This is a genomic window from Xanthomonas hortorum pv. pelargonii (assembly GCF_024499015.1).
Lineage (GTDB): Bacteria > Pseudomonadota > Gammaproteobacteria > Xanthomonadales > Xanthomonadaceae > Xanthomonas > Xanthomonas hortorum_B.
The window spans coordinates 863,532-978,874 of the sequence record NZ_CP098604.1 but is presented as its reverse complement, the minus strand read 5'-3'; the positions used below and the strand labels follow the sequence as shown (position 1 = coordinate 978,874).

Sequence of the window (115,343 nt, the reverse complement as noted above, 5' to 3'; positions counted from 1 at the left end):
GCTGGAATTTCTGCCCGAGCGCGATGCCTGGCAGGTGCGCAAATGCCGCGGTGGGCAGGTCCCCTCGCAGCCGTTGCGGCTGGCGCATTGAGGCGCGCGCATGTTGTGGGCCTGCCTATTGCTGCCGCAGCTGGCGCTGGACGCTGTCCTTCGGCGTCTGGAAGAGCCGCACGCGCCGTTGGTGCTGGTCGAAGGGCCGGCGCAGTTGCGCAGCCTGCATTCGGTCAACGCAGCGGCGTCTGCCGCCGGTCTGAAAGCCGGCATGCGGCTGTCGGCGGCGCATGCGTTGATGGCCAATGTGCGCACCATCGATTACGAGGCGCAGGCTGAGGCGCGCACGCAGCGGTTTCTCGCAGCGTGGGCGTATCGGCATAGTTCGTTGGTGAGCCAGCAATGGTCGCGCGCCATCGTGCTGGAAGCCGGCGCCAGTTTTCGGCTGTTCGGTCCCTGGCCACGTTTCGAGCGGCGCCTGCGCGATGAACTGCAGGCCTTGGGCTTCCAGCACCGGCTTGCATTGGCACCTACACCGCGCGCCGCGCGCGTGCTGGCCGGCTTGCGCGACGGCATGGTGGTGACGCAGTTGCCGGCTTTGCACAGCACGCTCGACAAGGTGCCGGTACGTCGTGCCGCCTTGCCCGGCGATGTCGGCGAGCGCCTGCAGCACATGGGCGTGCGTACGCTGGCTGCGGTGCGTGCATTGCCGCGCGATGGGCTGCGCCGGCGTTTCGGTGCAGGACTACTCGATCACCTAGACCGCCTCTACGGCCAGGTCGACGACCCCTTGGAGTGTTACGCACCGCCAGATCATTTCGACCAGCGTGTGGAACTGGGCTACGAGGTGGAAATGCATCCGGCGCTGCTGTTCCCGCTGCGCCGTTTGATCGGCGATCTGTGCACGTATCTGTCCATCCGCGATGGCGGCGTGCAACGGTTTTTGCTGCGGCTGGAACACGAACAAGGCGCCACCGATGTCGAGATCGGCCTGCTGACGCCGGAGCGTGCGCCCACGCTGTTGTTCGAGCTTGCACGCAACCGGCTGGAGCGGGTGGAGATCCCGCGGCCGGTGGTGGCGATGCGCTTGCTGGCGCGGCAGCTGCCACCGTTCGTGCCGGCCATGCGCGATCTGTTCGATCAACGCGCGCAGCAATCGGTGGAATGGCCGCAGCTGCGCGAGCGCCTGCGCGCGCGGCTGGGCGATGAGGCGGTGTATCGCGTGCTGCCGGCCGACGACCCGCGCCCGGAACGCGCCTGGCGTCGCGCCATCGGCGATACGGAGCGCGAAACCGATGCACCCCCGCGCCCGCCGCGCCCCACCTGGTTGTTGCCGCAGCCGGTGCCCTTGCACGATGCGCAGTTGCGCATCGTCTCCGGTCCTGAGCGATTGGAAAGCGGCTGGTGGGACGACGACGAAGCACGTCGCGACTATTACGTCGTAGAAACTGCGCGCGGCCGACGTGGTTGGGCATTCGCCGCACCCGGCCGTGTGGATGGCTGGATGTTGCATGGGTGGTTCGCATGATCCGCCCCATGCCCCTGCGCCAACCGAGCACTGCTTGTCCGGGTGGTCATTGCAGCGGTGCCGCAAGCACCCGATGCCCCGCAGGGAAAGAGCATCTGCAACGAGGCGATCTGCGGCTCACTGGAAAGACGGTGTGGTGGCAGCGCGATATTGAAGATGTGCGCCCATGAGCTGGGATGACGCCGTCGACGGTGTTGACCGCGACACCCCGGCGGGCGCATGCCACGCGCCTGGAACGTGGCAGCACGATTGCGCGCGGCTAACGACGACATCACCCATGCGGTGGTGACCGATGGTCTGCCCAAGTATGCCGAATTGCATTGCCTGTCGGATTTTTCGTTCCTGCGTGGTGCTTCCAGTGCCGAGCAGTTGTTCGCACGCGCGCAGCACTGCGGTTACAGCGCACTGGCCATTACCGACGAATGCTCGCTGGCCGGCATCGTGCGTGGGCTGGAAGCTTCGCGCGCTACCGGCGTGCGCTTGATCGTCGGCAGCGAATTCACCCTGGTCGATGGCACCCGCTTTGTGCTGCTGGTGGAAAACGCGCACGGCTATCCGCAGTTGTGCGCGCTGATCACCACCGCACGGCGTGCGGCAAGCAAGGGTGCGTATCGGTTGGGGCGCGCCGAGGTGGAGGCGCAGTTTCGCGATGTCGCACCCGGCGTGTTCGCGGTGTGGCTGCCCGGCGCGCAGCCGCAGGCCGAGCAGGGTGCCTGGTTGCAGCACGTCTTCGCAGAGCGTGCATTTCTGGCGGTGGAACTGCATCGTGAGCAGGACGATGCGGCGCGATTGCTCGCCTTGCAGGCGATGGCGCAGCAACTGGGCATGACCGCCTTGGCCAGCGGCGATGTGCATATGGCGCAGCGGCGCGAGCGCATCGTGCAGGACACCTTGACCGCCATCCGCCACAGCTTGCCGCTGGCCGAATGCGGCGCGCACCTGTTCCGCAACGGCGAGCGCCATCTGCGCACGCGCAGGGCCCTGGGCAACATCTATCCGGATGCGCTGTTGCAGGCCACGGTGGACCTGGCACAGCGCTGCACCTTCGATATTTCCAAGCTTGAGTACACCTATCCCAAAGAGCTGGTGCCGCAAGGGCATACGCCGGCGAGTTATCTGCGCCAGCTCACCGAAACCGGCATGCGTGAGCGGTGGCCGGATGGTGTGTCCGCCAAGGTACGCGCCGACATCGAAAAGGAATTGGCGCTGATCGCCCACAAAAACTACGAAGCATTCTTTCTCACCGTGCAAGATGTGGTGCGCTTCGCACGTGATCAGCACATCCTGTGCCAGGGCCGTGGGTCTTCGGCCAATTCGGCGGTGTGTTATGCGCTGGGTATCACCGCAGTCAATCCGGATGAAACCCGTTTGCTGATGGCAAGGTTTCTCTCCGAAAAACGCGACGAACCACCGGATATCGATGTCGATTTCGAGCACGAACGGCGCGAGGAAGTGCTGCAATACGTCTACAGCAAATACGGTCGCGAACGCGCTGCGCTGGCAGCGACAGTGATCTGCTATCGCGGCAAAAGCGCAGTGCGCGACGTGGCCAAGGCCTTCGGTCTGCCACCGGACCAGATCGCGCTGTTGGCCAATTGCTATGGCTGGGGCAATGGCGAAACGCCCATGGAGCAGCGCATCGAAGAAGCCGGATTCGATCTGGCCAATCCACTGATCAACAAGATTCTTGCGGTAACCGAACACCTGCGCGATCACCCGCGGCATCTGTCCCAGCATGTCGGCGGATTCGTCATCTCCGACGAACCCTTGTCGCAGTTGGTGCCGGTGGAAAACGCGGCAATGGCCGATCGCACCATCATCCAGTGGGACAAGGACGATCTGGAAACCATGAAGCTGCTCAAGGTCGATTGCCTGGCGCTGGGCATGCTCACCTGCATCCGCAAGACATTGGAGTTGGTGCGCGGCCATCGCGGGCGCGATTACACCATCGCCACGCTGCCAGGCGACGACAAGCCGACCTACAAGATGATCCAGCGCGCCGACACGGTGGGCGTATTCCAGATCGAATCGCGCGCCCAGATGGCGATGCTGCCGCGGCTCAAACCCGCAGTGTTCTACGACCTGGTGATCGAAGTGGCGATCGTGCGACCTGGCCCGATTCAGGGCGATATGGTGCATCCATATCTGCGCCGGCGGCAGGGACGCGAGGAAGTGAACTATCCATCGCCGGAGGTGGAAGACATCCTCAAGCCAACACTGGGTGTGCCGTTGTTTCAGGAGCAGGTGATGGAGCTGCTGATGCATGCCGCCGAATACACAGAGAGCGAAGCGGACAATCTGCGCCGTTCAATGGCAGCGTGGCGCCGTGGCGGTGACATGGAGCAGCACCGCACGCGCGTGCGCGAACGCATGCAGAACAGAGGCTACGCCTCCACCTTCATCGACCAGATCTTCGAACAGATCAAAGGCTTCGGCTCCTACGGCTTCCCGCAAAGCCACGCCGCCTCGTTCGCCAAACTTGTCTACGCCAGCTGCTGGCTCAAACGCCACGAACCTGCAGCCTTCGCCTGCGGCTTGCTCAATGCGCAGCCGATGGGCTTCTATTCGGCCAGCCAGATCGTGCAGGACGCGCGACGCGGCAGTCCTGAGCGTGCGCGCGTGGAGGTGTTGCCGGTGGATGTGCTGCATAGCGTCTGGGACAACACGCTGGTCGGTGGCCGGCCATGGTGTAGCGACGAAGACCCTGGCGAACAACCGGCGATCCGTCTGGGCATGCGTCAGGTCGCTGGATTATCGGAAGTGGTGGCAAAGCGCATTGTCGCCGCACGTGCGCAGCATGCCTTCGCCGACATCGGCGATCTGTGCCTGCGCGCCGCACTCGATGAGAAGGCACGCCTGGCATTGGCCGAAGCCGGCGCCTTGCAAGGCATGGTGGGCAACCGTAACGCCGCGCGCTGGGCGATGGCCGGCGTGGAAGCGCGTCGGCCGCTGCTGCCTGGTAGCCCCGAAGAACGCCCGGTGGAATTTGAAGCGCCGCGCGCAGGCGAAGAGATCCTGGCCGATTACCGTTCGGTCGGCCTGAGTCTGCGCCAGCACCCGATGGCGCTGCTGCGCCCGCAGATGCATCAGCGACGCATCCTGGGCCTGCGTGAACTACAAGGCCGCCGTCATGGCAGCGGTGTGCATGTCGCCGGCCTGGTCACCCAGCGCCAGCGCCCGGCCACTGCCAAGGGCACCATCTTCGTCACCCTGGAAGACGAACACGGCATGATCAACGTCATCGTCTGGTCGCACCTGGCGCCACGCCGCCGCCGCGCACTGCTGGAATCGCGCCTGCTGGCGGTGCGTGGCCGCTGGGAACGCGTGGATGGCGTGGATGGCGTGGAGCATCTCATCGCCGGCGATCTGTACGACCTCAGCGAGCTGCTCGGCGAAATGCAGCTGCCCTCGCGCGATTTTCATTGAGTATTTGCCGGCAAAATCGACCAACACCGGCATCGCATTGCGGTCACGATTCCAGACCAGGTCTATCGGCATCCATCATCTGCAGTTGTCGCCGTCCTCGACCACATTGCCCAGCTGCCAGCATCGCCGCATGGCGCTGTGTTCGCTGTGGCGTTGCAGTGTTCCATGCGCGACGCGCAGCGCCCTGCGCAGGCGCGCAAAATCCAATGGCGCTGTGGCTTGGCGCCCAGCGATGGCGATGGCGTGGTCACGCCAGGGCATGCAGCGGCCTAGTGACTTTCAAGCGGCCTGTACGACACCATGGCGGGCGCAGTTGCGCTGACCCATTTCTTTCCCACGAGGCGATCATGAAGTTGGAGGTTTTGTTTGACCAGTTGCATACCTTGCCCACGGTGCCAAAGGTGGCGCAGGACCTGATTCGTCAGTTCGATGATCCGAACACCAACATCGATGTGTTGGCGCACACCATCGAGCGCGATCCGGTGATCGCCGCCAAGGTGTTGCGGCTGGCCAATTCGGCGCGCTTCCATGGCCTGCGCGATTCCACCAGCGTCGAAGACGCGGCCATGCGGTTGGGTTTCAACACGCTGCGCACGTTGGTGCTGGCCTCGTCGATGACCGGTGCGTTTCATGCCGGCCCCAGTTTCGATCTCAACGCCTTCTGGCGGCACAGTTTCGGCGTGGCCGGCATCTGCCGCTTGCTGGCGCGCCAGCATGGGCTCGATCCGGAAACCGCGTTTACCTGCGGCATGATGCACAACATCGGCGAGTTGCTGATCCAGTCCGGCGCGCCGGAATACGCCAGCCGCATCAATCACGACACTTCCTCTGCCGGTCATGCGGCCGAAGAAACCCTGCAGTTGGGGTTTGGTTACCCGGAAGTGGGCGCCGAGCTGGTGCGTCGCTGGCAGTTGCCTGCGGTGATCCAGCAAGCCATCGCCTATCAGGTCCGCCCGGCCGCCGCACCGGAAGGCGCGTTGATGCCGCTGCTGCTTGCCCAGGCCGTGCATGTGTCTGACGCACTGCGCGCGCACGACGGCGACATCCCGGCGGCACTGGAATCGGCGCGCGGGCCACTGATGGACACGGTGGATCTGGACGCGTTGTTCGCCGAGCTGCCGGAGGTGATTGAGGCCGACCGCGCGTTCGCCGAGTTGTTGCACTGATATCGATCAACAAGGGCGGTGCGGATGTGCCGCCGGGTCATTCCAGACGTCGCGGTTCGAACGCACAGTCCTTCGTACTCTGTGTGCAGGAGTAGAACGCATCCTGCGTTGGTGCTGGCGGTTTTTGATCGAGCTGCCAGCGCGAGGGGCGTTTGGGGACGACGATCAGGTTGCGCTGCTGATTCGGTGTGCTTCGGTCGAAGTAAGCCAGATCCACTTGCTTGTGGTTACGCAATTCATAGGTGCAATTGACCAGCGCACCCTCCGATTCGGATTCTGTTTTGGATTTGCCCGGCTGCTTGCCGTAGAACAATACCGAGGATAGCTTGATCGGTACACCCTGATCGGGCTGCTTCGTGCTGACCCAATCGCCTCTTCCATAAGCAACGCTTCCAGCAGGAAACTCGACATCGGCGACCGCTCGGTAGTGGGCTGCGTCGTAGTGGACCGCGCCAGGTTCCGGGCATTTTGCGCTTTGCGGAGAATGGTCTTGGCCGAATGCAGTGGATGGCTGCAGCGACAGCATCAGCATGCCGGAGAAAAGAACGGTGCTTAGCGAATGTTTCACGATGGAAGCCTTGCGGTAGGAGGTGCGTGTCAGGAACGAGAGGGAGTCGCGATGCTCATCGCGTCGGGCCGAAGCAACCGGGCCGGAGAATGCTGCTGCCATAGACGCACGGCGTTGGCGCGATTGTAGTGATCGCTGCGACATGACGCTCTTTCAAGGCGAACCGATGTCGACGCAGGCGTATCCATGCCGTAGTAAGCGCGCTGTGCAGGTCGTTCCCAGCGTGGGGCGGCGCTGCCAGCAGCAGGCCCGTGCACTCCACCGCCACAGCACGCACACTGTCACGCCGCGACGCAGCTGGACGGAACCGCGCACAGGCGCTAGCGTGGTCCGGATTTTTTGCCACAGGGGAACTGCTCATGAGTGATGACGCGCAACCGCGCCAGCTCACCTTTCGTGCCGTCGTGTTGTCCATCGTGTTGGCGGTGGTGCTTTCGGCCGCCAATGCCTATCTGGGCCTGTTTGCCGGCCTGACCATCGCCACCGCGATCCCGGCAGCGGTCGTCTCGATGGGCGTGCTGCGCTTGCTCGGCGGCGGCACCATTCTGGAAAACAACATCGTCCAGACCGGTGCCTCGGCGGGGTCGTCGATCGCGGCCGGGGTGATCTTCACCATCCCCGCGCTGGTGATCATGGGCTATTGGCCGGACTTCAAATACTGGTGGGTGCTCGGCATCGCCGGCATGGGCGGGTTGCTCGGGGTGCTGTTCTCGGTGCCGTTGCGGCGCTCGATGATCGTCGAAGACCCGCTGCCGTTCCCCGAAGGCAAGGCCGCGGCCGAAGTGCTCAAGGCCGGTGCAAACCCCGGTCCGGGTCTGAAGATCCTGGCCATCTCCGGTGCCATCGGCGCGCTGGTCAAGCTGGCGGCGGCCAGCGGCCTGCGGGTGATCCCGGATACCTGGGCGCAGGCCACATATCTGGGCAGCAGCCGGCTGGTGGGGTATCTGGGCACCAACCTGTCGCCGGCGCTGCTGGGCGTGGGGTACATCGTCGGCTTGAATGTCGGCATCGTGGTGTTGTCCGGCGCCATCCTGTCCTGGCATATCGCCATCCCGCTGTATCAGCAGTTCTTCATGGGCTCGGATCCGGCATTGGCGCAGAGCCTGATCGATGCACCGGCGGCCGACGCGGCATTCGCCATCTGGGGCGCGAAGATCCGTTATCTCGGTGTCGGCGCGATGTTGATCGGTGGAGTGTGGACGCTGTTCTCGCTGCGCAAATCGTTGTTGTCCGGGGTCAAGAGCGGTTTTGCCGCCGCGCGCAAGAGCGGTGGCGGTGTGGTCGCCGAGACCGAGCGCGACCTGCCGATGAAGTGGATGCTGGTGGCGCTGGTGCTGTGCACCTTGCCGCTGCTGGGCCTGTATCAGGCGATCGTGCAGCAATGGCACGTGTCGATCCCGATGACCATCATCATGATCGTGGCCGGCTTTCTGTTCGTGTCGGTGTCCGGGTATCTGGCCGGGTTGATCGGCTCGTCCAACAATCCGGTGTCCGGCATCACCATCTCCACCATCCTATTCGCCTCGGCGGTGCTGGTGCTGCTGCTCGGCAAGGACGGCCTGGTGCCGGCCGGCATCGGCGGCGCGCCGCTGGGCGCGGTGGCGGCGATCATGATCGGTGCGGTGGTGTGCTGCGCGGCGGCGGTGGGCGGCGACAATTTGCAGGATCTCAAAGCCGGTTATCTGGTCGGCGCCACGCCATGGAAGCAGCAGCTGATGCTCGGTATCGGTGCGTTCTCCTGCGCGCTGATCATGGCGCCGGTGCTGAACCTGTTGGCGCAGGCGTACGGTATCGGCCCGGCCACCCCGCAGCATCCCAACTCGCTCGCTGCACCGCAGGCCACGCTGATGGCCTCGGTCGCCAAGGGCTTGTTCGGCGGCGAGCTGCCGTGGGCGATGATCGCCATCGGTGCCGGCGTAGGCGCGGCGATCATCGCGCTGGACGAATGGCTGAAGAAAACCGGCAAGCGCTTCCGCGTGCCGGTGCTGGCCGCGGCGATCGGTATCTATCTGCCGTTGGAACTGATGGTGCCGATCTTCATCGGTGGCCTGATCGCGCACCTGGTGGAACGCTTCCACAAGATCCGCGCCGACGACGAAGACGGCCGCGACCGCGTGCATCGCCCAGGCGTGCTGTTCGCCGCCGGCCTGATCACCGGCGAAGCGCTGATGGGGATCGCCATTGCGGTGCCGATCGTGCTGTCCAGCCGCGCCGATGTGCTGGCGTTGCCGGCCGCCTTGCAGCTCAACCAGTGGTTCGGCCTGGCGATCCTGGCTCTGGTCGGCTGGCTGCTGTATCGCGTCGGCAAGCACGGCGAACAGAGCGCCTGAGCGTGATGCAGCATTGAGGCATGCGCTTGCACGCCTCATCCCGACGGACACGCATCGCTGGATGCGTGTCCGTTTTTCGTTGTGGCGTTGCGATCCAGTGCCGCTGCGCCGCACGCGCGGCGAGATGCGCCGCTTCGGTCTTCCGTCGTCTTTGCGTTGGCTTTACGCGCTACACAGGCGCCATGCATAGCGACTTTATGCCGCTGCTCCGTATCGTGCCGTCTCCCGCACGAATGGTGCGCCACGGCTACTGCATGCCACGATCTATCCCGATGACACCCCGCGACGCAGGTTCTCGCACCGCGTCACGCTGCGATGGATGTCAGTGAAAGTGTTACTCACATCACGCTGTGCAACATCGGCTTGCGGTTGCGGTCGCTTTTGTCATGGTTGGCCCCTACGGGCCTGCAGACGCCTATAAGATCGATTGGCAGGACGTCGCCCGTCGGCGGCCATGCAGTCGTTCTACCTCCACGTGCATTTCCCCCTCCCTAACGCTGACCGTTCACACGATCTGTCCAGCGTCTTGCCATGGAACCACTGCAATGCTGACTGCTATCTCCAAGCGCTCCACCCGCGCACAACGCGCACCGTTGCTGGCCATCGCACTGACCGGCGTGCTGTGCAGCCTGGCGCTGCAGGCACAGGCACAAGACGCCACCGAGGCGGCGCTGTGTACCGATCGCCCGACCAAGGCCAATTCCACCTGCACCGTGCCCACCGGCGCCTGGCAGCTGGAAACCGACATTGGCAGCTACACCCGCGATAGCCAGCCCGGCACGCGCATCGAAACCTCCTATTTCACCAATCCCACGCTCAAGTACGGCGTCAGCGACCGCATCGATCTGCAGCTCAACTGGGCGCCGCAGCTGCAGGTCAAGACCACCGATCGCGCTACCGGTGCACGCAGCAGCCTGAGTGGCGGCGGCGATATCTTTCTACGGATGAAGGCGCGTTTCTACGAAAGCGACACCGCCAGCGTGGCGTTGCTGCCGTTCGTCAAGGCACCGACTGCGCGTACCGGCCTGGGCAACGACGAGTGGGAAGGCGGCGTCGCATTGCCGATCAATTTCGTGTTGCCCAATAGTTTCTCGCTGACCCTCGGGCCGGAGGTGGATTGGCTGGCCGACAGCGATGGAAGCGGCAACCATGTCGCCATCGTCAATGCGATCAACCTGGCGCATCCGCTCACCGCGAAGTTGTCGATGGCGGTGGAAGTGTGGTCCTCGATCAATCGCGACCCCGCCGAAACCATCGAACAGTATTCGGCCGACATCGCGGCTGCGTATCTGATCAACCCGCTGTTGCAACTGGATGTGGGCGCCAACTTCGGCCTCAACGACCGCACCCCGGACGCGCAGGTGTATGTGGGGATGTCGCACCGCTTCTGATGTATTGAAGCGGAGTATCACTGCGCTATAAAAACCGCGTGGGTAGCAGCGGGGCGATAAGACATTATGTGGTGCCGGTTGACCGGCGCCACATTGGCTGCGCGCTGCACGCACAGTACGATCGACGACCAGCCGCCTGCATCTTCTGCGCAGTTTGCAAGCTGCGCCCTGGCCGATGGCACGCCGATGCGGCCGCAAGATTTGCTTCAATGCAGCACGTTCTACGTTACACGTGTCGCAAGCTGCGCATTTTTCCAGCTGCCCCGGCGTGCACACACGGCCACACAGGCAGACCCAACCGCAAGCCTTTGCGCGCTCGCTACGGCAACGCCTACCATCGACGTTTTGCCGTTGCGGGAACTCTCGATGAAGCTTCGTTACGCCGTGCTGCCCCTGTGTCTGTTGACCGCCTTGCCAAGTCTTGCTGCCGCGCGCGGTTTCGATGTGCGCGACATGGTGGCGTTGGACCGTGTGTCCGCACCCACGCTCAGCCCCGATGGCAGCGTGCTGGTATTTGCCAAGCGGCAGGCCAAGAGCAGCAACGGCAAGCCGGCCACCGGCCTGTGGATGCGCAATCTGCGGACCCGCGATGCAGCGCCGCCCAAGCGGCTGACTCCGGAAGGCTGGAACGTCAACAGCCCGGCGCTGTCGCCGGATGGCAAGACCGTGTATTTCCTCAGCAGCAGATCCGGCACCCAGCAGCTGTACGCGCAACCGCTGACCGGCGGCACCCCGCAGCAACTCACCGCGTTTGCGGTGGACGTGGACAGCTACAGGCTCTCGCCCGATGGCAAGCGCATTGCCTTCAGTGCCGGCGTGTTCCAGGACTGCGGCTCGGATCTGGGCTGCACCAAGACCAAGCTCGCCAGCGTCAAGAACGCCAAGGCCAGCGGCGTGGTGTACGACCAGTTGTTCGTGCGGCATTGGGACACCTGGAACGACGGCCGCCGCAACACGCTGTTCGTCGCAGACCTGCCTGCCGCCGGCGCCAAAGCGGTGATCGGTGCCTCGGCGATCAGCGCCACGCTGGCCGGCGATGCGCCGTCCAAGCCGTTCGGCGGCAATGACGATTACACCTGGTCGCCCGATGGCAGCAGCGTGGTGGCCAGCGTGCGCGTGCCGCAGCCGCATGGCCCCGAGGCGAGCAAGAATGCAAAGGCCGTTGCCAAGCCCACCGGCAACGACGAGCCGTGGCAGACCAACTTCGATCTGTATCGGCTGGATGCGGCCGGCAAGTCCGCACCGGTCAATCTGACCGCGTCCAACCCGGCCTGGGATGCCGGCCCGGTGTTCAGCAGCGATGGCAAGACGCTGTACTACCGCGCGATGAAACGCCCCGGTTTCGAGGCCGACCGCTTCGGCCTGATCGCGATGGATGTCGCCAGCGGCAAGACCCGCGAGATCGCGCCCAAATGGGACCGCTCGGCCGGCGAGATCGTGTTGAGCGATGACGGCACCAGCCTCTACACCAGCGCCGATGACCTCGGCGAGCACCCATTGTTCAAGATCGATATTGCCAGCGGCGATGCGACCAGGCTGGTAGGCGAGGGCAGCGTGCATGCGCCGACGCTGGCCGGCAACACGTTGGCGTTTACACGCAATTCGTTGGAGAGCGGCGACCAGGTATTTGTCAGCGACGTGCAAGGCCAGGGCCTGCGTGCGATTACCCAAAGCGCCGGCGAGCTGCTGCCGGATGTACAGTTCGGCGACTATGAGCAGTTCCAGTTCAAGGGCTGGAACAACGACACCGTGCATGGCTACGTGGTCAAGCCCTACAACTATCAGGAAGGCAAGACCTATCCGGTGGCGTTCCTGATCCACGGCGGGCCGCAGGGCAGCTTCGGCAATGGCTGGAGCAACCGCTGGAATCCGCAGACCTATGCCGGCCAGGGCTACGCGGTGGTGATGATCGACTTCCACGGCTCCACCGGTTATGGCCAAGACTTCACCGATGCGATCAGCCAGCATTGGGGCGACCGCCCGCTGGAAGATCTGCAAAAGGGTTGGACTGCCGCGCAGAAGCAGTACGGCTTCCTCAACGGCGACAAGGCCTGCGCGCTGGGTGCCAGCTACGGCGGCTACATGGTCTATTGGATGGCCGGCAACTGGAACCAACCGTGGAAATGCCTCGTCGATCACGACGGCGTCTTCGACAACCGCACCATGGGCTATGCCACCGAGGAACTGTGGTTCAGCGAATGGGAAAACGGCGGCACGCCGTGGCAGAACCCGGCCGGTTACGAGAAGTTCAACCCGGTGCTGCATGTGGACAAGTGGAAAGTGCCGATGCTGGTGATCCACGGCCAGCAGGATTTCCGCATCCCGGTCGAGCAGGGCCTGGCTGCGTTCACCGCGCTGCAGCGCAAGGGCATCGACTCCAAGTTCCTGTATTTCCCGGACGAGAACCACTGGGTGCTCAAGCCGGACAACAGCGTGCTGTGGCACGACACCGTCAACAGCTGGCTTAAGCATCATATCGGCCAGTGATGCTTCACCCGGCACGCCGCCTGGTGCGGGGTGCCGGGCAATCACTGCCTGGCTCCTGTGGTCGGTCGGCGCGATCGATCCTGCAGCGGCAATGTCTGCAGCCATTCGCATGTGCAGCCGGCCTTGCCCAAGCTGCAGATCGGCCATGTCGATGAACCCGTCGGGTCAATGGGGCTGCTTGGCCCGGGTCGGCAGCCCATTCGGGGCCGAAGGCCGGTTAACTGCCGGCAGGCCACGGCTGCCGCAGCGCATCCAAGCCATGTCAAAATAGCGATTCTTTAACTTCTTCAGTTCCCTGCCAGGATCGCAAGGACCGTTTGCATGCGCACGTTATTCCGCCCCTCATTGTTGGCACTCGTCCTACTCTGTAGTCCTGCCTTGCATGGCGCATCGCGGCCTGCGGCTGTGCGTGCGCCTGTTTCGGCGCCGGTGCCTGCGAATGGTGCCGCCGCCGTCGGTGGCGATACTGTCGCCAGCGACCCGAGCGTGCCGTTGCCGGCCACGCTGAAGTCCGGCATGGGCTACCGCGCGTTCGCGCAGACGGTGATGGAGCAGGGTTGGCAGCCGGTGGACCCGTTGGCCGCCGACAGCTGCATGGCCGCAGGCGATTGCGTTGTCGAATTCGTTGCGCCCGGCGGGAGTGCGCGGCTGCGCGTGCAGGTCGGATCGCAGGCCGGCGCGGCCGTGGCGAGCAGCTGGCAAGCGCGGCAGGTGCCGTTGAATCGCATCGGCAACCCCACGGCGTCGGCCGTGGACGCCAAGGCCGCACCGGCCGCGGCAAACGTGGCCGACACGCCGCGCTGAGCGTGGTCCCGTAGAGCCCAGGTGCGCGGCGTATCATGGCGCTGCGTGCGTTGCGCTGTGCACTGATGGTACGCGTAGCACAGTCGCGTCTTTCCTGATCCCGAGTCCATTGGCCTGCATGAATCCGCCTGCATGAAGAGCATCGATCCTGCCGATCTGGAAGCGCTGTTCGATGCCGTGCCGGATGTGCTGTTTTTCGTCAAGGATCGCGAGGGCCGCTACACACACGTCAACCAGACCATGCTGCGGCGGCTGGGGCTGAAGTCGCGCAAGGAGTTGATCGGCAAGCGCGTTGCCGAGGTCTATCCCAGCGGCTTGGGCGCCAATTACGCCAATCAGGACGAGCAAGTGCTGGCCGGTGCGGTGATCGACAACCTGCTGGAGCTGCATCTGTTCGCCAACCGCGAACCGGGTTGGTGCCTGACCTGCAAACGTCCGCTGCTGGTGGACGGCAAGGTACAGGGCATCATCGGCATCTCGCGCGATCTGGGGCCGCAGGATGGGCATGAATCGCAGTACGAAAAGCTACGGCTTGCGCTGGCGTATCTCAACGCCAACTACGCACAGAACGTCCGTATGCAGGCCCTGGTGGAAATCACCGGATTTTCGATGTCCAAACTGCAACGCTCGTTTCGCAAGGTATTCCAGCTCACGCCGCAACAAGTGCTGGCCAAGTTACGCCTGCAGATGGCGATGCATCTGCTGCACGGAAACAAGAGCCTCACCGAAATCGGGCATGCTTGCGGTTTCAGTGATCAAAGCGCCTTTGCACGGCAGTTCAAGCTGGCGGTCGGCATGACACCACGCGAGTACCGCGCGCTGGCTAATGCTGCGCAGTTTCCTGCCGGAACGTCTGAGAACATCTAAACAAGACGACTGCGCAGCAGCTGAGTTAGTTGAGTGTGTGGTGCCTCAATGCTGGTGCCCTCAATGCAGCAGCAGAGAGTTGCGTCAAAAGCTGAGTTGGTCGAGTGCGCGGTGCCCTCACCGCTTGCGGGACACGCCGTGAATCCGTCCGTGGAGGCTCGGTGGCGGCATCCATGCCGCCACACGGTCCCGCAATCGGTGAGGACACCGCACCAGAAAGTGAGTCGGTTGCTTTGAAAGCCTGCGTGTTACTCGGCTTGCCTTGCGACACTGATCGGACGCGCCGTTATCCGAACAACGCACGTCATGCACCGCTTGCACCATGCAAACCGACACTCTCGACTGGTCCTTGCCCGCCCACCGTCGCGGGACCTTACGCGGCATGGATGCCGCGTAAGAGCCTACACGGACGTACTTGCGGCGTGTCCCGCGATGGTGGGCGGGCAAGGACCCTGCAGCCAAGCCGCAGATCATCCGCTCTACAACTGATCTCTCCTCGCTATCCAACCAGCCATTCCGAGACGACCAAGATTTAGAGTCATAGCGGCATCTAAATGCGCTTAGAAGCTAAGTGAGCCGTGTGCACGGTGTCCTCGCCAAAGCAGAACGTTAGTAGGTAGCGAATGAAATGCAATGGGCGCGAAACGACATAGAACGTCGCTCGCGCCCAAGGCAGCTTTCGATGGCGCTGGTGCGGTTACGCCAGCATGCGCACCTTCGGCTCACGTGCCCACTGGCGGGTCTTGGCGGCAGTGATGAATGCCTTGGTATCTGCCGCTGCAATCACGCCCGCGTCCTTGCCGACATTGCCAGCCTTGAGCAGCAACTGCGCGCCATCGTCGTAGGCGATTGCCTTCAGATGCGCCCACGCGTTGCTGACGAAATCCAGTGCAGCCGATTCGCGCGTCAGCAGCTTGGCTGCTTCCGAAGACAACAGCACCGCCACCGCATCGAACACCACCGATGGTGTGCCTGCCAATTGACCGTCGGCGGCCAGTTGCTTGCCGTCGCTGAGCTTGGCGCCGCCCACTTTCGGCGCGACGATTTTCACTGTGGCACCCGCAGCTTCGGCAGCCTTGCGCACCGCCTTGATCGCAGCGGCATCCGAGCCATCGTGAATGAGGATGCCCACGGTGCGGCCCTGCAACGTGTCCTTCATCTTGCCGATCAGCTGCAAGGCCGGCGACAACGGCATGTCGGTTGGCGCAACCGCAGCCGGTGGTGCCGGCGGCAACGTGGTCATGCCCATGCCATCGGCCACACGCTGTGCCAGCGCTGGGTCGATGTGACGCAGATGGCCCACGATGGCTTCGCGCACGTGCGCGGTTTCCACCTTGGATAATTCGAACACCAGCGCCGATGCCATATGCGCCTGCTCCGGTGCGGTCTGGCTGCGAAAGAACATGCGCGCCTGGCTGTAATGATCGGCAAAACTTTCTGCACGCACGCGGCCTTTCGCGCCGTCTTCGGCCGGTGTCGCATGGCTCGGGAATCCGCGCAGCGCCTCACGCGGTGCATCGGCTTGCAGCGAGCTGGGCTCGTAAGCAACACGCCCCTTCGGCACGCCCATCTGCATATGGCCGTCGCGCTGATTGTTGGCGAACGGGCACTTGGGCGCGTTGACCGGGATCTGATGGAAGTTGGGTCCACCCAGACGGCTCAACTGCGTATCCAGATAAGAGAACAGGCGGCCCTGCAGCAGCGGGTCGTTGCTGAAGTCGATGCCGGGCACGATGTTGGCCGGGCAGTAAGCGACCTGCTCGGTCTCGGCGAAGAAGTTGTCCGGCCAGCGGTCCAGCACCATGCGGCCCACGATTTGCAGCGGTACCAGTTCTTCGGGAATGACCTTGGTCGAATCCAGATGGTCGAACGGGAATGCCTCCGCTTCGGCCTCGGTGAACAACTGCACGCCCAGTTCCCACTCGGGGAAATCGCCGCTTTGAATCGATTCGAACAGATCGCGACGATGGAAATCCTGATCGGCACCGGCGATCTTGACTGCCTCATCCCAGATCGTGGACTGCAGGCCGAGCTTGGGACGCCAATGGAATTTGACGAAGGTGCTGTCGCCGTTTTCGTTGAGGAAACGGAAGCTGTGGATGCCGAAACCTTCGATCATGCGCAGCGAGCGCGGAATCGTGCGGTCGCTCATCGCCCACATGATCATGTGCATCGATTCGGGCGTGAGCGAGATGAAATCCCAGAACGTGTCGTGCGCGCTGGCGGCCTGCGGAAAACCGCGATCCGGCTCCATTTTCACCGCGTGAATCAGGTCCGGGAATTTAATCGCATCCTGGATGAAGAACACCGGGATGTTGTTGCCCACCAGATCCCAGTTGCCTTCCTTGGTGTAGAACTTCACCGCAAATCCGCGCACATCGCGCGGCGTGTCCACCGAGCCAGCGCCACCGGCGACGGTGGAAAAACGCGTGAACAACGGGGTCTTTTCGCCGACCTCGGTGAAGATCTTGGCCGTGGTGTACTGGCTCAACGACTTGGTCAGCTCGAAATAGCCGTGCGCTGCGCTACCGCGCGCATGCACGATGCGCTCGGGAATGCGCTCATGATCGAAGTGGGTGATCTTCTCGCGCAGAATGAAGTCTTCCAGCAACGTCGGGCCGCGCGGCGTTGCGCGCAGCGAGTTCTGGTTATCGCCAACCGGGATGCCCTGGTTGGTGGTCAGCTGCGGATGCGTGCCGCCGGCTTTTTGATGCAACTCATCGCCCGTACCGCGCAATGTTTCGGGTGTTGCGCTGACGGGAGCAATGGAAGGAACTTGCGCGGGCTTGCTGGGGGACTTGGGCATGGGACTCCACTCTGGCGGGCTAGAGCGGCCAACAACAGGTAGCGAGCGGTCGTCAGGTGATGCGAACGGCGCGGAGAACTGGAGTGTACGAATGGTACATGCCGATTCGGAGCACCGGCCGCGCCCGCCTGATGGCTGCGCAGTAGTTTGTTAGTCGCTCTTGGGATGCGGGCTGATCAACGAGCTTGGGAGCGGCGCTGTTAATTGCACGTGTCTGCATGCGAACGAATACTCACATGCAGCCAGAAGTTTGCGATGCATCGCAGCGAGATGTTGCGTGTGTCACGCAACGTGCCGATGCAGTGCACGTGCTCACATCTAACGAGCCCGACTGTTGTGAGTTGGCTACAACAGATCCAGTGGCTGTTTGCGCGTTGGCGGTGGAAATGCATGGTCCAGTTCGGCAAGATCCTGGGTATCCAATTGCAACGTGCACGCTGCTGCATTGGCACGCACATGTGCAGGTGTTCCCGATTCGGGAATGGCGATGACCTTGCCGTTGCGAATCGCCCACGCCAACGCCACCGCAGTTGCGGCCACGCCGCGTCGCGCGCCGATGGCGTGCAGCACCGGGTGATCCAGCAATGCGCGGCTTCCCAACGGCGAATACGCCATTACCGTGACCTCGTGCTGTGCACACCACGGCAGCAGATCGAATTCGATACCGCGGCTGCCGGCGTGATACAGCACCTGATTGACCAGGCAATGCTGTCCGCCCTCAATGTCCCACAGCTCCTGCATATCCTCGACATCGAAATTCGATACGCCCCAGTCGCGGATCTTTCCGGCATCGCGCAGGGCCTCGAATGCATCGACCACTTCGCGCAGATCGCTGCCGCCACGCCAATGCAGCAGATACAGATCCAGCGTGCGAACGCCCAGCCGCTGCAGGCTGGCTTCGCAGGCACGCGCAATGCCGCGCGCGCTGGCGTTGCTTGGCAATACTTTCGACACCAGATACGGCGGCTGCGCGCTGCCGATGGCCTGGCTGATCAGTTGCTCGGAGCGCCCGTTGCCATACATCTCGGCGGTATCGATCAAGCGCATGCCCAGCTGTTGGCCGGTCTGCAGCGCATCGATTTCCTGCTGCGGCGCATGTCGACCCTGGCCCAGGTTCCACGAGCCCAGGCCGAGCGCGGGCACGTTGCGCCCATTGCGCAGGCGCACCTCGGGGCAGTGCTGCAAGGTGGATTCGGACATGTGTGACTCCTATAACGCTGGATTGGGTGTAGCGACCATTTGCCATCTGTGCGGGTCGCCCTAATGCAACGGTGGCTGCACGGATGTGGACGCGGCGTGCGCTTGCGCATCCCAGAACGTACAGCGATGACGTTGCACGAAGTCGGGCGTTGCCCCGATCCTGCCCGGCGACAACGTCAACGGCGTGTCGCCATCGAAGCGCGGCCACGGCGGCCGGCCGCCACCATTCGGATCGCCGGTGCGCGCAAACGCGCCCCAGTAATCCTGCAAGGTATCGGCAAGCGCCTGCTGCGCCGGGCTGAACTGCGGCTCGCCACTGAGCACCCACGGGCGCTGGAACAGATACACCAGTTCGGAGGCGTGATAGGCGCCCAGTGGCTGCGAAAACGGCAAGCGCAACAAACCGTACGGCGCCTGCGGGTCGTCGAACTCGTATGCATAGACCGCTGTGTGATCGCGCAACGCCCGGCCTAGCCGACGCGTGGGGCAGGCGAAGCCACCATCGGTGACGATGTCGGCATACGCGTGCCAGCGCGATTGCGCAGCGACATCTGCGTAGTGCGTCATGATCGCTGTCGGTTCGGTATGCATGCGTTGCACGCGCGCCTCATAGCCGCTGCGCAACGTGAGTGCGCCGAAATAGGACAGCAGTTGCGCGAACAGGCGCCCTTCGTCGCGATTGTTGCCGATCAGCACCGGCACCTGCGCGTGCTGCCCATTGGCGATCGCCTCGGCAGGCGGTAATGGCAAGACGTCGCCACCAGACATCGGCGCCCACGCATCGCTGCCGGTCAAGCCACGTCGCTGGGGTTTTGCATCGGCCAATGCGTCGGCAGGGAGCGCGCGCAGGCACGCGGCAACCTCGCTTGCACGCTCGCAGCCAAGCGTCTTTGCCATGCGCACGCCACCACGTTCGGCCTCGCTGCGCGGCACGCTGGAATCGCTCGCAAGACAACTGCCACTTTGCAGGATCGCACGTTGAAACAGACTCGCCGCGCCCGGTGAAGCGAGCTGATAACAGATGCTCCATGCGCCGGCCGATTCGCCGAACACGGTGACGTTGTGCGCATCGCCATCAAAGGCGGCGATATTGCGCTGCACCCAGTGCAATGCCGCCTGTTGATCGAGCAACGCGTACGCACCTTCGCCTTCACCACCCAACGCGGGATGCGCATAAAAACCAAACACCCCCAGCCGATAATTGGGCGCCACCACAATGACGTTCTGCCGGGCTGCCAACGCACTCAGGTCGTAGTCGACATTGCTGCCCAACTCCAGCGCGCCGCCATAGATCCACACCATCACCGCGCGCGGATGCGCCGGCGCCGGCCCGGGTGGTGCATAGACGTTGAGGGTGAGGCAATCCTCGGACACCTGCTTTTGCCCGAAGCGATGACGCGGCAGGCACGCCGGCCCGGCCTGCGTGGCATCGCGGACTCCCTTCCAGGCTGGCGCAGCTTGTGGCGCGCGGAAGCGCAACGCACCCACCGGCGGCGCGGCGAATGGCACGCCCAGAAACACCCGCCCTTGCGCACTACGCACGCCGCGTAGCGCACCGGCATCGGTCTGCACTACATCGGCGCGTGCATCGGCCGCATGCACCAGCGCCGGCACCTCGCCAGGGCGGCGCGGCGCGCAAGCAGTCAACGCCAGGCCTGCAAGCAGCAGGCAGGCCAGCTTGCGTCTCAATGAGCGTCTGTCGAGCTTGATCACTGTCTGTTGTGTCCTATCTCAGACGCACATCATCGCGAGTGCACGTGTAGGGAAGGAAAACGAGGAGGCTGCCTGACGAGTGGAGTGATGTCAGCAATGGCAGTGACATTGGTCGGATCGAAGAACTCTGATCGGACGCGCCGTTATCCGAGCAATGCACGTCATGCAGTGCTTGCAATCATGCACACCGCCCATTCCGACCATTCCGACAGGTCCTTGCCCGCTAAAAACGAAAAACCCAGCCCGGGATTCCCTGGGCTGGGTTTCGATGCCACACGTAAACGCGAAAGGGCAGCGCTTACGCCTCCACATCATCCTTGTACGCATCCACCGGGATGCAGGCGCACATCACGTTCTTGTCGCCGTAGACGTTGTCCACGCGCGCCACCGGCGGCCAGTACTTCTGCTGCTTGAGGCTGGGCAGCGGGAAGGCGGCCAGTTCGCGCGGGTAGGCGTGGGTCCACTCACTGGCCGACACCTGCGTGGCGGTATGCGGGGCGTGTTTGAGCGGGTTGTCCTCGCGGTCCAGGCGGCCGTCTTCGATGGCGCGGATCTCGTCGCGGATCTGGATCATCGCGTCGATGAAGCGGTCCAGTTCGTGCTGCGATTCGCTTTCGGTCGGTTCCACCATCAGCGTGCCGGCAACCGGGAAGCTCAACGTCGGTGCGTGGAAGCCGAAGTCGATCAGGCGCTTGGCGATGTCTTCGGCGCCGATGCCGCTGGTCTTCTCCAGCGGGCGGATGTCGAGGATGCACTCGTGCGCAACCAGGCCGTTACGGCCGGTGTACAGCGTCTTGTAGTGCGGCGCCAGGCGCTTGGCGATGTAGTTGGCGTTGAGCAATGCCACCTGCGTGGCCTTGCGCAACCCACCGCTGCCCATCATGGTCACGTACATCCAGCTGATCGGCAGGATGGAGGCGGAGCCGTAGCTGGCCGCGCTGACCATGCCGACATCGCCTTCGCCGCCCAGCGTCTTGGGCAGATAGGGCGCCAGATGCGACTTCACTGCACACGGGCCCACGCCCGGGCCACCGCCGCCATGCGGAATGCAGAAGGTCTTGTGCAGGTTGAGGTGAGAGACGTCCGAGCCCCACTTGCCGGGCTTGGCCACACCGACCAGGGCATTCATGTTGGCGCCGTCGGTGTAGACCTGGCCGCCATGCGCGTGCACCGCTTCGCAGATCGCCACCACGTCTTCTTCGAACACGCCATGGGTGGACGGGTAGGTGATCATCAACGCGGCCAGGCGCCCGGAATACTTTTCCGCCTTGGCGCGGATGTCTTCGACATCGACATTGCCATTGGCATCGCACTTGGTCACGACGACCGTCATGCCACACATCTGCGCGGAAGCCGGGTTGGTGCCGTGCGCGGATTCGGGAATCAGGCAGATATCGCGATGCGCCTCACCACGCGCGCGGTGGTAGGCCCGGATCGCCAGCAGGCCGGCGTATTCGCCCTGCGCGCCGGAATTGGGCTGCAGGCTCACCGCGTCGTAGCCGGTGCATTCGACCAGCATCGCTTCCAGCTCGTCGATCAACTGCGCATAACCGGCCGACTGCTCGGCCGGTGCCAGCGGATGGATCGCGCCGAACTCGGGCCAGGTCACCGGGATCATTTCGGCAGTGGCGTTGAGCTTCATGGTGCAGCTGCCCAGCGGGATCATGGTGCGATCCATCGCCAGATCCTTGTCTGCCAGCGAGCGCATGTAGCGCAGCAGTTCGTGTTCGCTGTGGTGGGTGTTGAATACCGGGTGGGTCAGGAAGGCGCTGCTGCGCAGCAGCCCTGTCGGCAATGCGTCGGCGGTGGCGGCATCGAGTGCATTCACATCTGCCTGCGCGCCGAACAACGCGGCCAGTGCGACCACGTCGGCGCGCGTGCTGGTTTCATCCAGGCTGATGCCGACCGCTTCGCTATCGATCGCGCGCAGGTTGATGCCGGCTGCACGGGCCTTGGCGTGGATGGCATCGGCATCGATCGCCTTGACGTGCAGGGTGTCGAAGAAACGCTCGCCCACGTTGACGCCGGCGCCGCGCAATGCAGCGGCCAGGATCGCGGCCAGACGATGCGTGCGGCGGGCGATGCGGGTCAGGCCCTCGGGGCCGTGGTAGACCACGTACATCGAGGCCATCACCGCCAGCAGCACCTGCGCGGTGCAGATGTTGGAGGTGGCTTTCTCGCGGCGGATATGTTGTTCGCGCGTCTGCAGCGTCAAACGGTAGGCAGGATTGCCGGCGGCATCGATCGACACGCCGATCAACCGGCCCGGCATCGAGCGCTTGTAGGCATCGCGGCAGGCCATGAAGGCCGCATGCGGACCACCGAAACCGAACGGCACGCCGAAGCGCTGCGAGTTGCCGACCACGATATCGGCGCCCCATTCGCCGGGTGCGGCGATCAGGGTCAGTGCGAGCAGATCGGTAGCCACTGCCACCAATCCGCCTTGCGCATGCACGGCATCGGCCAATGCGGCGTGGTCGCCGATGTGACCGAAGCTGTCCGGGTACTGCAGCAGCACGCCGAAGCACTCGGCCTGCAAGGCTTCTTCCGGCGTGCCGACGCGCAGCACGATGCCCAGCGGCTCGGCGCGGGTGCGCAGCAGTTCCAGCGTTTGCGGATGCACCGCGTCGTGCACGAAGAAGGTGTCCGACTTCGACTTGGCCGAGCGCTTGGCCAGCGTCATCGCTTCGGCTGCGGCGGTGGCTTCGTCCAGCAGCGAGGCGTTGGCGATCTGCATACCGGTGAGATCTGCGCACAGGGTCTGGAAGTTGATCAACGCTTCCATGCGGCCCTGCGAAATCTCTGCCTGGTACGGCGTGTAGGCGGTGTACCAGGCCGGGTTTTCCAGGATGTTGCGCAGGATCACCTTGGGCGTATGGGTGCCGTAATAGCCCTGGCCGATAAAGGTGCGCTGCACCTGATTCTTGCTGGCGATGGCGCGGATCTTGGCCAGCGCTTCTTCTTCGGTGATCGCCTCGGGCAGCGCCAGCGCTGCAGGCGATTTGATGTTGCCGGGCACGATGGCGTCGGTCAGCGCATCCAGCGAGGCGTGGCCGACCACGCCCAGCATCTGTGCGATTTCTGCGTCGTTGGGGCCGATATGGCGTTCGACGAACGCGCTGTGGTGTTCGAGGTCGCGCAGGGAAGACGTGGTCTGGGACATGGCGGGCATCCGGGGCAGGGGCAGACGAATGGTCGACAAGCACCACGACCGGTGTGACGCGCACAGCGCATCACCTCCTGTCGCAGCGAGAGTCTTCCTCGCGCCCCTCTGTCCTTTTGCCTGAGAGTTTAAAAACGCGGCGTGGCGCTTGGCCTGCCTGCGTTCCGTGCCCCTTCGGCGCCGGCATCGGCCGGTCTCTCCAGAGTTGTACTGCGGATGGTATCGGGCCTGAGCGATTACGGGCTGTTGCGCCTTCGGCAGCGGCAGTGCCGCTTCTCCCACCGTGTTGCGGGCCGATTATAGCGTGCGTCCACGCCACCGGGCGCACCCGCCGCGCCTGCCGCGTCACGGCTGTTGTGCTTGGGTCCGCTTAACCTTGCAACGGCGAGCGCCTATCATCGTCGCCCTTATGCTCATCCCGGCGCCGCGACTCGCGGATGCTGGTGTGTGTCCCCGATGCACCACGTTTCGGACTCCTGCATGACCCCCACCACGCCTTCCACCCGTCGCATGGCGCTGCTGCTCGCCGGGTTGGCGATGTTCGGCCCTTTTTCCATCGACACCATCTTCCCGGCGTTTTCGCGGCTCAGCCGCAGCCTGGCGGTGGACGAGGTGGCAATCCAGCAGACCATCAGCGTCTATCTGCTCGCCTACGGGGTGATGAGCATTGCGCACGGGCCGCTGTCCGATGCGTGGGGCCGCAAGCGGGTGATCCTGGGCGGGCTGGTGCTGTTCATCGCCGGCTCGGTGGGCTGTGCGCTGTCACAGGATCTGCCCACCTTGCTGGCGTTCCGTGCGTTGCAGGGGCTGTCGGCCGGTGTGGGCATGATCGTCGGCCGGGCGGTGATCCGCGATCTGTTCCACGGCGCGGACGCGCAACGCCTAATGAGCCAGGTGTCGATGATCTTCGGCATTGCGCCGGCGATTGCGCCGATCATCGGTGGCTGGATCCTGCTCAGCGGCGCGGGCTGGCCGCTGATCTTCTGGTTTCTGGTGGCGTTCGGGCTGGTGCTGCTGATTGCGACGATGACCTGGCTGCCGGAGACCCATCCGGTCGAGGCGCGCACGCCGCTGCAGCTGCGCCGCTTGATGCACGATTACGTGCGGATCGGCTTCAACCCCCGCTTCCAGCGCCTGGCCGCGGCCGGTGCGTTCAACTTCGCCGGTATCTTTTTGTACATCGCCTCGGCGCCGGTGCTGATCATGCGCCACCTGCACATGGGCGAGGGCGACTTCGCCTGGTTGTTCATCCCCACCATCGGCGGCATGACGCTGGGCTCGTTCCTGTCCGGGCGCATGGCCGGCAGCATGGACCCGGTGCGGCAGATCCGTATCGGCTTCATCTGCTGCGGCGTGGCGGCGCTGGCCAATCTTGGCTACACCTTGTCGGTGGCGCAGATCAGCCTGCCGTGGGCGGTGCTGCCGATCTTCCTGGCCGGCATGGGCATGGCCCTGATTTTCCCGATCCTGGCGCTGGCGGTGCTGGACATGTACCCGCATCAGCGCGGCCTGGCCTCTTCGCTGCAGGCCTTCACCCAGCTGATGACCAATACACTGGTGGCCGGGGTGCTGTCGCCGCTGCTGAGTGAACACCCGCGCCATCTGGCGATCGGCATGACCGGTTTTTTCTTGCTGGGCTGGCTATTCTGGCGCTGGGAGCGCCGCAGCGGCCGCCGTCTGCGCCGCCGCCAGGCCGAAGAGGCACTGCCTCTGGAGCCGGCCGACCACCTCTGACCTCACAGGAGCCTGCATGTCCACCGATTCCAAGCTGCGCCGCGACGCCCGCAAGCGCGCCGCCGAGCGCCAGCGCAACCAGGCGGCCGCCAAGGTCACTGCCGATTCGCCGATCGAAGCGCATGCCGAACTGCGCGACCAGCAACGCACGCTGCTTGCCGGCATTGTCCGCCGCGACGGCGAATGGGTGCTGGGCATGGACGGCCGTATCGTCGGCGAGAGCACCAGCGCCGCGCAGGTCCTGGCCCTGATCATGCGCGCGGCCGAACTGCACGAACGCCAGGGCACGCCGGTGCGGCTGACCTATTCGGATGCGCTCAAGGATGCCGCGCATGCCGAGGCCGCTGCCGACGGCAGGGATTTCGAGGCATTCCGGATCGAGTTCTCGCAGAAGCTGGCGCCGACGCGTACGCACTGATGCGTGCGGGTGATGGGCCAGCGATGGGCCAGCGCGGATGTACTCATCGATGCAGGCAATGACGGCCGCCTGACGGTCGCCTCTTGAGGTGCAGCTGTACCGGTGGCCAGGGCCATCGATGCAACGCCTGACGCAGCGCCGAGCTACGTCAGGCCGGAGCGGTTGCTCTCGTTGTCGCCCCATCCGGCAGCCCAGCTGGCGCTGCCGGATGGTCTTCGGGAATAACCGCAGGTGTCAGCGCGAAGGCGCGTGCGGCGACGGTTCCTGTTGCGGCGCCTGCTCGCGTGCGGTGGCGTGGCGGTCTTGCTCGGCCTGTACGGCCTGCAAGCGCTGCATGCTGCTCTCCAGCGGCGTTTGCTGCGCGGCCTGGGCATCGAAGCTTGCGCGCAGGTGCGCGGGCGAATCGAGCGCTCCCTCGACGACGAAGCCCCGGGCCGGGTCATGGCCGAGCACCACGTGGTCCACGCGCTGTAGCCCATGTTCGCGCGCGGTGACAAGGGCTCCCATTGCCAGGCGCTCGCTGTCCGCATCGGGCACGCGGCCGCGCGCGGTCTCCAGTTGCTCTACCGCTGCGGTGCATTGCTTCAGCAGCGCATGGTCCGGATTGGCCGGATGGCGCGGATCCGAAGCCGCGGTTGTCGCAGGCGCCTGGCGCGGCAGCGCTTCGGTGTCGATGCGCTGCAACTGGCCGTCGTATTTTCCATCGGCGCCGTCGGCAATGCGCTGCAGCCGCTCGACGAACGCATAAGGCTCGCCGCCCACATTGCGGGCCATTGCGATCGCGAAGTGTTCGGGCGACTGCGGCGGGGCGTTGCGGTCGCCGACCAGCGAGCTCAGCGAGCTGCCGCCGATCTTGCTGGCCTCGACGCTGGCCTGGGTCTGCTCCATCAGCGCCTGCATCTGCACCTCGCTGAATGCCAGCGTGGTCTTCTGCCCCGGCTTGATCGCACCGGTGCCCACCATCTCGCCGCTCAGCGCGCTGTTGAGATTCTGCGCGATCGCCTTTTCCTCGCTGGCCTCGTTGCGGCCACCCAGGCGCTGCATCAGCCCGGGCGCGGCGACATCGCCGTCGATCTCGAAGCGGTAGCTGCGTTCCTGCACGCGTTCGGTCTCGTTGCCGTCGTACTGGCGCACGATCGTCAGCGGCACGTTGCCGCCGTATTGCAGCTGCTGCACGACGGTGTAGCCGTCCTGGCCCGGTGTACTGATGCGCACCTGGCTGCCTTCGTTGCGGTTGCCGGCCAGATCGGCACTGAGCGGGCCCAATTCCAGCTGCAGACGCTGCTGCGAGCTGAAACTGATCCGCTCCACCGTCTGTAGCTCATCGACGCCCGGCACGCCCGGTGCAATCTTGCCCTCGCGCACGAAGTCGCCGATGGCCGCGAGCGCACGCGGATCGGCGAGGTCGAACTGCGCGCTGTGCACCTGCGACTGGCCCAGCGCGTCGGCACGCCCAAGCAGGGCCTGCGCCGGTCCCACCTTGACGCCAACCGCGTTCACTGCCTCGATGGCTGCGTTAGGCCCGGTCACCACACGCACGTGGCGCTCGTCCACGCGCTCGATCAGGTAGCTGCGGCCGCTGGCTTCGGTGATCTCGCTCTGCATGCTGAGGTGTTGCAGACTCGCCGAGGCGTCGCGCTGGGTGTAGGTCTGCGTGTCCATCACCGCGCGTGCGCCGATCGGCAGGCTCTCCGGCTGCAGCGGATTGACGCGGGTGGCAGCCTCTGCAGGCTGGTCGACACCGGGCAGCGTCAGTGAATAGCGCATGCGCTGCCCGGCACTGACGCTTGCTTCGATGTTCAACTTGCCGTCGCCGAGCTTGGTCTGCAGGCTTTGCTGCTGGCCGGTGCGCGCGTCGGCCTCGAGGTTGAAGGTGGTGGTCTTGGCGTCGGCATCGCTGAGCTTGCCCAGGCCTAGCGCGCTGCTGGTGCGCAGGCTGTTCTCGCCCAAGGCCTGGGTTTTACTGCCGTTGCTCTGCTCGCTGGTTTGCGAAGACTTGACCGAGTGTTCTGCAAGGTTGACCTCCGTGGTGTTGCCACCCACTTCCACCGAGAATTCGCTGTTCTTGCTGCTGTAGATGGGGTCGAACGCTTGATCGTTTGCGTCGTCGATGACCTGCTTGTTGCGGTCCGCGTTGTGCGGGTCCGGGCCGGTTGAGGCGTTGCTCATTCGTATGCTTCCTGCATGCTGCGCCTGTGCAGCGGGCGCGCAGTATATCGCCAGCGTTTTCGGTGTTTATCAAATGAATGTTATGCGGTAGCCAGGATCCGGCAAGCGCATGCCGCAGGGTAGGGCGCGCGTCAGCGCGTTGCGGCAGGCGCAGGCGCGTTGGCGGCGGCAGCGGGAGCAGTTGCTTGCCAGCCACATAATTGCCCCTGATTCTGCTGCTTCAACCACTCGTTCATCGGTGCGAAATATTCCAGCATCGGGCCGGCATCCAGGCGGTCGCTGCCGGTGAGTTCCTTCAACGTGGTCTGCCACGGTTGGCTGGAGCCACGCTGCAACATCGACCAGAATTTCTGCCCGGCGTCCTTGTTGCCGTAAAAGCTACATTCGTACAGCGGCCCCTGATGGCCGGCGGCTTCGCACAGGCCCTTGTAGAACTGGAACTGCAGGATGTGCGCGAGAAAATAACGTGTGTACGGCGTATTGCCGGGCACATGGTACTTGGCGCCGGCATCGAAGAACTCTTCGCCGCGCGCGCTTGCCGGCGCGACGCCCTGGTACTTGGCCTTGAGTTCCCACCAGGCCTGGTTGTAATGCTCGGGCGTGATCGAGCCATCGAACACACCCCAGCGCCAGCGGTCGATCATCAAGCCGAACGGCAAGAAGGCGACCTTGCTCAGCGCCATGCGCATCTGCGAATTGATCAGCGCCTCGCGGCCGGTTTGCTGTTCGCCCACCATGCCGATCGACTGCAGATACTTGGGCGTCATCGCCAGCACGATGGTGTCGCCGATCGCTTCGTGGAAACCATCGTTGGCGCCATTCTGAAACAGCGGCGGCAGCGGGTTATAGGCCAGGTCGTAATAGATGTGGCCAAGCTCGTGATAGATGGTGGTGAAGTCTTCTTCGGTCGGGTTGATGCACATCTTGGTACGCACGTCCGCGCCGATGTTCTGGTTTGCCTCGCCGCCCATGTTCATGTCCCACGCGCTGGCGTGACAGACTACGTCGCGATCCAGCGGTTTGATGAACTGCGAGCGTTGCCAATAGGTGTCGGGAAGTTTGGGCATGCCGAGCGAGGTGTAGAACTCCTGCGCGCGTTCGGTCATCTGTTTTGCGGTGCGCAGTTGCGCTTCGCGTTCGGCCTGGAAGCGTGCGCCGCTACCGCCTTCGCCGGTATTGGCTACGTTGCGTGCCAGCACCGCGCTCAGATTGCCCTGGTATTGTTTTTCCAGCGCAGCGGTGATGTCCAGATCGCCGGCGCCCGGATACGGTTGCAGCAGATCCCACAGGTTGCTCCAGTCCTGCTGCCACATGTTGCCCATCAGATGCGCGGGCAACATGCCGCCGGCGACCTCGCCCTTGTCCTTGCCATACTGCGTATCGAGCTTGCCGCGTGCGTAGCATTGCAGTTGCGCGTACAGCGGTTTGACCTGCTCCCACAGACGGTCGGTTTCGCTGGCAAGCTGCGCTGGCGGCATGTCGTAACCACTGCGCCACAGCACACCCACATCGGCAAAGCCCAAGCCGCGCGCGCCCTCGTTAGCGAGCTCGACAAAGCGCTGGTAATCCTTGCGCATGGGTTGCGCGGTGGCGTGCCAACCTTGCCAGGCGTCGAGTTGTTCGTTGTAGTCGCGGCTGCGCGCCAACACTTGTTCCAGCTCGCCCAACTGGCGGCAGCGGCGCTGCTCGCCCTCGCCGATGCAGTAACGCGCCGCGCCGTAATCGCCTTCCATCTTGGCGGCAATCTGGGTCAGTTCGGCCAGTTTTGTCGGATCGCGTGGGGCGGGCAGGGCGCTCATCAATGTCAGTAATTTCAGCGCGCGCGCGCTGTCTGCCGACATCGGCAGGCCGGTGTATTGCTTGGATTGTTCGATCCAGCGATCCAGCTGCGCCAGCTGGCGTTCGTTGGCCTTGGCGGCCAGCAACTGCGAGTCGCCATTGATATAGGTCGACGACAGCCACTGCGCTGCGGTGAGCTCCGGATATGCGGCTTTGTATTCGGCGCTGATGCGCGCAACGAACTGGTCGGCGCTTTCGGCAGGCGCGGCCTTGGTGGCGGCGGGTTTGGCCGGCGGGGCCGCATCCTGGCGGCAGGCCGACAATGACAGGGTGCCGGCAGCGACAGTCAATGCCAGCAAAAGCAAACGAAGATTCACGGATTGTCCTTGCGGTGAAGTCCGACGAAGGCTAGAGCGCGCCGCGACTCAGGGCAAGCGGTGTCACCGTGCATGCGATGCGGATAGCTGCGAATCCATGTGTGGCGATTGGAGCAGCCAACAAAACTACTGGCTCACTGCCAGACGGGCGCGGCCTGTGCTCGGTGTGGGATGTATCACGCCGGCCTTGCGACTCTGAGCGCGTCGTCCACGCTTGCCTGCTCGTTGCTCGCGACGTTTTGTCAGCTACTTATCGATTACTAAGACAGTGAGATATTGGTTGTCTCGGAGTGCTTGGACAATTTGGATCGGTCACTTGTGGAGCGAAGATCTGCTGGTTTGCTGCAGGGCCCTTGCCCGCCCACCATCGCGGGACACGCCGCAAGTACGTCCGTGTAGGCTCTTACGCGGCATCCATGCCGCGTAAGGTCCCGCGACGGTGGGCGGGCAAGGACCAGTCGAGGTGGTCGGCGTGCATGGTTGCAAGCAGTGTATGACGCGCGTTTTTTGGATGACGGCGCGAATGAAGTCGCGTCCGATTAGTGTCGCAACGCGAACGAACAACAGGCAGGCTTTCAACGAAGCGACCTACGAACTTCCTGGTGCGGTGTCCTCGCCGATTGCGGGACCGTGTGGCGGCATGGATGCCGCCACCGAGCCTACATGGACGTACTTGCGGCGTGTCCCGCGAGCGGCGAGGGCACCGCACCCTCGACTAATTGCTTTGGGCTCTGGACTCGTCTATCCCTACGCGAACCAACGCGGCATGCGTGATCTTCTCACCGGTTCCGCCTTGGAAATATCAAAACCGCGTTCATCCTGCGCATTGTGCAAACAGATCGCGCTCGCGTGCATAGACACTGGTCTTGACCTGCATCAAACCCAGGATGGAGGGGAACAAGGCATCGTGATCGGTGTACTGACCGGCGCGGTGGCGCAGGCAGGTCTCATCCAGGCCGCGATCGCGCGCGAATTCCGGCGAGAACCACATCACCATCGGCACGTGGGTCTGTTCCTTGGGCGCGATCGCATACGGCACGCCATGCAGATACAGGCCTTTTTCGCCGAGTGATTCGCCGTGATCGGAGACGTAGATCATCGCGGTGTCGTAATCCTGCAAACCGCGCAGCGTGTGGATGGCCTGATCGAGAAAGTGATCGGTATAGCCGATGGAATTGTCGTAGGCGTTGACGATGTCCTGGCGGCTGCAGCTGCCCAGATCGGCGGTTTTGCAAACGGGTTTGAAGCGTTCGAATTGCGCCGGGTAGCGTTCGAAGTAACTCGGTCCATGGCTGCCCAGTTGATGCAGCACCACCACGCGATCGCCTGGCTTGGCGCGCACCTGTGCGGCCAGGTCGCTGAGCAGAATCTCGTCCATGCAGCGGCCGTCGGCACATAATCCCGGTGTGGTGGCATCGTCCAGCTTCTGAAGCTCCAGGCCATCGCACACGCCCTTGCAGCCAGACTGGTTGTCGCGCCACAGTGTGGAAATGCCGGCGTGATCGAGTACATGCAGCAGCGACTGATGGCCGCGGATCATGTCTTCGTTGTAATCGCGCCGGCCAAACGGCGAGAACATGCAGGGCACCGAGACTTCGGTGCTGGTGCCGCACGAATGCATGTCCGGGAAGTTGATCACCCCGGCCTGCGCCAACTCGGGCGTGGTCTGGCGGGCGTAACCATTAAGGCCCCAGTTCTGCGCACGCGCGGTTTCGCCCAGTACCACCAGTAGCAAACGTGGGCGGCTGCCGGCAGCCCGTGGCGTGGCCATAGCATCGTGTTCGATCGGCTGCTTGGGCGCGTGCTTGATCGGCGAATCGGATTTCAGGTTTTGTCGCAACGCCACGATGTAATTGATCGGCGTGGCCAGGTAACGCACCTCGCGGTGATTGCGCATCAACGCGGAAATATCCTGGAACGACAGCATGGTGCCGGCCGCGCCCACCACTGCCACTAGCAGCAGAAAGCCGGCGCGAATCGCCAGCGACTTGCCGGTGCTGCGTGCGCGCAACCGGGTGCGCCACAACAGCGTTGTGGGGATCAGGAAGTAGCACACTAGCGGCAGGATCAAGCCAGGGGTGAGCAGTTCGCGCGATTCCTTGTGGTCGGTATGCAGGACGTTGCGCAGCATGTCCGCATCCAGATAGACGTTGTAGCTGTCCATGTAATGCGCAGCCAATGCGGTGGTGAACAGCAGCACCGTCAGTAGCGGTTTCGCATTCCAGCGCCAGACCAGCAAGCCCAACAGCAATGCATGCACGGCCAGCAGCAGCGTCATCAACGAGATGGCAAATCCAATGCTGCCTGGATGCGTCGCCATCGCCGTGCGCCAGAACAGCTGGTTGCACACCAGGGCGAAAAACAGGCTCGACAGCAGGACCAGTGTCTCGGTCGATACGGTCGGCCGGGTACTCCAGGTCAGCGCACGCGGGCGCGCTTGCCCTTGCGGCTCCGGTAGCCAGGTACTCATGCTGCATCCCCCGATTGCAACATCAAACCACGCGCGCGATGCGGCCGAGCCAGCATCACGCAGTAAAGTGCCAGTGCGCTCACCCAACACACCGCCAACGACCACAGGTCGTGCGAGAGAAAATGCGCGCCGCGCAGTTGTTGTGCAATACCGAAAATGAGACCTGCTGCTAGACCTGCGAATAAACCTGTAAAGCGCCATGCGGGACGTAGAGACAGCGCACAAAAATACAGCGCCACCCACGCATAGCCGGCGCTTGCATGGCCGGCAGGAAAGCAACCGGACGCAGCAATGCCATGGCGCGATTCAAATAACCCGATCATTGCCTGCGTACCGCCATAACGGCTCAGATCCCAGGGGCAATCCATCGCTGTCCATGATTTAAGTAGCGACACCAGCGAGGTCGACAATGCGATCGATGCGGCGAGATACGTCAGCGGCCAACGCAATGCACGCATGCGTGGAGTAAGCCAAGCGGCCACAGCCAGCAGTAACACGCAAACTCCGGCGGTCGTGCTCAACCATTTGCCGGCGCGATGCACCACGCCGCTGGTAAACCAATGCTCCTTGAGCAGCCATTGCCCGCCTTCCAGGCGATACAGCACATCGGCAATCCACTGGTCGCCACCGGCGCCCATCAACAATGCGCTGAGCAACAGCACACCTGTCAGCGGCATCCATAGATGGCGAACAAAAAAACGCGCCCCCACATCAGGGGCGATGCGCACCAGAACTGGCGCATGGACGGGAAGCGTGCTCATCGGAATGTCGGTCTGTGTCATTGCCCGGCATCTTCGAAACCCGGATGTCGGAGAGCGGTCGGACCGGAGTTGCCCAGTCGTTAATCGACACCGAGCATTCAGTCTGTATCGCCATCGCTACCGGTTTGTTCGGTGTCGGACGCAGTGGCGATGCAACCGGCGTGCCACGCGGTGCCCGGCACCAGTTGCCATTGATTGCGATTGGATTCGCCGATATCGATGCGTTGCGCCTGATCGATACACGCCGGCACAGCCTGCTTGAGGACGAATAACCAACGTTTCTCCGGCGCATGTGCAAGCCACGGACCGGCCTTGTCCCATTGCTGCTGCCAAGACGTCTTGAAGCCGAAGTCGGTCACTGCCCGATCCGCCTGCAGCATGTTCTGCTCGCGCCAGGCCAGCATGCCGAGTTCGGCATCCGGGCCGATGCGTTGACCGACACGCTGCATCAATCGCGCGGCCGAGCTATAGGGATCCAATGCCGGCATCAAACCCAGGCCATACACGATCCACAGCGCTGCGGTCACCACCACCACCGCTGTGCCGGCGCGTTTGCCGCGCGACCATGCAAGCGCGGCAAACGCGACCATGCCCAGGGCGATCAACCAGACACCCACCGACTGCATCGAGGCCAGATCCATCCCGCGCTTGAGCGCCGTGTTTTCCGCCCAATGCAGATGCAGTGCGATCCCGATACCCAATGCCAGTGCGGCTACCGCAAGCAGCAGCACATAGCCGGTCAGCAATACGCCGATACCACGCTTGCGCAGCAGCCCGGCCAATAGCGGTGCGGCGGCAATGCACAACGCTGGCAGCATCGGAAAGATGTACACCTCACGCTTGCCCGGGCTTGCGCTGAAAAACACCAGCACCAACACGCTCCAGGCAAGCAGCAGCACATAGCGCGGATCGCCGCGCTGTAGTCGTCGCCACCAGGCCGGCAGCAGCCAGGGCAACAACAGGCAGCCGGGCAACCACAGCGTGGCGATCACCTGCAGGTAGTACCAGACCGGCTTCACGTGATGCCACGCGTGTGCGTAACGGGTGCCGGTCTGCTTGAACAACAACTCATGCGCGTACGCATGCAGCACCGGGTCGTTGCTTTGCAGGAGCGCGATGCAAAGCGGCCCCAGCCACACCGCAGTGCCGGCCAGAAACGCCGGCACTACCAACAACCAGCTGCGCCCTGCCTGCGCACGTGCTGGCAACACACTCCAGTGCTTGCGCGGCAGCGCCACCCACGGCAGCAACAGCAGCAGTGGCAAAAAGCCCACGCCTTTGGTCACCGTTCCCACGCCGGCCGCGAACACTCCCAGCGTCCACGCGCGCCAGTCCGGCCCGCGCAGCGGATGCCGCAGCATCCCCCACAACGACAGCGTGGTTAGCGCCACCAGCACCATGTCGATCTGCGCACGCTTGGCCATCAGGCCGAACTGCAGCACCGCAAACAACGCCAGCACCGCGTAGCGCGCTACGCGCCGATTCCATAACCGCCGGGTCAGGTCCCAGGTCAACCACAGCGTGGCGAGCGCGGCCAGTAGCGAAGGCAACAGAAAGGCGACCGGCCAGTGCGGCACCAGCTGATAACTGGCGGCCTGCAACCACATGAACACCGGTGGTTTTTCGGCATATAACTCGCTGCCGCGATGCGGCAGCAGCCACTGACCGGTCTCGACCATGCCGCGTGCGGCCAGCACAAAGCGCGGCTCGTCCGGCGGATTGGGCTGACGTAAGCCAAGGCCGGCCAGCAGGCTGACAACGATCAGCGCCAGCGCAACCAGCAGCATGCGTTGACGGGACACAGCGGCAGAGATGGCAGGCGACACGCGCACGCTCTGATGAAAGTGGCGAAACACTATCCGGCAAGCAGGTCGGAATTCTGTCGGAAGCACCGGTAACGGTTGCGTTTGGCAAGGCTCGGTTAGGATGCGCAAATCGTCCCTGTCGGGCCTCCCTGGAAACCTGCTCATGCGGCTGCTGGTCATCGAAGACAACCGCAACATGGTCGCCAATCTGTTCGAGTATTTCGAAGCGCGCGGGCACACCCTGGACGCCGCGCCGGACGGCATCACCGGCCTGCATCTGGCCACCACCCAGCATTACGACGTGCTGGTGCTGGACTGGATGATGCCGCGCATGGACGGCCCGGAAGTGCTGCGCCGCCTGCGCGAGCAGCACCAGTCCGAGTTGCCGGTGATCATGCTCACCGCGCGCGACGAACTGCCCGACAAGATCGCCGGGTTCCGCGCCGGAGCCGACGACTACCTGACCAAGCCTTTCGCGCTGCCCGAACTGGAAGTGCGCATCGAGGCCTTGCTGGCGCGCGCGCACGGCCGCCGTCGCGGCAAGCTGCTGCAGGTGGCCGACCTGCGGCTGGATCTGTCCACGCTGGAAGCCACCCGTGCGGGCCAGGCGCTGCATCTGTATCCGGCCTGCCGCAAGTTGCTGGAAGTGCTGATGCAGGCCAGCCCCGCCGCCGTCACCCGGCAACGGCTGGAGCAATCGTTGTGGGCCGACGACCCGCCCGATGGCGACATGCTGCGCTCGCATATCTACGAATTGCGCCGCAGCGTGGACGGCCCGTTTGCGCAGAAGTTGATCCACACCTTGCCGCGGCTCGGCTACCGGCTGGCCGTGCTGGATGGCGCCAGCGCGCTTGCCACAGGCGAATCCATCGATGGCTAAGCAGCGACCGTTGGGCCGCCGCGTCCTGGTGTGGTTGTTCGGCTACACGTTGTTGATGACGCTGGCGGTGTTCGGCACCGCGCAGTATCTGCACGAGCGCGCCGAGCACGGCGTCTGGCGCTCGCTGCTCAACTCCGAACTGGACAGCATTCTGGACCGCAGCGCCCAGGATCCGGGCTACCGCTGGCAGGATTCGGACACCTTGCGGCTGTACCGCGTCGATGACAGTGCGGCGCTGCCGCCGGTGTTGCGCACGTTGCATCCCGGCCTGCACGACGAACTGGAAATCGCCGGCCGCCAGAGTGCGGTGATGGTGCGCGACACCGCGCAGGCCGGTCGCCTGGCGCTGGTACTGGACATCACCGATTTCGAAGCGCTGGAAAAATTTCTCACCCGCTGGATGCTCGCCGCGGGTGTCGCGCTGATCAGCGTCACCTTGGTGATGGGCACCTATGCGATGGCGCGGCTGGTGCGGCCGTTGGTCGAGCTGGCACGCGATATCGGCGCGCTGCGCCCGGAGCGGCGCGCGCAACGTATCGCCGTGGGCCCGCAGGGCAGTGCCGAGCTGTACGTCATCGCCGATGCGCTCAACGATTATCTCGAGCGCAACGGCCAGTTCGTGGAGCGCGAACGCGCCTTCATCGACAGCGCCAGTCATGAGTTGCGCACCCCGATCGCGGTGATCGGCAACGCCGCCGAACTGGCGCTGGAACAGCCCGGTACACCGCCTGCGGTGCGTCATCAGCTTGAGCGCATCGCGCACACCAGCGGTGCGGTGGAGCAGCTGATCACCTTGTTGCTGGTGCTGGCCAAGGACCCCGGACGGCTGAGCTGCGGCAACGACACGCTGCGCCTGGATCAGTTATTGCCGGAGATCGTCGCCGACCACGCGCATCTATGTGCCGACAAGGATCTGCAGGTGGTCATCGACCCATTGCCGGCGTGCAGCCTGACCGCGCCGGTAGCCATCGTGCAGACCGCCATCGGCAACCTGCTGCGCAACGCGATCGAGAACAGCGACCGCGGCATCATCCGCGTCTCGCTCTCTCCACCGGGCGTGGTGCGCATCGCCGACCCGGGCCATGGCATGACGCCGGAAGAAATCAGTGCCATCTATGCGCGGCTGGCACGCGGCAATGCACGCCAGGGCAACGGCATCGGGCTGGAGTTGATCGGGCGCCTATGCGAGCACCTGGGCTGGCATCTGCATCTGGATTCCAGCGCAGGGCAGGGCACAGTGGCGACGCTGGATCTGTCCGGCTCGACGATTGCGACCGGGCTGCAGGGATAAATAGTCGCGATGCGTGTTGTGCGCGTAGCGCTCATCGCATCGGCGGCCGTGCGCGTGCTGCTGAGTGCCGCTCGATCAAGAAAAAACTGCAAGACGAACCACGCGGCATCGCCGACTACGTCAATAGCGTGAATCGCGCATCCGCAGTTTTATCAAGACCACGCAGCACTCAAGCCGGCAACAACCCGCGCGCGCTCAACCAGCTGCGCGCGTTCTCCGCATCCTGCTCGAACCAGGCACGCGTGGACCCGAGCCGGTAGGTGTAGCCCCAGGTGTCCATGTCGGTCATCAGGCGTGCGCTGCCCACACCGGGCAACTGATCGGCCAACAGGATCTGCAGATAACAGGTGGCGTCTTCTTCATCCACCGAATCGGTGGCATCGGTATGCACGGCGGCACGCTTGTCTGCCGGCAACACGATCAGATGCCCGGCCTCATGCAATAGCGAATGCACCGGCGTGTCCTCGCGCACATACACATCGCAACCGATGATGCCGGCTTCCGGCTCGCCCCAGAAACTCCCCGGTATCGGCGCGCCCGCATCCACGCGATGCAGGCGCAGGCCATAACGTGCGAGCAGCGCGGCGGGTGCGTCCAGGCCGATATCGGCCACGCACAACACAGTGGCAGATTCAGACTCGGAGTCGGATTCGGAAAGAATCGATGGTCACGCGGGAGAGCTCGCGGTCGGGTCACACGTTAAAACGGCACCGTGCAAACACGGTGCCGTTCAGAGGATGTGGAGTGGCTAACACAACGTCGCCAGCAGCCTGGCGGTGATCGCAGTCGTTTTGCCAGCCACTCTTACTTGTCGCCGTCTTCCGGCAACGCGACCGAGATATCCAGCACGTCGTGTTCGCCGTCCTTGACCAGATCAACCCGTACCGCATCGGCATCGATGTTGACGTACTTCTTGATCACTTCCAGCAATTCGCGCTGCAGCAGCGGCAGGTAGTCCGGACCTCCGCGATGGTTGCGCTCCTGCGCAATGATGATCTGCAAGCGGTTTTTGGCCGTCTCGGCGGTGTTCTTCTTGCTCTTGAGAAAATCGAGCAGGCCCATGCTTACCCTCCGAACAGCTTGCTGAAGAAGCCTTTCTTCTCCACGGATGTGAATCGCATCGGGCGGTCTTCGCCCATGATGCGGGCGACCGCGTCGTCGTACGCCATGCCGGCCGGCGACTCGGCATCCAGGATCACCGGCTCGCCCTTGTTGGAGGCGTTGAGCACATCGCCGGATTCGGGAATGATGCCGATGGCCTTGAGGCCGAGCACTTCTTCCACGTCGGTGATGCTGAGCATTTCGCCACCTTCCACGCGGCCCGGGCTGTAGCGGGTCAGCAGCAGGAATGCAGGAACGGTCTTGCCTTCCTCGGCCTTGCGGGTCTTGGAATCGAGCAGGCCGATGATGCGGTCGGAGTCGCGCACCGAAGACACTTCCGGGTTGACCACCACCACCGCGCGGTCGGCAAAATACATCGCCAGGAACGCGCCTTTTTCGATGCCGGCCGGCGAATCGCAGACGATGTACTCGAAGCCGTCGGCAACCAGATCCTTGAGCACCTTCTCCACGCCTTCCTGGGTCAGCGCATCCTTGTCGCGGGTCTGCGAGGCAGCCAGCACGTACAGGTTGTCGAAGCGCTTGTCCTTGATCAGCGACTGCTTGAGCGTGGCCTCGCCATGCACGACGTTGACGAAGTCGTACACCACGCGCCGCTCGCAGCCCATGATCAGGTCCAGGTTGCGCAGACCGACGTCGAAGTCGATGACGGCGACCTTCTTGCCGCGCTTTGCCAGCCCGCAGGCCAGGCTCGCGCTGGTGGTGGTCTTGCCGACGCCGCCCTTGCCGGAGGTGACTACGATGATTTCAGCCAAAGGATTTCTCCGAAATATTTCAGTGGTTGGGCTGCGTCAGTCCAGCGCAGCGATCTTGATCTGATCCTGCTCCAGCCAGACCTGGACGGCCTTGCCACGCAGTTCCATGGGGACATCGTCCAGCACCTTGTAGTGGCCAGCGATGGCGACCAGTTCGGCGTGGAAATCGCGGCAGAAGATGCGCGCGTCGGTATTGCCTTGCGCACCGGCCAACGCGCGGCCACGCAGGGTACCGTAGATATGGATGCTGCCGTCGGCGATCACCTCGGCGCCGGCACCCACCGTACTGAGTACGGTCAGGTCGCAGTTCTCCGCATACAGCTGCTGGCCCGAACGCACCGCGTTGCGTTGCATGCGGCCAGGTGCCGGGCGCACGACAGGCGCGGCGGGTTCCGCGCGTGCAGGTGGCGGCGGCGGAGGCGGTGGGCTCACCGCAGTGGGTTCGTATTGCGCACGGAACTTGGCCAGCAGCGGCACGCCGAGCTGCTGCGACAGCAGATCGATCTCGCTGGTGCCGTAGGCCAATGCAACCGGCAGCACGCCGGCCGCACGCAGACCATCCAGCAGCGCCTTGGCGGTGGTCACGTCGGGCAATTGCGACAGCCCACCGAAATCCAGGATCACCGCCGCACGACCGAACAACTTGGGCGCGCGGGTCACCCGTTCCTGCATCTCGCGCAGCAGGCGCGGCACATCCAGCGTGCGCACGCGCAGATTGGCGATGCCCACCTGGCCGATCTTCAGTTCGCCGGCTTGTTCAAAATCCACATTCACGCTCGCCACGCCTCAGCTCCCCGTCGATGCATTGTCGGTGGCAGCGGCATGACGCGGCCGGCCGACCCACGGCAACTGCTCGGGCAACTTGCCGCCATAGGTCTCCTTGACCCAGGGATAGCTGCACATGTCTTTCATCAGCATGCTGGCGCGCACTTCCACATCGGCCATGGTGTTCTGGCCGACCTCGCGGAAACCGAAGCTGCCATGGAACAGCAACGCCGCATCGGCACCATGGTCCAGGAACACCTCGCAGGCCAGTTGCGGGTAGCGCAACTCGGTGTAGCTCTGCACATCGGCATAGAACGCACGCCCGACGCCACCACCGCGACGGCGGCTGGCGACCACGATGCGGTCGATGTAGAAAAATTCCGGATGACGGTCCCGGAACCAGGCGAAATTGCTGCTGTCATGCGCACTGCCGCTACCGAACCCGACCAGAAACCCGGCCAGGTTGCCGTCGCGCTCGGCGACGCGAAAATATTCGGCCTGCTCGTAGAAGCGCTGCAGCTTGTTTGGATCCAGCGGCAGGATTGCCAGTCCGGCATTGTTGTTCAGGGCCAGGACGGAATCGAGCTCGTGCTCGCGCACGTCGCGGATAACGATCGACATTGGGACTCCGTGGGGTAACGCTCTCGACCCGAAATCGGATCTGCGTCGGATTATTACATGCGTGGCCTGAAGCGGCGACCCGGCATGCGCGCTCCGCTGGGCATGCGGACGAGGAGGCGGCAGCGGCGCGCCGATGTCGTACTGCCACGTGTTGCCAAAGCGCCGATGCATGACTTCCGGCAAGAGGGCAGGGCCGAGCGTTACGCCTAAGATGCTTACATGTTGGGATACCTCAGTCATACGCGCGTCCTGCGCTTCGCCGGCCTGTTCACCTGGGCGATGATCGCCATGCCGTTGGTGTACACCTACTGGCCGGTTGCCGAAGAGGGCGACCACCGCAGCGTGGCCGAAGCCCTGCTGATGTCGGGGTTCTTCGTCGGCTTCGGCGCCAGCTACTTCTGGCTGACGCGCGGGTTGAACAGCGGCGGCCACGCGCACTGGTACGACCGGCTGATTCTGCTGCTGCTCACCATCTTCGCGCTGGCGGTCAGCTATCTGAGCGGAACCGGGCTGGGCAGCATTCTGATGATGGTGGCGGCCGGGGTGATCCCCTGGCTGCTGCCGCTGCGCATCGGCGTGGCCTGGCTGGTGCTCAGTCAGCTGGCGGTACTGCCGGTGTTCTACTACCTGCGCCCGGACTTCACCCTGTTCGCCGCATTGATGCAGTCGCTGTTGTACGGCGGCTTTTCGATGTTCATCTTCGTGACCAGCCTGGTCGCGCGCCAGCAGACCGATGCGCGCGAAGAACAGCGCCGGCTCAATGCCGAATTGCGTGCCACCCGCGCGCTGCTGGCCGAAAGCGCCCGCATCAACGAGCGCACCCGCATCTCGCGCGAGCTGCACGACCTGCTCGGCCACCACCTCACCGCGCTGAGCCTGAATCTGGAAGTGGCCGGCCACATCACCGAGGGCCAGGCCCAGGAGCACGTGCGCCAGGCGCATACGCTGGCCAAGCTGCTGCTCACCGATGTGCGCGAGGCGGTCAGCCACCTGCGCGATAGCGGCGCCATCGATCTGGAAGCGGCCTTGCGCCCGCTGGTGACCCAGGTGCCGTCGCTGGACATCCATCTGGACATCGCCCAGCCGCTGACCCTGGACGACCCCGAGCGCGCCCACGTGCTGCTGCGCTGTACCCAGGAAATCATCACCAATGCGGTGCGCCATGCCGGTGCGCGCAACCTGTGGATCCAGGTGCGCCGCGATGCCGACAGCGTGCTGATCGACGCCCGCGACGACGGCCACGGTGCCGACACCGTGGCGCCCGGCAACGGGTTGCGCGGCATGCGCGAACGCCTGAACCAGTATGGTGGCCAGCTCGAGATTCAAACCCGGCGGGGTGACGGCTTCGGCCTGCGCATCTCCGTTCCAGGCGCGCCGGCACTGATGCCTGCGGCCGTGACTCAAGGAGTGTTCTAGATGATCCGTGTGTGCCTGGTCGACGACCAAACCCTGGTACGCCAGGGCATCCGCTCGCTGCTGGCGCTGGACAACGGCATCGAAGTGGTCGCCGAGGCCTCCGATGGCAAGCAGGCGGTCGAGCAGATTCCGCAGATTCAGCCCGATGTGGTGCTGATGGACATGCGCATGCCGGTGATGTCCGGGCTGGAGGCGCTACAGATGCTCTCGCGCAACGGCACGCTGCCGCCGACGATCATCCTGACCACCTTCGACGATGACCAACTGGTGCTGGCCGGACTCAAGGCCGGCGCCAAGGGCTATCTGCTCAAGGACGTCTCGCTGGAACAACTGGTCGGTGCGATCCGCACCGTGGCCGGCGGCGGCTCGCTGGTGCAGCCGGCGGTGACCCAACGCCTGCTGTCGGGCCTGGAACACATGCGCAACGAGTTCGTCAGCCTGGACCGGCCCGACCCGCTGACCGACCGCGAGACCGAGATCCTGCGGCTGATGGCCAGCGGCTTCTCCAACAAGGAGATCGCCAATTCGCTGGGCGTGGCCGAGGGCACCATCAAGAATCATGTGTCCAACATTCTGTCCAAGCTCGGCGTGCGCGATCGCACCCGCGCGGTATTGAAGGCCTTCGAGCTGCAGTTGGTCTGACGGCATCGCGCGGTGGCGCCCAATCCCCATCGGCGCTGAGGGGATTGGGCGCGCGGCGGCGCGTTTCACCCTGCGGGCGTGCCTGATTCACTCCGGTGCGATTCACCGTGGCGCGTTGCTGTGCATCTGCATGGCAACAGGCTGACGAGCAGGGCGAATGCGCCATGCCATCGCTGCATCACACACAGGCATCGCGCGATGTGCATCATAGCGGCGCGCAATCCGTCCAAACCCCTGCCTGGATTAGGATTGCGTCGTTGTGCAACGGCGTGTCTTGCGGCAGATGACACCGCAAGACCGCGCTACCCGTCGCACAACTGAACATCTTTCTCGAAGCCTGCTAGGATGGCGGCTTCGCTTCACTCAACCCGGCCGTGGGATCGGCCCCGGAGACCTCCTGAATGACCCGTATTATCGAGTTCCTGATCGCCTTGGGGATCGTGGCTGGCCTGTTTGTCGTAGTGGGCCTGGTGTTGCCCTCGGAGCGGCAGATGTCCGAGAGTGTTGAGACCAACCGCAGAATGACGATTGTTTACGACACCGTGAACAGCTTCCGTCGTTTCAAGGATTGGAACCCGCTCGTGCTGCGTGACCCCAAGCTCCAGCTGAAGCTGGCCGGCCCTGAAGAGGGCAAGGGCGCACGTATCGAGTACAGCTCCACCGAAGGTTACATCGGCAAGGGCAGCTGGGAGATCACCAACAGCGTCAAGAACGAGCGTGTTGAGATTTCGATCGACGATCCCACCAAGGGCTATGACAAGGTCACCAATTTCACCCTGGTGCCGACCGGCAAGAACAACAAGAACGTCAAGATCACGCAGGACTACAGCGTCAAGTACGGCTGGAACCTGTTCGGTCGTTATGCCGGCTTGTATGTCAGCCGCCACGTGGGTGACGACCTGAAACTGGGTCTGTCGCGTCTGGCGACCGCACTGGCCACCGTTCCCAATTTCGACTACCGCGCCGAGCTGGATGGCAAGCCGGTGTTGAGCGATCTCAAGATCGTCGATGTGCCGGCCGAGGACCTGTTGGTTGTCACCGCAGGCAACATCGATCGTGACAACGAGACGATCAAGAAGTCGATCAAGGACAATCAGGAGTGGATCAAGCGTGTGATGGACTCCAACGGCCTTGAGGCTGCGGGTCCGGTGCGCATCGTCACCACCGACTTCGCGTCCGACAAGTACGCCTTCGACGTCGTGCAGCCGGTGCGCAAGCGTGCCGGTGCGGCTCCCAAGCCGGATGCGGCCAAGGACGCTGCCAAGAAGGACGACGCCGCTGCCGCTGCTCCGGTCGATGCAACGCCGGTTGCCGCCACTGGCGAAGAGCTGAAGGTCAATATTCCGACCGAAGCACCGGTGAAGTACGAGCGCACCAAGGCGCATCGCTCCGCCTATGCAACCTACGCAGGCCACATGGCCGGTCTGGATGCAGTGCGTAGCTCGCTGCGTGCCTGGTCTGCCACCAACGGCAACGACGTGACCGAGCGTCCGTACGAGTCGTGGAAGGCAGGCGTGGACAAGTCGTTTACGCCGGAAGGTGTCTACGATGTTTACTGGGCCATCAAGTAATCGTTTCACCACGATGAGTTGATCCAGACGAAAACGCGCCGCAGCCTTGCGGCGCGTTTTTTTTTGCGCCACGGCGCTGCAATGGAGCCTGCCCTCATGTCCCTGCTCGAACGTCGTAAGAAACATCCCTCGCTGCTGGCGTTCTGCGGCGCGTTGCTGGCCGCTATCGCGGTGGGATTGTCGGCCTATGCCTCGCATGGCGTGGCCGATGCAGTGCTGCAATCGCGGCTGCAACTGGCGTCGCTGTACGCATTCGGGCATGGCGCGGTCTTGGCCGTGCTCGGCACCACCGAAACGCGCGCGCTGGGTCGGACCGGTCTGTATCTGCTGTTGATCGGCACGCTGCTGTTTGCCGGTAGCCTGGTCGGCGGCGCGCTGCTGCGGTGGCCCACCAGCCTGGCGCCGGTTGGCGGGGTCAGCCTGATGCTGGGCTGGGTAGTGCTGGCGGTCGGCGCGTTGAGGCGCTGAGCATGCCGCGCCATGCCCGCGGATTCGATGTGGAAGCTGCGTTCGCGCACTTGACCCGGCGCGACCGCGCGCTGGGTGCGTGGATGAAGCGCATCGGCCCGATCGCGCCACAACCGGGTTGGCGCAAGCCGTTCGATCCGGTGGATGCATTGGCGCGCGCGATCCTGTTCCAGCAACTCAGCGGCAAGGCGGCCTCCACGATCGTGGCGCGGGTGGAAGTGGCGATCGGTGCGCAGCGGTTGCATGCGGATACGCTCGCTCGTATCGACGATGCGGCATTGCGCGCCTGCGGCGTGTCCGGCAACAAGGCGCTGGCATTGCGCGATCTGGCGCGGCGCGAACTGGAAGGCGAGATTCCCTCGTTACGCAAGCTCGCTTTCATGGACGACGAAGTGATTGTCCAGGCGCTGATACCGGTGCGTGGCATCGGCCGCTGGACGGTGGAAATGATGCTGATGTTTCGCCTGGGTCGCCCGGATCTGCTGCCGATCGACGACCTTGGCGTGCGCAAAGGTGCCCAACGCGTGGACAAGCAGGAGCAGATGCCGACGCCGAAGGAACTGGCCGCACGCGGCGAACGCTGGGGCCCGTATCGCAGCTACGCCGCGTTCTATCTGTGGAAGATCGCCGACTTCAGCGTGGCGGCCAAGGTGCCGACGCCGCGCTCGCAGGAGTAGCTCGCGCGCAAGGGTAGCAGACAAGCTGGGCGGTCGTGTCGCGCTGCGTCGCGTGAGCCATGACGCGCGGCCGGCTTACGTCGCTGACCAACGCCAATGCCACGGCTCGTAGACGATGCCATGCGGGTTGTCGCGCGGATAACTCAGGCGAAAGCCGAACTGCGCGGCATGCGTACGCAGCCACGCGAATGCTGGCGTCGCTTCGAAGGCGTCTTCGGCCGGCGGCTCGCCTGGCGTGCCGATATCCAGTGCATCGCCGCTGTGGTGTTCGCTGAAGCCTGGCGCTGCGTTGACGGCCAGAATCTGGGCAAGCGTGAGGCCGCGCGCGAACTTGCGTTCGAAAATGCCCAGTTGATAGTCGTGACTGCGATAGCCGGAGATCGCATCGAGCAGGATGCCCGTGCGTGCCGCATCGATGCGCATGCGGTGCCAGGCGCGGGCCGCGCCGTGGCTGAGCCAGAGCGGCCGACCGAAGCGGTCGCGGCCGGCATGCTGCAGCACGGACGGTTCGGCGATCAGCATCAGGCCGGTCTGGCTGACGTAATCGTCGTGAGCGATGCCCAGCTGCGTCAGACGGCGTTGCAGGCCGTCGATCGGGAGCGTGGTGGCGCGTGGCGGCAGGCGAGGCGTGTCGGCATCCAACCGATCCAGCGCCTCATCCAGGCCGGGCTCGCGTGCCAGCCGCGGCACCAGCGGCATCAGCCCCTGCGCCAGTTGCGCAGCCAGATAGCGCCCATCGCGCTTGCGCCTCAGCAGCCAGTCGGCCTGCGCCAGCACACGCGCGTCGGCATTGCTGCGCGCCTGCAGAAGGGCGGCTGGCACCAGTTCGATCGAGCGGGTATTGAGCAGCAGGGTCGGCAAGGGACGTATCGGCATCGGCACAGGGTAGGCCGAAGTGGCCAGCGCGGCCAGCGAAGGCAAATCCTGGTACAGCGGCGGGTAGCCGTGGCTGCGAGAGCTCGGCGACCACCGCCGCCACGTCCGTCATCAACGCAGCGCACGAGCGGCCACTGCGCGCCAGCTGCCGAGGCGCGCTGGCGCGCCGATGTCAGAGTTCCTTCTTGAACACCAGCAGCGCTGTGCCAAGCGGCATATGCATGAGGATGTTGACCAGCTCCCAGCCGAGGTTGCCCTGCTTGACCAGTTCGGCCTGGATGTCCTCGCTCTTGATCGTGCCGATAAACGACGGCTTCAACTCGATGGTCAGATAGTTCCAGCGTTTGCTCATGCTTGCGGTTCCTTGTCGTCGCGCGGCTTCGGCAGCCGGCCGGCCTTGCGCAGCGCATCGCGCAACACGTATTCGATCTGTGCGTTGAGGCTGCGCAGTTCGTCGTCTGACCAGCGCTGCACGGCGGCCAGGACGTCGGCGTTGATGCGCAGCGGATAGGCCTTCTTTTCGTTCACTCGCGCTCCCCGCGGCCGCTGTGGCGGCGCAGGTGCATCACCATCGAGACGATCAACACGTTCACGCCGACGAGCATGCCGATCACCACCGCGTAGATACCGGCGCGGTTGTCGCCGGCCCAGTACAGACACGCGGCACCGATCAGGATCACCAGGCCGATCAGCGCCCAGCGCAGGCCCAGGCCACGCGCGCGGTCGTCCTCGTCCGCCCCGATGGAGGCGGCGATTGCCAGCGCGGGCAAGCCGGAGAGCGCGACCACCAACGGCACCATGACATTCATCGCATCACCTCAATACAGCGAGCCGGCGTTGACCACCGGTTGGGTGCCACGATCAGAACACAACACCGTGAGCAGGTTGCTGACCATGTGCGCCTTGCGCTCTTCGTCCAGCTGCACCACGCCATTTTTCTGCAGTTCGGACAGCGCCATTTCGACCATGCCCACCGCACCGGCGACGATGCGCGTGCGTGCGGCGATCACCGCATTGGCCTGCTGCCGCTGCAGCATGGCCTGGGCGATTTCCGGTGCGTAGGCGAGGTGGCTGATGCGCGCTTCGATCACATCCACGCCGGCCTGGGTCAGGCGCTCGTCCAGATGGCGCTTGAGTTGCTCGCTGATTTCGGCCGGGTGACTGCGCAGCGAGATCTGATCGTCTTCGTGCTGGTCGTAGGGGTAGCTGGTGGCCATCGCACGCAGCGCCGCTTCGGACTGGATATGCACGAAGCTTTCGTAGTCGTCCACGTTGTAGACCGCTTCGGATGCGTCCAAAACCTGCCACACGATCACGGCGGCAATCTCGATCGGGCTGCCATCCAGTTCGTTGACCTTGAGCCGGCCGCTTTCGAAGTTGCGCACGCGCTGGCTGACGCGACGTTTTGCATAGAAGGGGTTGTTCCAGCGCAGCCCTGGGTCCTTGACCGTGCCGACGTACTTGCCGAACAGGCTCAGCACTGCGGCCTGATTCGGCTCCAGCGTGTACAGGCCGGCCAGCACGAACACGTTGCCGGCTGCGATCAGGATGGCCGGCAGCATGCCCAGAATCGGCAACAGGCCCATGCCGGCTGCGACCAGCGTAGAGGCCGCCAGCAGCAGCACGACGACCCTGGCAACGATCAGCGGAATGCCTGGAACAGAACCGAGCGATTTCTCTTTCATGGTTGGGCGTCCTTGTTGTTTGAAAGAAAGATATCAGATTGATATCAAATTCAAGCTGGTTTCCGACCGGCGGTCGTGCCAGCCGCCCGTTAGAATGGCGGCCCTCTTCCGATCTGGACCGCGCTCATGACTACTTTCGGCACGCCGTTGTCGCCTTCCGCCATCCGCGTGCTGTTGCTGGGTTCGGGCGAACTGGGCAAGGAAGTGGCGATCGAATTGCAGCGCTTCGGGGTGGAAGTGATCGCTGCTGACCGTTACGCCAATGCGCCGGCGATGCAGGTCGCGCACCGTTCGCATGTGCTGGACATGCTCGACCCGCAGGCGTTGCGCGCGCTGATCGCCAAAGAGCAGCCGCAGTTGATCGTGCCGGAGATCGAGGCCATCCATACCGAAACGCTGGTTGCGCTGGAGCGCGAACAGGGCCAGAAAGTGATCCCGACCGCGCGTGCTGCACGCCTGACCATGGATCGCGAAGGCATCCGCCGCCTTGCCGCCGAAACGCTGGGCCTGCCGACCTCGCCATACCGCTTCGTCGACACCGCGGCCGAGTACCGCGAGGCAATCGCCGCGGTTGGCCTGCCATGTGTGGTCAAGCCGGTGATGTCGTCGTCGGGCAAGGGCCAGAGCACTTTGCGCAGCGAAGCGGATATCGATGCCGCGTGGGACTACGCGCAGACCGGCGGGCGTGCCGGTGCCGGCCGCTGCATCGTCGAAGGCTTCATCGACTTCGATTACGAGATCACCTTGTTGACCGTGCGGCATGCCGGCGGTACTTCGTTCTGCGATCCGATCGGGCACTGGCAGAAAGATGGCGACTACCGCGAGAGCTGGCAGCCGCAGCCGATGTCGCCGGCCGCGCTGCAGCGCTCGCAGCAGATCGCGCAGGCGATCACCGATGACCTTGGCGGCTGGGGGTTGTTCGGTGTGGAGCTGTTCGTCAAGGGCGACGAAGTCTGGTTCAGTGAAGTCTCGCCGCGCCCGCACGACACAGGTCTGGTCACGCTGGTGTCGCAGGAGTTAAGCGAATTCGCGCTGCACGCGCGCGCCATTCTCGGCCTGCCGGTCGGTGCCGAGAACGGTGGCGTGATTCGCCAGAGCGGCCCGTCGGCATCATGCGCAGTGCTCGCACATGGTCACGGCGTGCCGGTCTTCGATAACGTTGCCGATGCACTGCGCGACCAGGACACCGCACTACGTCTGTTCGGAAAACCGCGCGTGGATGGTCACCGCCGTGTCGGTGTCACGCTGGCGCGCGCGGACAGCATCGATGCTGCGCGCGAGAAAGTGCGCGTGGCGGCTGCGGCGCTGACGATTCAGCTGACTGCCTGAGTTTCCGGTCGACTCGCATTGGTGCAGTGGAAAGATTGCCGTACCGTAGACTTTGGTTGCTGGCTTTGAAAAGTCAGTTAGTAGCTAACAGGCGAGGCGCCAGGGAATGAGCTCCCTGCGACTCTCGCCCGGTCAGCTCATGGTTCGAGCTGATGGAGCTTGCGTTTGCTCCTGTTGCAGGTTCCGTTGCTGCTCTGCCTGCACGCGCTCGGCTGCAGCCTGCGTCCATGCCTGACTGCTCTGCTCCAGCGGTGTATTGAGTGCGGAAACCGTATCGACATGGGCGCGCAACTGGTCGTGCGATCCGGCCGAGTAAGGATTGTTCTGCACAGCAAATGCGCGCGAGGCATCGTCGCTCAGTCTCACTTCGTCGATGCGGTCCATTCCCATCTTGCAGGATTGCACCGCCAAGCAGCCCGCAAGATTGGCGCTGCACGCGTCCGTTTGCCGTCCGTGTTCGCGATCCAGTGTCTGTACGTGATCCTGCGCCTGTGCAAACAGTTGGTAGCCTGGATGCGTGGGGTCCTTCAACGATGGCGCGTGCCGCTCTTCGCTGAGAATGTGCTGCTGCAACGACCTTTGTGCCGGAAGCGGGTTCCGGATTTCCTTGTTCAATGGACTGTGCGGAAATGGTGCCTCAATGCTCTCCACACCGTGGATATTGCGTAGCGGGCGGTAAGCATCTTTTCCCGAGCCTTCTACCGGCAAAGGAATGCGAACATCCGGAAGCAGTTGTCCGGCTCCTGGACCAAGCAAGCCATTCACATCGATGCTCTTGTTTCGATGGAGTCCGGCATGATTGAGGGCTGCCCAGGTAAAATCGACGCAGTTGTTGCGTACGTCCTTGTATTCCTTGTCGAAGCCTAGTTTTTCAGGTTCGCGGCCGAACTGTTGGAGCTTATCGTATTGTTCCTTGCTTATTTCCATCGTTCTGGAATAGGCAGGTTTGTGGTACTCATCGGCATCAGAGTTGTAAATTTCACCGGGGCCATTGGTCTGTCCGTGAGTGACAGGGGCAAATCCATAGCTTGTTGATTGCTTACCATCGCTAGTCACGAAAAACATGTGGCCGGGGCCGGACGTGACAGGTATACCATCTTTTGTCTGCTGCTGACCTTCGTCGTATAAGGGGGTGCCGGGAGCCGCTATAACGACCGTCACTGTGTAGTGCTGCTTGTCCATAACGAAATCCCTGTCAGGTTTGTATTATTTAGAGGATGTTAATCTTTTTTGTATTGTGATTTCTGCTTCAGGAATATTCAGTACTGGATTGCCTGCTACTGATGAAATATCGACGCGATACCGGCCATAGCTTCTTAGGTGGAGGTTGCAGACGATCCAGTTACTTGAATCAGAGTTATGTGCTCCGGATTCGATGTATTTGATATCGGGGTTTCCTACGCGCCAGCCGAAAAATTTTACCTTGCTAGGCTCTTTTCTCAACAGGGCTTGGAAGTTGTCTTCTGTAAATATTTTATCGCAACTCCCTGCCTCCCATTTGCAGGCATTCACTTTGAGTGCGTATCTTACCGGTGAGTCGCTGTTGTTTAGTGTTGTGACTGGGTCGACGGGTCCTTTGCGACTCAGGTTTAATCCGACGATGTAGGACCGAGTGAGATTTACATTCTCCGGTGTCGCCTCGAATTCGAAGCGCACATGGGCATCCGTCGCATCCACCGGAAATGGTCGGCTGAGCATAAGGTCTTCCTTTTCAGAAGACGTTGGCTTGTTTGCACTGCACGCGCTTGCGAGGCAGGCGAGCGCGAACGGCAGAGAAAAATTGCCCAAGAAGCGGTGCGCATGGTGGAAATGCAGTCTCATTCAACTTCCTTGCGATACCTGTCTGCGAGGGAGTGTAAGCCTGTCGACTGAATCCGGACCACTCAAATTTGACGTGGCCGCCCTCGGGAACCTTGTCAATCACTGGCTCAGGTACTTGCAGAAATCATCTGCTCCTCCGGCATGGCGTTAGGACTCGGAGCGTTAAATCTTCCCTTTCTTGCATATAGCCTTAGTGTTATGTGCAGCCGTCGACGCCAGGCCCAGAGCATGACATCTCGGAGCCTCGGTCCGATTGCTTAGTCGCCAGCCACATCCACCCACACCGCATGATGATCGCTGCCATCGGCTATCGCCGCTTCCGGCGTGCTGCTCGCGGGCCAGAAGATGCCGCTGCCGATCAACGTGAACTGGCGCGACGGCAGCACGTAGTCCAGGCGCATCGTGCCGGCCTGCGGGCCGAAGTCACCGGTGACCTGCTGCGGGTCGCCGGTATGCGCGATGCCTAGCGCGGCGTATTCGGCGGTTTTTTCCGGGCCGCCGTCGCTGTGCGGGGTGGGGTACTGCAGCACGCGCGGATGCGTGATGAGTGCGCGGATCGCATCGTGGCGGCCGGCGCCATCGACCGGATCGTTATTGAGATCGCCGAGGATCACAAAGCGTGCGTCGGCCGGCAGACCACCGCAGCGGCCCTGGTCGTCGCACAGCCATGCGGCGTCGTTGGGGTTGTCCAGATACTCGCGCCATAGCCGCAGTTCGTCGTGATTGCGGGCGGCGTTGCGCTTCTCGGCACCGTCGAACACCGGCGGTGTGGGATGCGACACCAGCGCGTGCACCACGCCCAGCGGCGTGCGCACCGGCACGTCCCAATGCGATTTGGACGACAGCCGCAGTTGCGCCCAGATCGCATCGCGATAAAACGATTTCTTGCTGGACGGATCGGTCGGGCGCAACGCACCCGGCAACGCGCTCCATTTCAGCAGCTGGAAACTGCGCACCGCCTGCGCATCGATCGGATAGCGCGACAGCACCAGCATGCCGTACTGGCCAGGGTGCAACCCATACCCCCAGGCATCGTTGCCGCGCGAGCGGCCATCGCCACCGACAGTGCCGTTATTGTCCAGATCCAGCCCACTCGGCACGCCGGTATTCACTGGCGCCAGGTAGCGATACGGATAGCGCAGCGCTTCGCCGCCGCCCGGCTGGGCGACCTGCAGATAGCGCTGCTGGAACAGATCGGCGGCGCGATGCTCGGGGTCGAAGTCGAACTCGTTGAGCAGCACCAGATCCGGGCGCACCTGCTGCAGCACCGCGGCGATCTTGCGCGCATGCGCGCTGTCGCCCTGCAGTTCGCGCACCAGGCCGCCGGCCTGGTCGGAATACAGCGAGGTGTTGTAGGTCGCGATGCGCAAGTGGGCCGGCGTGGACCCGGCAGCGGCGTCGGACATCGTGTCAGACGAGGGCGCGCGATGCGCGCAGGCAGCGCAGAGCACGGTCAGCGCAAGTAGCAGGAGAGGTTTGATCATCGCCGCATTCTCGCACGCGCAAGACGACAGACCGATGTCGTCCTCGCCTGGCTCAACGTGCCGATGCAGGGGCGGGGAGCCCGCGCCATTGACGGCCGTCGTAAGCTTCCAGCGCGCTGAAATGGCGCTTGTAATTCATCTTCGCGTGGCCATCGATCCAGTAGCCCAGATACACGTGTGCGCGCCGCTCGCGTTGCGCCCACTGGATCTGCTGCAGGATCGCGAAGGTGCCCAGACTACGTGCGGCGGCATCCGGCGCATAGAACGTGTAGACCGCCGACAACGCGTGCTCGGTGACATCGGTGACCGCAACGGCGAGCAATCGCCCCGGCGCGTGCGCCACCGCCGGTTCGCGTATCTCAAGAAAGCGCCCATGCGACCAGCCGCCGATCAGGAACTGGTCGAATTCGGTTGCGCCATGTTCGTCCATGCCGCCGCCGGGATGGCGGTGCTTGAGGTACTGCCGATACAACGCAAGTTGTTCGTCGGTGCGTTCGGCGGCGACCACGCGCACCACCAGGTCCTGGTTGCGCGCCAGGCAACGGCGCTGACTGCGATCGTGCCGGAACGCATCCACCGCAATGCGCACCGGCACGCAGGCGCGGCAACGTTCGCAATGCGGCCGGTAGACCAGATCGCCGGAGCGCCGAAATCCCCACGCCAATGCCTGCGGATAAATTGCGCCCAGACGCGGATCGTGCGGGTCCAGCACCAGGTCGCGCGCACGCCGATCCGGCCAGTAGCCGCAGGCATGCTCGCCGGTCTGGAACAGGCGCAGGTCGTCGTGGGTGTCGGCGTGGATGGCCATGCACGCAGGATAGCGCCTGCGTGTCGCAACAGCGGCGACTGTCCGCCGGATGAATACGCCAGGTGGCCGCGTCAACGCGCGTGCCGATCGCTCGTTGATGTGGGTGTTGGTGGCAGCGCACGGTGGATTCGGATGCGCCACCCACGCGATGCGGCCCATGCAGGTGCCGCGTGTGGTTTTCACATTCCAGGAGTTTCTCATGACGTCTCGCAAACCGTTTCTCGCACTGGCCGTGCTGGCCGCCCTGTCCACCGGCGCGGTGTTCGCCGCCCCGCCTGCCGCTGGCGATGCGCCGCGTCCTGCCAAGCTCGACAAGAACGGCGATGGCGTGATCGACCGCAGCGAAGCGGCGGCAGACCCGAAGCTGGCTGCGCAGTTCGACACGCTGGACACCAACAAGGACGGCAAGCTGTCGCGCGATGAGCGCCCGCATCACCGTGGCCCGGGTCGCGACGGACGCGGCGAATGGCTGAGCAAGTTCGATACCAACAAGGACGGCCGCATCAGCCGCGAAGAAGCCAAGGCCGACCCGAAGTTCGCCGCGCATTTCGATGAGATGGACGTCAACAAGGACGGCTTTGTCGATCGCGCCGACCGCGAGTTGCGCATGCAGCAGCATCGCGATACGTGGTTTGCCAAGGCTGATACCGACAAGGACGGCAAGTTGAGCAAGGCCGAGTTCGACGCGGCCTCCAAGCAGCGTGGCGAGCACGGTCCGCGTGGTCCGGGCGAGCATGGCGAGCGTGGCGATCACGGCAAGCGTCCGATGCCGGCCAAGCCCGCTGCGGGCAGCTGAGTTCTTCCAGTCGCCAAAGCGTTACCCGGTCGCGCTGCTGCGACCGGCAGCACTGTCGTCATCTGCAACATGTAAACAGCAACACGCAACAAGGCGCCGATCGACCAACGGCCTCCCGCGCAAGCAGGAGGCCGTTTTTGTTGGCCGGCTGCCGGAGTCAGTCGATTGCGGTCATCGCTGCTTCCGTTAGATCACAGCATTCCTAGCTTCATGTAGTGATGGAAGATTGGCAGCGTGACCGCTAGCGTGCTCACGAGCATCGCGCTTGGACTGAACATGCAGCGATACAGCAGGGGGCTGCGTAGCGCCGCGTCGTTGCGCATCGCGTTCCAGCATGGGGCGCATGACGCGTGGCAGCACCCTGATGGATTGATAGTTGAGCACGGCCATGCCTGCGCAGAGCATCAGCAGCGACGCCCACGCGCCCGCATCCAGGCGTTTCAACAGTAGCGTGCTGCCCACCACCAGTACCGACGTCAGCGTGGTGATGCGGATGAAGCGACGGATTGCCGCAACCTCGCCAGTGGTCTCTGCAAAGCGAAGCAAGTACCAGCACGACCAATACGTGCCCAGCCCGGCAACCAGCACGCTGCCTGCAGCAAACAGCGCCGGCATGCCGAACCAGAGGCTCAGTGCGCCCGCTGCACCGCCACCGCTCAGCGCCGAGCCGGTCAAACCACCCATGCCCAGCTTGCCCGCGCCACCGATGCCGCCCAACACAATGGCCGCACTCGCGGTTCCGGGTGCTGCCAGCATCGTTGCCGAGGTCACCGCAGTGGCAAAGGCCACACTGGGCGCGCTGCCACGCGCGAACGCGCCGAACCGGCGCAGCAGTTCGCTGCGCACGCTGGCACGTGCCCGCGACAGCCGTTTGCGTACGGCCGCATCGCTGAGGCCGAGCAGCGAGGCCACCTGTTGCGAACTCTGGCCTTCGCGGTAGTACAGCAGCAGCGTCTCGCGGCTTTCTTCGGGCAGTGCGGAAATGATGTCGAGCGCGGCAATTTCTTCTTCCACCTGCAGCAGGTGCTCGGCGGGCGAGGGTGCCGGGTCGGCTGCCATCGCGATGGCAAGATCTGCCGCCTCGCCACTGAGCGCGCGATGCCGGTTGGCGCGCAGCCAGTCGCGCGCCAGGTTGCGGGTGATCTGGCGCAGCCATGGCAGGAAGCTGGCCGGTTGGCTGAGTTGTGCCAGTCGTTGCCAGGCGCGCAGAAAGGCCTCCTGGGCGATGTCTTCGCTGGCGGCGATATCGCGGGTGATCGCCAGCGCGATGGCGGTCACCGTGTTCTGGCAAGCGCGCACAATGCGGCCATAGGCCTGCTGGCAGCCGGCCGCGGCATGCGGCAGTTCGCGTTGCAACATCAGGTCCAGCGTGTCGGTGTGCATCGGTGCAATCCATGTCCTGGTCCCAGCATGACGCATGGGAGCGGCAGATGTGACCGATGCGATGCCGGTTGATGCAGGTGCTGACGTCAGCGGCGCTCAGCGCGCCGGCTGGATCCGCACGCGCACTTCTTCGTCCTCTGCCGCCGGTGGTGTCGCGTTGGCAGGCGCCGCTTGCTGTGACGCCGGCTGAGCCACCGGCGCAGGCGCGCTGCGATGGCGCAGCACCACGAACATTGCAACCGCGCCGATCACCAGCAGCAGCACCAGACGGATACGCCAGGCCCAGCTGCGCGCGCTGGAGCTTGAGCCGTTTTCGCCTTCACGAAAGGTGTATTCCACGTTCGGCAGGTCGCGACGGGTGGTGTCGAGCAGGCGCGCGTCGCGCAGCAACTCGCGCGCGCGTGGCTGGTCGTCGGCATGCACGATCCACACGGTGGGATAGGTCTGTGCGTTGCTGTGTTCGAGATAGCTGAACTGGCCGGTGCGCTTGCTTTCGTAGGAGCGGCCATTGCTCATGCGCACATCGATGCCGGCATCGCGCAACAGGTTGGCGACGCCTTCGGCGGTTTCGATACGTTGACTGCTGAAGATCTTGCGCATGCTTAAGGTGTGCCAGCGATTGCCGAACGCATCGCGCTGCGGGTGCGCGTGTTCGAGACATAGAAGAAGAATGGCGTGGACGTCGGTCCACAACCGAAAAAGGCTGCAGCAGGCCTGGCTGCGCTCAGTGAAATCTGTTGTTCAAGCAAGGGCACGGCTAGTCCTTCGCCGGCACGGCAATTGCACTGCCATCGGGCACCACGCGGATCAAGCCTTCCTGCGTGGTGCTGGCGACCAGCACGCCATCGCGGGTGAAAAACTGCCCACGCGCCAGGCCGCGCGAACCCTGCGCGGTGGGGCTGTCGAGCGAGTACAGCAGCCAGTCGTCGGTACGGAACGGGCGGTGGAACCACAGCGCATGATCGAGCGAGGCCATCTGTACGTTCGGCGTGTAATAACTGATGCCGTGCGGAAACGTCGAGGTGCCCAGCAGCTGAAAATCCGAGGCATACGCCAACAAGGCGCGATGCAGGCCGACATCGTCGCCGACCGGGTCGCTCAGGCGTAGCCACATCTGCTGGAACGGCGGGCGCTTGGGTGGTCTGAGTTCGTCGCGCGGAAAGACGTGGCGGAATTCGAACGGGCCGCCACGCGAGAGCCAGCGCTGCACCTTGGCCGGCAGTTTCGCCAGCACCTCCGGTGCCAGCGGCGCGGTGGGTTCGATATCTTCCGGTGGCGGCACCACCGGCATCACCGACCGATGCTCGGCGCCGTCTTCGTGTTCCTGAAACGACGCTGCGCAGAAAAAGATCACCTTGCCATGCTGGATCGCGGTGACCCGTCGTACCGAGAAACTGCCGCCATCGCGGGTGCGATCGACGTCGTAGACGATCGGGTGATCGAAATCCCCGGCGCGCAGAAAATAGGCATGCAACGAGTGCGCCTGGCGGCCGTTTTCCACCGTGGCCTGCGCGGCGGCCAGCGCCTGCCCCAGCACCTGCCCACCAAACACGTACTTGGTGCCGATATCGCGGCTCTGGCCGCGAAACAGGTTGTCTTCCAGACGCTCCAGCGACAGCAGGTTGATCAGTTCGGAGACGACGGGTTCGGCAGTGGCGGACAAAGGGCTGGCCTGGGCGTGCGACGGACCGCGATTATACCGGCCGCCCCGTCGTCACCATGCCCAAGGCGCGTGCTCAGGCCTTTTGCAGGCGCGCGACCAGGCCATGCAGCGCCGCCTGCGCATCCGGTGCGTACCAGCCGTCGATGAAACGCTCCAGCTGGATCAGCTCGGGTGCCAGCGCGGCGCGCAGATCGGCACGGGCGATGGCACGCGTGGTCAGCATGGGCTGGCGCGGCAGTCGCTGCAGATCCTGCAGCCAGGCAACCGCGCGCGCGGTGACCAGCTCGCCATCGGCCAGCTCGTCGACCAGGCCGATCGTGACCGCCTGTTCGGCCGGCAGCAGCTGGCCGGAGATCAGCAGGCGCTCGGCGCGGTGCGCACCGACCACGCGGCGCAACAGGCGCTGGATGCCTTCGGGCGCGGCCAGCCCCACCTGCACTTCGTTCAGGCCGATCGCATAGGGTTTGGCGGTGTCGGCACTGCGCGCCATCACCCGGTAGTCGCAGCACAGCGCCAACACGCAGCCGCCGGCCGGCGCATGCCCGCCGATGGCCGCCACCACCGGCACGCGGCTGTTGGCCAACGCTTGCGCGGCCTCGAAGAAGGCCGTCCAGCTGGCCAGCAATTCCGCGCGGTCGGTGCCGTGCGCCAGCAGGTGCGGCACGTCCATGCCGCCGGAAAAGATCCGCTCGCTGCCCGACAGCACGATGCCATCGGTCTCATCGCCGGCCTGCTGCACTGCAACGCTCAAGGCCTGGCAGAGCGCCCTGTCCAGTGCATTGACCGGCGAGCGGGCCAGACGGATTTCGCGAAGACGGCCATGGTCTAAGATCTGGATGCTCATTCGGGGCTCCTGGAGGTCGGGTCATGATAGACGGCAGTCGAAGCAGGCAGCGCATGTATGCACGCGTGCTGCTCGGTGCGTTGGCGGTGTTGGCAAGTGCAGGCGTCTCGGCGCAGTGCCTGCCTGAATTCAAGGATGGCTGGGTCCGCATTCCACCGCCCGGTGGCATGGGCATGGCGGCGGGGTTCGGGCAATTCCATAACGGCTGCGCGCAGCCGCTGAAGGTCACCGCGGCCAAGAGCAGCGTGTTCGCCGATGTCTCCATTCACGAGACCACGCAGAGCAATGGCGTCAGTCGCATGCGTGCGGTGCCCGAGTTGCCGCTGCCTGCCGGCAAGTCGGTGATGCTGGCGCCGGGCGGCCTGCATCTGATGCTGATGGACGCCGGCGCACCGCTGCAGGAAGGCGCGCAGGTGCCAGTGATCTTTACCTTGCAGGATGGCCGCGAGATCAAGACCACGTTGGAAGCACGCAAGCGCGCGCCGGGTTCGTGATCGGGCGCAGTGCGTAACAGCGCCAGGATGGCGGCACGCATGCTGCCGTCCTGGTGAGGCCACTTGCACAACGTTGCCGATCAAGCGCAACCCCTGAGGCGCAGGTCGCTGTGCTGCATCCCCTGCGTTCTGCCGGTCTCGAAGCGTGTGTCTACTGCATGACGCAGCAGCAACTGCATCGTCGCAGGAAAGTAAAACGGCGGCTCCCGAAAGAGCCGCCGCCAATCACCGACACCGAGAAAACGCAGCGAATGCGCTAATGAAACTCAGTTGCTGGCAGCGCGCACCGCATCCGGCAGCGACGCGCTTTTGCCGGTCTGGGTATCGATCCACACCACGACCACGTTGCCATCCGAATACAGCACGCTCTGGTCTTTCTGGTCGAGGATGCGATGGCCGATGGTGATGCTGCTGCTGCCCAGTCGCTCGACGAACAGTTCCACCAGGATGTCGTTCGGCCACACCAGCGGGCGCTTGTAGTTGACGTTGGTGGCCGCGACCACCGGCGCGATGCGGTCGGTCATCGCCACGCCTTCAACGCCCAGCATCCAGCGCACGCGTGCTTCTTCCAGATAGGAAATGTACTTGGCGTTATTGACATGGCCCATGCTGTCCATGTCGCGCCAGCGCACGCTGATCGGGATGCGTGCCAACACCTTGTGCTCTTCGCTCATCAGCTTGCCTTCTTCTTTGCGGTTTTCTTGGTGGCGGACTTGGCGACTTTCGCCACCTTTTCCGGTTTGATCTTGCGCGGCGGGCGCGCATCGGGCTTGTTGGCCATTGCCGCCGGACGCGTCTCGCGTGCTTTGACCGACGGCAGCATCTTGGCCAGGAATTGCCCGGTGTAGGACGCCTTGTGTGCAGCCACCTCTTCCGGCGTGCCGGAGACCAGGATGCTGCCACCGCGGTGGCCGCCTTCCGGGCCCAGATCCACGATCCAGTCGGCGGTCTTGATCACGTCCAGATTGTGTTCGATCACCACCACCGTATTGCCCTCGTCGCGCAGCTTGTGCAGCACGCCGAGCAGCGCTTCGATGTCGTGGAAGTGCAGGCCGGTGGTCGGCTCGTCGAGGATGTACAAGGTGCGTCCGGTATCGCGACGCGATAGCTCCTTCGACAATTTCACTCGCTGCGCTTCACCGCCGGACAGCGTGGTCGCGCTCTGTCCCAGCTTGATGTAACTCAGGCCGACATCGACCAGCGTTTCCAGCTTGCGCGCGATCGACGGCACCGGCTCGAACAGGCGCAGCGCGTCTTCCACGGTCATCTGCAACACGTCGCTGATGTTGTAGCCCTTGTAGCGGATCTCCAGCGTCTCGCGGTTGTAGCGCTTGCCGTGGCAGACATCGCAGGGCACATAGACGTCGGGCAGGAAGTGCATCTCCACCTTGATCAGGCCATCGCCCTGGCAGGCTTCGCAGCGGCCGCCGCGCACGTTGAAGCTGAAACGGCCCGGCGAATACCCGCGCGCGCGGGATTCCGGAACCTGCGCGAACAACTCGCGCAACGGCGTGAACATGCCGGTGTAGGTGGCCGGATTGGAGCGCGGGGTGCGCCCGATCGGCGACTGGTCGATATCCACGACCTTGTCGAACAGATCGAGGTTCTCGACCTCGCGATGCGCCGCCACCGGATGCGAGGCGCCGTTGATCTCGTTGGCCGCCAGCGAAAACAGCGTGTCGTTGATCAACGTGGACTTGCCCGAGCCGGACACGCCGGTGATACAGGTCAGCAGGCCGGCCGGAATGTCCAGATCGACATTCTTCAGGTTGTTGCCGGTCGCCCCGCGCAGATGCAGCATCATCTTCGGGTTGGGCTTGTGGCGCTGCTTGGGAATCTCGATGCGGCGCTTGCCCGACAGGTATTGACCGGTCAGCGAGCGCGGCGCATCCAGAATGTCCTGCAGCGTGCCTTGCGCGCAGATTTCACCGCCGTGCACGCCGGCGCCGGGGCCGATGTCCAGCACGTAATCGGCCAGGCGGATCGCGTCCTCGTCGTGCTCGACGACAATGACGGTGTTGCCCAGGTCGCGCAGTCGCGTCAGCGTGCCGAGCAGGCGTTCGTTGTCGCGCTGATGCAGGCCGATCGACGGCTCGTCCAGCACATACATCACACCGACCAGGCCGGCGCCGATCTGGCTGGCCAGACGAATGCGTTGCGCCTCGCCACCGGACAAGGTGTCGGCCTTGCGCTCCAGGGTCAGGTAATCCAGGCCCACATCGACCAGGAAGCCCAGCCGCTCGCCGATCTCCTTGACGATCTTGCTGGCGATCTCGCCGCGCCAACCGGGCAACGACAAACCGCGGAAAAAGCTCAGCGCCTCGTTGACCGGCAGCACCACCAGTTCGGGCAGCGGGCGGTCGGCGACGAACACGTTGCGCGCGGCACGATTCAGTCGCGTGCCATTGCACGCAGGGCAGGGCTGCTGGCTGACGTACTTGGTCAGCTCTTCGCGCACAGCCGGCGATTCGGTCTCGCGGTAACGCCGTTCCAGGTTCGGCAGGATGCCTTCGAAACGGTGCTTGCGCGTGGTGCGCCCGCCCGCGTCGGTGAAGTAGGTGAAGCTGATCACCTCATCGCCGCTGCCGAACAGCACCGCCTGGCGCACCTTGGCCGGCAGCGAGTTCCACACTGCGTCCACGTCGAACTTGTAGTGTTTGGCGAGCGAGGCGATCAGCTGGAAATAATAGGCATTGCGCCGATCCCAGCCGCGCACGGCACCGGCCGACAGCGACAGCTCCGGATGCACCACCACCCGATCCGGGTCGAAGAACTCGGCCACGCCCAGGCCATCGCAGCTCGGGCATGCGCCCACCGGTGCGTTGAACGAGAACAGCCGCGGTTCCAGCTCAGGTAGCGAGTAATCGCAGACCGGGCAGCTGTACTTGGACGAGAACAGATGCGGCGCGGCGGCCGCATCGTCCAGCGACTGCACCGACACCATGCCTTCGCCAAGCTTGAGCGCGGTCTCGAAACTTTCCGCCAGCCGCTGCTTGATGTCCTCGCGCGGACGAAAGCGGTCGATCACCGCCTCGATGGTGTGCTTCTGGCGCAGCGCCAGTGCCGGCACCGCATCGATCTCGTACAGCTCGCCATCCACGCGCACGCGCACGAAGCCCTGCGCACGCAGTTGCTCGAACACCTGCGCATGCTCGCCCTTGCGGTCGCGGATCACCGGCGCCAGCAGCATGTAGCGCTGCTCCTGGTCCTGGTTGAGCATGTGGTCGACCATCTGGCTGACCGTCTGCGCTTCCAGCGGGAACCCATGGTCCGGGCAACGCGGCTGACCGACACGCGCGTACAGCAGGCGCAGGTAGTCGTAGATCTCGGTGATCGTGCCGACCGTGGAGCGCGGGTTGTGCGAGGTCGATTTCTGTTCGATCGAAATCGCCGGAGACAGACCTTCGATATGGTCCAGGTCGGGCTTTTCCATCACGCTGAGGAACTGGCGCGCATACGCTGACAGCGACTCGACGTAGCGGCGCTGGCCCTCCGCATAGATGGTGTCGAACGCCAACGACGATTTGCCCGAACCGGACAGGCCGGTGATCACGATCAATTTGTCGCGAGGCAGGTCGAGATCGATGTTCTTGAGGTTGTGCGTCCGCGCGCCGCGGATGCGGATGAAATCCATCGCCATGGGGGATCCGATGTCGGGCCGGCGAACCGGCGGTGATGCGAGCGTGCTCAGCAGGGATGAGTGGCAGTCGATCAGCCTACCCGCCGACCTAGGTGAGGGCAATTGCCCGAAATGCCAGTCTGACCGGAGCGCTGTGGCGGCCGGATGATGCGTTGCATGGCGCCGGATCGATGTCGCCTGCGGCAGGTCGACGTGCCGTTGATCGGAAACCGGCCGGCGGCCGGCTTGCGGGTTGACCCAAAACCCGATAGGCCAGTACAATCCCGCTCCTGTCTGCCCTAGGGCACGTCAGTGCGACCATAATAACTACAGAGGAAAACCTGGTCATGTACGCAGTTCTGGTAACCGGCGGTAAGCAATACCGCGTCGCGCAGGGCGAAACGCTCCGCGTGGAAAAGCTCGAAGTCGAAGCTGGCGACGAGATCAAGTTCGACACCGTCCTGATGTTGGGCGATAGCGATGGCATCAAGCTGGGCGATGCGCTGAAGGGCGCCTCGGTCACCGCAAAGGTTGTGGCTCATGGCCGCGCCGACAAGGTGCGCATCATCAAGTTCCGTCGCCGCAAGCACCACATGAAGCGTCAGGGACACCGTCAGTACTACACCGAAATCGAGATCACCGGCATTGCCGGTGGCGATAAGAAGTAAGGAGAACCAGTCATGGCACATAAAAAAGGCGTAGGTTCCTCGCGCAACGGTCGCGATTCCAACCCGAAGTACCTGGGTGTGAAGATCTTCGGTGGCCAGGCCATCGATGCCGGCAACATCATCGTGCGTCAGCGCGGCACCCAGTTCCACCCGGGTAGCGGCGTTGGCCTCGGCCGTGACCACACCCTGTTCGCCCTGGTGAACGGCAAGGTGGAGTTCTCGGTCAAGGGTGCGAAGAAGCGTCGTACCGTCAGCGTGGTTGTCGAGGCGTAATCGCCCGCTCCATGCAGGCCAGTCCGCCAGGCACCGATGCCTGATGGACGAGACGGAAAGCCCCGCTTTTGCGGGGTTTTTCGTTTGACGGCTTGGAATCGGGAATGGGGAATCGGGAGTCGGAAAAGCCGACTCCTGGCCCCCTCCCGCTCTTTGCTGTCTTGCTGGTGAGTGCGCTCGCTGGCAGGAGTCATGCCACTTTCTTTGGCCGATTCCCCATTCCCTATTCCCCATTCCCGGTTGCAAGCTCATGAAGTTAGTCGACGAAGCGGAAATCCTGGTCAGTGCCGGCAATGGCGGCAATGGCTGTGTCGGCTTTCGCCGCGAGAAGTTCATCCCGCTCGGTGGGCCGGATGGTGGTGATGGCGGCAGTGGCGGCAGCGTGTGGATCGTGGCCGACGAGAACGTCAACACCCTGGTCGACTTCCGCCATGAGCGCACCTTCAAGGCGCAGCGCGGCGAGAATGGCATGGGCCGTCAGGCCTACGGCAAGGGCGGCGAAGACCGCATCATCGTGGTGCCGGTCGGCACCGTGGTGATGAACGTGCAGACCGATGAAATCATCGGTGACCTGACCCAGAACGGCGATCGTCTGCTGGTGGCCAAGGGCGGCAAGGGCGGCCTGGGCAACATGCATTTCAAGAGCTCGATCAACCGTGCGCCGCGCCAGTCCACCACCGGCGAAGAGGGCGAGGAGCGTCTGCTCAAGCTGGAGTTGAAGCTGCTGGCCGACGTTGGCCTGCTGGGCTTCCCCAATGCCGGCAAGAGCACGCTGATCCGAGCGGTGTCTTCGGCAACGCCGAAGGTGGCCGATTACCCGTTCACCACCTTGTATCCGAATCTGGGCGTGGTCAGTGTCGAGGCGTATCGCAGCTTCGTCATCGCCGACGTCCCGGGCCTGATCGAGGGCGCGGCCGATGGTGCCGGCCTGGGCACGCAGTTCCTGCGTCACCTGCAGCGCACGCGTTTGCTGCTGCACCTCGTAGACATCTCGCCGATGGAAGGTGGCGTGGATGGTGTGTCGCCGGCCGACCAGGTGCGTACCCTCGAGCGTGAGCTGGAGCGGCACGATCCGGAGTTGCTGGCCAAGCCACGTTGGCTGGTGCTCAACAAGGCCGACCTGATGTTCGAAGACGAGGCGCGCACGGCGGCAGAGGCGATCGTGGCCGAACTTGGCTGGACCTCGCCGTGGTATCTGGTCTCGGCGTTGGGTCGCGATGGCACCTTCCCGATCATGAAGGACATCATGGCGTTCTTCGACCGTCAGCGCGAGGACGAGCTCGAGGCGCGCAATGCCGGCTGAGTGGTCTCGCAGCCAAACAAAAAACCCGGCCAAGGCCGGGTTTTTCTGTTCCACCGAAAGCCAGGCTTCCGGTAGTGCCGAAACCGATCGCTTACGCGGCCTTGATGGCCTTGATGCGAGCGGTCAGACGGCTCTTGTGACGCGCAGCCTTGTTCTTGTGAATCAGGCCACGGGCGCTGAAACGGTCGAGGATGGGCTGAGCAACGGCGAAAGCAGCTTCGGCGCCTGCAGCATCGTTGGCGTCAAGGGCCTTGATCACCTTCTTGACGGCTGTGCGCAGCATCGAACGCTGGCCCGTGTTGCGCTCATTGCGCACGACGGTCTGCTTGGCGCGCTTCTTGGCGGACTTGATATTGGCCACGGTGGTGGGTTCCTGAAAAATCGGTATGGTGGAAAAAGCAAGCGCGAAAGTATGATGGACCTAGTTATGTACGTCAAGTCAGATGTCAAGAGGGAGGCTGCGTGAGCAAGCCCGGTATGTTGAGAGGCCTGCTCTCGTTCAGCAGTATGACCATGGTGTCGCGGGTATTGGGGCTGATCCGCGATCAGGCGATCTCCACCACCTTCGGCGCCAACGCAGTCACCGATGCGTTCTGGGTGGCGTTTCGCATTCCCAATTTCCTGCGCCGCCTGTTCGCCGAAGGCTCGTTCGCCACTGCGTTCGTGCCGGTGTTCACCGAGGTCAAGGAAACCCGGCCGCATGCGGACCTGCGCGAGCTGATGTCGCGGGTGTCCGGCACGCTGGGCGGCATGTTGCTGGTGATCACTGCGCTGGGGCTGATCTTCACCCCGCAATTGGCGTCGATCTTTTCCGATGGCGCGGCGACCGATCCGGATAAGTACGGCCTGCTGGTCGACTTGTTGCGGCTGACCTTCCCGTTTCTGTTGTTCGTGTCGTTGACCGCGCTGGCGGGCGGAGCGCTCAACAGCTTCCAGCGGTTTGCGATTCCGGCCCTCACGCCGGTGATCCTCAATCTGTGCATGATCGCCGGCGCCCTGTGGCTGGCGCCGCGATTGGAGGTGCCGATCCTGGCGCTGGGCTGGGCGGTGCTGGTGGCCGGTGCGCTGCAGTTGCTGTTCCAGCTGCCGGCCTTGAAGGGCATCGATCTGCTGACGTTGCCGCGTTGGGGCTGGACCCACCCGGACGTGCGCAAGGTGCTGACCTTGATGATCCCGACCCTGTTCGGTTCGTCGGTGGCGCAGATCAACCTGATGCTGGATACCGTGATCGCCGCGCGGTTGGCCGATGGCTCGCAGTCATGGCTGTCGCTGGCCGACCGGTTTCTGGAGCTGCCGTTGGGTGTTTTCGGGGTGGCGCTGGGCACAGTGATCCTGCCGGCGCTGGCGCGCCATCACGTCAAGACCGACCGCAGCGCGTTTTCCGGCGCGCTGGACTGGGGGTTTCGTACCACGCTGCTGATCGCCATGCCGGCGATGCTCGGGTTGCTGCTGCTGGCCGAGCCGCTGGTGGCCACCTTGTTCCAGTACCGCCAGTTCACCGCCTTCGATACGCGCATGACCGCGATGTCGGTCTACGGCCTGAGCTTTGGCCTGCCGGCCTACGCCATGCTCAAGGTGGTGCTGCCGGCGTTCTACGCCCGTCAGGACACCCGTACGCCGGTGCGCGCGGGTGTGGCGGCGCTGATCGCCAACATGGTGTTCAACTTCGCGCTGCTGGCGGTGGTCTACCAGGTCATGGTGCCGCCCGAGCTCAAGGCGCAGGGCGTGATGCAGGCGCTGGGCAAGCAGCCGGGCCTGCATCTGGCGCTGGGGATCGCCAGTGCGTTGTCGAGTTATCTCAACCTGGGCTTGCTGTGGTACTGGCTGGGCAAGTCCGGCGTGTACCAGCGGCGGCCCGGCTGGGGCGGCTATGCGCTGCGCCTGCTGCTGGCCTGTGCGGCGATGGTGGTGGTGCTGTTGGGCCTGCTGTGGTGGTTGCCCTCGTTCACCGTGATGGAAAAGTGGGATCGCATCGGCTGGCTGGCGGTGCTGGTCGGCAGCGGTGGGGCGACCTATCTGGTGGCGCAGCTGGCATTGGGGCTGCGGCCGCGGCATCTGCGCGAAGGGTAAGAGACTTGCGGATCTGGCCGAGCGCGCTGCAGAACCGCCTGTGTTGTGCGGAGTTCTGACTTCGCGCAGCTGGAATACTCATTGCGCCTGGCCAAGCGTTGCTCACTGCGCGGCGCGCACCCATGCGGGTTGACAGGCACGGCTATACTTGCAGGTTATGTATCAGTGAGGGTCGGCCCGCAGGCCGGCATCTGTTTGGATCGAGCAATGAGCAGGCTGTTTAGAGACGTCGAGGGCGGGACGCTGTTCCCGCACGGGAGCGTGGTCTGCATCGGCGCCTTCGATGGCCTGCACCTGGGGCATCGGGCATTGGTGCAGCACGCGGTCGAACGCGCGCGCGCGCTGGGCGTGCCGGCAGTGGCAGTGAGCTTCGAGCCGTTGCCGCGCGAATTTTTTGCTCCGGCAGCGCCGCCGCCGCGGTTGACGCTGGCCCGCGCCAAGATCGAAGGGCTGTACGGCCTGGGCGCCGACAGCGTGGGCATGATCCGTTTCGACGGCCACTTGGCGGCAATGAGCGCCGAGGATTTCGTACGGCTGGCTTTGGTTGGCCGGCTGTGCGCGCGCGAAGTGTGGATCGGCCCGGAGTTCCGCTTCGGCCACCGGCGTGGCGGCGATATCGGCCTGCTGCGCGTGCTCGGTGAGCAATACGGGTTCGTGGCTGGCGAGATTGCCCCGGTGCATCTGCGCGGCGAGCGCATTTCGGCCACGCGCATTCGCGAGCTGCTGGGCACGGGCGAGTTTGCGCATGCCGGCGAACTGCTTGGCCGCCCGTACGCCATCGGCGGGCGGGTGGTGCGCGGCAAGCAGCTTGGGCGCACGCTGGGTTACCCCACTGCCAACTTGCGCTTTCCGCGCACGCCGGCGCTGTCGGGCATTTACGCAACCTGGGTGCATGGTGTGGCCGATCAGCCGTGGCCGTCGGTCTCGAGCTTTGGCACCCGCCCGACGGTGGCCGGTGTGGAGCCGCTGCTGGAAGCGCATCTGTTCGATTTTCAGGGCGATTTGTACGGCCGCCACATCGAGGTCGAATTCGTCGCCAAGCTGCGCGACGAAGAAAAGTTCGATGGCCTGGAGGCGCTGACCGTGCAGATGCATCGCGATGCCGAGCAGGCGCGTGCGCTACTTAATGCGAGTCCCTCTCAAGAACCCGCACCTCCATGTGCGGACAATAAACATGCGAGCTCCTCGCAAACGTCTGCACATGCAAGTGCAGACGCTTCAGACAACGCAGCGCAACGGTAGAGACCTGTGACCCACGACTACAAAGCCACGCTCCATCTGCCCGCGACGGAGTTTCCGATGCGTGGCGACCTGCCCAAGCGCGAGCCGGCGATGCTGGAACGCTGGGAGCGCGAGGGGCTGTACGCGCAACTGCGCGCCAACGCGGCAGGGCGCCCGCTGTTCGTGCTGCACGACGGCCCGCCGTATGCCAACGGCCAGATCCATCTGGGCCATGCGGTCAACAAGATCCTCAAGGACATCATCGTCAAGTCCAAGTATCTGGCTGGCTTCGATGCGCCGTACATCCCGGGCTGGGACTGCCACGGCCTGCCGATCGAGATCGCGATCGAGAAGAAGTACGGCAAGGTCGGCGTGAAGCTGGATGCGGCGCAGTTCCGCCAGAAGTGCCGCGAATACGCCACCGAGCAGATCGATCTACAGCGGCGCGACTTCAAGCGCCTGGGCGTGATCGGCGATTGGGACAACCCGTACAAGACGCTGGATTTCCGCTTCGAAGCCAATGAAATCCGCGCGCTGGCCAAGGTGGTCGACAACGGCCATCTGACCCGCGGCGTGAAGCCGGTGCACTGGTGCTTCGATTGCGGCTCGGCCTTGGCCGAGGCCGAGATCGAATACGCCGACAAGGTGTCGCCGACGGTGGATATCGCCTATCCGGCGCGCGATCCGGGCGCTGTCGCTGCCGCATTCGGCGCGACGCTACCGACGGGCGTGGGCGTGGCGGTGCCGATCTGGACCACCACCCCGTGGACGCTGCCGGCCTCGCTGGCGGTGAGCCTGGGCGCGGACCTGGATTACGTGCTGGTCGAAGGCCCGGCCGATCGCGGCCAGCCGCGTTGGTTGGTGATCGCCGAGGCGTTGGCCGGCAAGGCACTGCTGCGTTACGGCGTGGAAACAGTGGTAGTGCACGGCCATGCCAAGGGCGCGGCGCTGGAACAGATGCTGCTGAACCACCCGTTCTATGCCGAGCGCGAGATCCCGCTGCTGCTGGGCGATCACGTGTCCGCCGAAGACGGTACCGGCGCTGTACATACCGCACCCGGTCATGGTCAGGAGGACTATCAGGTTTCCAAGCAGTATGGGTTGCTGGAGCGCTACGGCGCTGCGCAGATCAACCCGGTGGATGGGCGCGGCGTGTATCTGCCGTCGACGCCGCCGCTGGGCGACACCGTGCTGGCCGGGCTGCATATCTGGAAGGCCAACGACATCATCATCGATGCGTTGCGCGACACCGGCGTGCTGCTGGCCGCCAGCAAGATGGAGCACAGCTATCCGCATTGCTGGCGCCACAAGACGCCGATCGCGTTCCGCGCTACGCCGCAGTGGTTCATCTCGATGGAGCAGGCCAACCTGCGCGCCGATGCGCTCAAGGCGATCGAAAACGTGCATTGGTATCCGTCCTGGGGCCAGGCGCGCATCGCCGGCATGGTCGACGGGCGCCCGGACTGGACGATTTCGCGCCAGCGCACCTGGGGCGTGCCGATCGCCTTGTTCGTGCATCGCGAAACCGGCGAGCCGCATCCGCGCAGCACCGAGTTGCTGCGCCAGGTCGCCGACCGGGTGGAACTGGGCGGTGTGGACGTGTGGTACACGCTGGACGCGGCCGAGCTGCTGGGCGATGAGGCGGCCGATTACGACAAGATCACCGACATCCTGGACGTGTGGTTCGACTCCGGCGTGACCCATGAAACAGTGCTGGTGGATCGCGGCCTGCCCAAGCCGGCCGACCTGTATCTGGAAGGCTCCGATCAGCACCGTGGCTGGTTCCAGTCCTCGCTGCTGACCGGCGTGGCGATGGATAAGGCGGCGCCGTACAAGCAGTGCCTGACCCACGGCTTCACCGTGGACGAGCACGGCCGCAAGATGTCCAAGTCGCTGGGCAACGGCATCGAGCCGCAGGACATCATGAAGACCCTGGGCGCGGACATCCTGCGCCTGTGGATCGCCTCGGCCGACTACAGCAACGAGATGTCGCTGTCGCAGGAAATCCTCAAGCGCAACGCCGATGCGTATCGCCGCCTGCGCAATACCGCGCGCTTTCTGCTCGGCAATCTGCACGGCTTCGATCCGTTACAGCATCTGGTAGCACTGGACGACATGGTGCTGCTGGACCGCTGGATCGTGCATCGCGCGCACGAACTACAGGAGAAGATCGTTGCCGCGTATGCGCGTTACGACTTCGCCGAGATCGTGCAGGCGCTGCTGAATTTCTGCAGCGTGGACCTGGGGTCGCTGTATCTGGATGTGACCAAGGACCGCCTGTACACGATGGCCGAGGATGCACGCGGCCGCCGTTCGGCGCAGAGCGCGATGTATCACGTGGCCGAGGCGTTCGTGCGCTGGATCGCGCCGCTGCTGAGCTTCACCGCCGAAGAACTGTGGGGCTATCTGCCGGGCAAGCACACCGACAACGTGCTGTTCGCCACCTGGTACGAGGGGCTGGCGCCATTGCCGGCCGATGCCGCGTTGACCAGTGCCGACTTCGACAAATTGCTGGCCTTGCGCGAGCAGGTGGCCAAGGTGCTGGAGCCGATGCGTGCCAATGGCGCGATCGGTGCGGCGCTGGAAGCGGAGATCACCGTCGCCGCCGATGCGCAGACCGCCGCGCGCTGGCAGCCGCTGGCCGAGGAGCTGCGCTTTTTGTTCATCAGTGGCGATGTGACCGTCACTGCGGCCAGCACCGACGACATCTTCGTCAGCGCGCAGCCGACCACCAAGGCCAAGTGCGTGCGCTGTTGGCACCACCAGGCCAGCGTGGGCAGCGATCCGCGTCACCCGGAACTGTGCAGCCGCTGCGTGAGCAATCTCGAAGGCCCGGGCGAGGCGCGTCGCTGGTTCTGATGCGGGCATCGACGGCAATGCGTCGCGGAAGATTCCGCAACGCACTGCCGATGTTTTCGTAGAACGTGCTGCGCTGGAACGTGCCGCTGCCTTATTTGCAGGCTACTGCGCCACACGCTTACGCGGCGCTGACTGCTACGCCTGATGCGTTGTGGCGCTTGCTGAGGCTCGCGCTTGCGGTAAAGCGGGGCAGGGCAGCTGGCTGAAGCGGCCATGCCATCCTCGCTTGCCTGTCATCCAGCTTTGGTCATCGTTGTTTAGTTTTCGCCATCTCCAACGCCATCCAGGCATCTTCTCCGGCGTCGGAGAAATCACAACCAATTGCGACCTCTCGACATGAGTCAACGCCCCAAACCCTCCGCCCTGATCTGGTTGCTGTTGTCTGCGCTCGTGGTCGGGCTGGACCAGTGGAGCAAGGCCTGGGTGCTGTCCAGCCTGCCCGAGTACACCGCCGTGCCGGTGATCGACGGCTTCTGGAACTGGTACCGCACCTACAACACCGGGGCGGCCTTCAGCTTTCTGAGCGATGCCGGCGGCTGGCAGCTGTGGTTCTTCACCGCGCTGGCGGTGGGCATCAGCGGGCTGCTGGCGTTCTGGCTGTCGCGCACCGTGCGCGGCGAGTGGCGTAGCGCGCTGCCGTATGCGCTGGTGATCGGCGGGGCGATCGGCAACGTGATCGACCGCCTGATGCATGGCCACGTGGTCGATTTCATCCAGTGGTACATCGGCAGCCACACCTGGCCGTCGTTCAATATCGCCGACTCGGCGATCGTGGGCGGCGCCATCGGGATCGCGGTATTCGGTCTGTTCGACAAGGGCGGTAAGCGGGAGTCAGGGATCAAAAATTAGCAATCGAGGCTGAAGTGTTCCTGCGGGCGCACGCCGCCCGGTCCGATTCCTGATTCCCCATTCCCGTAGAATGCCCGCCATGGAAGTCCTGCTCGCCAATCCCCGTGGTTTTTGTGCCGGTGTCGACCGTGCGATCGAGATCGTCAAGCGCGCGATCGAGACGCTGGGCGCGCCGATCTATGTGCGCCATGAAGTGGTGCACAACCGTTTCGTGGTCGACGACCTCAAGCAGCGCGGCGCGGTCTTCGTCGAAGAACTCGACGAGGTGCCCGATAACGCCACGGTGATCTTCAGCGCACACGGCGTCTCGCAGGCGGTGCGCCTGGAGGCCGAGCGCCGCGGGCTCAAGGTGTTCGACGCGACCTGTCCGCTGGTGACCAAGGTGCACTTCGAGGTGGCGCGGCATTGCCGGGCCGGACGCGATGTGGTGCTGATCGGCCATGCCGGGCATCCGGAAGTGGAAGGCACGATGGGGCAGTGGAGCCGTGAGCGCGGCCCGGGCACGATCTATCTGGTCGAAGACATCGAGCAGGTGGCCACGCTGCAGATCCGCCAGCCCGAAAACCTCGCCTACACCACCCAGACCACGCTGTCGGTGGACGACACCATGGGCATCATCGAGGCCCTGCGTGCGCGCTTCCCGGCGATGCAGGGGCCGCGCCACGACGATATCTGTTATGCCACCCAGAACCGCCAGGACGCGGTGCGCGATCTCGCGCGCCAATGCGATCTGGTGCTGGTGGTCGGTTCGCCCAATAGCTCCAACTCCAACCGTCTCAGCGAGCTGGCACGACGCGACGGGGTGGAGTCTTACCTGATCGACAACGCCAGCGAGATCGACCCGGCCTGGATCGTCGGCAAGCAGCACATCGGCCTGACCGCCGGCGCTTCCGCACCGCAGGTGCTGGTGGATGGGGTGCTGGCACGGCTGCGCGAGCTGGGCGCCGAGGGCGTCTCCGAGCTGGAGGGCGAGCCGGAATCGATGGTGTTCGCGCTGCCCAAGGAACTGCGGTTGCGCTTGGTTAGCTGAAAGCAGGCGCTTGTAAATGGGCTTGGCGAGTAGGGATTCGGTTTGGCGCATGTGGGCTGCCTTGCAGTTGTCAGCTGACTGACTTTCTCCAGTCGCAACCTGGCGCATGACGCCGCAATGCCCGGCCTGCTCCACCAGCGGCGATTGACCCGGGACTGGCTCCGCTCCTACAATTCACGGCTCGCCGGAATAGCTCAGTTGGTAGAGCGGCGCATTCGTAATGCGTAGGTCGTAGGTTCGATTCCTATTTCCGGCACCATCGCTTCAATACTGGGTCGGCCATTGGTCGGCCCAGTTGCGTTTTGGGCAGATGCGCGTTCACCTAAGCGCACGCGCAGCCATAGGCGCTGCACATCACGCAGGCCTGATTGTGCAGGTCCGCAACCGTATCGTTTCTGCCTTGCGCCGCGCTGCGACAACATGTCGCATACGTTTGCGCGCATTAATTGCGGCAGATCATGGCCGATGGGTTTCGTGCAGGTGCAGCAAAGTTTAAAATTAGGGAGCTAACCCGTGTCTTCGGTCTGCGCGGTCATCTTTCTTCAGGAAGAGCGCTGCCGGACATGTCCCGAAAGGGGATGCGACGCATGAGGCTGGCGTTCCTTCGCACTTGGATCGACCGATGATTCCGTTGAAACATCTCGGGCGTGTACTTCGTCCAGGCCTGATGTTGCCGTTCCTGCTGTTGGCAGGCTGCAACTCGGCCATCCTCAATCCGAAAGGCCAGATCGGCCACGACGAAAAGCAACTGCTGATCACCTCGGTGGTGCTGATGCTGATCGTGGTCATCCCGGTGATCGTGATGACGATCGCGTTCGCGTGGAAATATCGCGCGTCCAACACGAAGGCGCGCTACGAGCCGGATTGGTCGCACTCCACCGCCATCGAAGTGGTGGTGTGGTCGATCCCGTGCGTGATCATCCTGGTGCTGGCAGTGCTGACCTGGCGCTCCTCGCATGCGCTGGATCCGTACCGGCCGCTGGATTCGGACGTCAAGCCGCTCACCATCGAAGCGGTCTCGCTGGACTGGAAGTGGATGTTCATCTACCCGGACCAGAACATCGCCACGGTCAACGAAATCGCCTTCCCGGTGCACACGCCGCTGAACTTCAAGATCACCTCCGACACGGTGATGAATTCCTTCTTCATCCCGCACCTGGGCACGATGATCTACGCGATGGCCGGCATGGAAACCAAGCTGCATCTGGTGGCCAACGAGCAGGGCGAATACTTCGGCCTGTCCACCAACTACAGCGGTCACGGCTTTTCGAAGATGAGCTTCAAGGCGCATGCCACCGACCAGGCCGGCTTCGATGCATGGGTGGCCAAGGTCAAGGCATCGCCGAAGGCGCTGACTGCCGTCGAATACCAGGTGCTGGCCGCCAATCGCAACGATAAAGAACAGTATCCGGTCACCTACTACTCGTCGGTGCAGGACGGCATGTTCCGCTCGCTGGTCGACAAATACATGAATGGTCCGGGTCACGGTCCGCAAGGCCATGGCGAAGGCCACGGCGACCATCAGGCATCGGCTGCAGAGCCGGTTGCCATGTGCACTTCTGGAGACAAGTGATGCTAGGCAAACTTACGCTCGAGGCGGTTCCGTACCACGAGCCGATCATCATGGTCGCTCTCGGTGGCGCCGGCCTGCTCGGCCTGCTCATCGCGGGCGCCATCACCAAGTACAAGCTGTGGGGCTACCTGTGGAACGAGTGGTTCACCTCGGTGGATCACAAGCGCATCGGTGTGATGTATATCATCGTGGCGCTGGTGATGCTGCTGCGCGGCTTTGCGGATGCGGCGATGATGCGTGCCCAGCAGGCGTTGGCGGGTAACGGCGGAGAAGGTGTGCTGCCGCCACATCACTACGACCAGATCTTTACCGCGCACGGCGTGATCATGATCTTCTTCATGGCCATGCCGTTCATGACGGGCTTGTTGAATCTGATCGTGCCGCTGCAGATCGGCGCACGCGACGTGGCGTTCCCGTTCCTGAACTCGCTGAGCTTCTGGCTGTTCGTAGCCGGTGCGGCGCTGATCAACATCTCGCTGGGTGTCGGTGAATTCGCGCAGACCGGCTGGTTGGCGTATCCGCCGTTGTCGGGGCTGGAATACAGTCCAGGGGTTGGTGTCGATTACTACATCTGGGCGTTGCAGGTCTCAGGTTTAGGCACGTTGCTGACCGGCATCAACTTCTTCGTGACGATCATGCGGATGCGCGCGCCGGGCATGACCCTGATGCGCATGCCGATCTTCACCTGGACCGCGCTGATCACCAACATCCTGATCATCGCCGCGTTCCCGATCCTGACCGTGGCGTTGGCTTTGCTGGGTGCCGACCGTTACCTGGGCACGCACTTCTTCACCAACGACGGTGGCGGCAACGCCATGATGTACGTCAACCTGATCTGGATCTGGGGCCACCCGGAAGTCTATATCCTGATCCTGCCGGCGTTCGGCATCTTCTCCGAGTTGATCGCGACCTACAGCCGCAAGCGGCTGTTCGGCTACACCTCGATGGTCTACGCCACCTCGTGCATCGGCGTGCTGTCGTTCGTGGTGTGGTTGCACCACTTCTTCACCATGGGCTCGGGTGCCAACGTCAATGCCTTCTTCGGCATCACGACGATGATCATCTCGATCCCGACCGGTGTGAAGATCTTCAACTGGCTGTTCACCATGTTCCGCGGTCGTGTGCACATGACCTCTCCGGTGCTGTGGACGATCGGCTTCATCATCACCTTCACCATCGGCGGCATGACCGGCGTGATGCTGGCGATTCCGGCCGTGGACTTCGTGCTGCACAACAGCCTGTTCCTGATCGCGCACTTCCATAACGTGATCATCGGCGGCGTGGTGTTCGGTTACCTGGCGGGTCTGACCTACTGGTTCCCGAAGGCGTTCGGCTTCAAGCTCAACGAGAAGATCGGCAAGGCCTCGTTCTGGTGCTGGATCATCGGCTTCTTCGTGGCCTTCATGCCGCTGTACGTGCTCGGCTTCATGGGCATGACCCGCCGCATGAACACCTACAACCACCCCGAGTGGGCGCCGTGGCTGTACGTGGCCGCTGCGGGTGCTGCGATCATCGGCATGGGCATCTTCCTGAATCTGGTGCAGATCGGTTACAGCGTCTGGAAGCGCAAGGAGCACATGGACTACACGGGCGATCCGTGGGATGGCCGTACGCTGGAGTGGGCAACCTCTTCGCCGCCGCCGTTCTACAACTTCGCAGTGCTGCCGCATATCGACGACCGCGATCAGTTCTGGGCCGACAAGCAGAACGGCAAGGGCTGGGTGCGTCCGTCCAAGTACGAAGCGATCCACATGCCACGCAACACCGGTGCAGGCGTGTACATCGGTGCCTTCAGCGTGCTGATGGGCTTCGGGTTGATCTGGCACATCTGGTGGCTGGCGATCATCGGCCTGGTCGGCATGATCGGCAGCTTCATCGCACGTACCTTCGATGACGACATCGATTACTGGGTGCCGGCCGACGAAGTGGAGCGCATCGAAAACGCGCGCTTTGCCCTGCTCGAACAGCAACATGCGGCGCAGGCCGCGAAGGTGATATGACCATGTCTTCCTCGACCACGCTTGACCACGCCGCCCACGCGGGCGGCCACGACGACCACGAACATCACGACGCCGGTGGCAACACCGTCTTCGGGTTCTGGGTCTACCTGATGAGCGACTGCCTGCTGTTCGCCGGCCTGTTCGCCACCTATGCGGTGCTCTCGGGCGCCACGGTGGACGGCCCGACGGCCAAGGAGTTGTTCGACCTGAAGTTCGTGCTGGTGGAAACCTTCCTGCTGTTGTTCAGCAGCCTGAGCTTCGGCGTCGCGATGATCTCCGCGCACAAGCGCAGCATGACCGGGCTGTATGCCTGGTTGGGCGTCACCGCGCTGCTGGGTATCGGCTTTCTGTGCATGGAAGTGTGGGAGTTCAACCACCTGATCCATGAAGGGGCGGGCCCGGGACGCAGCGCGTTCCTGTCGGCCTTCTTCACCCTGGTGGGCACGCACGGTCTGCACGTGGCCTCGGGTCTGTTGTGGATGGCGGTGCTGGTGATCCAGATCTCAAAGAACGGCCTGACCCCGCGCAACAGCACGCGTCTTGCTTGCCTGAGCCTGTTCTGGCATTTCCTGGACATCATCTGGATCGGTGTGTTCACCGTCGTCTATCTGCTGGGAGCGCTGTAATGGCCAATCATCACGCGCATGAAACCGCCGCCGACGCACATGCCGGCGGCCTGAAGTCCTATCTGATCGGCTTTGTGATGGCCGTGATCCTCACCGTCATCCCGTTTGCGATGGTGATGAGCGGGGCGTTCTCCAAGGGCGTCACGGTCATCGTGATCTCGCTGATGGCCGCCGTGCAGATGCTGGTGCACATGGTGTATTTCCTGCATATGGATCGCTCGCCCGAGCAGCGCTCCAATGTGCAGGTGGGCCTGTTCTCGCTGCTGATCATCGGCATCGTGATCGTCGGTTCGCTGTGGGTGCTGCACAACATGAACGTCAACATGATGCATTGAGACGGCGCCACGCGGATCGCGTCATGCTGTTATGAAGAAGGCCGCCAGCGATTGGCGGCTTTTTTTTGCGCATGAATTTGCCTGCGGCATGACCAATGGCATACGGGGAAGCCGTGGTGGGCGCTTAGCATCGTGGGCTTGCCTGTTTCCAGGTCACCTGCGGAGTTGCGATGAAGATGCCCACCCTGTTGTCCGTGTCGCTGCTGGCAGCGCTGTCGTTGCCCGCCGCTGCGCAAACCGCGCCGCCGCAGGACGTGCCGTTCGAAGGCAGCTTGAAGATCGATGTCGATGCCACCGATCTGGCCCACCGCATCTTCAAGGTCAGGACCACCATGCCGGCAAAGCCCGGCCCGATGACGCTGCTGTATCCGCAGTGGATCCCCGGCAATCACTCGCCGACCGGGCCGATCGACAAGCTCGCCGGTCTGGTGATCAAGGTCGATGGCAAGGTGGTGCCGTGGACGCGCGATCAGTTCGACGTGTATGCCTTCAAGATCGATGTGCCGCAGGGCGCCACCGAGCTGGTAGCCGAGTTCAAGTTTCTCTCTCCGCAAGCGAGCAACCAGGGCCGGGTGATGATGACCCCGGAGATGCTCAACCTGCAGTGGAACACCACCGCGCTGTATCCGGCCGGTGTCTTCGCACGCAACATCAAGACGCAGGCCAGTGTCACGTTGCCGGCCGGCTGGAGCTATGCCACCGCGCTGGAAACCGAGCGCCGCGTCGGCGATACGGTGACCTTCAAGCCGATCGATTTCGACGACCTGGTCGACTCGCCGATGTTCGCCGGCAAGTACTACAAGCGCGTGGAACTGAGCGGCGGCAAGCAGCCGGTCTACCTCAACGTCTTTGCCGACGAAGCCAAGTCGCTGGACGCCAAGCCCGAACAGATCAAGGCGCATGCGGCGCTGGTGCAGCAGATGGACAAGTTGTACGGCGCGCGCCATTTCGACCATTACGAATTTCTGCTCGCGCTGACCAAGAAGCTGGGCGGTATCGGCCTGGAGCACCATCGCTCCAGCGAAAACAGCGGCGTGCCGACGTATTTCACCGAGTGGGACAAGAGCTGGACCGGGCGCGACCTGCTCGCGCACGAATTCAACCATTCCTGGAACGGCAAGTATCGCCGCGGCGCGGATCTGTCCACGCCAAATTTCAACGTGCCGATGGGCGACAGCCTGCTGTGGCTGTACGAAGGCCAGACCCAGTTCTGGGGCGAAGTGATGGCCGCACGCTCGGGCCTGTGGACGCAGGATCAGGCGCGCGACATGCTGGCCGGCGTGGCGGCAAGCTACGAGCGTGGCCGCCCCGGCATGGCCTGGCGCACCGTGCAGGACACCACCAACGACCCGACCATGTCGATGCGCCGGCCCAAGGCGTATCGCAGCTATCAGATGAGCGAGGACTATTATTCCGGCGGCCAGATGATGTGGCTGGAAGTGGACAGCAAGCTGCGCGCGCTGACCAACAACAAGCGCTCCATCGACGACTTCGGCAAGGCGTTCTTCGGCATGAAGAACGGCGATTGGGACGTCAATCCGTACACCTTCGACGACATCGTGACCACGCTCAACGGCGTGGCCGCCTACGACTGGGCGAGCCTGTTGCGCAGCCGCATGGACGGGCACGGGTCGTTGAACGGCGGCATCGAAGCCAATGGCTGGAAGCTGGTCTACAACGAGGAGCCGAACCTGGCCACCAAGGCCGACGAGAGCGACGACAAGGACGCCAATCTGGCCTATTCGCTTGGCGTGTCCTTGAAAGCCTCTGGCGACATCGGTGATGTGCTGTGGGACGGCCCGGCCTTCAATGCCGGCCTGATCGCCGGCAACACGATCGTGGCGGTCAACGGCCGCGCCTTCAGCAGTGAGGTGATCAAGGACGCGATCACGGCGGCCAAGGGCAGCACTGCGCCTATCGAATTGCTGGTCAAGCGTCTGGACCGCTACGACACCGTGCGCATCGATTACCACGGCGGCCTGCTGTATCCGCATCTGGAGCGCATTGCCGGCAAGCCGGATCGCTTGAGCGAGTTGTACAAGGCGCGCTGAGTGGCAGTGCCCGTTCGGGGAGATAGTCGAGCGGGCAGGAGTAGAACCTTGGAGCTGCATGGTCGATTGCGATCGATCATGCGGCTTTGGAGGTTGATTTTCGTCGGTGACGATGCCGATTGATCGATCGAAGACCTTGCGCTAGCCGAGTGGTCGGCGTCGTCGACGGATCCCACGCAGACCGCCGTGGTTGAAGTCTGCAGTTGCACGCAGTCCAGCAACACCGTCAGCCTGGACGATTCCCGATTCCCGGCGCTACGCGCCCGCGTCGCGCATCCTGAGACCGGCGGCGACTATGCTGTCGCTCCAGAAACGATTGGCTAACTGACGATGGCGAAGGCAAAAATAGCCTATGTCTGCGGCGAGTGTGGCGCCGAATACAACAAGTGGCAGGGGCAGTGCACCGAGTGCGGAGTGTGGAATACGCTCAGCGAAATCGTGCTCGAAAGCGCAACCCCCGGCGGCAAGGCATCGCCGGCGGCTTCGCGCCGCACCGGTTGGTCGGGCAAGACCGAGGCGCCCAAGATCACCGCGCTCAAGGACGTGCGCCAATCCGAACAGTCGCGCGTGTCCACCGGCATCGGCGAGTTCGATCGGGTGCTGGGCGGCGGTCTGGTCGAAGGCGCGGTGGTGTTGATCGGTGGCGACCCCGGCATCGGCAAGTCGACGTTGTTGCTGCAAGCATTGGCCAGCATGGCCAGTACGCTGCCGGTGTTGTACGTGACTGGCGAAGAATCGCTGGCCCAGGTCGCAGGACGTGCGGTGCGCCTGGATCTGCCGTTGGAAGGCCTGAATGCGCTGGCCGAAACCGGCATCGAGAATATCCTGCAGCACGCCAGCGTGGCGCGGCCGAAGCTGATCGTGGCCGACTCGGTACAGACCTTGTGGACCGAATCGCTAACCGCAGCGCCGGGTTCGGTGAGCCAGGTGCGCGAGAGCGCGGCGCGGCTGGTGCGCTATGCCAAGGAAACCGGCACCGCCGTCTTCCTGGTCGGCCATGTGACCAAGGAAGGCGGCATCGCGGGGCCGCGCGTGCTGGAGCATATGGTCGATGCGGTGCTGTACTTCGAAGGCGAGAGCGGCAGCCGGTTTCGCTTGCTGCGCGCCTTCAAGAATCGCTTCGGTGCGGTCAACGAGCTGGGGGTGTTCGCGATGGGCGAGAAGGGCCTCAAGGAGGTCTCCAATCCGTCGGCGATCTTCCTGTCCGGCGGCAGCACCCAGCAGCCCGGAAGTTGCGTGATGGTCACCCGCGAAGGCACCCGGCCGTTGATGGTGGAAGTGCAGGCGCTGGTGGATGCCTCGCCGCTGTCCAATCCGCGTCGGGTTGCGGTGGGGTTGGAACAGAACCGGCTGGCGATGCTGCTGGCGGTGCTGCATCGCCATGGCGGCATCGTGGTGGGCGACCAGGACGTATTCGTCAACGTGGTCGGCGGCATCCGCGTGCAGGAAACTGCGGCCGATCTGCCGGTGCTGCTGGCGGTGTTGTCCTCTTTGCGCGATCGGCCGTTGGCCGACAAGACGATCGCCTTCGGCGAGGTGGGGTTGTCCGGCGAGATCCGGCCGGTGCCCAACGGCGAGGACCGCCTGAAAGAAGCCGCCACCCATGGCTTCAAGCGCGCGATCGTGCCCAAGGCCAATGCGCCGAAGACCACCAGCATCAAGGGTATGGAGATCGTCGCGGTGGAGCGGCTGAGCCAGGCGCTGGAAGCGGCGGCTGAGTAAGGTCCACGCAGAGCGGGGCGGACGCTGCGAGCGGTGCGCTGAGCGGTGTCGAATGTGGCGAGCAGCGTCGCCTCGGCCACGTCAGGCAGCCGCATGTTGCGATTGCGACTGAACACTGCAAACCGTCTGTCGGATAGACGGCTGTATTTGCGTTTGATTGTCGAGAAAACGTTTTCAGAAAGAGTGCGGCTATGGCACCATGCGCGGCCCGTTGCACCGTGCACCGGATCACAGACACCGCTGACTGCTCTTACCTGGAGAATCACAATGGAATGGATGTTGTTGCCGCTCAAGCGCTACGCCGACTTCACCGGTCGCTCGCGTCGCAAGGAATACTGGATGTTCTTCTTGCTGCAGATGATTGTTCTGCTGGTGCTGGGCGGCATTTTCGGCATCGCGGCAGCGATAGGCGGCGGCGACAACGGCCCCGGCCCGCTGGCGTGGGTGGTGTTTGCCATCATCATGATCGTCGGCCTGGCTATGATCGTGCCGGGCATTGCAGTGACCGTGCGTCGCCTGCATGACCAGGGCAAGTCCGGCTGGTTCTATCTGATCAGCCTGGTGCCTTACGTGGGCGCGATCGTCCTGCTGGTCTTCATGTGCATGGACGGCACCCCGGGCCCGAACGAATACGGTGAAAGCCCCAAGCAGTAACCGGACGCACCGATCGATCGAACAACGGCGCAGGGAAGTCCCTGCGCCGTTGTCGTTTTTGCGATTTTATTGGCTTGAAACAAGCCTTGCGTCGGCACGCACCACGTCAAGACGCGTCTGGATCAGCACGCCGCAGCGTGGCTTGCCGCGTTCTGGGGTGTGAGCTTGCCCGGGGTCACTGCATCTGTGTCATGCAGTGCAAGTTCCAGCTTGTAGCCATGCGAATACACGGTTCTGATGCGCACCGCGCCACTGTGATTGCACAGCTGCAACTTCTTGCGCAGCTTGTAGATGTGCTGCTCCATGGTGCGGTCGGTGAACTCGGTATGGCTGCCCCATACCGCCTTGGCCAACTGGCAGCGGCGGAAGCACACACCGGGGCTGGAGAACAGCAACCAGGCGATCGAAAACTCGCGTGCGGTGAGCACGATCGGCTTGCCGTGCAGATACACGGTGTTCTCGTCGCGGATCAACTGGTATGGCCCAACGCTGAGTTGCTGCGTTTCCGGGCATGCCTGCGCCACCGGCGAGATCGCCAATGCCGCGCGGACATGCAACTCATGCGAATTGAACGGCAGCGCCAGCACGTCCTGCGCACCGGCGCGATACCAGGCCAGGATGTCGTTGGGGCAATCGAAACGCCCCAGTACGATCAATGGCGTTGGATGGCCGCTATGGCAGCGCTGCCAGGCCAGCAGCGAACTATCGTCGGAGGCAACGCAGGTCGCATCGAACACCAGCAGCTCGCAAGGGGAATGTCGCAGCGAGCGCAGAAGTTCGAGTTCGTCGGAAAAGACCGCAAAACTCGGCGCGAGCGGTGCGAGGCTCGCGTTGACCTGCGAGGCCAGACGCGCATCCTGCGTCAACAGGAAAGCCGATCCTTGCTTGCCGGAAGCGTTGGCGTACATCAGCCAGCCTTCCCATGTCGGCATGCGTACCAGTCGTATGTCGGGTGCCTGTGACGGGCAGCCGGCGCCAATACAAAACCCACGTGTATAGATAAGTACATCGCCAAACCTTTCGGCTGCCAGGGAGGGTCTGACCGAGATCAGACGAATGGTATGTACCATTGGCGAGGCAGAAAGTTTCACTGCTGCGTACTTTTCTTCGGCTTTGCGTGGGTTGGCTTTAACGTGCGCTCAGATAGGCGTAACGGAGCTCTTACATTTAGGCATGGATGCGCCGGAAATAACAAAATTACGACATTGCTGCGGCGATGGCGCTGCGGAAGCGCCAGAAAATTGCCTGGGCCCGCAGACATCCAAACCAATTGGTCAGGTATAGACCAAGGTATTGCAATTTATTCGCTGTTATAGCGCTTGTGGAATATGTCGGCGGTTTATCGACGCGGCGGATCGCCGAAGTTTCTATTCGCGGCGAGTGCGTCTGTTACCACACGCAACTGACATGCAGTCATTGCCACGACATGCCTCGACAACGCGAGCTGCCCGTGGAAGCGAGGTGTTCCGAGATGTTTCGGCACCGGTGGGGGTCTTGCTGCAGGAGTCGATGTCTTCAATACGCAATCGCATGTCGTGCGATGTCCTGTGCACGACATCGGACCTGGAGTGCAAAAAATGCCCACATGCTCTGCACGCTGTGCGACTGGCACGGCTCGGCCAGAGTGAGAATTTTTGATTTTCTTAGTGCCCCAAAGTGAGAAATTCCATTGGATCCGCTGCATACAATCGATTGCGCCAAAAGACCGGCGAAATTGGTTGTTTTTTGCTCATCCCCCTAAGAGAGAGCCTGGCATGATCCTTTCCACCTACCTCGCAGCGATCTCTGCGTTGTCGTACGCAGACCGTCTTCCTACCTATACAAGCAGGATGCTGGTTGGTGCCTGGCCGCAGGGTCTGCAACACCTTCAACAACGCCGCGACGGGCAGGCCGCCTCGGATGGCGGCGACGATGAAGTCAGCCTGCTCGGCGCCAGTGGTGACGCGCTGCTGATCCTGGAGTATCAGGAAGAAGCCGAAGATGCCTATCGCCATGCGTTGAAGGCGATGCGTGGGCATCAACGGCAGCTGCGGCTGCTGTCGTGCCGCAACACCGCCTGGTTGATGCTGAGCCAGCGCCGGCTGAGCGCCGCGTTGAACTGTTTTGCGCAGCTGGCGATGGACCGCGAGACGCCGTCCTGCCTGTGCGGCGAGAGCCTGTTGGGTAAAGCGTTGACGCACTTCCATCTGGGCCAGAGCACGCTCGCGCTGCAGACGCTGGAGCGCGCCAACGAGGTGCTTTCGGAACTGGAGACCGGTGCGAGCGATTGGCTGCGGATCGCCACCGCGCTGCGCCTGGACATGATTGCGCAGCTGCGCATCCGTCGCTCCGATCGCATGAGCGACCACGTGTTCTGGCAGGCCACGCTGCGCCAGGAGGATGCGGCGCATGCGTTCGAGCCCAACGAGCTGCGCGCCTGCATCGCCGATCTGGCCGAGAGCATGCCGGTGCTCGCCCAGCGCATGCGGCATGTGCGCAACCTGCTGCGGATTGCCGGTGGCGATACCTTCGGTTTCGATGCGCAGATCGATGCATTGCCGGCTGCGGCCACCGGTTGCCCGCCGTGCGCCCGCCAGGACGCGCAGGTGGAACTGGCACTGGCTGCGTTGGCGGTGGGGCGTGCGGATCTGGCCGAGCGCGCGTTGGCCGGTGCCGGCCGGCACCATGCGCCGCGCTGGAATCTGGAGTTCGAGTATTGTCAGGCCAAGATCAGCCAGGCGTTGGGCAAGACCGAGCAGGCGTTGTTGCTCTACAACCGGTATGCGCTGGGTGCGGTGCAATGCCTGCGCAGCGAAGTGCAGGCGCCGCGCCTGCTGGAAAGCGGTACCCCGGCCCATGTGAGCGACGACATCTCGGCGCGTCTGCCGGCCAAGTACCGGCGGGCCTACACTTACATGATCACCAACGCGCACCGCTCGGATCTGTCGATCAATGAAGTGGCCGCGCAGATCGGAGTGACCGGGCGCGCGTTGCAGCAGGCGTTCAAGTCCGCCACCGGCTTGTCGCCGACCCAGGTGTTGCGTCGCTACCGGATGCAGGGCATCCGCGACGAACTGCTGGCCGAAGGCGGCTGCGGCAGTGTGCTGCAGGCGGCAAGCCGTTGGGGCGTGGGCAGCCGCTCGGCGCTGGCCAAGGGCTACCGCCAGCACTTCAATGAGGCACCGATGGAAACCTTGCAGCGATAATGTGCCTGGCGCCACGGCCGTGCAGTCCTGCAGGCCGTGGCGCTTCGTTTCCGGTGGGTGATGCAGCAGCGATGTCCGGTCGCAGTGCGGTGGAAGGATCCGAATTGAGACGTGCGTGCGTGCGGCGTGGCTTGCGGCTATGCTTTCCGGCTCGCATTGCCACCCAGGAAGGCGCGTCCGAGGATGGGCGTGGCCGCCAAGGAAACGACAAACGATCATGCAAGATCACACCTCCGAGGCGACGGACGCCTCTCAGATCCGCCGTGCAGGCGTCGATCTCAACGGACTGATGTCCGTCCTCAGCAAGCACCTCTATTCCACACCGGTGGTCGCGTTGCGCGAGTTGGTGCAGAACGCGCACGACTCGATCCTGCGCCGCCGCCTGGAACAACCCGACTGGCAAGGCGAATCGCGCATCGAAGTGCATGCCGATGCTGCCCAGGGCATCGTGCGCATCGTCGATACCGGCGCCGGGCTGACCCAGCAGGAAATTCACGACTATCTGGCCACCGTGGGCGTGGGCTACACCCGTGGGCTGCGTCAGGGCGGGCATGAAGACAGCGGCCTGATCGGCATGTTCGGGCTGGGCTTTTTGTCGGCCTTCGTGCTGGCGCGCCGGGTCACCGTGCGCACCACCTCGTACCAGAGCCCGACGCTGGGGCATTGCTACATCTCCAGCAACGCCGAGCAATACACGGTCAGCCCGATCCCGGCGCGCGCGCAGGTCGGCACCGAAGTGGTGCTGGAACTGCATGAGGACTATCTGTCGTTGGCCCAGGAAGGGCGGCTGCGCGAGATCCTGTCGCGCTACTGCGCGCTGTTGCGCGAGCCGATCTGGATCGGCGGCGATGCGCAGGCGATCAACCCCGAGCCGCCACCGTGGCGCATGCACGATACGGTGCCTTTGCATCCGGTGCAGGCCTGGCGGCGGCAACGCGAGTTTGCCGCGCGCTTCGAGCGCAACTTCGAACCGCTGTGCTGCATGCCGGTGCGCACGGAGGAGGGCAGCGATGCGGTCGGCTTGCTATGGGTACAGGACGGGGCGACCTATGGCACCAGCGACAACCGCAATCTGTCGGTGTTCCTGCGCGGCATGCTGCTGGACGACAACGCACGCGGGCTGCTGCCTCCGTGGGCGGGCTTCATCGGCGGGGTGATCGAATCCAATCGGCTGACGCCCACTGCCAGCCGCGAGGACCTGCAGCGCGACTCCACCTACACGGCGGTGCAGCACGCGCTGTCCGAAGCGCTGGTGCAAGGTCTGGCCGATGTCGCACGTCAGCAGCCGGAAGCCTGGCGGCGCATTCTGCTGCGCCACAACGAGGCCTTGCTGGGCGCGGCCTTGTGCGACGAGCGCTTGTTCGAGTTGCTGATGGAACACGTGCGGGTGCCGACCGCGCAAGGCGATCTGCCGGCGCAGCGGTTGCCGGCGCGTGGCGCAGTGCATGTGATCCTGGACAGCGACAGCGGTTTCGAAGAGATGCTGTTCCGCGCGATGGGCGTGCCGGTGGCCTACGGAAATCGCTATGCGGTGGTGCCGTTCCTGCGTCGCTGGGCGCAGGCCAAGGGCGTGCGGCTGGTGGAGCTGGGCACCGAGCAGGGCAACCGGCAGTTGTTCCAATTGGACGACAGCTTGCCGGCCGACGAACTGGCCTGGCTGGAACAGCATCTGGGCGATGGCGAAGCCTTGGTGCCGGCGCGTTTCAGCCCCGAAGCATTGCCGTTGGTGGTGGTGCCCGACCGTGAGGCCGAACTGAAACGCCGTCTGGAGCAGGACGAAAACGACAAGCGCGTGTCCACCGCTGCGTTGCGGCTGGCCCGGCAGTTCACTGCGGGGATCGAAGCACGCCAGACCCAGCGGCTGTATCTCAATCTCGACAACCCGGCGCTGCAGGCATTGCTGGCGGCGCAGCGCTCCGGCAATCCGCAGGCGGCGGTGGCGGCGCGGCTGCTGCGCTCACTCAAGGTGATCGTGTCGGCGCAGGGGCGCACCCAGCCGCAGCCCGGTGCCGCCGCATCGGGCGGATCGGATTTGAATCGGGCTTTCGGCGATCTTGCCGAGGCCGTGACCCAACTGCTGGCGCGCTGAGCGCCGCATCGAAGGAGCAACAGGATGGAAATCTGGAACTGGGTTGAAAAGCTGCAGGACGATCTGGGCGAAGCCGGTCAGCCGCAGAACGCGCAACTGCTGACGCGCCTGACCGACCATATCTGCGACCTGCAGATCGAACGCGCCGAAGCGCTCTTGCCCGAGGCGCGTGCGCTGGGCAAGACGCTGGCCAATCCGTGGCTGGAGGTGTTCGTCGGGCACTGGGAAATGCGCAACCGGGTCGGCAACCTGTGCGAAGGCGAGCGTGCGCTGAGCGATGCCGTGACGCTGTTCGAGCGCGCGCATCGCGCCGATGCGGTGGAGTGCCCGCAATCGGTGTGCGTGACCCAGGATCTGGCCGCGTGCTACGCCAATATCGACGGGCCGGGCTGGGTGGAAGAGCGCATCGAAGTATGCGAGGAAACGCTGGGCCGCATCGACCCGAGTTGGTCGTGCTACCAGTGTCTGAGCTGCGAAAAAGCCGACGCCTTGCTCGACGATGGGCGCGGCGAGGCGGCACTGCATTATCTGGAAGAGCAGTCGCAGACCATTCTTGCGCATGGCGGGCAGATCTACGACGGCGTGCCGGACATGCGCATCTCGATCCTGCTCTCGCTCGGTCGTGCAGAAGAAGCGCTGGCGCTGATCGAACAGCGCGAACGCGAGGCCGCACGCGAAGGTGCAGAGTGGGCCAACTGCAGCCAGCCGCGGCGTTTGCAAAAGGCGCGCGCATTGGCGCTGTTGCATCGCGACGATGAAGCGCTGGAGGCATTTCTGCCGTGGCGCGAGGTTGCGCCGCGCTATCGCATGCACTGGTTGCGTGCAGTGGTGGTGCTGGTGTCGCGCACGCCGGAGCGCAACACCTGGGATCTGGGCAGCCGCTTGCAGGTGATGCTGGATCATTACGCGCAGGTCGGTGCGCATCGCATCCTGATCGACGCGGCCGAGATGGCGATCGAGCTGGCGTTGCAGCGTGGTGCGGTGTGGACCGCGCGCCGGCATCTGGCGCTTGCGCGTGCGCATGTGCCCAAGTTGCGGCAGGATCGTGGCGCCACGCAATTGCTGGACCGTTTGGCCATGCGCATCGAGACCGCACCGGCGGGCGAGGCGGCGCCGGTGCCTGCCGCACAGTTGCTGGAATGGCTGGAGGCGCAAGCCGAAGACGTAGTGCGCAACCCCGAGCGCGAAGCGCAATGGTTGCTGCAGGCAGTGGCCGAGCGTCCCGACGATGCCGAGTTGGTGGACACCACTGCGTCGGCATTGAGCGCGTGCGCGGCCGACGATGAGGCGATCGCGCTGCTGTGGGCGTTCGTGCAGCGGCACGCCGACCGCGAGACCAGCCCGACCTTCCGGCTGATGAATCTGCTGCTGGGCCGTGGCGACGACGCCGGCATGCGTCGGCTGGCGCAGCTGTATCGCCCGTTGGTGCCGGTGGCAGCGCTGTGGTGCGAAGCACAGCTGGCCCAGCGGCTGGCCGATTGGCCGGCGCTGGAACAGGCCTGTACCGCGTTGCTGGAGCTGTCGCCCGGCTCGCATGGCGCACGCGGTTTGCTGGGGCGCATGTATCTCAACACCGGCCGCTTTGCGGAAGCCGCCGAGGTGTATCGACAGCTGACCGAGTTGATGGAAGAACCGCGCTCTGCGCATTGGGATCACATGACCGCGGCCAGTGCGGCGCAGCAGTGGGAAGCGGTGCGTGCCTCGGCGCTGGCGATCGGCATGGAGCTGAGCAGCACCAGCGGTGTGGTCGAAGAGAACTGGGGCTGGGTGATCGTGCGTTGTGTGGACGACGGCGAGGCGGCCGAGTATTACGCGCGCCGCACTGGCCCGGTCACCGCGCGCATCCTCGAAAACGCGCCCGCGCATCGGCGTCAGCATGTCGGCGATTGGGTGGTGTTCGATGCCGAGTTGCTGTATCCGCCGCCGGAAGACGAGGCCGAGCGCGAGCGTTTCGTACCGACCTACGCGCAGGTGCATGTGTTGCAGGCGGGCGGTTACGGCAGCAGCTGGCTGGTGGATGGCGTGCATCCCGGCGAGCCGGCGGTCGAGGCCTTGCGCGAAGAGATCGAGGCCGGCGGCTGGAAGCTGTGGGTGCACAGTCGCGACGATTATCACGTGATCGATCCGCAACATCCGGATGCGTTCGACCCGGAAGATGCGAGCACGGGCCTGCCCGGCGTGTTGTTCACCGTAGCGCTGCCGGAAACGGCGGCGCCGTTGGAATTGCATCGGGCCTTGCTGGCCGCCACCGCGCAGTGGCCGCACACGATGTGCTGGCTGCGCCTGGCCGAGGCCTGCGATCAGGACCCGCGCCCACATCTGGAAGCAGTGGAGCGTTACGGGCTGTAAGGGCGGCGATCAACGTCATCGCGCAGCCGCTTAGGTCGTGTGTGGGGATAGTCGATGCGCGGTACTGCATCCGGTGTCCCACTGCGGTACGCGTGCAAGCGCCTGCAGCGAACCGAAGCATTCCCACGAAACCTGCTGACTTCGTGGGCGTGGTCGGCTTGCGCGCGGTGCCGCATCCGGTGTCGGGACACGCCGCAAGTACGTCCATGTAGGCTCGGTGGCGGCATCCATGCCGCCACACGGTCCCGCCCCCGGACGCGTCACCGCGCTCCGACTCTTCGCGGTTGCTGATCGGCAGGCGTGACTTGATGTGTGCAACGCCTGTGGATTCCGCAGTCGATAGTCAATGCAGTCTTTCGTCTATCGCTTTGCTATGACTTCGCAGCGAAGGTCTCGCTCCAAGGCACCATCAATCAACCAGGCAACGCTGTTCGATCAGCTACCGACAACGGCCGGAGGTGCTTGCGCGCGTCCCGGCGTGGGACCTTACGCGGCATGGATGCCGCGTAAGAGCCTACACGGACGTACTTGCGGCGTGTCCCACGCCGGGACGCGTGCAAGCGCCCGCAGCGAACCGAAGCATTCCCACGAACCTGCTGACTTCGTGGGCGTGGTCGGCTTGCGCGCGGTGCCGCATCCGGTGTCGGGACACGCCGCAAGTACCTCCATGTAGGCTCGGTGGCGGCATCCATGCCGCCACACGGTCCCGCCCCCGGATGCGACACCGCGCTCCGACTCTTCGCGGTTGCTGATCGGCAATCAATGGTTTCAAGCATGCGTCATGCCTGCGGATTACAAAGTCGATTTCTGCATTCGATGTAGTTGTCATCAACCCATCAGTTCGCCATTGGAGGTCACGATCCGAGGAAAGGTCCGTCAACCAGTCGCCGCTTTCCTATCGCCACCAATAACGTGTGGTGGTGCTTGCGCGCGTACCGGCGTGGGACCTTACGCGGCATGGATGCCGCGTAAGAGCCTACATGGATGTACTTGCGGCGTGTCCCACGCCGGTACGCGTGCAAGCGCCCGCAGCGAACCGAAGAATTCCCACGCAACCTGCTGACTTCGTGTGCGCGGTCGGCTTGCGCGCGGTGCCGCATCCAGGCATGTCGCACGTGTCCGATCAGCTGCGCTTGCCGTAGCGCTCCAGCCAATGCGCGTACGACGGTGGCAGCACCCACGACGGGCGTTCTTCGCCCAGCGCCAACGCGGCGTGATACGGCCAATGCGGGTTGGCCAGATGCGCGCGGCCGATCATTACCAGTTCCATCTGCCCGGCGGCGATGACGCGGTCAGCTTCCAGCGGGTCGTCGATATTCCAGGACGAGGCCACCGGCAGCTGTGCCTCGCGGCTAACGCGCTCGGCGAACGGCGCCAGCAACGCCGGGCCCCACGGAATCTGCGCGGTCGGGGTGCTGAAGCCCATGCTGACGTTGAGCAGATCCAGTCCGCTTTGCTTGAAATTGCGGGTCAGTGCGATGGCTTCCTGCAAGGTTTCTTCATCGCGGCCATCGAACTCGATCACGCCAAAGCGTGCGGTGAGCGGCAGGTGTTCTGGCCAGACTGCACGCACGGCTTGCAGCGTTTCCAGCAGGAAGCGTCCACGATTTTCGGCAGTACCACCGTACTGATCCTGGCGCTGATTGGCGTGCACCGAGAAGAAGCTCTGCGCCAGATAACCATGCGCAAAATGCAGCTCCAACCACCGGAAACCGGCATCGCGCGCGCGCTGCGCGGCGGCGACAAAATCGCTGCGTACGCGGGCGATGTCGTCCAGCGTCATCTCGCGCGGCAGTTTGGGCAAGCCGCCACCGAAGGCGACCGCTGAAGGCGAGATGGTGTCCCAGCCACGCGCATCGCCGTCGGCGATGTGGTCGTCGCCTTCCCACGGCAGGTTGGCGCTGGCCTTGCGCCCGGCGTGACCGATCTGGATACCGGGCACCGCGCCGGCGGCGCTGATCGATGCAGCGATACGCGCCAACCCTTCGGCCTGGGCGTCGTTCCACAGGCCCAGGCAACCGGGCGTGATGCGTCCTTCCGGCGACACGCCGGTGGCCTCGACGATCACCAGGCCCGCACCGCCGCGCGCCATGCTGGCGTAGTGGACCTGATGCCAGTCGTTGGTGAGGCCATCCACGGCGGTGTATTGGCACATCGGCGGAATGGCGATGCGGTTGCGCAGCGTGACGTCTTTGAGTTGATACGTGGAAAACAGCGATGACATGGGGGAGCCTGAGAAAAGTCTGGGCGCGATCAGAACACGCCCGGCCGCAGCCCGACACTCTGCCGGTGGCACAGCGCGTTGCACGCACTGGCGGTTGTATCCAAGCGGGCTTAGCCGCTCTTATTCGGTGTGCACGTAGCACCTCGCTTCGATCAAATCCCCAAAACGCTTTGCGGCAGCGTCCGCCATCGGCCAGCGGCACTCAGACCAGCACCGCCTGCATCTGCGCAGACGTGGCCGGGCGCACGTTCGCCATGTGCGCTGCAATGTCAAACTGCAGGGTGTAGTGTCTGATGACTGCTACAGGTTCGTCGTTGGTTGCCGAATCTGAATTGTTTTATTCTGCTGCGCTTCGGCGTGGGGGCGCCGCGCCAACCACGGGCGCAGTCCAGCCCGCATGCCCGGCCTTTCTTCTCTTTACTCGGCGGGTGATCTCATGGTGGCATTGCAGCAGCGCTCGATCGATGCGATTCGTGGGCAGGAAACAACGTTGTTGACCGCATGGCTGGGTTCCAGCTTCGGTAACGACGTGCGTATTTCGCGGCAGGAAATCGAAACCCAGGGCGCGGAATTCCTGCGCTTGCTGGTGGCCTCGTTGAAAGACGGCGGCAGCAGCCTGGACAGCGCCGAATGGAGCGAGGTGCGCCGTTTTCTGGAGACGCTCTCGCGCGACCGTGCCACGCGCGGCTTCGATTCGCAGGAAACCGCCAACTTCATTTTTTCGCTCAAGCGCGTGCTGTTCGAGCTGGTGCAGCGCGAGTACGCCAGTGCGCCGGAGGAGTTGGGCCTGCAGTTGTGGGCGCTGTCCGAATTGCTGGATCGTCTGGGCCTGTACACCGTCAAGGCGTTCCAGAAGACCCGCGAAGACATCATCGTGCGGCAGCAGGAAGAGATGCTGGAACTCTCCACCCCGGTGGTGAAGTTGTGGGACGGCGTGCTGGCGCTGCCGATGATCGGCACGCTGGATTCGCAACGCACCCAGGTGGTGATGGAATCGCTGCTGCAACGCATCGTCGATACCGGCTCGGAGATCGCCATCATCGACATCACCGGCGTACCTACCGTGGACACGCTGGTTGCGCAGCACCTGCTCAAGACCGTCACCGCGATTCGCCTGATGGGCGCCGATGCCATCATCAGCGGCGTGCGCCCGCAGATTGCGCAGACCATCGTGCATCTGGGGCTGGACCTGCAGGGCATCGTCACCAAGGCCAACCTGGCCGACGCATTGGCGCTGGCGCTCAAGCGCACCGGCGTGACCGTGAGCAAGGCGAGCTGACATGGAGCGTATCCCGATCCTGCGGATGGGCGACCTGCTGCTGGTCACCATCCAGGTGGACATGCACGACCAACTGGCGATGACGCTGCAGGAAGATCTGTCGGAAAAAATCAGCGCCACCTCCGCGCGCGGCGTGCTGATCGACATCTCCGCACTGGACATCGTCGACTCCTTCATCGGCCGCATGATCAGCACCATCTCCGGGCTGGCCGCAGTGATGGATGCCAAGACCGTGGTGGTCGGCATGCAGCCGGCGGTGGCGATCACCTTGGTCGAACTGGGCCTGACCCTGCCGTCGGTGCGCACCGCGCTCAATGTCGAACGCGGCATGCGCCTGTTGCAGCAACCCGATCGCGATTCATGACCACAGGGTCGCAACCGGTACGTACCGAACAGGATGTGGTGCTGGCCCGGCAGACGGTGCGCAAGCTGGTGGTGCAGTGTGGCCTGCGTCTGGTTGACCAGACCAAGCTGGTCACTGCGGCCAGCGAACTGGCGCGCAACACCGTGATCTACGGCGGTGGCGGCGATATGGACTGGGCGCTGGTGGAAAACGGCATCCGCAAGGGCGTGCAGCTGACCTTCCGCGACGAAGGCCCCGGTATTCCCGATCTGGATCTGGCGCTCACCGATGGCTGGACCTCCGGCGGCGGACTCGGTCTGGGCCTGTCCGGCAGCAGGCGGCTGGTGGATGACTTTGTGTTGGACACCACGCCGGGCAAGGGCACGCGCATCACCATCACCACATGGAAGTGACGGTTACCGGTGACGTGACCCGCCTGTTTCGCGTCGACGAAGCCAGCCAGGTCGGGCAGGCGCGGCGTGAATCGATGGCAATCGCGCAGACGCTGGGGTTCGACGAAGCCGCCTGCGGTCGCGTTGCGCTGGTCGCCACCGAACTTGCCACCAACATGCTCAAGCATGGGCGTGGCGGCTGCTTTCAATTGTCGGCAGTGGCCGCGCGCGAGGGCATGGGCGTGGAGATCTGCGCCATCGACGAAGGCCCGGGTTTTACACTGGAAGATGGCCTGCGCGATGGCTATTCCACCGCCGGCACACCGGGCACCGGGCTGGGTGCGATCAAGCGCAAGGCGCAGGTGCTGGATGCGTACTCCGATGCCAAGGGCGCGATCGTGATGGTGCGACTGTTTGCGCAACCACGCGCCGAGCTGGACCTGCCGTATGGCGCGGTGCGCGTGCCGCTGCATCACGAAGTGGTATGCGGCGACGCCTGGCAGTTGGCGATCGGCGAGCACCGGGTCACCGTGACCTTGATCGACGGCCTCGGCCACGGGCAAGGCGCGGCCGACGCCGCCGATGCCGGTACGCGCGCGCTGGCAGCGGCCAGCGGCGAGCCCGGCGAGCTCATCGCACGCCTGCATGCCGGCATGTCCGGCACCCGCGGTGGTGCGGCGGCGGTGATGCAGTTCGACAGCCGCACCGGCCAGGTGCGCTTTGCCGGCGTCGGCAATATCGTCGCTTCGCTGTGCGATGGCGATGGGGTGCGCGGCATGCCGTCGCATCCGGGCATCGTCGGGGTGCAGTTTCGCAAGGTGCAGCCGTTCGATTTTCCGAATGCGACCGGCAAGCTGCTGGTCATGCATAGCGACGGCCTGCAAACGCGCTGGAATCTGCGCGATCACCCGGCGCTATTGTCACGCCACCCGCGTATTGTTGCGGCGGTGCTGTTGCGCGATTACGCGCGCGGCCGCGACGATGCCTGCGTGTTCGTCATGCGTTTGGGAGCCATGCAATGAAGTCATCCGATGCCGCATCGGCAGCCGATCCGCTGGCCGAACTCGACGCGCTGCGGCAGCAGAACCAGGCCTTGCGCGAGGAGTTGGAAGAAACCAACCAGGGCGTGCTGGCGCTGTATGCCGAGCTCGATCAGCAGGCCGAACAGCTGCGCGATGTGTCCGAGCTCAAGAGCCGCTTTCTGTCGTACATGAGCCATGAGTTCCGCACGCCGCTCAGTTCGATCCTGAGCATCACCCGCCTGCTGGAAGACGGCATGGACGGGCCGCTCAACGCCGAGCAATCCAAGCAGGTGCGCTTTGTCAGCGCCTCGGCGCGCGAGCTCACCGAGATGGTCGACGACCTGCTGGATCTGGCCAAGATCGAAGCCGGCCGCATCGCCATTTCGCCGGGCTGGTTCGACCTGATGGATCTGTTCTCGGCGTTGCGCGGCATGTTCCGCCCGCTCACCGATGCCGGCAGCACCACGTTGATCTTCGAAGATCCGCCGGCGCTGCCGATGCTCTACACCGACGACAAGAAGCTGGCGCAGATCCTGCGCAACTTCATCTCCAACGCGCTCAAGTTCACCCCGCAAGGCCACGTGCGCGTGTTCGCGCAGCTGGAAGGCGACACCCATGTGCGCTTCGGTGTGCAGGATACCGGCATCGGTATTCCGGCCGAGCTGCACGAGGCCTTGTTCGAGGATTTCGTGCAGGTGGATTCGCCGCTGCAAAAACGCCTGACCGGCACCGGCCTGGGGCTGGCGATCTGCAAGCGCTTCGCCGAGCTGCTCGGTGGCAGGGTGGGGATCAATAGCGTGGTCGGCGAAGGTTCCGAATTTTTCGTGGTGCTGCCGGTGACGCTGGCGGCGGAGAACGCACTTGCCCGGTAGTCATCGCATTCTGGTGGTCGACGACAACGCGGTGACGCGTTATTCGGTGCGGCGCGTGCTCGAGCATCATCAGTTCGTGGTCGAAGAGGCCGGCACCGGTACCGATGGCCTGGCCAAGCTGGCCACGCACGCGTTTGCCGCAGTGGTGCTGGACGTCAACCTGCCGGACATGAGCGGCTTCGACATCGTGCGCAGCTTGCGTGCCGCCCCGCGCACCGCGCTGCTGCCGGTGGTGCATGTGTCGGCCGCATCGATCGCCACCGGCGACATGGCCACCGGGCTGGATGCCGGTGCCGATGCGTACCTGATCCATCCGGTCGACCCCAGCGTGCTGGTCGCCACGCTGCGCACGCTGTTGCGCGCCCGCAATGCCGAAGATGCATTGCGGATCAGCGAGGCCCGCTTCCGCGAGATCTTCGAGCACATCAGCGCGCCGATCGCCGTGGTCGATTCCAGGCTGCACACGCACGAAGCCAATGCGGCCTTCCAGCGCCTGATCGGCAGCGCCACACCCGGCGATGCGATCCAGGCGGCGGGACTGGACCAGGCGACAACCGTGCATGCCCTGACCACTGCGCTGGCGCACCGTGCGCGCTGGAGCGGCACGCTGTCGATCATCCGCGATGGCAAGCTGTGCGAAACCGAGTGGCGGGTGTCGCCGTATCGCGAGCCGGATCTGGGTTTGTTGCTGGTCGAGGACGTGACCGAACAGCGTCTGCGCGAGCGCGAACAACGCCAGGAACTGGACACCGCCACCACCGAGCTGGCGCACCAGATCGCCGAGCGCCAGCGCACCGAAATCCAGCTGCTGCAGGCGCAGAAGATGGAAGCGCTGGGAAATCTCACCGGCGGCATCGCGCACGACTTCAACAACCTGCTGACCAGCATCATTTCCGGGCTGGACATGATCCAGCTGGCGGTGGAATCCAACCGCATCGAGCGCGTGCCGCGGCTGGCGGAAATCGCCACCGGCTCGGCGCATCGCGCTGCCGCGCTGACCCAGCGCATGCTCGCGTTTGCACGCAAGCAATCGCTGGATGCGCAGGCGTTCGACATCAATGCACGCGTGCGCTCGCTGGAAGACATGCTGCACCGTTCGATCGGCGAGAACATCGTGCTGGAACTGGATCTGGCGCAGACGCCGCTGGTCGCGGTGGCCGATGCCAACCAGCTCGAAAACGTGGTGCTCAACCTGGTGATCAATGCACGCGATGCATTGAAGGGCAAGGGCACCATCCGCATTCAAAGCGCCGCCTACACCGCGTCCAACGATCCGGAACTGGACGATGGCGACTACGTGGCGGTGAACGTGATCGACAATGGCAGCGGGATCGAGCCGGCCATTCTCAATCAGGTGTTCGAGCCGTTTTTCACCACCAAACCCATCGGCGAGGGCACCGGCCTGGGCTTGTCGATGACCTATGGGTTTGCGCGTCAATCCGGCGGCACCGCGCGCATCACCAGCACCGTGGGCCGTGGTACTACGGTCGCCTTGCTGTTGCCGCGCGGGCTCACCGCAAGCGAGGTGGCGCCGGCCCCGGCGCCCAGATCGCCGCGTCACCGTCATGAGCGCATCCTGCTGGTGGACGACACCGATGTCGTGCGCATGATGGTAAGCGAGGTGCTCAGCGATGCCGGCTACCACGTGACCGAAGCCGAAAATGCCAATGGCGCGCTGGAGCAATTGCGTGCCGGGGTGGAGATCGATCTGGTGGTGTCGGATGTGGGTCTGCCCGGCATGAACGGGCGCGACATGGCCGATGTGGCGCGCGCGCTGCGGCCCGGCTTGCCGATCCTGTTCATCACCGGCTACGCCGAAAACGCAGCCACGCGGCAGGAATTTCTCGCCGAAGGCATGGCCTTGCTGCCCAAGCCTTTCAGCCTCAACGATCTGCTCAACATGGTCGGGCAGATGCTCGACAGCAGTGTGCTTGCCACCCGCGCGTAACGCCGGTGGTGTGCTTGCCCGCGCTCAGCGCGGAGTGTTTATTTCCTCGCGCCTAGCGCGACCTGTTTATTTTCCCGCGCTTAGCGCGCGTAGGCATACGGGCCAAAGGTGGCGCACAAAAAACCGCCTGCCGTCAGCACACGGCCAGTGCGGACATGCCGTTCGCCATGCCACACGCGTGCAATGGCATGGGTGTAGATCTAGCGGCATGTGCGCGGCGGCACGCTTGCCATAGAGCTGCAACATTGCTGACATATCGTGCGCGCGGCGCCACCTTGCGCCTTCGTCCGGCATGCCTGTGCCGACGGACGTCACCTCACTCTACTTAGAGCGGCTAACAAACGTAGCGAGCGGTCGTCAGGTGGGTGCAGACGGCGCGCAGGAACCGGAGTGTACGAGTGGGTACATGAGGATTCCGAGCACCGGCTGCGCCCGCCTGGCGGCCGCGCAGTAGTTTGTTAGCCGCTCTTACTCCAAGGATCACCTCGTATGTCGTTGTATTCGTCTGTCTCCGCGTCCCTGACGTCCGCCGCCACGCACGCTTCTGCACGCCGTTGCGCCGCCTTGCAGCGCACACCGCTGGCGCGCGCCTGTGCCGGCCTGTTGCTTGCTTCGATGGCCGCCGCCGCATCTGCGCAGCAAACGCCGACGACCCAGGGCGAGGGCAGCGCGACCGCGCTGGATGCGGTCACCGTCACCGCCGAGCACCGCGAGCAGAACCTGCAGGAGGTGCCGGTATCGGTGGGCGTGGTGCAGGGCGTGGCGATGCGCGAGTTCACCGCAGGCGGCGACGACACCTTGCTGGCACTGTCCGGCCGCGTGCCGGGCTTCTATGCCGAAACCACCACCGGGCGCATCTTCCCGCGCTTCTACATCCGTGGCCTGGGCAATATCGATTTCTATCTTGGCGCTTCGCAGCCGGTATCCATCATCCAGGACGATGTGGTGCTGGAGCATGTGGTGCTCAAATCCAACCCGGTGTACGACGTGGACCAGGTCGAAGTGCTGCGCGGCCCGCAGGGCACCCTGTTCGGCCGCAACACCACTGCCGGCATCGTCAAGTTCGACACGGTCAAGCCCGGCGATACCTATACCGGCCGCGTCGATGCCAGCTACGGCAGCTACAACACCGTGTCGCTGGATGGCGGCTTCGGTGGGCCGATCAACGACGTGCTGTCGTTCCGCGTCTCGGCCTTGTATCAGCACCGCGACGATTGGGTGGACAACACCTTTGCCGGCACCAGCGCCGATGGCACGCGCACGCCGCGCAAGGATGCGATGGGCGGCTACAACGACCGCAATGCACGCCTGCAGGTGCTGCTCAAGCCCAATGACGCGTTCTCGCTGCTGGGCTCGGTGCATACGCGCGACTACGACGGCACCTCCACGTTGTTCCTGCGCAATGCCGTGACGCGTGGCAGCGACAAGGTGGACGTGCCGCGCGATCGCGTGGCCTACGACGAAGCGAATAATAATCCGCAGGCGTATCAAACCGACGGCGGCTCGATCAAGGCGATCTACGACTTCGGCGGCGTGTCGCTGACCTCCATCACCGCTTACGAAACCACCTCCGGCTACAGCCGTGGCGACACCGATGGCGGCGCGGCGGCGAACTACCCGGTCAACGGCGTGCCGAACGGCTTCGGCCAGTCGATGGGCCAGATCCGCGATCTGGATCAGTACACGCAGGAACTGCGTCTGGCCAGCGAGGGCGACGACGCACTGCAGTGGCAGGTGGGCGCGTTCTACTTCGATGGCCGCGACACCACCGATTTCTATCAGCGTGCGTTTTTTCTGCAGACCGCTGCGCGCAATCCCAACAACTGGGTGCGCCTGCGCAACACCAACACGTCATGGGCCGGATTCGGGCAGCTCAGCTACAAGGCCACCGACGCGCTCACCTTGACCGCTGGCATCCGCCAGACCAAGGACACCAAGGAAACCCGCCTGCTCAAGACTGCCGACACTGCAGCTGGTGCGGTGACATACCGTGGCCGTCGCGACGTGCGCATGTCCGACACCCAGCCCAGCTGGGACCTCAGCGCGATGTACGAAATCAATCCCGAGCTGAGCGTCTACGCACGCGTGGCGCGCGGCTTCCGCGGCCCGACCATCCAGGGCCGCAGCGCGGTGTTCAATTCGGATTTCACCACCGCCGATTCGGAAACCATCCTGTCGTGGGAGGCCGGCATCAAGAGCAGCCTGTTCGACAATCGCCTGCGTCTGAATGTCAGCGGCTTCACTTATACGGTCGATGACATCCAGCTCAACGGCAACGATTCGGACGGCAACGGCGTGCTGTTCAATGCCGACAAGGCCAAGGCCTACGGTCTGGAAGCGGACCTGGACTGGCGCCCGATCTCCAACCTGTCGCTGACCGCCGGCCTGAGCCTGCTGCATAGCGAAATCCAGGACAAGCGCGTGTTTGCGCAGGCCTGCGCGCTCAACGGCGTGGTGGTGTGCACGGTCAACGACCCGACCATCCGCGTCGGCGCCAACACCTTTGCGCAGATCGACGGCAACCCGCTGCCCAACGCGCCCAAGTACAACCTCAACCTGGCCGCGCGTTACGACATTCCGGTGGGTAACGACGGCGCGTTCTTCGTCTCCACCGACTGGAACAAGCAGGGCGAAACCAGCTTCGTGCTGTACGACTCCACCGAGTTCCGCGCCGACGGCAATTTCGAAGGCGGCCTCAAGCTGGGTTACACCGGCGGCTACGGTGCGTGGGAAGTGGCGGCGTTTGCGCGCAACATCACCAACGAGAAAAACGTCAAGGGTGTGATCGAGAACTACATGGCGGCGGTCTACAACGAGCCGCGCATCGTAGGCGTGTCGGTCAACGTCAACTGGCAATGAGTTGCTGATCGACTGACTGCATCACTGCATCACTGCATCACTGCGACATGCGCGTCGCTGTGATGCTTGGCGCGACAACCGAGCCCGCTGCGTGCAGTACGCAGCGGGCTTTTTCGTATCAACGGCTGCGCAATACCGATTGCACCCAACTGACGATCTGCGCACTGCTCACCGCACCGGAATGACGGCCCAGCTCGCTGCCGCCACGGATGACCAGCAAGGTGGGAATGCTGCGGATGCCAAAACGCGTGCCCAGCGCCGGATGCAGATCGGTATCCACTTTTGCCAGACGGACCTGCGGTTCCAGTAATGCGGCGGCTGCGGCGCCATGCTCAGGCACGGCCCGCACCACGGCGCCCAGAAATCCACCACCAACGGCAGCTCGCTGCGCACCGCATGCTTGTCGAAATCGGCAGTGGACAGCGCCACCGGCGCACCGAGAAATAGCGGCTGATGGCAGCTGCCGCACTTGGGCGCATCGCGCAGGCGCGCCTGGGCGACCCGATTCATCGCGCTGCAACGCGGGCAGGCGATGAGAAGCGGAGCATCGGTCATGTCGTGGTCTCCAGTAGGCGGGCTGGCATCGTAGCGTTGGCGGTCGGGCAGCGCTGTGTAAAGCCAGAGGCGCCACGACGGGCCACCCGACATTGCCAAGGCACCTGTTGCGATGCGAACGACTGGATGCGAAAGCGCAGCCCGTGGCAGTCCACGTCATGGCGCGTTGCGTTGATGCCAGCCCGGCGCTTGGCGGCTGCCCGCCACATGGCATAAGGCGTTTGCTTCCACCTGCCACTGCAGTCGGGTAAATGCAACCCGGCTGGGGTCAAAGATTGCTGCCAGGGTGATGACATCCGGCACATGGACTGGGTGCACGAGTTCGCCTATATACGATCCTGCCCGCGCATACTGCGCCTCCCCGCCACCATCGCTGCCTAACGCAAGCCCTCTCCATGACCATGAAGCACCTTGTTCGTCACGCGTTCGATCGCTTTTTCCGCAAGCAGCCCCCTGCGCCAAGCGGTCTTTCGCCAACACAGCCCGGCTGCCTGCGCTGACATGCGCGGCGAGCGCCTTGCTATGGGTGACGGCGGTGATGGCCGCTCCCTCCACGCCCGGGTTGAACCTGGTACTGCAGCCGGCCGCTGCCGACGCGCAGGGGGCGGTGCCGTCCATCGACGTGGCGCTGGAGATCGACGCGCTGGCGGTCAAAAAGGCGCAACGTTGCTGCAGATCAACCTCATGGACAGTGCCACGGTCACCAGCGCTAAGCAGATCCATGATCTGCAGGTCGAAGATGCCAAGGGCGCGCTCCGGCTGACCGCTCAGGATGAAACGCTCACCTCCAGCGAGCAGATCCGTCGCTGGCACGCAGACCGTGATGTGCAGGGTGCGGTGAAGCTGCGTTACCGCGTTGCCATCGATCCGGGCTCACCACTGAATGGCACGCCGATGTTCGAGGTGCGCACTGGCGAGGGTGCAGTGTCAGGTGCCGGCCTGGCCTTTCTGCTGTTGCCCGACGATAGCGTGGAACGCATGCTCCGGGTCCGCTGGAGGTTGCCGGCGGGTGAGCAGGGACAAGCGCTGTCCAGCCTTGGCGTCGGCGATGTGGACAGCCCGCGGCCGCTGACCGTGGATGAGGTGCGGCATCTGTATTTCATGCAGGGCAAGCTCGGCGTGTTCCAGGCAAAGGACGGTGGGTTTGTCGGAGCGTGGACCGGGACGCCTCTGTTTCCAGCAGAGCGGGTCATGCGTTGGACGGAAACCCTGCACACCTACTACATGACGTTTTTCCATAGCGACGCCGCACGTTTCGTGGTCCTCACCCGCGCCAATCCGCACAATCCGGGCAGTGGCATCGGCCTGACCGACAGCTTCGCGTTTACCTATGGTCCGGCCACGACCGAAGAGGGAATCCAGCTGCTGCTGGCGCATGAAATGTTTCATGCCTTCATGGTCGATATGCCAGCCAACGAGGCCGCACGGCAGAGCACTGCATGGTTCTCCGAAGGGCTGGCTATCTACTACCAGCGCATGTTGCCGTTGCGTGCGGGCTTGATCGACCGTGCCATGTTCCTGCATGACCTCAATAGAAGTGCGGCGCAGTACTACACCAACTCCGCGCGTCATGGAACAAATGTCGAGGTTTTCGACAAGTTCTGGACCGATGCACGCTTTCGCCTGCTGCCTTACAACCGTGGCTCGATGTATTTCGCGCAACTGGATGCGGCCATTCGCGCGCACTCGGCAGGCAAGCGCTCGCTGGACGATCTGGTCCTGGCAGTGATCGCCGAGCATCGGGCCGGACGGCCCGTTGACGAAGCGCTCTGGCGCAAGTTGCTCCTGGCCGAGGCGGGCCGGCAGGCCGTTGCTGATTACCAGGCGATGCAGATGGGCAAACTGGTGCTGCCGCCCTCCAATGCGTTCGGCCCTTGCTTCCGACGTGTGCTGCGTAAGACCCGGCCATTCGATCCAGGCGTTGCGATGAGCACGTTCGCGTCGCCAAAGAAGGTGGTCGGATTGATTGCCGGGTCGGAGGCCGACAAGGCCGGTCTGCGCAATGGCGACACCGTGCTCAAGGGGGGCCAGGAGATGCTTTGTTGAACGACCCCGGGCAGACCATGACCCTGACGATACGACGTGGCGCGCAGACTTTTGATGTGACCTATCTGCCGCGTGGTGCACCGGTAGATACCTATCAGTGGGAGCAAGCCGGCGCGCCGCAGTGCGACCAGACGCCGTGATCGATCGCTGCAACGGCGCCAGGCAGGCCGTCAGCACAGCGCGGCAATACAGATCGTCCGCATTGCCGCCGGCAGCATGAATGCCGCTGCCACCTTTGGTGACTGCAAACATCGTAACGGTAGGGCCGATTGCCGGTAATGCCCGGACGGCCCTCAGCTTACCAACGTCAGGATCGGGACAAACCCGCCGTAGATCAGGCGCTTGCCATCGAACGGCATCGGGTTGACGGACGGGTCCATGCGCGGGTCGTCCATCATCTTGCGCATGCCGGCATCGCGGGTGGCCTTGTCCGGCCATTCGATCCACGAAAACACCACGGTTTCGTCTTCGGTGGCATCCACCGCGCGATGGAAGTCGGTCAGTTGCCCATGCTGGACGTCGTCGCCCCAGCATTCCACTACGCGCAGCGCACCGTACTCGATAATCACCGCATCGCCCATACGGGCGTGTTCCAGAAACGCGGCCTTGTTGGCCGTCGGCACGGCAAGCGCAAACCCATCGACATACGACATAACAGCCTCCCCAGACATGGCGCACGGCGTGCACCGGATGATGACGAATAGATGTTGATGCGATGAACACCCTGGCACGCAGTGCTTGGATGTGTGGCTCATACGTCGAATGCGAGCATACGGCGCAACGGCGTGTGTGGCACTGCTTGCGCTCGCATGATTCCAGACCGTCATCTGCGCTGCTTTGCCTGCGTATCGCGATCAGTGACGCGTGCCTGATGAGTTCGTCAGGCGCGCGCGAGATGCAGCGCTGGGCCGGCATTGCGCGGGGCTGCCATCATCCGCAGCGGGTGGGCTGCTTCCCACAGCACAGCTGCGCGATGCGGGATGTGGCGAACGGTCGGTTGCCTGACCGCGCCGGTCGCTGCGCTACGCTACGCGCCCAGATTACGCCGCCGCAGGGTGGCTTCGAACACCACATCGCCGTCTTCGTTGCGTGCCTGCAGCGTACCGCCATGTGCCTTGACGAACTGATCTGCGATAAACAACCCCAGGCCCAAGCCCTGGCTTGCGTGGAAGCTGGCCTTGAATGGCTCGAACAGACGCGGCATCAGACTGTCGGGGATGTGGCCGGCGTTGCGCACCGATAAACGCAGCGTGTCGCGCTGGCGTCCGTCCAGGTGCACGCGCACCGGCTGGCGCGCGCCATGCAGCACCGCGTTGCCGACCAGATTGGAGACCACCTGTGCCAGCCGATCGCCGTCGCCGTTGCCGTCCAGATCGCCTTCGCTACGCAGGTCGATCGGCGTGTGCGGGTTGGCCTGCGCCACTTCGTTCACCACGCTATGGGCCACCTCGCCAAGATTGCAGGGGCCGAACTGCATCGACAGCCCGTCGGTACGCAGGCGCGAGAAATCCAGCAGCTGCTCGACCATGCGTGCCATGCGATGCGCGCTGTTTTCCAGATGTTCCAGCGTGCGTGCAGCCGAGCCGTCGGCGGCCACATCCAGGCTCAGCTTGTCGGCACACAGCAAAATCACCGACAGCGGCGTGCGCAGGTCGTGGGTCAGCACCGCCATCATGGTTTCGTTGAGTGTGAGCGCGCGTTCCAGCGAGGCGTTGCGCGCCTTGAGCAGGCGCCGTTGCTGATACAACTCGATGAACACGTTGACCTTGCTCAGGATCACGTGCGGCTCGATGGGCTTGTGCAAAAAATCCACCGCGCCGGTTTCGTAGCCCTGGAACGCACGCATCGGGTCGTTCGGCGAGGCGGTCAAGAAAATGATCGGCACATGCCGGGTGCGCTGCGAGCCGCGCATCAGTTCGGCCAGCGAAAAGCCGTCCATTTCCGGCATGTGCACATCCAGCAGCGCCAGTGCCACATCGTGTTCGAGCAACAGCTCCAGCGCCTGCGCACCGGAGGCAGCGCACAGCACCTGGATGCCGTCACGCTGCAGCAGCGCTTCCATCGCCACCAGATTCTGCGGCACGTCGTCCACGATCAGCAGCTTGGCCGGTTCGGTGGTACTGCTGTCTGCAGCCAGACCGGTCGCGGTGAGATTCATCGGTGGAAAGCCTCCAATCGGCTGCAGATCGCCTGCAAGGTGAGCACCGCATCGGCACCGGCGTGGGCGATGGCGGAGGCGGGCATCAAGGGAGACGCCGCGTCGTCGGGCAGCTGGATCCAGGCGGTGCCGCCGACCGCGCGTACCGCCGCCACGCCGGCACTGCCATCGCTGCTGGCGCCGGTGAGCAGGATCGCCAGCAGGCGCGGCCCGAAGACATCGGCGGCCGATTCGAACAAGGGGTCGATCGCCGGGCGCGAGAACAGCACCGGCGCATCCATCGACAGCGCCAGGCTGTCGCGGTTTTCTACCAGCAGATGATAGTCGGGCGGGGCGATGGTCACGCTGCCGGCGAGCAGCGGTTGCTTGTCCTCGGCCTCGCGCACCGGCAAGGCGCAGCGTGCATCCATCAATTCGGCAAGATGGCTGGTGCGGTCGCGTGGCAGATGCAGCACCACCAACACCGGCATCGGCAACTCTGCAGGCAGGCTGGACAGCAACGCCTGCAACGCCATCACACCGCCGGCCGATGCACCGACCACGATCGCCTCGAAGTGCTGCCACCCATGCGCGCCGCTCATGCCGCCTTCCGAAACAGACGTTGCTCGCGGGCCACGGTTTCGAAGGCCTGCGCATGCGCGCCGAACTGCAGCGATTCCTTGCTGCCCAGACCCAGAAAACCACGGTGCACCAGCGCGTCATGAAACAGACCCACCGCGCGATCCTGCAGGGTGCGGTTGAAGTAGATCAGCACGTTGCGGCACGACACCAGATGCACTTCGGAGAACACCGTATCGGTGGCCAGGCTGTGATCGGCAAACACGATGTGGCGCTTGAGGCGGCGATCGAACACCGCGCCGTCGTAGGCGGTGGTGTAGTAATCGGACAAGGACCCGCGGCCGCCGGCCTCCAGATAATTGCGGCTGAACTGCGCAATGCGGTCGATGCCGAAGGCGCCGGCTTCGGCCATGCCCAGCGCTTCGGGATTGATGTCGGTGGCGTAGATCACCGCTTTTTCCAGCAGGCCTTCTTCATGCAGCAGAATCGCCAGCGACCAGACTTCTTCACCGGTGCTGCAGCCGGCCACCCAGAGTTTGATCGAGGGATAGGTGCGCAATACCGGCACCGCATGCTCGCGCAACACGCGGAAATACGCCGGGTCGCGGAACATCTCCGACACCTGCACGGTGAAGAACTGCATCGCCTGCGCAAACGTCTCCGGCTCGTGCAGCAGGCGATGCTGCAGATCGGCCACGCGCGCGCAATCGAAGCGGCCCATGGCGTGGCGCATGCGTCGACGCAACGAGGACACCGCGTAATCGCGGAAGTCGTAGTGATAGCGCTGGTAGACCGCTTCCAGCAGCACCCGCAGCTCCAGATCGAACAGCTCCACTGCAGTCATTGCCGCGAGCACCACACCCGGCACAGCGACACCAGCTTGTCCACGTCGATGGGCTTGGCGATGTAGTCGTTGGCACCGGCCTCAAGACAGCGTTCGCGATCGTCGGCCATGGCCTTGGCGGTCAGCGCGATGATCGGCAGATCCTGCCACTGACGATTGGCGCGGATCTGGCGCATCGCCGTGAGGCCATCCATCTCCGGCATCATGATGTCCATCAGCACCAGATCCACTTCGTGCCTGGCCAGATGTTCCAGCGCCTCGCGGCCATTGCGGGCGATCTGCAACGTCACGCCCAGCGGTTCGAGCACGCTGGAGAGCGCGAAGATATTGCGTACATCGTCTTCGGCCAACAGCACGGTGGCGCCATCCAGCACCGCATCGCGGCGGCGCGCTTCACGCAGCAGGCGTTGCTGGTCGCTGGGCAACGAGGCTTCCACGCTGTGCAGGAACAGCGTCACTTCGTCGAGCAGGCGCTCCGGCGAGCGCACGCCCTTGATGATGATGCTCTTGGAATAACGGCGCAGGCGTTGTTCTTCGTCGCGTGTGAGTGCGCGCCCGGTGTAGACGATCACCGGCGGGAACGCGACCGCATCGTTGCCGGCCATGCGTTCGAGCAGGTCGTAGCCGCTGCCGTCTGGCAGCGCCAGATCGGTGACCATGCAATCGAAGGTGGAGCCGGCCAGTTGCTGCATGGCTTCGGCAATACTGCCCACCGCGACGATTTCCAGTTGATCGCGCGCCAGCAGCAGTTTCAGATTCGCACGCAGCGCGCTGTCGTCTTCGACGATCAACAAGCGGCGCACCGCGCGTGCATTGGTGTCTTCCAGCTGGCGGATTGCGCCGGCCAGCAGCTCGCGCGTGGCCGGCTTGATCAGATAGCCCACCGCACCGAGTTCCAGCGCAATCTGGCTGCGCTCCATGGCCGAGACCACATGCACCGGGATGTGCCGCGTCGCCGGATCGCGCTTGAGCCGCTCCAATACGCTGAGTCCGGACGCATCCGGCAGGCCGATGTCGAGCAGGATGCCGCTGGGGCGCAATTCGGCTGCCAGGCGCAGTGCTTCTTCGGCACTGGGCGCCACCACGCAATCGAAGTCCAGCTCGTGCGCCAGATCGACCAAGGCTTGCGCAAAGCGCGTGTCGTCTTCCACTGCCAGGATCAGTCTGCCTGGACGGCTACGTTGATCGCGATCGTCCTCGGCGCGCTGGAGCGGCGCTGCACTCGCTGCTGGAATCGGCAGCGGCAAGGCGCTGGACGCAAGCACAGCCTGCTCGCCAAGACGAGATGCCATCGCCATGCCGCTGGTGTGCTGCGCTGCTTGCGCGGTGTTAATCGACGCCGGCGGCGCATGCCTTTCCGCAACAGTCACACCCTCGGCCGGCGCGCCATCGGTCGGCAATTCCAGCGTGAAGCAACTGCCGCGTCCCGGCTCGCTGTCCACACGGATGCTGCCGCCCATGCGCTGCGCCAGATCGCGCGAGATCGACAGCCCCAGACCGGTGCCGCCATAGCGACGGCGCGTGCTGCCATCGGCCTGACGGAACGCTTCGAAGATGATCTCGGTCTGTTCGCGCGCAATGCCGATGCCGGTGTCCTGGACCTTGAACAGCACGCGTCCCGGCGCCTGCGCCTGGATCGACAGACTGACGCTGCCGTGCTCGGTGAACTTGATCGCATTGGCCAGCAGGTTCTTGAGAATCTGCTGCAGACGCTGACTATCCATGACCACTTGCGTCGGTGCATCGGCGTCGGCCGTGATCTGCAACGCAAGGCCTTTTTGCTGCGCCAGTGGCTCGAAGGTTTCGCGCAGGCGCTGCAGCACCGAGCTGGTGGCGATGGTGTCGTCGGCCAGTTCCACATGCCCGGCTTCGATCTTGGACAAATCCAGAATGTCGTTGATCAGCGCCAGCAGATCGTTGTTGGAAGAGAGAATCGCCTGCGCATATTTCACCTGCTCGGGGCTGAGCGTGCCGTCCTTGTTGTCGGCCAGCAGCTTGGCCAGGATCAGCGCGCTGTTGAGCGGGGTGCGCAACTCGTGCGACATATTGGCCAGGAATTCGGACTTGTAACGCGAGGCGGTGGAGAGCTCGTTGCTGTTGCGTACCAGCTGGTTCTGCGCAACCAGCAACGCCTGCTTCTGCGCTTCCAGTGCCTGGGTGCGTTCTTCCAGTTGCACGTTGGTCTGTTCCAGCTCGGCCTGCTGCTGTTCCAGATCGCTCTGCGATTGCTGCAGGCTGCGGCTTTGCTCTTCCAACTCTTCGTTGGTCACGCGCAGCTCTTCCTGCTGGGTCTGCAGTTCTTCGCTCTGGCGCTGGGTTTCTTCCAGCAAGGCCACCAGCTGCGCGCGCAACAACGCGGTGCGCAAGGCCAGGCCGATGTTCTCGCCACAGCGTGCCAGCAGTTCCTGCTCGCGCGAACCGGCCGTGCGTGGGTCGGTCACGCGGCCAAGTTCGACGATGCCGATCACACGACCATCGGCAGTGACAGGTGCCAGCAGCAATTCCTGGCAACTGCTCTTGCCCAGGCTGGAGGCGATCTGCAGATGTCCTGCGTCCACGCCGCGCACGCGGCGCACCGCGCCACGCTGCAAGGCGTCGCCCAGTTGCCCGGTGTTGGTCGGCAGTGTCTTGGGCATGTCGGCCGGAAGCGCGGTGCCACCGGTCAAACGCAGGCGCTCGCCTTCGATGCGATACAGCGCGCCCACCTGCGCATCCAGCGTGTCGCACAGTGCGCTAACGGCAGCATCGGCCAATGCTTCCGGGCTTTGGTCGCCGCGCAAACTCGCTTCGACCGTGTTCTCTGCCTGCTGCAGCCACAGCGCGAATTCGGCCTGACGCCGCGCGCGGATCGCCTGCGTCACCACCAGCGCCATCGCCAGGAACGACACGCCACCGATGCTGCGGTTGATCGAGGAAAAACTGGAATTGGTGCTGGACGGCGCCAGATTGAAACCCACTGCCAACAACACGCATGACAGCGCGCCCACAATCAATGGAACCTGCGTGCGGTTTTGAAACACCGTCACCCCAACCGCGACGAAGTAGGTCAGCCACACCGCATAGCCAAGCGGTGTGACCAATTCCACAGCGAGCGTCGCAGCCATCAAGGCCCCCGCGATGACCCACACCCAGCGGTCGCGTGTGGTCGAGATGTTCTGCATGAGGCGCGCGGACCTAAGTGGGAGGGCGGTCATGTTAGCCGATAACTTTCACGCGTAAATCGCCGGAAATTTGACGCTTTCCGGCCGGGTTGGCTTGCACATCGCCTTCACGTATCCGTCACTATGTTCGCGCGCTTTCCAGGGGGGAAACATCGCGTGATGGATGCGGAAACGGCCACCGACACCGTCGGGCCGCTTTCTCACAACAGCCGGCAGTGCCAGCTGTTGCTCGAGAGCATGTGCGATTGCGCGATCTACACGCTCGATACGGGCGGCCATGTGCGTAGCTGGAATACCGTTGCAGAGCGAATCCACGGCTACGCCGTCCCCGAGGTCATGGAGACGCATTTTTCGCGTTTTTTGTGCCCGAAGATGCACAGCGCGGCGAGCCGGCACACCTGCTGGAGGTCGCCAAGCGCGATGGGCGCGCTGCTGCAGAAGGCTGGCGCTTGCACAAGGATGGCAGCCAATTCCTTGCCCGCGTGGTGATCGAGCCGGTGTTGGAAGTCGATGTGCTGGTGGGTTTTGCCGTGGCAACTTGCGATATCAGCGAACGCCATGCAGCGCAGCAATCGCAGCAATCGCAGCAGGTGCTGGCGCAGACGCAACGCAGCCAGGCGCTGGGCCGGTTGACGCGGGGCATGGCGCATGACTTCAATAATCTGCTGACCGTGATGGCGACCAGCCTGGATCTGATCTCGCGGCGTGCGGGCGAGGATGCGCGTCTGCGCACCTTGCTGGGTGCTGCGCAGACGGCAGTGGAGCGGGGCACCTCGCTGACCCGCCACGTGCTCGCCTTCGCACGCGGGCAGCAATCGCCTCCACAACGCCATGCAGTCAATGCAATTGTGACCGGCGCGTTGGAACTGCTGCTGCGTGCGTGCCCGGCCGGCATTGGCCTCTCGCTTGAATTGGCCCAGACACTGCCGGATGTGCGTATGGACCCAGGTCAATTGGACGCCGCATTGCTCAACCTGGTCTTCAATAGCTGCGATGCCATGCCCGATGGCGGTACGATCGTGCTGGCCACCGCCGTACAGCGGCGTGCCGCACCGTCCGACCCGCACGCTGCACAGCGCACTTACGTGAGCGTTGCGGTGCGCGATAATGGCAGCGGCATGCTGGCGGATGTCGCGCAGCACGCTGGCGACGCGTTTTTCACCACCAAGGATGCGGGCACGAACGCCGGCCTGGGCTTGAGCCAGGTGTTCGGCTTCGCGTCCCAATCCGGTGGTTTTGTCGAGCTTGACACCGCACCCGGACACGGCACCACCGTGACCTTGTTTCTCCCGGCCATCGAGGACGCCGAGCATGACTGAATCCCTGCGCTTGCTGATGGTTGAGGACCAAGAAGAGTTACGCGAACTGATCGGCGAGGCACTGCGCGATGCCGGCATCACCGTCGACACCGCCGACGATGGTCACAGTGCATTGCGCATGCTGCGCGAGAGCGGCCCTTACGATGTGGTGTTCAGCGATATCCGCATGCCCAACGGCATGTCGGGCATCGAGCTGAGCGAGCAGGTGACGCAACTGCTGCCGCAGGCACGCATCATCCTGGCGTCCGGGTTTGCCAAGGCGCAGTTGCCGCCACTGCCGCCGCAGGTGGATTTTCTGCCCAAGCCCTACCGCCTGCGTCAGCTGATCGACATGCTCAGAGGCGTTGCAGCCAACGCGTAAACGTTGGCTGCCTCCAGCTCGCGCGGCCGGTTCAACGGCTCTGGTAGTACACCTTGTCGATGGCGATCTCCACTGGCGCGGCCGGGGGATCGGCCACCAGCATGAACAGTTGTTTGACCGCCTGCAGATCCAGATCGTAGAACGCGCTGAAGGGGATGCTGACTTCATGCCAGGCGCCATCGCGCACCAATCCGTACTGATTGCCGCCCGCGGCGAAGTCCACCCAGCTGTCGCCGAAACTGGTGTTGATGCCGATCTTGAAGGTCGAAGGCGTAGTGGTTTTAACGTGCAGTTTCAGTGCGCCGCCCGCATACGCGGCCATATTGCGATAGTCGGTCTGGATGCCCAGGCCGTACCAGGCACCGGCGTTGGCGCGGTACGCCATTACGTTGCGGCCTTCGAATGGGGCCTGCGCAATCGGGGTGAGGTTGTTCCATAAGTACAGCTCGGCATCCTGGCCGAACGTCAGCCGCGCACTGGTATCGCTTTGCTCGGTAAATACACCGAAGCGCCCCGCAGGCGCGGCATGTTGCGCGCCGACATACAGTTGTGCACCTGGGTTTTGATACAGCCGGATGTAATCGATCTCCATCTTGCCCGGCAGCGGGGCCGTCACCGCAGCAGGCGAGGTAATGCCGGTATAGGTGCCGCCCACCGCAAGATTGAGTAGCAGATATTGCTGCTGGTGGAATTCGTGCAACGAGGCGCCTTGGATGTTGGAGATCGCAAATTCGAAGTACTGCTGGCCGTCGATCGACACCCGGATGAATTGCGGGTCCCAGGTCATCCGGTACACGTGGAAGTCGTTGTGCAGATTTATCGGGCTGGTATAGCTGGTGTCGTAGTCGGCTTGCGCGCCGTTGTAGTCCCAATGCACGGCCGCGCCGATGCGGCGGTTGGCGGTGCCGGCGGCGATTGCCGCCGCCATGCCGGCCTCCATCAGATCGATTTCGCCGCGGCCGGGCCACACGCCGATCGTGCCCAGCATCCAATACGCCGGCCATAGCCCGTTGCCGACCACCGGCGTCTTGATGCGCGCTTCCAGCGTGCCGTATGTGAAGTGCATGCGGCCTTCGGTCTTGAGCCGTGCCGAGGTGAATGGCATACTCTGAAACGCTTCGCGCCGCGCCTCGATCACCAGCCGGCCATTATCGATACGCGCATTTTCGGCACGGCTGGTGTAGTACTGCATCTCGCCATTGCCCCAACCGCATAAGCCGATCTGGCAGCCGTTACCGACGTCGTAGGTCCATTTGTTGCCGTCGATACCCGGCCCGTTGAAGTTGTCTTCCCACACCAGGGTTTGCGCCTGCGCACTCGGTGCCAGCGCCATGCCCAACACAACAGCGAACTGCACAGCGACACTGCGTAGCGTGTTCATGCGTGCTTCCCCAAAAGACGGACTCACGTCCGTGGAGAAGCGACGCTGCGCAGGTGCTGCTTCAGTGTCAAAGCAATTGTCGGGCGTGTTTCAGTTCCGTGGTGTTCATTACGGAATAATCCATCATTGGCATGACGGCGGTCGCAAACGCGGTCTGTGCCGTGCTGCGCGGCAGCACTTGTCTGCGACCGGCAGATGCACATCCACGCACACTTCAATGCCCCGCGTGCACCGTCCACGCCACCAGTCGTATCACCAATGGCCGCACCACCAATACGCAACAGAACGCGGTGGGCATCGCAATGCGGTAGGCGTCCAGCACGCGCCATAGATAGCCGGGTGCCAGCCCGGTGTTGGCGCCGGTGATGACCAGGCACATCAGCAAAGCCATGATCGCGGCCATGTAGAACGCGAAGACGAACGGGGTGGCGCGCATACCGAGTTTCCAGCGCGGTCGCGCCAACGGGGAGGAGGGAGGAGATGACGACATGGGGATGACCTCGACTGCCGCACAACCGCGGCGTGAAGGGAACTGTAGAGACGCCACCACGGCCGGGGTAGATCGCGTAGCCTTGTGGCTTACGTAAGAAAAACTTACGAATCGTTTGGTAATACTTGCCTCAACAATGAACATTCTTCAGTCCATCCGTAGTTTTGTCAGCACCGTCGATGCCGGCAGCATTGCCGGCGGAGCCAAGTTGCTCGGCGTCAGCGCGGCTGCGGTCAGCCAGAACATCGCGCGGCTGGAGCAGCATCTGGGCGTGCGCCTGCTGCACCGGACCACGCGCAGCCTGGCGCTCACCGAGCGCGGCACGCTGTACTTCGAACAGGTGCGGCAGCTGGAGCGCGACCTGGAACGCGCGCGGCAATCGGTCGCCGGTCCGCAGCAGGCCCCGGCCGGGCGCTTGCGCGTGGCCAGCACCGCCGCTTTTGCGCGCCATGTGCTCGCCCCGATGTTGCCGGCGCTGCGCCAGCGCTATCCGCAACTGGAGATCGAGCTGTTGTGCACCGACCGCGCCGTGCAGCACGCGCAGGAAAGCGTGGACGTCAGCCTGCGCATCGAAGCGCAGTTGGAAGACGGCCTGGTGGCGCGTTGCATCGCGCAGGTGCCGCTGGTGGTCTGCGCGGCACCGCAGTACCTGGCCCGTTGCGGTACCCCGCAGACCCCGGACGAATTGAAGTACCACCACTGCCTGTTGCTGCGTTACCCGGTCGATGGGCGTTGTCTGCCTTGGAACTTCCTCCGCAATGGAGTGCGCTTCCAGCCGGAGCTGGGCAAGGCGATGGTCAGCGACGATATCGATGCGCTCGCCACCATGGCCGCTGCCGGCGGCGGCATTGCACGATTGGCCGCGTATGTCGTGCAGCCGTATCTGCAGCGCGGCCAGCTGCAGCCGCTGTTTGTCTCCGATCTCGGCAGCACCGCCCAGGCATTACCGGAGCCGCTGCGCATCTACCTGTGCGTCGCCGACCGCCGCGACTTCACTCCAAAAGTGCGCGCCTTTATGGACCACGTACTCGAACGCCTGCCGGCGGAGTGGCGCATTGCCGAGCCGGCGCTGACACCTGCGCCGGCTCAAGCAGCAACCGGTGCATAGCCAGCATCTGAGTTGCAACCCTTTGTGTCCGGCGCTCTGGTCAATAAGGCGCACGAAGGTGTGATGCGCTGACTCGCAAATGCGTACCAAGTTGCTTGCAAGCGGTCCACTTTGAAAAGTGCAGCACCCCAAGTCATCGTTCCTGATCAACTACAGCGGCGGCAGCTACCGCCGCCGCTGTTGCTCATTCCAGCTTGGACATGAAAATCAAGCGCGCCGGCAGCTTTCAGTCAACGCGTTTGCCGTCACCATCGCTCACTCCAGCTTGAGCATCACAATCGAATGCGCCGGCAGCGCAATGCTCAACGCCTTGCCTTGCACGTGCGCGCCCTTGAACGCTTTCGGCTCCACCGCATGTGGCTGGGCGAAGGTGTTGTGTGCGGTGATCGCCGGCGCAGTGAGGATCTGCCCGTCTACGCTGCTCGGCGACAGGCCTTCTACCTGCACGCTCACGTTCGCCGCCGATTTCGCATCCAGATTGGTCAGCGCGACATACACATGCCCATCCTTGGCCTTGACTGCCGAGCCGTGCACGGCGGGCACATGCGCATCGCCGTGACGGTACTCGGGCGTCTGCAAGTGCAGCGGCAGATAAGTGGCGTCCTGGTACGGCTTGTACAGCGCGAACACGTGGTAGGTGGGCGTCAGCACCATCTTGTCCCCGTCGGTGAGGATCATCGCCTGCAGCACGTTGACCATCTGCGCGATATTGGCCATGCGCACGCGCTCGGCATGCGCACTGAAGATGTCGATATTCAACGACGCCACCAGCGCATCGCGCAGGCTGTTTTGCTGATGCAGAAAGCCCGGGTTCGCATCGGGCAGGCCGGCATACCAGGTGCCCCATTCGTCTACGACCAGCGCCACTTTCTTGCCCGGGTCGTAGCGGTCCATGATCGCGCTGTGTTTGGTAATCAGCTCGTCCATCACCAGCGTGCGCGACAGCGTATCGATCCAGGCGGCTTCGTCGAAATTGGTGGACGATGCGCGTGGCGGCCAGCCACCGGGCACGGTGTAGTAGTGCAGGCTCAGGCCGTCCATCAACGTGCCGGCCTCGCGCATCATCACTTCGGTCCAGTGATAATCGTCGTTGTTGGGGCCGGGCGCGATCTTGAGGATCTTCTGATTGGCCGGCGCCTTGACGAACGTCTGGTAGCGCCGATACACGTCGGCCGCATATTGCCGCCGCAGCCCCACAGCTCGTTGCCCACGCCGAAGTAGGGCACCTGCCATGGCGCATCGCGGCCATTGGCGCGGCGCTCCTGGGCCAGGCTCGAGCGCGTGGGTGCGGTCATGTATTCGGCCCACTGTGCGATCTCGTCCGGCGCCGCATTGCCCACATTGCCGGCGATATACGCCTGGGTGCCAAGCAGCTCGGTGAAATCCATGAACTCATGCGTGCCGAAACGGTTGGACTCTTCCACGCCGCCCCAATGCGTGTTGATGCTGATCGGGCGCTTGGCCGAGGCCCCGACGCCGTCGCGCCAATGGTATTCGTCGGCAAAACAGCCGCCGGGCCAGCGAATGTTCGGGACTGCGATCGCCTTCAACGCGGCCACCACATCGTTGCGATAGCCACGCGTATTGGGAATCGCCGAGTCCGCGC

The 115,343-nt window shown here is 63.9% G+C and carries 89 protein-coding genes, 1 tRNA gene, 2 other RNA genes, 5 pseudogenes and 1 riboswitch (2 of these 98 cut by a window edge); of the genes and pseudogenes, 52 read left to right on the top strand and 45 right to left on the bottom strand.

Annotated features, from left to right (window positions below; genetic code table 11):
* The 4 genes and pseudogenes from imuA to NDY25_RS04255 form a co-directional block, all read left to right on the top strand.
* On the top strand, positions 1 to 91 hold the 3' portion of the coding sequence (gene imuA / locus NDY25_RS04270; RefSeq protein ID WP_168957981.1) for a translesion DNA synthesis-associated protein ImuA. Its footprint begins 563 nt before the window's first position; 91 of the gene's 654 nt are visible here — the last part of the coding sequence; the start codon falls outside the window, past its left edge; the stop codon is at positions 89 to 91.
* Positions 92 to 100: 9 nt separating this feature from the next.
* The gene (locus tag NDY25_RS04265; RefSeq protein ID WP_168957980.1) at positions 101 to 1,519 is read left to right on the top strand and encodes a Y-family DNA polymerase; all 1,419 of its coding nucleotides are present in this window, start codon (positions 101 to 103) and stop codon (positions 1,517 to 1,519) included.
* Positions 1,520 to 1,685: 166 nt separating this feature from the next.
* A pseudogene (locus NDY25_RS04260) lies at positions 1,686 to 4,945 on the top strand (error-prone DNA polymerase).
* Positions 4,946 to 5,292: 347 nt separating this feature from the next.
* Positions 5,293 to 6,111, top strand: coding sequence for an HDOD domain-containing protein (locus tag NDY25_RS04255; protein WP_168957978.1), 819 nt, complete (start codon positions 5,293 to 5,295; stop codon positions 6,109 to 6,111).
* 37 nt (positions 6,112 to 6,148) lie between these two features.
* On the opposite strand, the gene NDY25_RS04250 is transcribed toward NDY25_RS04255, so the two are convergent.
* A complete protein-coding gene (locus tag NDY25_RS04250) occupies positions 6,149 to 6,781 on the bottom strand; it encodes a DUF3757 domain-containing protein (protein WP_233366609.1) in 633 nt (210 codons plus the stop codon).
* Positions 6,782 to 7,038: 257 nt separating this feature from the next.
* On the opposite strand from NDY25_RS04250, the gene NDY25_RS04245 reads away from it, so the two are divergent.
* From NDY25_RS04245 to NDY25_RS04225, 5 genes are all read left to right on the top strand, one after another.
* Positions 7,039 to 9,009: an OPT family oligopeptide transporter gene (locus NDY25_RS04245; protein WP_168957977.1), complete on the top strand. Its 1,971-nt coding sequence runs from the start codon at positions 7,039 to 7,041 to the stop codon at positions 9,007 to 9,009.
* Between the two features lie 545 nt (positions 9,010 to 9,554).
* Positions 9,555 to 10,400 (top strand): transporter, encoded by an 846-nt coding sequence (locus NDY25_RS04240; protein ID WP_168957976.1) that lies wholly within the window; start codon positions 9,555 to 9,557, stop codon positions 10,398 to 10,400.
* Positions 10,401 to 10,766: 366 nt separating this feature from the next.
* Positions 10,767 to 12,887: an alpha/beta hydrolase family protein gene (locus NDY25_RS04235; protein WP_168957975.1), complete on the top strand. Its 2,121-nt coding sequence runs from the start codon at positions 10,767 to 10,769 to the stop codon at positions 12,885 to 12,887.
* Between the two features lie 321 nt (positions 12,888 to 13,208).
* A complete protein-coding gene (locus NDY25_RS04230) occupies positions 13,209 to 13,691 on the top strand; it encodes a hypothetical protein (RefSeq protein WP_168957974.1) in 483 nt (160 codons plus the stop codon).
* A 132-nt stretch (positions 13,692 to 13,823) separates the two neighbouring features.
* Positions 13,824 to 14,558: an AraC family transcriptional regulator gene (locus NDY25_RS04225; protein ID WP_168957973.1), complete on the top strand. Its 735-nt coding sequence runs from the start codon at positions 13,824 to 13,826 to the stop codon at positions 14,556 to 14,558.
* A gap of 697 nt (positions 14,559 to 15,255) precedes the next feature.
* Here the strand turns inward: NDY25_RS04225 and NDY25_RS04220 are convergent.
* The 5 genes from NDY25_RS04220 to gcvP form a co-directional block, all read right to left on the bottom strand.
* A complete protein-coding gene (locus NDY25_RS04220) occupies positions 15,256 to 17,364 on the bottom strand; it encodes a catalase (RefSeq protein WP_168957972.1) in 2,109 nt (702 codons plus the stop codon).
* 26 nt (positions 17,365 to 17,390) lie between these two features.
* Positions 17,391 to 17,464, bottom strand: a non-coding RNA gene (locus NDY25_RS04215) — sX9 sRNA.
* A gap of 245 nt (positions 17,465 to 17,709) precedes the next feature.
* Positions 17,710 to 18,564 (bottom strand): aldo/keto reductase, encoded by an 855-nt coding sequence (locus NDY25_RS04210; RefSeq protein ID WP_168957971.1) that lies wholly within the window; start codon positions 18,562 to 18,564, stop codon positions 17,710 to 17,712.
* 60 nt (positions 18,565 to 18,624) lie between these two features.
* Positions 18,625 to 20,253, bottom strand: coding sequence for a carboxylesterase/lipase family protein (locus tag NDY25_RS04205; RefSeq protein WP_168957970.1), 1,629 nt, complete (start codon positions 20,251 to 20,253; stop codon positions 18,625 to 18,627).
* A gap of 322 nt (positions 20,254 to 20,575) precedes the next feature.
* Positions 20,576 to 23,449: an aminomethyl-transferring glycine dehydrogenase gene (gcvP, locus tag NDY25_RS04200; RefSeq protein ID WP_256627789.1), complete on the bottom strand. Its 2,874-nt coding sequence runs from the start codon at positions 23,447 to 23,449 to the stop codon at positions 20,576 to 20,578.
* A gap of 89 nt (positions 23,450 to 23,538) precedes the next feature.
* A riboswitch (glycine riboswitch) is annotated at positions 23,539 to 23,653 on the bottom strand.
* A gap of 267 nt (positions 23,654 to 23,920) precedes the next feature.
* Here gcvP and NDY25_RS04195 point away from each other — a divergent pair.
* Complete coding sequence (locus NDY25_RS04195) at positions 23,921 to 25,174, top strand: multidrug effflux MFS transporter (RefSeq protein ID WP_168957968.1); 1,254 nt, start codon at positions 23,921 to 23,923, stop codon at positions 25,172 to 25,174.
* Between the two features lie 16 nt (positions 25,175 to 25,190).
* Positions 25,191 to 25,592, top strand: coding sequence for a hypothetical protein (locus tag NDY25_RS04190; RefSeq protein ID WP_168957967.1), 402 nt, complete (start codon positions 25,191 to 25,193; stop codon positions 25,590 to 25,592).
* A 234-nt stretch (positions 25,593 to 25,826) separates the two neighbouring features.
* On the opposite strand, the gene NDY25_RS04185 is transcribed toward NDY25_RS04190, so the two are convergent.
* The 5 genes from NDY25_RS04185 to NDY25_RS04165 all read right to left on the bottom strand — a co-directional run bounded on the left by NDY25_RS04185 (position 25,827) and on the right by NDY25_RS04165 (position 34,980).
* On the bottom strand, positions 25,827 to 27,761 hold the full coding sequence (locus NDY25_RS04185; protein ID WP_168957966.1) for an XVIPCD domain-containing protein: 1,935 nt from the start codon (positions 27,759 to 27,761) through the stop codon (positions 25,827 to 25,829).
* 131 nt (positions 27,762 to 27,892) lie between these two features.
* On the bottom strand, positions 27,893 to 29,917 hold the full coding sequence (locus tag NDY25_RS04180) for a M2 family metallopeptidase (RefSeq protein WP_168957965.1): 2,025 nt from the start codon (positions 29,915 to 29,917) through the stop codon (positions 27,893 to 27,895).
* Between the two features lie 814 nt (positions 29,918 to 30,731).
* Positions 30,732 to 32,387, bottom strand: coding sequence for a phosphoethanolamine transferase (locus tag NDY25_RS04175; protein ID WP_168957964.1), 1,656 nt, complete (start codon positions 32,385 to 32,387; stop codon positions 30,732 to 30,734).
* Complete coding sequence (locus tag NDY25_RS04170) at positions 32,384 to 33,148, bottom strand: phosphatase PAP2 family protein (protein WP_168958023.1); 765 nt, start codon at positions 33,146 to 33,148, stop codon at positions 32,384 to 32,386. Before NDY25_RS04170 ends, NDY25_RS04175 begins: the two co-directional genes overlap by 4 nt.
* A gap of 98 nt (positions 33,149 to 33,246) precedes the next feature.
* On the bottom strand, positions 33,247 to 34,980 hold the full coding sequence (locus NDY25_RS04165) for an ArnT family glycosyltransferase (RefSeq protein WP_256627788.1): 1,734 nt from the start codon (positions 34,978 to 34,980) through the stop codon (positions 33,247 to 33,249).
* Between the two features lie 136 nt (positions 34,981 to 35,116).
* Between NDY25_RS04165 and NDY25_RS04160 the strand changes: the two genes are divergently transcribed.
* Positions 35,117 to 35,833, top strand: coding sequence for a response regulator transcription factor (locus tag NDY25_RS04160; RefSeq protein ID WP_168957962.1), 717 nt, complete (start codon positions 35,117 to 35,119; stop codon positions 35,831 to 35,833).
* A complete protein-coding gene (locus NDY25_RS04155; protein ID WP_168957961.1) occupies positions 35,826 to 37,124 on the top strand; it encodes a sensor histidine kinase in 1,299 nt (432 codons plus the stop codon). The genes NDY25_RS04160 and NDY25_RS04155 overlap by 8 nt, the downstream gene beginning before the upstream one ends.
* Before the next feature lie 169 nt (positions 37,125 to 37,293).
* Here the strand turns inward: NDY25_RS04155 and NDY25_RS04150 are convergent, their stop codons facing one another.
* The 5 genes from NDY25_RS04150 to NDY25_RS04130 all read right to left on the bottom strand — a co-directional run bounded on the left by NDY25_RS04150 (position 37,294) and on the right by NDY25_RS04130 (position 40,384).
* Positions 37,294 to 37,785 carry a hypothetical protein gene (locus NDY25_RS04150; protein WP_256627967.1) on the bottom strand — a complete coding sequence of 164 codons (492 nt, stop codon included), beginning with the start codon at positions 37,783 to 37,785 and terminating at the stop codon, positions 37,294 to 37,296.
* A 143-nt stretch (positions 37,786 to 37,928) separates the two neighbouring features.
* On the bottom strand, positions 37,929 to 38,186 hold the full coding sequence (minE, locus tag NDY25_RS04145) for a cell division topological specificity factor MinE (RefSeq protein ID WP_005994583.1): 258 nt from the start codon (positions 38,184 to 38,186) through the stop codon (positions 37,929 to 37,931).
* Between the two features lie 2 nt (positions 38,187 to 38,188).
* On the bottom strand, positions 38,189 to 38,998 hold the full coding sequence (gene minD, locus NDY25_RS04140; protein WP_006450025.1) for a septum site-determining protein MinD: 810 nt from the start codon (positions 38,996 to 38,998) through the stop codon (positions 38,189 to 38,191).
* Between the two features lie 36 nt (positions 38,999 to 39,034).
* On the bottom strand, positions 39,035 to 39,781 hold the full coding sequence (minC, locus tag NDY25_RS04135; RefSeq protein ID WP_168957960.1) for a septum site-determining protein MinC: 747 nt from the start codon (positions 39,779 to 39,781) through the stop codon (positions 39,035 to 39,037).
* Between the two features lie 3 nt (positions 39,782 to 39,784).
* On the bottom strand, positions 39,785 to 40,384 hold the full coding sequence (locus NDY25_RS04130; protein WP_006450023.1) for a GNAT family N-acetyltransferase: 600 nt from the start codon (positions 40,382 to 40,384) through the stop codon (positions 39,785 to 39,787).
* Positions 40,385 to 40,603: 219 nt separating this feature from the next.
* Here NDY25_RS04130 and NDY25_RS04125 point away from each other — a divergent pair, with 219 nt between their 5' ends.
* The 5 genes from NDY25_RS04125 to NDY25_RS04105 all read left to right on the top strand — a co-directional run bounded on the left by NDY25_RS04125 (position 40,604) and on the right by NDY25_RS04105 (position 45,158).
* Complete coding sequence (locus NDY25_RS04125) at positions 40,604 to 41,800, top strand: sensor histidine kinase (RefSeq protein ID WP_023903105.1); 1,197 nt, start codon at positions 40,604 to 40,606, stop codon at positions 41,798 to 41,800.
* Positions 41,801 to 42,442, top strand: a complete 642-nt coding sequence (locus NDY25_RS04120; protein ID WP_006450021.1) for a response regulator — start codon at positions 41,801 to 41,803, stop codon at positions 42,440 to 42,442.
* A gap of 401 nt (positions 42,443 to 42,843) precedes the next feature.
* Positions 42,844 to 44,013 (top strand): polyketide cyclase, encoded by a 1,170-nt coding sequence (locus NDY25_RS04115; protein WP_168957959.1) that lies wholly within the window; start codon positions 42,844 to 42,846, stop codon positions 44,011 to 44,013.
* A gap of 81 nt (positions 44,014 to 44,094) precedes the next feature.
* The gene (locus NDY25_RS04110; RefSeq protein ID WP_256627786.1) at positions 44,095 to 44,481 is read left to right on the top strand and encodes a DUF423 domain-containing protein; all 387 of its coding nucleotides are present in this window, start codon (positions 44,095 to 44,097) and stop codon (positions 44,479 to 44,481) included.
* 2 nt (positions 44,482 to 44,483) lie between these two features.
* The gene (locus NDY25_RS04105) at positions 44,484 to 45,158 is read left to right on the top strand and encodes a DNA-3-methyladenine glycosylase family protein (RefSeq protein WP_168957957.1); all 675 of its coding nucleotides are present in this window, start codon (positions 44,484 to 44,486) and stop codon (positions 45,156 to 45,158) included.
* 75 nt (positions 45,159 to 45,233) lie between these two features.
* Here NDY25_RS04105 and NDY25_RS04100 read toward each other — a convergent pair whose 3' ends face one another.
* The 5 genes from NDY25_RS04100 to NDY25_RS04080 all read right to left on the bottom strand — a co-directional run bounded on the left by NDY25_RS04100 (position 45,234) and on the right by NDY25_RS04080 (position 47,620).
* Positions 45,234 to 46,034 carry a M15 family metallopeptidase gene (locus tag NDY25_RS04100; RefSeq protein WP_168957956.1) on the bottom strand — a complete coding sequence of 267 codons (801 nt, stop codon included), beginning with the start codon at positions 46,032 to 46,034 and terminating at the stop codon, positions 45,234 to 45,236.
* A gap of 172 nt (positions 46,035 to 46,206) precedes the next feature.
* Positions 46,207 to 46,386, bottom strand: a complete 180-nt coding sequence (locus NDY25_RS04095) for a DUF4177 domain-containing protein (protein WP_023903110.1) — start codon at positions 46,384 to 46,386, stop codon at positions 46,207 to 46,209.
* Positions 46,383 to 46,562, bottom strand: coding sequence for a type II toxin-antitoxin system antitoxin (locus NDY25_RS04090; protein WP_006450015.1), 180 nt, complete (start codon positions 46,560 to 46,562; stop codon positions 46,383 to 46,385). The genes NDY25_RS04095 and NDY25_RS04090 overlap by 4 nt, the downstream gene beginning before the upstream one ends.
* Positions 46,559 to 46,843 (bottom strand): hypothetical protein, encoded by a 285-nt coding sequence (locus tag NDY25_RS04085; RefSeq protein WP_006450014.1) that lies wholly within the window; start codon positions 46,841 to 46,843, stop codon positions 46,559 to 46,561. The genes NDY25_RS04090 and NDY25_RS04085 overlap by 4 nt, the downstream gene beginning before the upstream one ends.
* Before the next feature lie 9 nt (positions 46,844 to 46,852).
* Complete coding sequence (locus NDY25_RS04080; protein WP_425510787.1) at positions 46,853 to 47,620, bottom strand: SPFH domain-containing protein; 768 nt, start codon at positions 47,618 to 47,620, stop codon at positions 46,853 to 46,855.
* A gap of 225 nt (positions 47,621 to 47,845) precedes the next feature.
* On the opposite strand from NDY25_RS04080, the gene purT reads away from it, so the two are divergent.
* Positions 47,846 to 49,048: a formate-dependent phosphoribosylglycinamide formyltransferase gene (purT, locus tag NDY25_RS04075; protein WP_168957954.1), complete on the top strand. Its 1,203-nt coding sequence runs from the start codon at positions 47,846 to 47,848 to the stop codon at positions 49,046 to 49,048.
* Positions 49,049 to 49,180: 132 nt separating this feature from the next.
* On the opposite strand, the gene NDY25_RS04070 is transcribed toward purT, so the two are convergent.
* From NDY25_RS04070 to NDY25_RS04055, 4 genes are all read right to left on the bottom strand, one after another.
* Positions 49,181 to 50,230: an XVIPCD domain-containing protein gene (locus tag NDY25_RS04070; RefSeq protein WP_233366584.1), complete on the bottom strand. Its 1,050-nt coding sequence runs from the start codon at positions 50,228 to 50,230 to the stop codon at positions 49,181 to 49,183.
* A 24-nt stretch (positions 50,231 to 50,254) separates the two neighbouring features.
* A complete protein-coding gene (locus tag NDY25_RS04065; protein WP_256627785.1) occupies positions 50,255 to 50,869 on the bottom strand; it encodes a hypothetical protein in 615 nt (204 codons plus the stop codon).
* Positions 50,870 to 51,126: 257 nt separating this feature from the next.
* Positions 51,127 to 52,353 (bottom strand): endonuclease/exonuclease/phosphatase family protein, encoded by a 1,227-nt coding sequence (locus tag NDY25_RS04060; protein WP_233366583.1) that lies wholly within the window; start codon positions 52,351 to 52,353, stop codon positions 51,127 to 51,129.
* Between the two features lie 52 nt (positions 52,354 to 52,405).
* Entirely contained in the window at positions 52,406 to 53,320 is a 915-nt protein-coding gene (locus tag NDY25_RS04055; protein ID WP_168958018.1) for an arginyltransferase, read from the bottom strand.
* Here NDY25_RS04055 and NDY25_RS04050 point away from each other — a divergent pair.
* Positions 53,211 to 53,957 carry an EF-hand domain-containing protein gene (locus NDY25_RS04050; RefSeq protein ID WP_425510772.1) on the top strand — a complete coding sequence of 249 codons (747 nt, stop codon included), beginning with the start codon at positions 53,211 to 53,213 and terminating at the stop codon, positions 53,955 to 53,957. The two genes, NDY25_RS04055 and NDY25_RS04050, sit on opposite strands and share 110 nt — an antisense overlap.
* 191 nt (positions 53,958 to 54,148) lie before the next feature.
* On the opposite strand, the pseudogene NDY25_RS04045 reads toward NDY25_RS04050, so the two are convergent.
* The 4 genes and pseudogenes from NDY25_RS04045 to NDY25_RS04030 all read right to left on the bottom strand — a co-directional run bounded on the left by NDY25_RS04045 (position 54,149) and on the right by NDY25_RS04030 (position 57,847).
* Positions 54,149 to 55,340: pseudogene (locus tag NDY25_RS04045) on the bottom strand (RNA polymerase sigma factor).
* A 96-nt stretch (positions 55,341 to 55,436) separates the two neighbouring features.
* Positions 55,437 to 55,940, bottom strand: coding sequence for a putative signal transducing protein (locus NDY25_RS04040; RefSeq protein WP_154844801.1), 504 nt, complete (start codon positions 55,938 to 55,940; stop codon positions 55,437 to 55,439).
* A gap of 157 nt (positions 55,941 to 56,097) precedes the next feature.
* On the bottom strand, positions 56,098 to 57,003 hold the full coding sequence (gene tesB, locus NDY25_RS04035) for an acyl-CoA thioesterase II (RefSeq protein ID WP_256627784.1): 906 nt from the start codon (positions 57,001 to 57,003) through the stop codon (positions 56,098 to 56,100).
* Between the two features lie 73 nt (positions 57,004 to 57,076).
* Complete coding sequence (locus tag NDY25_RS04030; protein ID WP_168957951.1) at positions 57,077 to 57,847, bottom strand: enoyl-CoA hydratase/isomerase family protein; 771 nt, start codon at positions 57,845 to 57,847, stop codon at positions 57,077 to 57,079.
* Between the two features lie 65 nt (positions 57,848 to 57,912).
* Between NDY25_RS04030 and NDY25_RS04025 the strand changes: the two genes are divergently transcribed.
* Positions 57,913 to 58,341: a copper chaperone PCu(A)C gene (locus NDY25_RS04025; RefSeq protein ID WP_168958017.1), complete on the top strand. Its 429-nt coding sequence runs from the start codon at positions 57,913 to 57,915 to the stop codon at positions 58,339 to 58,341.
* Between the two features lie 266 nt (positions 58,342 to 58,607).
* On the opposite strand, the gene NDY25_RS04020 is transcribed toward NDY25_RS04025, so the two are convergent.
* Positions 58,608 to 59,015, bottom strand: coding sequence for an acyl-CoA thioesterase (locus NDY25_RS04020; RefSeq protein WP_168957950.1), 408 nt, complete (start codon positions 59,013 to 59,015; stop codon positions 58,608 to 58,610).
* Positions 59,015 to 61,981, bottom strand: a complete 2,967-nt coding sequence (gene uvrA, locus NDY25_RS04015) for an excinuclease ABC subunit UvrA (RefSeq protein WP_168957949.1) — start codon at positions 61,979 to 61,981, stop codon at positions 59,015 to 59,017. Before uvrA ends, NDY25_RS04020 begins: the two co-directional genes overlap by 1 nt.
* A gap of 326 nt (positions 61,982 to 62,307) precedes the next feature.
* On the opposite strand from uvrA, the gene rplU reads away from it, so the two are divergent.
* From rplU to obgE, 3 genes are all read left to right on the top strand, one after another.
* Complete coding sequence (gene rplU, locus NDY25_RS04010) at positions 62,308 to 62,628, top strand: 50S ribosomal protein L21 (protein ID WP_006450001.1); 321 nt, start codon at positions 62,308 to 62,310, stop codon at positions 62,626 to 62,628.
* Positions 62,629 to 62,640: 12 nt separating this feature from the next.
* A complete protein-coding gene (gene rpmA, locus NDY25_RS04005; protein WP_006450000.1) occupies positions 62,641 to 62,901 on the top strand; it encodes a 50S ribosomal protein L27 in 261 nt (86 codons plus the stop codon).
* 250 nt (positions 62,902 to 63,151) lie between these two features.
* Positions 63,152 to 64,204: a GTPase ObgE gene (gene obgE / locus NDY25_RS04000; RefSeq protein WP_006449999.1), complete on the top strand. Its 1,053-nt coding sequence runs from the start codon at positions 63,152 to 63,154 to the stop codon at positions 64,202 to 64,204.
* 91 nt (positions 64,205 to 64,295) lie between these two features.
* Here obgE and rpsT read toward each other — a convergent pair whose 3' ends face one another.
* On the bottom strand, positions 64,296 to 64,565 hold the full coding sequence (gene rpsT, locus NDY25_RS03995; RefSeq protein ID WP_002807888.1) for a 30S ribosomal protein S20: 270 nt from the start codon (positions 64,563 to 64,565) through the stop codon (positions 64,296 to 64,298).
* 116 nt (positions 64,566 to 64,681) lie between these two features.
* Between rpsT and murJ the strand changes: the two genes are divergently transcribed.
* From murJ to NDY25_RS03930, 13 genes are all read left to right on the top strand, one after another.
* Positions 64,682 to 66,274 carry a murein biosynthesis integral membrane protein MurJ gene (gene murJ, locus NDY25_RS03990; RefSeq protein ID WP_168958016.1) on the top strand — a complete coding sequence of 531 codons (1,593 nt, stop codon included), beginning with the start codon at positions 64,682 to 64,684 and terminating at the stop codon, positions 66,272 to 66,274.
* Positions 66,275 to 66,481: 207 nt separating this feature from the next.
* The gene (locus NDY25_RS03985; RefSeq protein WP_168957948.1) at positions 66,482 to 67,516 is read left to right on the top strand and encodes a bifunctional riboflavin kinase/FAD synthetase; all 1,035 of its coding nucleotides are present in this window, start codon (positions 66,482 to 66,484) and stop codon (positions 67,514 to 67,516) included.
* Between the two features lie 6 nt (positions 67,517 to 67,522).
* Positions 67,523 to 70,354, top strand: coding sequence for an isoleucine--tRNA ligase (gene ileS, locus NDY25_RS03980; RefSeq protein ID WP_168957947.1), 2,832 nt, complete (start codon positions 67,523 to 67,525; stop codon positions 70,352 to 70,354).
* A 336-nt stretch (positions 70,355 to 70,690) separates the two neighbouring features.
* Positions 70,691 to 71,203 (top strand): signal peptidase II, encoded by a 513-nt coding sequence (gene lspA / locus NDY25_RS03975; protein WP_168957946.1) that lies wholly within the window; start codon positions 70,691 to 70,693, stop codon positions 71,201 to 71,203.
* A gap of 79 nt (positions 71,204 to 71,282) precedes the next feature.
* Complete coding sequence (ispH, locus tag NDY25_RS03970) at positions 71,283 to 72,233, top strand: 4-hydroxy-3-methylbut-2-enyl diphosphate reductase (RefSeq protein WP_074056941.1); 951 nt, start codon at positions 71,283 to 71,285, stop codon at positions 72,231 to 72,233.
* 183 nt (positions 72,234 to 72,416) lie between these two features.
* Positions 72,417 to 72,492 (top strand) — tRNA-Thr (locus NDY25_RS03965).
* A gap of 363 nt (positions 72,493 to 72,855) precedes the next feature.
* Entirely contained in the window at positions 72,856 to 73,806 is a 951-nt protein-coding gene (gene cyoA / locus NDY25_RS03960; protein WP_168957945.1) for a ubiquinol oxidase subunit II, read from the top strand.
* Positions 73,806 to 75,806, top strand: coding sequence for a cytochrome o ubiquinol oxidase subunit I (gene cyoB / locus NDY25_RS03955; protein WP_168957944.1), 2,001 nt, complete (start codon positions 73,806 to 73,808; stop codon positions 75,804 to 75,806). Before cyoA ends, cyoB begins: the two co-directional genes overlap by 1 nt.
* A complete protein-coding gene (gene cyoC, locus NDY25_RS03950; protein WP_006450194.1) occupies positions 75,803 to 76,432 on the top strand; it encodes a cytochrome o ubiquinol oxidase subunit III in 630 nt (209 codons plus the stop codon). Before cyoB ends, cyoC begins: the two co-directional genes overlap by 4 nt.
* Complete coding sequence (gene cyoD, locus NDY25_RS03945) at positions 76,432 to 76,767, top strand: cytochrome o ubiquinol oxidase subunit IV (protein ID WP_006450195.1); 336 nt, start codon at positions 76,432 to 76,434, stop codon at positions 76,765 to 76,767. Before cyoC ends, cyoD begins: the two co-directional genes overlap by 1 nt.
* Before the next feature lie 170 nt (positions 76,768 to 76,937).
* Positions 76,938 to 78,818, top strand: a complete 1,881-nt coding sequence (locus NDY25_RS03940) for a M61 family metallopeptidase (RefSeq protein ID WP_168957943.1) — start codon at positions 76,938 to 76,940, stop codon at positions 78,816 to 78,818.
* 330 nt (positions 78,819 to 79,148) lie between these two features.
* A complete protein-coding gene (gene radA / locus NDY25_RS03935) occupies positions 79,149 to 80,540 on the top strand; it encodes a DNA repair protein RadA (RefSeq protein WP_168957942.1) in 1,392 nt (463 codons plus the stop codon).
* Positions 80,541 to 80,807: 267 nt separating this feature from the next.
* The gene (locus tag NDY25_RS03930; protein WP_006450581.1) at positions 80,808 to 81,194 is read left to right on the top strand and encodes a DUF805 domain-containing protein; all 387 of its coding nucleotides are present in this window, start codon (positions 80,808 to 80,810) and stop codon (positions 81,192 to 81,194) included.
* Between the two features lie 122 nt (positions 81,195 to 81,316).
* Here the strand turns inward: NDY25_RS03930 and NDY25_RS03925 are convergent, their stop codons facing one another.
* A complete protein-coding gene (locus tag NDY25_RS03925) occupies positions 81,317 to 82,102 on the bottom strand; it encodes a winged helix-turn-helix domain-containing protein (RefSeq protein WP_023903139.1) in 786 nt (261 codons plus the stop codon).
* A 921-nt stretch (positions 82,103 to 83,023) separates the two neighbouring features.
* Between NDY25_RS03925 and NDY25_RS03920 the strand changes: the two genes are divergently transcribed.
* From NDY25_RS03920 to NDY25_RS03910, 3 genes are all read left to right on the top strand, one after another.
* Positions 83,024 to 84,379 (top strand): helix-turn-helix transcriptional regulator, encoded by a 1,356-nt coding sequence (locus tag NDY25_RS03920; RefSeq protein ID WP_180336536.1) that lies wholly within the window; start codon positions 83,024 to 83,026, stop codon positions 84,377 to 84,379.
* Between the two features lie 217 nt (positions 84,380 to 84,596).
* The gene (locus tag NDY25_RS03915) at positions 84,597 to 86,468 is read left to right on the top strand and encodes an ATP-binding protein (RefSeq protein ID WP_256627783.1); all 1,872 of its coding nucleotides are present in this window, start codon (positions 84,597 to 84,599) and stop codon (positions 86,466 to 86,468) included.
* 24 nt (positions 86,469 to 86,492) lie between these two features.
* Positions 86,493 to 88,817 carry a hypothetical protein gene (locus NDY25_RS03910; RefSeq protein WP_168957939.1) on the top strand — a complete coding sequence of 775 codons (2,325 nt, stop codon included), beginning with the start codon at positions 86,493 to 86,495 and terminating at the stop codon, positions 88,815 to 88,817.
* A 1,123-nt stretch (positions 88,818 to 89,940) separates the two neighbouring features.
* Here NDY25_RS03910 and NDY25_RS03905 read toward each other — a convergent pair.
* Entirely contained in the window at positions 89,941 to 91,041 is a 1,101-nt protein-coding gene (locus NDY25_RS03905; protein WP_168957938.1) for an NADH:flavin oxidoreductase/NADH oxidase, read from the bottom strand.
* Between the two features lie 436 nt (positions 91,042 to 91,477).
* On the opposite strand from NDY25_RS03905, the gene NDY25_RS03900 reads away from it, so the two are divergent.
* Genes NDY25_RS03900 through NDY25_RS03875 form a run of 6 tightly spaced genes read left to right on the top strand, consistent with a single transcriptional unit; the run spans position 91,478 to position 96,897 of the window.
* Complete coding sequence (locus NDY25_RS03900) at positions 91,478 to 92,320, top strand: STAS domain-containing protein (protein WP_074056946.1); 843 nt, start codon at positions 91,478 to 91,480, stop codon at positions 92,318 to 92,320.
* A 1-nt stretch (position 92,321) separates the two neighbouring features.
* On the top strand, positions 92,322 to 92,684 hold the full coding sequence (locus NDY25_RS03895) for an STAS domain-containing protein (RefSeq protein ID WP_023903148.1): 363 nt from the start codon (positions 92,322 to 92,324) through the stop codon (positions 92,682 to 92,684).
* Positions 92,681 to 93,076 (top strand): anti-sigma regulatory factor, encoded by a 396-nt coding sequence (locus NDY25_RS03890; protein WP_006450589.1) that lies wholly within the window; start codon positions 92,681 to 92,683, stop codon positions 93,074 to 93,076. Before NDY25_RS03895 ends, NDY25_RS03890 begins: the two co-directional genes overlap by 4 nt.
* Positions 93,067 to 94,077 carry an ATP-binding protein gene (locus tag NDY25_RS03885; RefSeq protein ID WP_168957937.1) on the top strand — a complete coding sequence of 337 codons (1,011 nt, stop codon included), beginning with the start codon at positions 93,067 to 93,069 and terminating at the stop codon, positions 94,075 to 94,077. The genes NDY25_RS03890 and NDY25_RS03885 overlap by 10 nt, the downstream gene beginning before the upstream one ends.
* Positions 94,074 to 94,949 carry a sensor histidine kinase gene (locus NDY25_RS03880; protein WP_006450591.1) on the top strand — a complete coding sequence of 292 codons (876 nt, stop codon included), beginning with the start codon at positions 94,074 to 94,076 and terminating at the stop codon, positions 94,947 to 94,949. The genes NDY25_RS03885 and NDY25_RS03880 overlap by 4 nt, the downstream gene beginning before the upstream one ends.
* Positions 94,939 to 96,897, top strand: a complete 1,959-nt coding sequence (locus tag NDY25_RS03875) for a response regulator (RefSeq protein WP_168957936.1) — start codon at positions 94,939 to 94,941, stop codon at positions 96,895 to 96,897. Before NDY25_RS03880 ends, NDY25_RS03875 begins: the two co-directional genes overlap by 11 nt.
* 332 nt (positions 96,898 to 97,229) lie before the next feature.
* On the opposite strand, the gene NDY25_RS03870 is transcribed toward NDY25_RS03875, so the two are convergent.
* A non-coding RNA gene (locus NDY25_RS03870) (sX9 sRNA) lies at positions 97,230 to 97,305 on the bottom strand.
* 81 nt (positions 97,306 to 97,386) lie between these two features.
* Here NDY25_RS03870 and NDY25_RS03865 point away from each other — a divergent pair.
* Positions 97,387 to 99,756, top strand: a complete 2,370-nt coding sequence (locus tag NDY25_RS03865) for a TonB-dependent receptor (protein WP_168957935.1) — start codon at positions 97,387 to 97,389, stop codon at positions 99,754 to 99,756.
* A 118-nt stretch (positions 99,757 to 99,874) separates the two neighbouring features.
* Here NDY25_RS03865 and trxC read toward each other — a convergent pair.
* Positions 99,875 to 100,311, bottom strand: a pseudogene (gene trxC, locus NDY25_RS03860) (thioredoxin TrxC).
* 411 nt (positions 100,312 to 100,722) lie between these two features.
* On the opposite strand from trxC, the gene NDY25_RS03855 reads away from it, so the two are divergent.
* A complete protein-coding gene (locus NDY25_RS03855) occupies positions 100,723 to 102,357 on the top strand; it encodes a M61 family metallopeptidase (RefSeq protein ID WP_256627782.1) in 1,635 nt (544 codons plus the stop codon).
* Positions 102,354 to 102,497: a hypothetical protein gene (locus tag NDY25_RS03850; RefSeq protein ID WP_256627781.1), complete on the top strand. Its 144-nt coding sequence runs from the start codon at positions 102,354 to 102,356 to the stop codon at positions 102,495 to 102,497. The genes NDY25_RS03855 and NDY25_RS03850 overlap by 4 nt, the downstream gene beginning before the upstream one ends.
* A 153-nt stretch (positions 102,498 to 102,650) precedes the next feature.
* Here the strand turns inward: NDY25_RS03850 and NDY25_RS03845 are convergent, their stop codons facing one another.
* From NDY25_RS03845 to NDY25_RS03820, 6 genes are all read right to left on the bottom strand, one after another.
* The gene (locus NDY25_RS03845; protein ID WP_168957933.1) at positions 102,651 to 103,010 is read right to left on the bottom strand and encodes a DUF1428 domain-containing protein; all 360 of its coding nucleotides are present in this window, start codon (positions 103,008 to 103,010) and stop codon (positions 102,651 to 102,653) included.
* 374 nt (positions 103,011 to 103,384) lie between these two features.
* Entirely contained in the window at positions 103,385 to 104,515 is a 1,131-nt protein-coding gene (locus NDY25_RS03840; RefSeq protein WP_168957932.1) for a hybrid sensor histidine kinase/response regulator, read from the bottom strand.
* On the bottom strand, positions 104,512 to 105,096 hold the full coding sequence (locus NDY25_RS03835) for a chemotaxis protein CheB (RefSeq protein WP_006450597.1): 585 nt from the start codon (positions 105,094 to 105,096) through the stop codon (positions 104,512 to 104,514). Before NDY25_RS03835 ends, NDY25_RS03840 begins: the two co-directional genes overlap by 4 nt.
* Positions 105,093 to 105,941, bottom strand: coding sequence for a CheR family methyltransferase (locus NDY25_RS03830; RefSeq protein WP_180336532.1), 849 nt, complete (start codon positions 105,939 to 105,941; stop codon positions 105,093 to 105,095). Before NDY25_RS03830 ends, NDY25_RS03835 begins: the two co-directional genes overlap by 4 nt.
* Positions 105,914 to 109,078, bottom strand: coding sequence for a response regulator (locus NDY25_RS03825; protein ID WP_168957930.1), 3,165 nt, complete (start codon positions 109,076 to 109,078; stop codon positions 105,914 to 105,916). The genes NDY25_RS03830 and NDY25_RS03825 overlap by 28 nt, the downstream gene beginning before the upstream one ends.
* 48 nt (positions 109,079 to 109,126) lie before the next feature.
* Positions 109,127 to 109,357, bottom strand: a complete 231-nt coding sequence (locus NDY25_RS03820) for a hypothetical protein (RefSeq protein ID WP_256628027.1) — start codon at positions 109,355 to 109,357, stop codon at positions 109,127 to 109,129.
* Between NDY25_RS03820 and NDY25_RS03815 the strand changes: the two are divergent.
* Positions 109,304 to 110,397, top strand: a pseudogene (locus NDY25_RS03815) (two-component system sensor histidine kinase NtrB). The gene NDY25_RS03820 and the pseudogene NDY25_RS03815 sit on opposite strands and share 54 nt — an antisense overlap.
* Positions 110,390 to 110,758, top strand: coding sequence for a response regulator (locus tag NDY25_RS03810; protein ID WP_256627780.1), 369 nt, complete (start codon positions 110,390 to 110,392; stop codon positions 110,756 to 110,758). Before NDY25_RS03815 ends, NDY25_RS03810 begins: the two are co-directional and overlap by 8 nt.
* A 31-nt stretch (positions 110,759 to 110,789) precedes the next feature.
* On the opposite strand, the gene NDY25_RS03805 is transcribed toward NDY25_RS03810, so the two are convergent.
* Positions 110,790 to 112,139, bottom strand: a complete 1,350-nt coding sequence (locus tag NDY25_RS03805) for a glycoside hydrolase family 16 protein (RefSeq protein WP_168957928.1) — start codon at positions 112,137 to 112,139, stop codon at positions 110,790 to 110,792.
* A gap of 214 nt (positions 112,140 to 112,353) precedes the next feature.
* Positions 112,354 to 112,575, bottom strand: a complete 222-nt coding sequence (locus NDY25_RS03800; protein ID WP_006450604.1) for a DUF2798 domain-containing protein — start codon at positions 112,573 to 112,575, stop codon at positions 112,354 to 112,356.
* 190 nt (positions 112,576 to 112,765) lie between these two features.
* Between NDY25_RS03800 and NDY25_RS03795 the strand changes: the two genes are divergently transcribed.
* Complete coding sequence (locus tag NDY25_RS03795; RefSeq protein ID WP_168957926.1) at positions 112,766 to 113,737, top strand: LysR family transcriptional regulator; 972 nt, start codon at positions 112,766 to 112,768, stop codon at positions 113,735 to 113,737.
* Between the two features lie 255 nt (positions 113,738 to 113,992).
* Here NDY25_RS03795 and NDY25_RS03790 read toward each other — a convergent pair.
* Positions 113,993 to 115,343, bottom strand: a pseudogene (locus NDY25_RS03790) (alpha-N-arabinofuranosidase) (it continues 211 nt past the right edge of the window).

What these genes read in the sequence shown, in the direction of transcription:
- NDY25_RS04265 (WP_168957980.1), top strand. Translation starts at nt 101, where the DNA reads ATGTTGTGGGCCTGCCTATTGCTGCCGCAGCTGGCGCTGGACGCTGTC.
- NDY25_RS04255 (WP_168957978.1), top strand. Translation starts at nt 5,293, where the DNA reads ATGAAGTTGGAGGTTTTGTTTGACCAGTTGCATACCTTGCCCACGGTG.
- NDY25_RS04250 (WP_233366609.1), bottom strand. Translation starts at nt 6,781, where the DNA reads ATGGCAGCAGCATTCTCCGGCCCGGTTGCTTCGGCCCGACGCGATGAG.
- NDY25_RS04245 (WP_168957977.1), top strand. Translation starts at nt 7,039, where the DNA reads ATGAGTGATGACGCGCAACCGCGCCAGCTCACCTTTCGTGCCGTCGTG.
- NDY25_RS04240 (WP_168957976.1), top strand. Translation starts at nt 9,555, where the DNA reads ATGCTGACTGCTATCTCCAAGCGCTCCACCCGCGCACAACGCGCACCG.
- NDY25_RS04235 (WP_168957975.1), top strand. Translation starts at nt 10,767, where the DNA reads ATGAAGCTTCGTTACGCCGTGCTGCCCCTGTGTCTGTTGACCGCCTTG.
- NDY25_RS04230 (WP_168957974.1), top strand. Translation starts at nt 13,209, where the DNA reads ATGCGCACGTTATTCCGCCCCTCATTGTTGGCACTCGTCCTACTCTGT.
- NDY25_RS04225 (WP_168957973.1), top strand. Translation starts at nt 13,824, where the DNA reads ATGAAGAGCATCGATCCTGCCGATCTGGAAGCGCTGTTCGATGCCGTG.
- NDY25_RS04220 (WP_168957972.1), bottom strand. Translation starts at nt 17,364, where the DNA reads ATGCCCAAGTCCCCCAGCAAGCCCGCGCAAGTTCCTTCCATTGCTCCC.
- NDY25_RS04210 (WP_168957971.1), bottom strand. Translation starts at nt 18,564, where the DNA reads ATGTCCGAATCCACCTTGCAGCACTGCCCCGAGGTGCGCCTGCGCAAT.
- gcvP (WP_256627789.1), bottom strand. Translation starts at nt 23,449, where the DNA reads ATGCCCGCCATGTCCCAGACCACGTCTTCCCTGCGCGACCTCGAACAC.
- NDY25_RS04195 (WP_168957968.1), top strand. Translation starts at nt 23,921, where the DNA reads ATGACCCCCACCACGCCTTCCACCCGTCGCATGGCGCTGCTGCTCGCC.
- NDY25_RS04190 (WP_168957967.1), top strand. Translation starts at nt 25,191, where the DNA reads ATGTCCACCGATTCCAAGCTGCGCCGCGACGCCCGCAAGCGCGCCGCC.
- NDY25_RS04185 (WP_168957966.1), bottom strand. Translation starts at nt 27,761, where the DNA reads ATGAGCAACGCCTCAACCGGCCCGGACCCGCACAACGCGGACCGCAAC.
- NDY25_RS04175 (WP_168957964.1), bottom strand. Translation starts at nt 32,387, where the DNA reads ATGAGTACCTGGCTACCGGAGCCGCAAGGGCAAGCGCGCCCGCGTGCG.
- NDY25_RS04170 (WP_168958023.1), bottom strand. Translation starts at nt 33,148, where the DNA reads ATGAGCACGCTTCCCGTCCATGCGCCAGTTCTGGTGCGCATCGCCCCT.
- NDY25_RS04160 (WP_168957962.1), top strand. Translation starts at nt 35,117, where the DNA reads ATGCGGCTGCTGGTCATCGAAGACAACCGCAACATGGTCGCCAATCTG.
- NDY25_RS04155 (WP_168957961.1), top strand. Translation starts at nt 35,826, where the DNA reads ATGGCTAAGCAGCGACCGTTGGGCCGCCGCGTCCTGGTGTGGTTGTTC.
- minE (WP_005994583.1), bottom strand. Translation starts at nt 38,186, where the DNA reads ATGGGCCTGCTCGATTTTCTCAAGAGCAAGAAGAACACCGCCGAGACG.
- NDY25_RS04130 (WP_006450023.1), bottom strand. Translation starts at nt 40,384, where the DNA reads ATGTCGATCGTTATCCGCGACGTGCGCGAGCACGAGCTCGATTCCGTC.
- NDY25_RS04125 (WP_023903105.1), top strand. Translation starts at nt 40,604, where the DNA reads ATGTTGGGATACCTCAGTCATACGCGCGTCCTGCGCTTCGCCGGCCTG.
- NDY25_RS04120 (WP_006450021.1), top strand. Translation starts at nt 41,801, where the DNA reads ATGATCCGTGTGTGCCTGGTCGACGACCAAACCCTGGTACGCCAGGGC.
- NDY25_RS04115 (WP_168957959.1), top strand. Translation starts at nt 42,844, where the DNA reads ATGACCCGTATTATCGAGTTCCTGATCGCCTTGGGGATCGTGGCTGGC.
- NDY25_RS04110 (WP_256627786.1), top strand. Translation starts at nt 44,095, where the DNA reads ATGGAGCCTGCCCTCATGTCCCTGCTCGAACGTCGTAAGAAACATCCC.
- NDY25_RS04105 (WP_168957957.1), top strand. Translation starts at nt 44,484, where the DNA reads ATGCCGCGCCATGCCCGCGGATTCGATGTGGAAGCTGCGTTCGCGCAC.
- NDY25_RS04100 (WP_168957956.1), bottom strand. Translation starts at nt 46,034, where the DNA reads ATGCCGATACGTCCCTTGCCGACCCTGCTGCTCAATACCCGCTCGATC.
- NDY25_RS04095 (WP_023903110.1), bottom strand. Translation starts at nt 46,386, where the DNA reads ATGAGCAAACGCTGGAACTATCTGACCATCGAGTTGAAGCCGTCGTTT.
- NDY25_RS04085 (WP_006450014.1), bottom strand. Translation starts at nt 46,843, where the DNA reads ATGAATGTCATGGTGCCGTTGGTGGTCGCGCTCTCCGGCTTGCCCGCG.
- NDY25_RS04080 (WP_425510787.1), bottom strand. Translation starts at nt 47,620, where the DNA reads ATGGGCCTGTTGCCGATTCTGGGCATGCTGCCGGCCATCCTGATCGCA.
- purT (WP_168957954.1), top strand. Translation starts at nt 47,846, where the DNA reads ATGACTACTTTCGGCACGCCGTTGTCGCCTTCCGCCATCCGCGTGCTG.
- NDY25_RS04070 (WP_233366584.1), bottom strand. Translation starts at nt 50,230, where the DNA reads ATGGACAAGCAGCACTACACAGTGACGGTCGTTATAGCGGCTCCCGGC.
- NDY25_RS04065 (WP_256627785.1), bottom strand. Translation starts at nt 50,869, where the DNA reads ATGAGACTGCATTTCCACCATGCGCACCGCTTCTTGGGCAATTTTTCT.
- NDY25_RS04060 (WP_233366583.1), bottom strand. Translation starts at nt 52,353, where the DNA reads ATGATCAAACCTCTCCTGCTACTTGCGCTGACCGTGCTCTGCGCTGCC.
- NDY25_RS04050 (WP_425510772.1), top strand. Translation starts at nt 53,211, where the DNA reads ATGAATACGCCAGGTGGCCGCGTCAACGCGCGTGCCGATCGCTCGTTG.
- NDY25_RS04055 (WP_168958018.1), bottom strand. Translation starts at nt 53,320, where the DNA reads ATGGGCCGCATCGCGTGGGTGGCGCATCCGAATCCACCGTGCGCTGCC.
- NDY25_RS04040 (WP_154844801.1), bottom strand. Translation starts at nt 55,940, where the DNA reads ATGCGCAAGATCTTCAGCAGTCAACGTATCGAAACCGCCGAAGGCGTC.
- NDY25_RS04030 (WP_168957951.1), bottom strand. Translation starts at nt 57,847, where the DNA reads ATGAGCATCCAGATCTTAGACCATGGCCGTCTTCGCGAAATCCGTCTG.
- NDY25_RS04020 (WP_168957950.1), bottom strand. Translation starts at nt 59,015, where the DNA reads ATGAGCGAAGAGCACAAGGTGTTGGCACGCATCCCGATCAGCGTGCGC.
- uvrA (WP_168957949.1), bottom strand. Translation starts at nt 61,981, where the DNA reads ATGGCGATGGATTTCATCCGCATCCGCGGCGCGCGGACGCACAACCTC.
- rplU (WP_006450001.1), top strand. Translation starts at nt 62,308, where the DNA reads ATGTACGCAGTTCTGGTAACCGGCGGTAAGCAATACCGCGTCGCGCAG.
- rpmA (WP_006450000.1), top strand. Translation starts at nt 62,641, where the DNA reads ATGGCACATAAAAAAGGCGTAGGTTCCTCGCGCAACGGTCGCGATTCC.
- obgE (WP_006449999.1), top strand. Translation starts at nt 63,152, where the DNA reads ATGAAGTTAGTCGACGAAGCGGAAATCCTGGTCAGTGCCGGCAATGGC.
- murJ (WP_168958016.1), top strand. Translation starts at nt 64,682, where the DNA reads ATGTTGAGAGGCCTGCTCTCGTTCAGCAGTATGACCATGGTGTCGCGG.
- NDY25_RS03985 (WP_168957948.1), top strand. Translation starts at nt 66,482, where the DNA reads ATGAGCAGGCTGTTTAGAGACGTCGAGGGCGGGACGCTGTTCCCGCAC.
- lspA (WP_168957946.1), top strand. Translation starts at nt 70,691, where the DNA reads ATGAGTCAACGCCCCAAACCCTCCGCCCTGATCTGGTTGCTGTTGTCT.
- ispH (WP_074056941.1), top strand. Translation starts at nt 71,283, where the DNA reads ATGGAAGTCCTGCTCGCCAATCCCCGTGGTTTTTGTGCCGGTGTCGAC.
- cyoA (WP_168957945.1), top strand. Translation starts at nt 72,856, where the DNA reads ATGATTCCGTTGAAACATCTCGGGCGTGTACTTCGTCCAGGCCTGATG.
- cyoB (WP_168957944.1), top strand. Translation starts at nt 73,806, where the DNA reads ATGCTAGGCAAACTTACGCTCGAGGCGGTTCCGTACCACGAGCCGATC.
- cyoC (WP_006450194.1), top strand. Translation starts at nt 75,803, where the DNA reads ATGACCATGTCTTCCTCGACCACGCTTGACCACGCCGCCCACGCGGGC.
- cyoD (WP_006450195.1), top strand. Translation starts at nt 76,432, where the DNA reads ATGGCCAATCATCACGCGCATGAAACCGCCGCCGACGCACATGCCGGC.
- NDY25_RS03940 (WP_168957943.1), top strand. Translation starts at nt 76,938, where the DNA reads ATGAAGATGCCCACCCTGTTGTCCGTGTCGCTGCTGGCAGCGCTGTCG.
- radA (WP_168957942.1), top strand. Translation starts at nt 79,149, where the DNA reads ATGGCGAAGGCAAAAATAGCCTATGTCTGCGGCGAGTGTGGCGCCGAA.
- NDY25_RS03930 (WP_006450581.1), top strand. Translation starts at nt 80,808, where the DNA reads ATGGAATGGATGTTGTTGCCGCTCAAGCGCTACGCCGACTTCACCGGT.
- NDY25_RS03925 (WP_023903139.1), bottom strand. Translation starts at nt 82,102, where the DNA reads ATGTACGCCAACGCTTCCGGCAAGCAAGGATCGGCTTTCCTGTTGACG.
- NDY25_RS03920 (WP_180336536.1), top strand. Translation starts at nt 83,024, where the DNA reads ATGCTGGTTGGTGCCTGGCCGCAGGGTCTGCAACACCTTCAACAACGC.
- NDY25_RS03915 (WP_256627783.1), top strand. Translation starts at nt 84,597, where the DNA reads ATGCAAGATCACACCTCCGAGGCGACGGACGCCTCTCAGATCCGCCGT.
- NDY25_RS03910 (WP_168957939.1), top strand. Translation starts at nt 86,493, where the DNA reads ATGGAAATCTGGAACTGGGTTGAAAAGCTGCAGGACGATCTGGGCGAA.
- NDY25_RS03905 (WP_168957938.1), bottom strand. Translation starts at nt 91,041, where the DNA reads ATGTCATCGCTGTTTTCCACGTATCAACTCAAAGACGTCACGCTGCGC.
- NDY25_RS03900 (WP_074056946.1), top strand. Translation starts at nt 91,478, where the DNA reads ATGGTGGCATTGCAGCAGCGCTCGATCGATGCGATTCGTGGGCAGGAA.
- NDY25_RS03895 (WP_023903148.1), top strand. Translation starts at nt 92,322, where the DNA reads ATGGAGCGTATCCCGATCCTGCGGATGGGCGACCTGCTGCTGGTCACC.
- NDY25_RS03890 (WP_006450589.1), top strand. Translation starts at nt 92,681, where the DNA reads ATGACCACAGGGTCGCAACCGGTACGTACCGAACAGGATGTGGTGCTG.
- NDY25_RS03885 (WP_168957937.1), top strand. Translation starts at nt 93,067, where the DNA reads ATGGAAGTGACGGTTACCGGTGACGTGACCCGCCTGTTTCGCGTCGAC.
- NDY25_RS03880 (WP_006450591.1), top strand. Translation starts at nt 94,074, where the DNA reads ATGAAGTCATCCGATGCCGCATCGGCAGCCGATCCGCTGGCCGAACTC.
- NDY25_RS03865 (WP_168957935.1), top strand. Translation starts at nt 97,387, where the DNA reads ATGTCGTTGTATTCGTCTGTCTCCGCGTCCCTGACGTCCGCCGCCACG.
- NDY25_RS03845 (WP_168957933.1), bottom strand. Translation starts at nt 103,010, where the DNA reads ATGTCGTATGTCGATGGGTTTGCGCTTGCCGTGCCGACGGCCAACAAG.
- NDY25_RS03840 (WP_168957932.1), bottom strand. Translation starts at nt 104,515, where the DNA reads ATGAATCTCACCGCGACCGGTCTGGCTGCAGACAGCAGTACCACCGAA.
- NDY25_RS03835 (WP_006450597.1), bottom strand. Translation starts at nt 105,096, where the DNA reads ATGAGCGGCGCGCATGGGTGGCAGCACTTCGAGGCGATCGTGGTCGGT.
- NDY25_RS03825 (WP_168957930.1), bottom strand. Translation starts at nt 109,078, where the DNA reads ATGCAGAACATCTCGACCACACGCGACCGCTGGGTGTGGGTCATCGCG.
- NDY25_RS03820 (WP_256628027.1), bottom strand. Translation starts at nt 109,357, where the DNA reads ATGGCCGCCCGTATCGAGCGTGTAGATCGCGCAATCGCACATGCTCTC.
- NDY25_RS03810 (WP_256627780.1), top strand. Translation starts at nt 110,390, where the DNA reads ATGACTGAATCCCTGCGCTTGCTGATGGTTGAGGACCAAGAAGAGTTA.
- NDY25_RS03805 (WP_168957928.1), bottom strand. Translation starts at nt 112,139, where the DNA reads ATGAACACGCTACGCAGTGTCGCTGTGCAGTTCGCTGTTGTGTTGGGC.
- NDY25_RS03800 (WP_006450604.1), bottom strand. Translation starts at nt 112,575, where the DNA reads ATGCGCGCCACCCCGTTCGTCTTCGCGTTCTACATGGCCGCGATCATG.
- NDY25_RS03795 (WP_168957926.1), top strand. Translation starts at nt 112,766, where the DNA reads ATGAACATTCTTCAGTCCATCCGTAGTTTTGTCAGCACCGTCGATGCC.